Raw genomic sequence first — 107,809 nt, forward strand, 5'->3', positions numbered from 1 at the left:
ACACCGCCAGGCTGGTCGCGATGTCCATCATCGCGATGATCGGGCCGGACGCGATCACGCCGCTGTCCTCGTCCCCAATCAGGTCGGGCGAGTAGGGCAAGGCCAGCTCGATCCAGTCCTCGCCCCGCGCATGGAAACGGAATGCCCAAACGCCCGCCGTGCCCGCCGAACGTGCGCGTCTCGATCGCCTGCAGCACCATCGTCTTGGGGTCGAACTCCATGCCCCGTCTCTACACGCCCGCACCGCGCGCGCAACGTTGCAGCGTTTTAACTAACGCCGCTGGCGCGCCGCGGGGAACAAGGTGCGTATCCATCGGGGGGAGACACGATATGGACGCGCACGGCATCGACATCGCGGAGATCGAGGAACTGGACACCCGCGTCGCCAACGCGGGCGCGATCCGCGCCCTGGAGCAGGTCGCGGACCATACCTGCGAATATATCGTCGGCATCGTCATCATCTCGCACGCATGATCCCGTCCCGCGCGGTGCTGGCGGCCTCGACCGACCGCTCGCACGAGGTGGCCCGGGCATGGCAGTCGGGCACGGAGGTGACGCGGATCGCGGACGCCTTCGCTGGCTGCGATCCCGAACGGGTCGATGCGGTGGCGGACGTAGCGGAGGCGTTGCTGCGCGACGGGCGCTGGATCGCGCCGATGCTGGCGCCGCTGATCGAGGCGCTGGCGGCCGATCCGTGGTTCGAGCCGCCGGTGCGCGTCACGCGCGACCCGCTGCGCACCACCGCGCTGTTGCTGGAGCTGCCCGCGTTGACGCTGACGGCGACGATCCTGTCCGCGGCGGAGATGGCGCGCGCGCCGGCGCCCGCGACGCTGGCCGCATCGGGCCGGCTGTCGGTCGCGCGCTATCATCGGGCGGGCGGCGCCACGCTGGCGCGCTGGGAGGTGGGGCCGGCGGACGAGCGCTTCTCCGCCGCCGATGCGCCACCGCTCATGCCGCTGCCGTTGCTACCGTTGGTCGACGGGATGGTGTGCCGGATCGACGGCCGCCGCCACGCGCATCTGATCGAGGGGGCGACCAGCGACGTGGCACTGCTGACCTTCGCCACCCGCAGCACCGGGTTGACGCGCGAATATGACCGCGCCGACGGCACGCTGCTGCGCGCCGCTACCAGCGACGATGCCGCCTCGCGCACGCGCCTGCTCCTCACGCTGCTGCGCGTCGACGGGCGCCGCGACGCCGCGGCGCATTTCGCGGCGGCGGCGCAGGATGCCGCCTTCCATCTGCGCTGGGACGCGATGCGCGAATGGCTGGCGCTGGACCTGCGCACCGCCGCCCCGCGCTTGCGGCAGATGGCCATGCACGATCCGCATGACGAGGTCCGTGCCGCCGCCGCGCGGACGCTGCCGCTGGTGGAGGCGCGCCTGTGCCGCGCGTGATCCACGACACCGACGACGGGGTCGCCATCTCGCTCGACGAACTGGTCGATGCGCTGGATGCCGCGCCGTGGGACGCCCGCGACGAGGATGCGTTCGCGGCGATGGGCGTATGGCTGGCACGTCTCGCCCGCAACCGCACCTTCCTCTCCGACCTGGCGATTGGCGAGCTGGAACGGCGCTTTGCCGGGCAACAGGGCAACAGCTATGGCGCGCAGGTGCTGATGTTGCGCGCGCCGGGCGCCCGCTATGCGTTGCGCGCGAACTTCTGGCCCGCGTTGAACGATGCGGTGGTGCGCGCGGGCGGGACCGCGCCCTTCTTCTACGACCTGCCGCACGATCACAATTTCTCGTTCCTGACCGTCGGCTATCTCGGGCCGGGCTATTGGAGCGACTATTATCTGTTCGACGGCGATCGTCATGGCGACGCGGGCGATCCCGCACGGCTGGTGTTTGACGAGCGCGCGCGGCTGGAGCAGGGCAAGCTGATGCTCTATCGCGCGCACCGCGATGTGCACGTGCAACTGCCCCCCGACAGCTTCTCCGTCTCGCTCAACGTGCTGGGCTACGACCGCGCGCAGCCGTGGCGGACGCAATATCGCTTCGACGTCGCGAGCAACACGATCGCGCAGGCGATGACCGCGACGCCGTCGGAGGCGCTGGTGACGGTGGCCACGCATCTGGGCGGCGAGGCCGGCATCGCGCTCGCCGCGGACCTCGCGATGCGGCACCCGCATCCCCGGATGCGGCGCACCGCGCGCGCGTGCCTCGCCGGCGTGGCGGATGAGGCGATGACCATTGCGCTCGACGAACGACTGGCCGACGATCGCGACGCCATGATCGCGCGGGCGGCGCGCGCGCGGCTCGGCTGACGCCTCCGTTCCGGATCAGCCTCCGCCCCAACTGGCCGTGCGGCGCGATATGCCGGATGCATGGCGGTGCGGCTGCTCATCGATCGTCCCGGTTTGGCGGACGTGCTGCGGTTGCACGGCGTGCCGCTGGCGACCGCCGATGAGGCGCCGGTCCTGCTGATCGCGCCGGCCACGCACCGTGCCTCGCTGTCGGTGCGCTTTCCGGGCGTGAAGCTGCTCGCGGTGGCGCGCGATGTGCAGGAGGAGGGCGAGGCGCTCGACGCCGGGGTCGCCGATGCCGCGCGTGCCGACGATGCCGTCATCGCGGCGCGCGCCGCGCGCCTGCTCGCTCCCGACGGCTGGTGGCATGTCGGCGAGCTGGCGATCGATCGCGTTGCGCGCCGCGCCACCCGCGCCGGGCGCCCGCTGCTGCTGTTGCCGCGCGAATATGCCATGCTGGTCCATCTCGCGCGCCATGCCGGGCGCACCGTGCCGCATGCGGAGTTGCGACGCGCGGTGTTCGGGCTGGCGTTCGATCCGGGCACCAACCTGCTGGCGGTCCATGCCTCGCGGCTGCGCGCCGCGCTGGACCGCGGGTTCGACTGGCCGATGCTGCACACCGATCGCGGTCGCGGCTATCGGCTGGTTGCGACGCCGCCCGCCACCGGCTAGCCAAGTCGAAAGACTTAGGAAGGATGGCTTCATGAACGACCGTGTCTCGATCACCGTGGCGGACGGGATCGCCGATGTCCGGCTGACCCGCGCCGACAAGATGAACGCGCTCGATCCCGCGATGTTCGTCGGGCTGGCGGAGGCGATCGAGACGCTGAAGGCGCGCGGCGACGTGCGCGTCGTGGTGCTGTCGGGAGAGGGACGCGCCTTTTGCGCCGGGCTCGACATGGCATCGATGGCGGGCGGCGGCTCGGGCTTGAAGCTGGGCGAGCGCAGCCACGGGACCGCCAATCTCGCGCAATATGTCTGCACCGGCTGGCGCGAGCTGGCGGTGCCGGTGATCGCCGCGATCCATGGCGTGGCGATGGGCGGCGGGTTCCAGCTCTTGTCGGGCGCCGACATCCGCATCGCGCATCCCGCCACCCGGATGGCGATCCGCGAAACCTATTGGGGGCTGGTGCCCGACATGGGCGGGTTCGCGCTGTGGCGCGGCACGGTGCGCGAGGATATCCTGCGCGAACTGGTCTATACCAGTCGCGAGTTCACCGCCGAACAGGCGCAGCCCTGGGGTCTCGTCACCCATCTGGCCGACGATCCGCATGCGCACGCGATGCAGATCGCGCGCGAGATCGCGGGGCGTAACCCGCATGCGGTGCGCGCGTGCAAGCGATTGTTCGCGGAGGTCGTCGACGGCGACACCGCCAGCATCCTGCTGGCGGAGAGCGCGGAGCAGATCAAGTTGATGGGCAGCCCCAACCAGCGCGAGTCGGTGGTCGCCAATATGGAGAAGCGCGCGCCGGTCTTCGTCGACTAGGATCCTTGCGGAACCAGTCTTGGGAAAACCGCCGTCCCATCCTGAACGCGACGTTGTTTCAGGTTCATGCAACGAGGTTAGACTGCGGACGTTTCGAACCCAATACGACTTTTCTAGGGAGACATGGTCATGCGTAAGCTCATGCTGGTTCTGGGTGCCACCGCGATGGTCGCGCCGACGCTGGTCGCCACCACCGTCGATGCCGATGCGCAGCGTCGCTACAAGTACCGCGAATGGCGCGGCAACGACGGTCGCATCCGCTGCCGCAAGCCCGACGGCACCACCGGACTGGTGGTCGGCGCGGTCGCGGGCGGCCTGCTGGGACGCACGATCGACACGCGCGGCGACCGCACGCTGGGCACGGTGCTGGGCGGCGTCGGCGGCGCATTGGCCGGGCGCGAGATCGAACGTAGCAGCAGCAACCGCCGCTGCCGTTGAGCCTTTTCTCCGACACGGCGTTTTGGGGGCGCGATCCATCGGATCGCGCCCCTTTTTCGTTTCACATCATGGAGACGCCACATGACGACCCGCACCGGTTCCGCCCGCTACGAAGGGCTCGGCAAGGACGGCAAGGGCTGGGTGTCGACGCAGTCGGGCGTGCTGAAGGACCAGCGCTACGGCTTCGGCACGCGGTTCGACGACGAGCCCGGCACGAATCCGGAGGAATTGATCGCCGCGGCGCACGCCTCGTGCTTCACGATGGCGCTGTCGTTCGCGCTGGCGCGCGCCGGCCATGCCGAGGGCACGCTGGAAACCACCGCCAATGTCTCGCTGGAAAAGGACGGCGATGGCTTCACCATCACCGCGTCGGCGTTGCACCTGACCGCGAAAGTCCCGGGCATCTCACCGGAAGACCTCGCGCAGATTGCCGAAGGCGCGAAGGCAAATTGTCCGGTTTCCAAGGTGTTGACGGCCAATATCTCGCTGACGCACGAACTGTCTGCGGTATGAACCGCCAGTAGTTTTCGGTTCACGAAACCGGCGCCTCGCCCACCCGTTCTGTCCGCACCCTTTAGAGAGAGGAGAGTTGTTATGCGTATCATCATGGGCATGGCATTGGCGGCGACGACGCTGGCGGCGGTGCCGGTCGCGGCACAGACCCCGTGGCAGGCCAATCGCGAATATCGTGACGACGTCCGCGACGCCCGGCGCGACTATCGCGACAACATCCGCGATGCGGATTCGCGACGCGACGTCCGCGACGCCCGCCGCGAATATCGCGACGACATCCGGGATGCGCGGCGCGACCGCAACGACACGGTGCGCGACTGGCGGCGGTCCAGCCGCTACGACTGGAACCGGTACGAGCCGGGGCAGCGCGGCTATGACGCCGCCCGCTATTATCGCGACGGACGATATTATCGCGAGCGGTCGCTGGGTCGCAACGACCGCATCTACCGCGGCTACAACGGCCGCTATTACTGCCGCCGCAACGACGGCACGACCGGGCTGGTCGTCGGCGGGCTGGCCGGCGGTGCGCTGGGCAATATCATCGCGGGCGGCGGGTCGCGGTTGCTCGGCACGCTGATCGGCGCGGGTGGCGGCGCGCTGCTGGGTCAGTCGATCGATCGCGGCAACGTGCGCTGCCGCTAGGCTGATCGATAACAGGGGCTCCGGGCGACCGGAGCCCCTTTTCGTATCAGATCAGGCCGCCGCCCAGCATCAGCCGCAGGCCGAAGATGACGATCAGGATCAGGTTCAGGTTGCGCCCGCCGTTGCGCGACGACAATGCGCCGATCGCCGCACCCACCACCGCGATCGGGATCACGAACCAGTAACCCCAGGCGAAGAACGGCAGGAACGGGACGATACCCAATACCAGCGCGACGAGGCCGATCAGGACCGAGACGATGTTCAGCATGAGCGATAGATGACCCCTCCGCCGGTGTATTGCAAGACCATCACACGAAGGGTTCCTTAACCGCACCGATGGCAGGAGCGGCATAATCCATCAATTCGTCTGGCGAACTTCCATGCGGCGAGCGACCATCCCGGCCCTGACCTCTTCGCTGGCGCTTCTGCTGGCCGCCTGCGGCGCGGCGAACGACGCCACTCTCAACGCGCAGGACAATACGCTCGATGCCATCGACGACGCGCTGGTCGGCAACACCGTCGCCAGCGCGGGGGACCCGGCGCTGACCGCCGCGCTCCACGACCAGATCATGGTCGATCCGGCACTGGTGCAGCAGGCGAACGACGATGCGGTCCGTCCGCCCACCACGCCGGTCGCCGGCGCGGTCGCGCCCGACGGCATCGCCGTCGCCGCGATGAAGAGCGTGGCGCTGCCCGCCGGACTGCGCAGCGCACCCGCCGCCTCCAACGACTGCCCGCAATGCGCCGCCGCGCGCCGCGCGCTGACGCTGGGCGCGCTGGCCCGGGCGCAGGGCGGCGACACCGGCCAATGTGCCGCACGATTGGGCTATTCCACCGCCTGGGCCAATCGCCTGCCCGCCGCGATGCCGCTCTATCCGGATGCGCGCGTGACGGAGGCGGCGGGCGCCGACGCGGAAGGCTGCGCGCTACGCGTCGTCAGCTTCGCCAGCGCGCAGCCGATGCAGACGCTGCTCGACTTCTATTATACGCGCGCCACCGATGCGGGCTTCGCCGCCGGGCATCAGGCGGACGGCGCGGAACATGTGCTCGCGGGGACGAAGGCGGGTGCGGGTGCCTATCTCGTCACGCTGCGCCCGCATCGCGGCGGCGGGACGGAGGTGGATCTGATGGTCGACGCCCGCTGACGCGCGACGCTATGGTGCGATCATGCCGCACCTGCTCCTGTTCGTCGCGATCGTCGCGGAGGTGATCGCCACCAGCGCGCTCAAGCAATCGGACGGCTTTACCCGTCCCCTGCCCGCTATGGTTACGATCGCGGGCTATGCGATCGCTTTCTATTGCCTGTCGCTCGCGCTGCGCACGATCCCGACCGGGTCGCCTATGCGATCTGGTCCGGGGTCGGGATCGTGCTCATCACGGCGATCGCGTGGTGGGTGGATGACCAGCGGCTCGACATGCCCGCGGTCGCGGGGATGGTGCTGATCACCGCCGGCGTGCTGGTGATGAATCTCTTCTCCACCGCGACGGTGCGATAGCGCCGCACCACCGCCGGCATCGAGCGGCCACGATCAGTCCGCCGCGGCCAGTTCCTCGGTCAGCGCCTGGATGATCGCTTCGTTGAACGCCGGGATATCGTCCGGCTTGCGGCTGGTGATCAGATTGCCGTCGACCACCACCTCTTCGTCGACCACCTCGCCGCCGGCATTTTCCAGGTCGGTGCGGATCGACGCGAAACCGGTCAGCCGACGCCCGTCGATCACGTCCGCCTCGGCCAGCAGCCAGGGCGCGTGGCAGATCGCGGCGACGATGCGATCGTCGTCCATGAACTGCTGGACGATCTCCACCGCGCGATCCTCGACCCGCAGCTTGTCGGGGTTGGCGACCCCGCCCGGCAGGACCAGCGCATCGTAATCGTCCACCTCCACCTCCTCCAGTGTCAGGTCGGGCGTCGCGGTTTCGGCCTGGTTGATGTCCTCCTTCATGCCCTGGATCGGGTCGCGCTTGATCGACGCGAGCGTGACCGTCGCCCCCGCCGCCTCCAGCGCCTTTCTCGGCTCGAACAGTTCCACCGTCTCGAAACCGTCGGCGGCGATCATCAGCACGCGCGCTTGCGTCAGGTCGGCCATGGGACATCTCCATTGTTGCTTGGGGGATAGCCGCGGGTGAACCCCCACGCCCCGTGGTACGTTCCGGAACGAAGCGCTGGGCCGCGCATTTCCCGCGACACGCTCATCGCACCACACCGGAAGGGCTAAGTGACGCAGAAGATTGTCTATTGCGATGACCAGGCACCCGGCATCACGCGCAAGAAGACGCGCCACGGCGCCTGGGCCTATCATGCGCCCGACGGTAGCCGCATCACCGACCGGGACGAGATCGACCGGTTGAACGCGATCGGCCTGCCCCCCGCCTACACCGACGCCTGGTTCTGCCCCGACGCGGGCGGCCATATCCAGGCGGTCGGCTGGGACGAGAAGGGGCGCAAGCAATATCGCTACCACCTCGATTTCCGCGCGCAGCAGGAGGCGGCGAAATATGATCTGTGCGCACCGTTCGGCCGCGCGCTCACCAAGCTGCGTGCGCGTGTCGAGGCCGATCTGGCGAAGCGGCGCCACAGCAAGGAGCGCACCGTCGCCGCGATCGTCAAGCTGCTCGACGTGGCATCGCTGCGCATCGGGAACGAGGCCTATGCGAAGACCAACAAGAGCTTCGGCCTCACCACGCTGCGCGATCGCCATGCCGAGATCACCGGCAGCACGCTGACGCTGGAATATCGCGCCAAGTCGGGGAAGCAGCGCCGGCTGAAGATCACCGACGGCAGCCTCGCGCGGTTCGTCAAGAAGTGCCAGGACCTGCCGGGGCAGAAGCTGTTCCAATATGTCGGCGAGGACGGCGCACCGCATGCGGTCACCTCGTCCGACGTCAATGCCTATATCCGCGAGGCGATGGGCGACGGCTTCACCGCCAAGCATTTCCGCACATGGGGCGCCAGCGTCGTCGCGTTCGAGACGCTGGCGGGGGCGCCCGCGCCGATCGGGCTGAAGACAATGCTGGAGCCGGTGGTGGAGCGGCTGGGCAACACGCCTGCGATCGCGCGCAAGTCCTACGTCCATCCCGCCTTGATCGAACTGGCGAAGGACAAGGCCGCGCAGGCCGCGTTCCGCCAGTCGCTGCGGCTGCCGCGTGCGACCAGCTATCTGACGCGCGGAGAGCGCGGGCTGATCGCCTTCCTGGAACAATCCGGCGCGTGCGAACTGAAGGCGGCGTGACATGACCACGGCAAGCAACACCGCGGCGCAGCGCGCCGCGTTCGACGCCGATGCGGTCGGCGCGCAGGTCAACAGCCTGCTCGGGTCCAGCGTCACCTGGCTGCAGGAACGCTGGCTGGAAATTCTGATCGCGATCGGCGCCGGCGCGGTCATTGCGCTGGCATTGTTCTGGCTGCGACGACTGGGGCCGCGGCTCGCGCGGCGCAGCGCCAGCGGCAAGGGCTGGTCCGCGGTACTGGGGCGCGCGATCGAGCGCACCAACGCCTTCTTCATCATCATGCTCTCGGCCAAGCTGGTGAGCGGCTATGCCGCCACCCCGCCGGAGGTGGATACGACCGCGACCTTCCTGTTCACCGTCGCCGCGGTGTTCCAGGCGGCGATCTGGGCGCGCGAGCTGATCCTGGGCGCGATCGAGCATCGCACCCGGTCCGAGCATTATTCGGGCGAGGCGCTGGTCAGCGCGATGGGGCTGATCCGGCTGCTGGTCAGCTTCGCGGTGTTCGCGATCGCGCTGGTGGTGGTGCTCGACAATCTGGGCGTCAACGTCACCGGCCTGGTCGCCGGGCTGGGCGTGGGCGGCATCGCGATCGGTCTGGCCGCGCAAGGCATCTTCGCGGACCTGTTCGCCGCGCTGGCGATCATCTTCGATCGTCCGTTTCGTCGTGGCGACAAGGTCAGCTACGACAATACCAGCGGGGTGATCGAGGCGATCGGGCTGAAGTCCACCCGCATCCGCGCCTATACCGGCGAACTGCGCATCATCTCCAACCGCAAACTGCTGGACAAGGAGATCCAGAACGTCACGCTGCGCGACCATATCCGCGTCGGCTATACGATCGGCGTCGCCTATGAGACGCCGCCGGACACGCTGGCACGCGTGCCCCAGATCCTCACCGAGCTGGTCGAGGCAGAGGGAGCGAAGGTGGCGCGCGCCGGGTTCGACACCTTCGGCGCCTCCAGTATCGATGTCGTGTTGCAGGTCGATACCGCGGGCGACGACTGGGGCGTGGCGCATGCGACGCGCAACCGGCTGATGGTCGCCATCGTCCGCCGCTTCGCGGAGGAGGGAATCGTCATCCCCTATCCGACGCAGACCACGTTCACCGCCGCACCCGACGGCACGCTCGTGATGCCCTATTCGGAACAGCTCCACATCGCACCTACCGAGGCGAAGTGAACCGCTCGCCCGTCACGGCGTTGTCGCGGGGGTAGAGGAGAAACGACCATGAACCGTGCCATGCTGTCCGCCCTGATGATCGCCACCTTGTCTGCGCCGCTGGCGGTCGCCCCCGCCGACGCGCAGCGCCGCGACCGCGACTATCGCTGGCATGGCGAGGAGCGCGACTGGGATGCCGCGCGCGATTACCGGCGCAGCAACGCACGCGAGCGGCGGCTGTCGCGCGAAGACCAGGTCTATCGCGGGCGTGACGGCCGCACCTACTGCCGCCGCAACGACGGCACGACCGGGCTGGTCGTCGGCGGCGTCGGCGGCGCGGTGGTCGGCAACCTGATCGGCGGCGGGCTGCTGGGCACGCTGGCAGGTGGCGCCGGCGGCGCGCTGCTGGGTCGTTCGATCGACAAGGGCAAGGTTCGCTGCCGCTGACCGATTCGGGCGGATTCGAAGATCGGGTCCGCCTGACCTTGGCGGATTGCACCACGGAAAGCCGCCGTTGACGCTAGGTCCGGCGGCTTTTTCGTAGTCCCGGTCCGCTCCCTCTTGCGGCAGTGCAGCGCGAGCGCCTAGAGAGACGCAGCGCTGCTCGACGAGGGGAGGACCAGGTGACCGCAGACGAGATGAAGGCCGCGATCGGACAGGAAAGCGTGTCCGAATGGGTCGAGGTGACCCAGGACATGATCAACAAGTTTGCCGATGCGACCGGCGACCACCAGTTCATCCACATCGACCCGGAACGCGCGAAGCTGACGCCGTTCGGCACCACGATCGCGCATGGCTTCCTGACGCTGTCGCTGCTGCCGTTGCTGTCGATGAAGACCCCCGACGCGCCCCGGCTGGACGGCGTGAAGATGGGCGTCAACTATGGCGGCAACAAGGTTCGCTTCCTCGCCCCGGTGCCCTCGGGTTCGAAGGTCCGCGGCCGCTCGAAGATCGTCGAGTTCGAGGAAAAGCGCCCTGGCCAGTATCAATATACGACCGAGACCACGATCGAGATCGAGGGCAGCGACAAGCCCGCGATGATCGCGGAGTGGATCACGCAGGTCTTCGCCTGACCGACCACTGAGCCCCTCCCTTGCAAGGGAGGGGTTGGGGTGGGTCGCGGCCTGACGGTACGGCTCCCTCCATCGATCGGCGGCTCCGTATCGCGAGCACGCCACCCACCCCCAGCCCCTCCCTTGAAAGGGAGGGGAGTTTTCACGAGGCTCCCATGCGTTCCGCCGTCATCGTCTCCACCGCCCGCACCCCGATCGGCCGCGCCTATCGCGGTGCGTTCAACAATCTCCCCTCCCCCACGCTCGCCAGCCACGCGATCAAGGCCGCGGTTGAGCGCGCGAAGATCGAGGGCGGCGAGGTCGACGACGTCGTCATCGGCTCCGCGCTCCAGCAGGGGCATCAGGCCGGCAACATCGCGCGCACCTCGCTGCTGCGCGCCGGGCTGCCGATCGAGGTGTCGGGCATGTCGCTCGACCGCCAGTGCGCCTCGGGCCTGATGGCGATCGCCACCGCCGCCAAGCAGATCGTCGTCGACGGCATGGACGTGACCATCGGCGGCGGCGTCGACAGCATCTCGCTGGTGCAGACGCCCGAAATGCGCGTCGCGCCCGACAAGGAGCTGCTGGCGATGCACAACGACATCTACATGCCGATGCTCCAGACCGCCGAGGTGGTCGCCAAGCGCTATGGCATCAGCCGCGATGTGCAGGACGAATACGGCTATCAGTCGCAGATGCGCACCGCCGCCGCGCAGGCCGCGGGCAAGTTCGACGACGAGATCGTCGCCGTCACCGCGACCAAGGCGAACGTCAACAAGGAGACGAAGGACGTCTCCTACGAGGAAGTGACCCTGTCGAAGGATGAGGGCAACCGCGCCGACACCACGCTGGAAGGTCTCAAGAGCCTGAAGCCGGTGCTGGGACCGGACCTCAACATCACCGCCGGCAATGCGTCGCAGCTGTCGGACGGCGCATCCGCCAGCGTGCTGATGGAGGAAAAGGTCGCCGCGGCGAAGGGCCTGACCCCGCTCGGCCGCTATGTCGGCATGGCGGTGGCGGGCACCAAGCCCGACGAGATGGGCATCGGCCCGGTCTTCGCGATCCCGAAACTGCTGGAGCGCAATGGCCTCAAGATCGGCGACATCGGCCTGTGGGAGCTGAACGAGGCGTTTGCGGTACAGGTGCTGTATTGCCGCGACAAGCTGGGTATCCCCGACGAACTGCTCAACGTCAACGGTGGCGCGATCTCGATCGGCCACCCCTATGGCATGTCGGGCGCGCGCATGACCGGCCATGCGCTGATCGAGGGCAAGCGCCGTGGCGCGAAGTACGTCGTCGTCACGATGTGCGTCGGCGGCGGCATGGGCGCGGCGGGGCTGTTCGAGGTGCTGTAAAACCGCACAAGCCTGTTTCTCTCCGTCACCCCGGACTTGATCCGGGGTCCCGCTTCTCTCGACGAAAGCGGGACCCCGGCTCAGGGCCGGGGTGACGTATATCCGGGGCGACGGATCGCAACCAACGCTCCCGCTCCTCGTTCTCCGACCAAACCGTTCGAGAGGAGACGACACATGGCGGACGCCAACACCGATCCGAAGCAGCTGAAGAAAGACCTGTGGAAGAAGATGGCGGACAGCCCCTTCGTCATGGTTGGCAAGGCGGACGGCTCCTCGCACAGCGAGCCGCTGACCGCGCAGCTGGATGAAGATCAGGTCGACACGCTGTTCTTCTTCATCGGCAAGGACAATCGCGTCGCGGGCGGCGGCAAGGTGATGATGCAATATGTGTCCAAGGGGCACGATTTCTTCGCCTGCCTCGACGGTGATGCGCGCATCGACAACGATCGCGCGCAGATCGACAAGCTGTGGAACAAGCAGGCGGAGGCGTGGTTTCCGGGCGGCAAGGAGGATCCGAACCTCGCGCTGCTCCGCGTCGATATCGACAGCGCGGAATTGTGGGAGACCGATATTTCGGTCGGTGGCCGGCTGAAGATGCTGTTCGGCGGCACGATCCGATCGGACGAAACCGGCAGCCATGCGAAGGTAGGCACCACCGCGGAAAGCTCCCCCGCCTGATCGATCGTCGCGGGCCGGTCGCATGACCGCGACCGGCCCGTTTCCCTTGTCGCGCGAAAGCGGATAGAGGGCGGGGATGAACCCCCTTTTCCTCGTCATGGCGGGCGGTGCGGTGGGCGCCGGTGTGCGCCACCTCGTCAATCGCGCCACGCTTCTCGCCCTCGGCCCGACCTGGCCCTGGGGTACGCTGACCGTCAATCTGGTCGGCGGATTGCTGATGGGGGTCCTGGTCGGCATTCTCGCGCGCCATGCGACCGCCGGCAACGACAGCTGGCGTCTGCTGCTGGGCACCGGCGTGCTCGGCGGCTTCACCACCTTCTCCGCCTTCGCGCTCGACACCGTCGGGATGGTCCAGCGTGGTGCGATCGCCAGCGCGGCCTTCTACGTGCTGCTGTCGGTCGCCGGTGCGATCCTCGCGCTGTTCGCCGGCCTGCTGCTGACGCGGGTGGCGGCATGAGCGATCAGGTCCGCCAGTTCACCATTGCCAGCGACGACGACGGCATTCGCGTCGATCGCTGGTTCAAGCGGCACCTCGACGCGACCAGCTTCACCACGGTCGCCAAATGGGCGCGCACCGGACAGATCCGCGTCGATGGCGCGCGCGTGGCACCGGGTGATCGGCTCCAGGCCGGTCAGGTCCTGCGCATTCCGCCCGCCGAGCCGGTCCGCAGCGACGTCCGCCCCGCCCGCACCCGCCCCGCGCTGACCGAAGACGAGGCGACCTTTGCGCGCGAAATGGTGATCCACAAGGATGCGCAGGCGCTGGTGCTCAACAAGCCGCCGGGCCTGGCGACGCAGGGCGGCACCAAGACGACGCAGCATGTCGACGGCCTGCTCGACGCGCTGCAATATGAGGCGGAGGGGCGGCCCAAGCTGGTCCATCGTCTCGACAAGGACACATCGGGCGCGCTGCTGGTGGCGCGCACCTCGCGCGCGGCGGCGTTCTTCGCCAAGACGTTTTCCGGACGCTCGGCGAAAAAGGTCTATTGGGCGCTGGTCGTCGGCGTCCCGTCGATCGACGACGGCACGATCGACCTGCCGATCGCCAAGCAGCCGGGCACCGGCGGCGAGAAGATGCACGTCGACGAGGCGGAGGGCAGCCCCGCGCGCAGCCGCTATCGCGTGATCGAGCGCGCCGGCAATCGCGCCGCCTGGGTCGAGCTGCAACCCTTCACCGGACGCACCCATCAGTTGCGCGTGCATATGGCGGCGATCGGCCATCCGATCGTGGGCGACGGCAAGTACGGCGGCCCCGCCGCCTTTCTGACCGGCGGGATCAGCCGCAAGATGCACCTCCACGCGCGGCGCATCCGCGTCGATCATCCCGACGGCGGCGAGATCGACGTGACGGCCGAGTTGCCGACCCATTTCGCGGAAAGCCTCGCCGGGCTGGGGTTTGAGCCGATGGCGGGCGACATGATGCCGCTCGACGAGGCGGCACCGCCCTCGCGCGAGGAGAAGAAGGCGCGCGCGCGGGCGCATGCCAAGACCGTGCGCAAGGAACGCCGCGGCGAACGGCGGTCGCGCGGCGGCAGTGGTGGCGAGAAGGCGGACGGAGGCGGCCGGGGACGGCGCTGACATGCATCCCGATCCCTCATTCCGCGTCGATGCGGATGCCTGTCGCGCGCTGGTCCGCGACGTGGCGTTCGCGCACCTCTTCGTGCGCAACGGAGACGCCGCCGCGGTGATCCATGCGCCAGTGGTGCTGGAGGATGAGGATGCGCTGACGTTCCACGTCTCCCGGCGCAACCATGCGGCGGCGCTGCTGCCGGGCGCGCAGGCAATCGTCAGCGTGGTCGGGCCGCACGGCTATGTCAGCCCGGACTGGTACGCCACCACCGGGCAGGTACCGACATGGAACTATGTCGCGGCAGAAGCGGAAGGCGTCGTCGAGCCGCTGTCTCGCGACGAATTGCTGGCGCAGATCGATGCGCTGGGCGATCAGCACGAGGTGCGGCTGGCGCCCAAGCCATGCTGGACGCGCGAGAAGATGCCGGCCGATCGCGTCGACGCGATGGTCGCGGCGATCGCCGGGTTCCGGTTGCGGGTCGCGACGTGGCGCGGCACCGCGAAGCTGTCGCAGAACAAGCCCGCCCGCGATATCGCCGGTGTCGTCGCCGCGCTACGCGCGCTGGGGCGCGACGATCTGGCCGATGCGGTCGCGGCGCCGGGCCATCGCCCGGGTCAGACCGCGAGCACCGCCCCCGTCGCCATGCCCCACAAGCCATAGGCGGCCAGCAGCACCGCGCCCGCAACCGTCGCGCCGAACAGCACATAGCCGACATTGTTGAGCACCGGCGGATTGGGCCGGGCCAGCTTGCGGTTGTGCGACGCGCCGGACAGCACGAAGCTGAGCAGCATTCCATAGGTCAGGGCAACGGCTTCGATCATTCCCGCTCTCGCTCGTACAGAGTCAGCGGCCACCCCCCAGCAGCCGCGTGCGGTTAACCATATCCGCTTCATCCTACCCATAGGTTAACGGGCGGTTCGCCGCTGAATCGCGGCACTTCGTCGCGACCGCGCCAAGCACGCGGCTCGATCGTGCGCGCGCGACGTTGTGGCGCGCCGCCGCGGCTTGCCCTAGGGGAGAGACATGACCCATCGTCTCGCGGTATTCGATTGCGACGGCACGCTCGCCGACGGAGAGGCCAACATCTGTCGCGCGATGGAGGCCGCCTATGCCGGTGCGGGGCTGGTCGCCCCTGCCCGGGCCGCGATCTGCGGCATCGTCGGGTTGAGCCTGGTCGAGGCGGTCGCCGTACTGGCGCCCGATGCCGACGAGTCGCTCCACCATGCGCTCGCGGCCGACTACAAGGCGGCGTTCCACCGCATGCGCATCGCCGGCGAACTCGACGTGGAGCCGCTGTACGACGGACTGTTGACGGTGCTGGATGCGCTGGCCGCGGCGGGCTGGCGGCTCGGCGTCGCGACCGGCAAGTCGGATCGCGGGCTGGGGCATCTGCTCGCGCACCACGGACTGACGGATCGCTTCGTCACGCTCCAGACCGCGGACCGCCATCCGTCGAAGCCGCATCCCGCGATGCTGCACGCCGCCATGGCACAGGCCGGTACCGATCCCCACATGACCGTGATGATCGGCGACACCAGCTACGACATGGCGATGGCAGGCGCGGCGGGAACGCGCGCGGTCGGCGTCACCTGGGGCTATCACGATGCGGCGACGCTGCGCGACGCCGGTGCCGACACGATCGTCGACGATGCCGCGGCGCTGGCCGAATGCCTGCTGGCGACGGTGCCGGCATGAGCGATCCGGCCTTTCCGCGCTGGGCGGCGATGATGGCGGTGCGGTTCGTCGCCACGATCGGCGCGGTGCTGGGGGTGGTGTTGCTGGGCCGCGCGGACGACCTGCCGACGCGGCTGCTCGGCGTCGCGATCGTCGCCGCCGCGCTGTGGGTGATCGCGACCGTGCCCAGGGCGCTGGCGCATCGCTGGCGGAGCCCGGAGTGAAGCGCTTCTGGAAAGAGGTGAGCGTCGACACCGACCGTGTCGTGCGGCTCGACGATCGCCCGGTCCGCACCCCAGGGCGCGCGCCGCTGGCGCTGCCCGGGGCCGCACTCGCCGCCGCCATCGCGGACGAATGGCGGGGCGTGGCGGAGGCGATCGACCCGCGTGCGATGCCGCTCACCGGCCTCGCCAATGCCGCGATCGATCGTGTCGGCGCCGACCATGACGGGTTCGCGCAGGGGCTGGCGCGCTATGCGGAAAGCGACCTGCTCTGCTATCGCGCCGATGGTCCTCAGGAGCTGGTCGCGCGACAGGCGGCGGCGTGGGATCCGCTGCTCGACTGGGCGCGCACCCGCTACGACGTGCATTTCGAGCTGGTCACCGGCGTGATGCACCGCGCGCAGCCTACGGCGACGCTGGCGCGGCTGTCCGATGCGGTGGCCAGCCGCGATGCCTTCCGCCTCGCCGCGATGTCGCCGGTGGTGACGATCACGGGCACGCTGATCGGCGCGCTTGCGCTGGTCGAGGGCGCGGTCGATGCCGGCACGCTGTGGAGCGCGGCGATGGTCGACGAGGATTGGCAGGCGGAACGCTGGGGCGAGGACGACCTCGCCACCCAGGCACGCGCGGCACGGCGGCGCGACTATGACGCGGCGGTGCGCTTCCTGCGGTTGTTGTGAACGTCGTGCTCCAGCGACCTACCCCGCCGGCGTGCGCAGCTTGCGGATGAACCCGATCAGCCCCGTCTGCCGCGATCGCTTCAGTCGCTCCGCCGCCAGGATCGTCTTCACCTTGGCGTAGCAGGCGTCGACGTCGTCGTTGACCAGCACATAGTCGTAACCGTCCCAGTGGCTGACCTCCGCATCGGCGCGCGCCATGCGGCGGTCGATGATCTCCTGCACATCGGTGGCCCGGCCCTCCAGCCGGCGGCGCAGTTCCGCCATCGACGGGGGCAGGATGAACACGCGCACCACGTCGCCGCCGGCGATCTGGTGCAGCTGCTGCGCGCCCTGCCAGTCGATGTCGAACAGCACGTCCTTGCCCTCGGCCAACAGCGCATCGACCGGCGCGCGCGGCGTGCCATAGCGCTGGTCGAAGACGTGCGCCCATTCCAGGAACGCGCGCTCCTCGACCATCTCGCGGAAGCGCTCCAGCGAGACGAAGTGATAGTCGCGCCCGTCCACCTCGCCCTTGCGGATGTCGCGCGTGGTGGCGGACACCGACAGCGACAGCTCGGGTTCGCTGGCCAGCAGCATGCGCGCGATCGTCGACTTGCCCGCGCCCGATGGCGAGGACAGGACGAACAGCACGCCGCGGCGCTTCATGTTGTGCGGGTCGGCGGGGGAGGCGGAATCCATGGCGGCTGATGCCCCGCCCCCGCCCGCGCCGTCAAGCGTGCAGGCGCGCGGCGTGCCAGTCGAGATGATCGCCCATGAAGGTGGAGATGAAGTGATAGCTGTGGTCGTACCCCGGCTGCAGCCGCAGCGTCAGGTCGATCCCGGTCGCGTCGCACGCCTCCGCCAGCAGGTGGGGGCGCAGCTGTTCGGCCAGGAAGCCATCGGCATCCCCCTGATCCACCAGCAATTCCCTGACGCGCGCGCTATCCTCGATCAGCGCCACTGCGTCGTGCGCGCGCTGCGCGGCCGGGTCCGCGCCCAGATAGCGGTCGAGCGCCTTGCCCCATGGCACCTGCGTCGGTGCGACGATCGGCGCGAAGGCGGAGACGGCGCGGAAGCGCTCCGGATGGGTCAGCCCGATCGTCAATGCGCCGTGCCCGCCCATCGAATGCCCCATGATCGACTGGCGCGCCATGTCGACCGGGAACGACTCGCCGACCAGTGCGGGCAGTTCCTGCGTCACATAGGTCCACATGCGATAGTTGGCGGACCACGGCGCCTGCGTCGCATCGACGTAGAAGCCCGCCCCCTTGGCGAAATCCCACGCATCCTCGTCGGGCACGTCGTCGCCGCGAGGGCTGGTGTCCGGCGCGACGAAGATCAATCCCAGCCGCGCGCAATGCGCGCGATACTCGCCCTTGTCGGTGACATTGGCATGGGTGCAGGTGAGCCCCGATAGATACCACACCACCGGCAGCCGCGCGCCCGGCGCATGATCGGGAACATAGACCGAGAAGGTCATGTCGGTCCCGGTCGCGGTGGAGACGTGGCGATAGACGCCCTGCGTCCCGCCGTGCGCGCGCGAGGTGGAGACGATTTCCATCGGGGTCCTCCCAAACGAACTTCGTCACCCCGGCCCTTACCCGGGATGACGAAGAAGGCCTGACCTCTTCTGCTCGTCAAGCCGCCGCGGGCATCCGGTGCAGCGCGCACAGCTTGTTGCCGTCCGGATCGCGCAGATACGCCAGATACAGGTCGCCGAACCCTGCGCTGCGCACGCCGGGCGCATCCTCGATCGCGGTGCCGCCGGCCGCGACCCCCGCCTGATGCCAGGCATCGGCCTGCTCCGGACCGCTGACCGCGAAGCCGATCGTGCCGCCATTGGCATGCGTCGCCGGCTGTCCGTCGATCGGCGTCGTCACCAGGAACATGCTGCCGTTGTGCATGTAGATCAGGCGGCCCTTGTCGTCCTGGATCCCGGGCTTGCCTCCCATGGCGCCGAACAGCGAGTCGTAGAATTTCTTCGACCGGGCGATGTCGTTCGATCCGACCATCATGTGCGAATACATAAGCGCTCCTCTCCTCCGTTTTTCTCCCCTCGCTGCAAGGGAGGGGTCGGGGGTGGGTTCTGGCCTGACGATACGGTGAAGTCCACCGGAACGGCCGCCGTATCGTCCGGCATCCACCCACTCTTAGCCCCTCCCTTGAAGGGAGGGGACGCTGGTCAATACACCACGACGCTGCGGATGCTCTCGCCCGCATGCATCAGGTCGAACCCCTTGTTGATCTCCTCCAGCGTCAGCCGATGGGTGATCATCGGATCGATCTGGATCATGCCGTCCATATACCAGTCGACGATCTTCGGCACGTCGGTGCGCCCGCGCGCGCCGCCGAACGCGGTGCCCTTCCACACCCGGCCGGTCACCAGCTGGAAGGGCCGCGTCGCGATCTCCTTGCCCGCCTCGGCGACGCCGATGACGATCGATTCGCCCCAGCCGCGGTGCGCGCTCTCCAGCGCCTGCCGCATCACGACCGTATTGCCGGTACAATCAAACGTATAGTCGCCGCCGCCATCGGTCAGTGCGATCAGGTGCGGGACGACATCGCCGACCGCCTTGGGATTGACGAAGTCGGTCATCCCGAACCGGCGCCCCCATTCCTCGCGGTCCGGGTTGATGTCGACGCCGATGATGCGATGCGCACCGGCCAGCTTCGCGCCCTGGATGACGTTCAGCCCGATCCCGCCCAGCCCGAAGACGATGACGGTCGATCCCACCTCGACCTTGGCGGTGTTGACCACCGCCCCCACCCCGGTGGTGACCCCGCAGCCGATGTAGCAGCTGGTGTCGAACGGCGCGTCGGTGCGAATCTTCGCGACCGCGATCTCCGGCAGCACGGTGAAGTTGGAGAAGGTCGAACAGCCCATGTAATGGAAGATCGGCTGCCCCTTGTAGGAAAAGCGCGTCGTGCCGTCCGGCATCAGGCCCTTGCCCTGCGTCGCGCGGATCGCGGTGCACAGGTTGGTCTTGCCGCTGAGGCACGACTTACACTGGCGGCATTCCGGCGTGTAGAGCGGGATGACATGATCGCCCGGCACCACGCTGGTGACGCCCGCGCCCACCTCGCGCACCACGCCGCACCCTTCGTGGCCCAGCACCGAGGGGAAGATCCCCTCCGAATCCAGCCCGTCGAGCGTATAGGCATCGGTGTGGCAGATGCCGGTCGCCATGATCTCGACCAGCACCTCGCCCGCTTTGGGACCGTCGAGGTCCAGCTCGACGATCTCCAGCGGCTTCTTCGCCTCGAATGCGACGGCGGCGCGGGTCTTCATGAGCAAGCCTCTTTGTCTGTCGGTCGCTACGGTCCTTATGCGGGCGAATAGGGGGCTTCAAGGATGGTTCACGCGAAGACGCAACGACGCCAAGAAGAAGGTGGGTTCACGCGGAGGCGCGGAGACGCGGAGGGTGCTCGCTTGCGGCTCCGGTCCGCGGCAGCAACGACGGCAACGAACATAGGGAGCCGCCGATGGCGGCTCGAAACATGACCGCCAACGCGACACCTCCGCGTCTCCGCGCCTCCGCGTGAACCCATCTTCTTCTTCTTCGCGTCTTCGCGCGAACAATCTGGACAGTTCCCGGCACGCCGGAGCTAAAGAGGAACGATGACGACCCCACCCCGCCCGCTCGCCGGCATCCGCGTGCTCGAACTCGCCCGCATCCTCGCCGGGCCATGGGCGGGCCAGTTGCTCGCCGATCTCGGTGCCGACGTCATCAAGGTGGAGCGCCCCGGCGAGGGCGACGATACGCGCCACTGGGGGCCGCCCTTCCTCACCGCACCCGACGGTACGGACCTGTCGGCGGCCTATTACCATGCCTGCAACCGCGGCAAGCGATCGGTCGCGATCGATATCGCCACGCCCGAAGGTCAGGCGCGCGTGCGCGACCTCGCCGCCGGGGCCGATGTCGTGATCGAGAATTACAAGGTCGGCGGCCTCGCCAAATACGGGCTGGATGCGGCCGCCCTGCGCGCCGTCAACCCGCGGCTGATCGTCTGTTCGGTCACCGGGTTCGGCCAGACCGGGCCATATGCGCATCGCGCCGGCTATGACTTCATCATCCAGGGAATGGGCGGGATCATGTCGATCACCGGCGAGCCGGACGGCCCGCCGCAGAAGGGCGGGGTCGCCTTCGCCGATCTGTTCACCGGCGTCTATTCCACCGTCGGGATCCTCGCCGCGCTGGCGGCGCGCCATCGCAGCGGCACGGGCACGCACATCGACATGGCGCTGCTCGACACGCAGGTCGCGGTGCTCGGCAACCAGGCGCTCAACTGGATGGCGAGCGGCGTCGTGCCGCAGCGGATGGGCAACGGCCACGCCAATCTGACCCCGTACCAGAGCTTCCCCACCGCCGACGGCGACCTCATCATCGCGGTCGGCAACGATCGTCAGTTCGGAAAATTGTGCGAGGTGCTGGGCGTTCCCGACATGGCGGTCGACGCACGCTTCGCGACCAACCCCGCACGTGTGAGGCATCGCGCCGCGCTGCTGCCGCTGGTAACGGCGCAGACGGTGCGATGGACCAGCGCCGACCTGCTCGCCGCACTGGAAACGGCGGGCGTCCCGGTCGGCCCGGTCAATCGCATCGATCAGGTGTTCGCCGATCCGCAGGTCGTGGCGCGCGGGATGCAATTGGTGGTGGAGGGCCTTCCCGGACTCGCCGCCCCCATCACCTATGACGGCGTCCGCGTCATGGCGACTCGCGCCAGCCCGCGACTGGGCGAGCATCAGGACGCGGACTGGCTGTAACCCGTCGCCCCTGCACAGGCAGGGGCCTATCTCTGCCGGCGTCGTGCGAGCCATTTCGGCACGCACGGCGCGCCCGCGTGTCAGGGGTGTTGTCAGGACGATGCAGACATAGGCCCCTGCCTGCGCAGGGGCGACGGATGAGCCGTCAGATCGCCGGCGGCACCCGTCCCGCCTTCTCCATCTTTCGCCGGTCATACGCCTTCTTCGCGACATAGGCACCGCCCAGCGCCATGCCCAGCGGTCCCATTCGCGTCACCGCGCGCGTCAGCAGCGCGCCGGTCACGGCACCGCGCACGCCGGCACCCTGCCGCTGCCCCAGTTCGCGCCCGACGAGCGCACCGATGATCGTCCGGATCATGCCGACACCTTTCTGGAAACCGTATCGCCCAGCACCGACAACCCCTTCAGCACGCCCCAGCCAACCGCATAGGTGACCGCAACCGGCAGCACGAGCTTCAGTACATTGGCCGTGATCGCGCCGTACAGGGCGCCATCCGCCGCGCTGTCGTCGCCCGACATCGCATCGATCGCGCCGCCGATCAGCGCGCCTATTGTCGTCGCACCCATGTCGAGAGGAACCTTCGTCGTTACGCCATCGCAAAAATGCGGGTGACGTGGATCAGTTCCCCAGCATCGCCTCCGGCCGCACGACCCGATCGAACGTCGCCGCATCCACCAGCCCCAGCGCCAGCCCGGCTTCCTTCAGCGTCAGCCCCTCGGCATGCGCATGTTTGGCGATCGCCGCCGCATGGTCATAGCCGATCTCGGGTGCGAGCGCGGTCACCAGCATCAGCGAGCGGTCGAGCAGCTCGGCGATCCGCGCCTCGTTCGCCTCCAGCCCCTCGACGCAGCGCTCGGCAAAGCTCTCGCACCCCGTCGCCAGCAGGTCAATCGACCGCAGCACCGCCGCGCCGATCATCGGCTTGAACACGTTGAGCTCCAGATGCCCCTGCGCGCCGCCGACCGTGATCGCGACATGGTTGCCCATCACCTGCGCCGCGACCATCGTCAGCATCTCGCACTGGGTCGGGTTCACCTTGCCCGGCATGATCGAGCTGCCGGGTTCGTTGGCGGGCAGGTCCAGCTCGCCCAATCCACAGCGTGGCCCCGATCCCAACAGCCGGATGTCGTTGGCGATCTTCGTACACGCCACCGCCAGCGTGTTGAGCACGCCGGACAGATGCACCAACGGATCGTTCGACGCCAAGGCCTCGAAGAAATTGTCCGCCGGGCTGAACGCGATCCCGGTTATCCCGCGCACCTCCGCACAGAAATCGCGTGCGAACCCCGTCGGGGCGTTCAATCCGGTGCCGACTGCAGTCCCGCCCTGCGCCAGCCGGTCGGTGCCCTGCTCCACGGCCGGCTCAATCCGGCGCAGACAGCGGTAAATTTGATGCGCATAGCCCGAGAATTCGTCGCCCAGCGTCAGTGGCGTCGCATCCTGCAGGTGCGTTCGCCCGATCTTGACGATCCCCGACCATGCCTTGGCCTTGGCATCCAGCGCCGCGTGAAGCCGCTCGACCGCCGGGATCAGCCGCCGGCGCACCGCGATCGAACAGGCGATATGCAGCGCGGTGGGGAAGCTGTCGTTGCTCGATTGCCCACGATTGACGTCGTCATTGGGATGGACCGGCGATTTTCCGCCGCGGTCCCCGGTCAGGATCTCGTTGGCGCGCCCTGCGATCACCTCGTTGACGTTCATGTTCGACTGCGTGCCGCTGCCCGTCTGCCAGATGACGAGCGGAAACTGATCGTCGAACGTCCCCGCGACCACCTCCTGCGCGGCTTCCTCGATCGCGTCGGCCTTTTCCGCCGCCAGCCCGTGGCGCCGGTTTACCCGCGCCGCCGCCTGTTTCACGATCGCCAGCGCATGGACGATCTCGATCGGCATCCGTTCGCGCGCGCCGAACGGGAAGTTTTCGAGGCTGCGCTCGGTCTGCGCCCCCCAATAAGCGCTCGCGGGCACCTCGATCGGGCCGATCGAATCGGTTTCGGTGCGGGTTTCGGTCATGCGCTTCGTCCTTTTCGTGACGAAGCGTGCCGTAGCGGGCGGGGTTCCCGTCCCCAAGCCCCACCGTGCTCCTGCGAAGGCAGGAGCCCAGGGTGAGGCGCGCTGATGCTCGTTGTCGTCCTGCCTTCGCAGGAGCACGATGTGGAGTGGCCAGGGTCACGCCGCACCAGCGCCGTCATGGGAGTAAATCCCATGACGTCGGACGCGGCCGAGGCCGCGCCGGCCGGCGGTTCGCGTCCAGCCTTGGGCTGGAACGCGGCCTAGCTTCGCCAGGCCGCTCGCTCCCTATTTCTTCCTCTTGAAGTCGACCGCAACGACGTTCGACCCATCCTCGACCGGCGCCGCCACGGGGCCGTCGTTCTCCGCCGGATCGTGCCCGCCGGGGCCGTCGCCCGGCCCCTCCTGCGCCTGAAACCGCAGTTCGAAATTGACCGCCGGATCGTGGAACCCGGTGATCGCCGAATAGGGGATGACCAGCTTCGATGGCACCTGGTTGAAGCTCAACCCCACCGAAAACCGCGCCTCGTCCACCGTCAGGTCCCAGAAGCGGTTCTGGAGGACGATCGTCATCTCGTCCGGGAAACGCTCGACCAGCCGTTGCGGAATATCGACGCCGGGCGCCTGCGTCTTGAAGGTGATGTAGAAATGGTGCTCGCCCGGAAGCCCCCCCGATTCGGCGACGGTGCCCAGCACGCGGCCCACCACCGCGCGCAAGGCCTCCTGCACGATATCGTCATAGGGGATCAGGCTGTCGGGCAGCATGTCGTTCATGCCCTTATGGGTAACGCGGTCGCGGGCGAGGTCAAGCTTGCCCGGAACGCCACGGGCGTTATGGGATCGCGCCACGATGCGCACCGCCACCCTGACCCGCGACACCAGCGAGACCAAGATCGCCGTCACCGTCAACCTCGACGGCACCGGCGCCTATGACGTGCAAACCGGCGTCGGCTTCTTCGACCATATGCTGGAGCAGCTGTCGCGCCACTCGCTGATCGACATGACGATCCGCTGCGACGGCGACCTGCATATCGACCAGCATCACACGGTCGAGGATACCGCGCTGGCGCTGGGCGCCGCGATCGCGCAGGCGCTGGCCGACAAGCGCGGCATCCGCCGCTACGGCGACGCGCTGTCGCCGATGGACGAGACGCTGACCCGCGTCGCGCTCGACATCTCCGGCCGCCCCTGGCTGGTGTGGAAGACCGCATTCACCCAGACGCGGCTGGGCGAGATGGACACCGAGATGTTCCAGCATTTCTTCCACAGCTTCGCGCAGACCGCCGGCATCACGCTGCATATCGAGACGCTGTACGGCGACAACAACCATCACATCGCCGAAAGCGCGTTCAAGGGCCTCGCCCGGGCGCTGCGCGCCGCGGTGGAGATCGACCCGCGCAAGGCCGATGCGATCCCCAGCACGAAGGGGACGTTGTGACGCCCCGCCGTCACCCCGGCCTTGAGCCGGGGTCCCGCTTCTTCTCCGACGCCGCGGAAACAGCGGGACCCCGGCTCAAGGCCGGGGTGACGGAGTATCCGGGGGGCAATCGATGACCCTCGCGCTGATCGATTATCAGGCGGGCAACCTCCACTCGGTGGAAAATGCCCTGCGCGCCGCCGGTTGCACCGACCTGACCGTCACCGCCGATCCGGACGTCGTGGCGAAGGCGGACCGCATCGTCCTGCCCGGCGTCGGCGCGTTCGGTGCCTGCGCCATGGCGCTCCGCGCGATCCCCGGGATGGAGGCGGCGATGCGACGCCGCGTGCTGGACGAGGGTACACCCTTCCTGGGCATCTGCGTCGGTATGCAATTGCTCGCCGACCGCGGCGAGGAGCTGGGGTCACACGCCGGGCTCGGCTGGATTTCGGGCACGGTGCGGCGGATCCATGTCGCGGGCAGCGACGCGAAGGTGCCGCACATGGGCTGGAACGACGTCGTCCCGGTCGGCGATCACCCGCTGATTGTCGCGGGCGAGGCCTATTTCCTTCACAGCTACGCCTTCGACGGCGCGCAGGTCGCCGCCACCACCGACCATGCCGGTCCGGTTACCGCCGCTATCGCGCGCGACACGATCGTCGGCGTGCAGTTCCACCCCGAAAAGAGCCAGCGCTACGGCCTTGCGCTGCTGGAAAGGTTCCTGACGTGGATGCCATGAGGGCGCCCCTGATCGTCTTCCCCGCGATCGACCTGAAGCGCGGGCAGGTCGTCCGCCTGGCGGAGGGCGACATGGATCGTGCCACCGTCTATGGCGACGATCCCGCGCATCAGGCGACGCTGTTCGCCGAGGCGGGCGCGCAGCATCTGCACGTCGTCGACCTCGACGGCGCCTTCGCGGGCGAGAGCGTCAACGGCGACGCGGTGCGCGGCATCGTCGCCGCCTTTTCGGGTCACGTCCAGCTCGGCGGCGGCATCCGCACCCCCGCGGCGGTGGAGGCATGGTTCGACCTGGGCGTGGCGCGCGTGGTGATCGGCACCGCCGCACTGGAAAACCCGCAGTTCGTCCGCGACATGGCCGCCGCCTTTCCGGGCGGCATCGTGGTCGCGGTGGATGCCCGGGATGGCATGGTCGCCACCAAGGGCTGGGCCGACGTGTCCACCACCAGCACCATCGACCTCGCGCGCCGGTTCGAGGATGCGGGCGTCGCCGCCGTCCTGTTCACCGACGTCGGGCGCGACGGGCTGCTGAAGGGCTGCAACGTCGAGGCGACGGTCGATCTGGCGCGCGCGGTCGACATCCCCGTGATCGCCAGCGGCGGTGTCGCAGGGATCGCCGACATCCACGTCCTGGCGCTTCACGCGCGCGACGGGATCGAGGGCGTCATCACCGGTCGCGCGCTGTACGATGGGCGGCTCGATCTCGCCGCAGCGCTGAGCGTCGCGCAGAACGCCTGACGCGACCGGTCAGGCGGTCCGGAGCCGTGGCAGGTCGGTGACCAGCACCTCGCCGAACAATCGCTGTTCTTCCGCGATGCGGCGACACACGGAGTCGCGTAGCGCCTGCATCGCGCAGCGATAGCCGTCGAAGTCGGCGGCGATCGCGTGGCTGAGCCAGCGCGAGACGTAGCCGGAGATTTCCTGCCGATAGAGCAGCGTCTGTGCCTCGAACGCTGCCAGGCGTTCGCGATGGGATGGGGCGGCCTGTCGCGTAATGGCGGGAAGCACGACCTCGGTCAGATGCTTCAGCCGTCGTCCGCTGGCATGCGCTATCCGCCACCGCACCCTCATCAAGGCCGCATGGTCGAGGATTTCGGCGGAACAGATTTCCTCGTGACGCAGGGCCTCTTCCGCCAGCACCCTGTTCAGTCGGCAGAGTTCGAACAGCATGACACGCCTCCTCGATCGCGGCCCCAGACCGATGCTTAGGACCGCGTTCTTCCCCATCATCGCTAAGGCGGCAGTGATGAACGTGATCCTAATCCACATTGGTAATTGGGTAGTCTGCCACTAAGGCGATACTGGCCTGCCGTGTCCGGCTTGCCCTGCCGGGCGTGCGCGGGCATGAGCCGCGCATGACCGTCAGAGCCCGCGTGATCCCCTGCCTCGACGTCGCCGGCGGGCGCGTGGTGAAGGGCGTGAATTTCGTCGACCTGATCGATGCCGGCGATCCGGTGGAGCAGGCGCGCGCCTATGACGCGGCGGGTGCGGACGAATTGTGCTTCCTCGACATCACCGCCAGCCACGAGGCGCGCGGCACCATCCTGGACGTGGTGCGGCGCACCGCCGCGGTCTGCTTCATGCCGCTGACCGTCGGCGGCGGGGTCCGCACCGCGGAGGATGCGCGCGCGCTGCTGCTGGCGGGTGCGGACAAGGTGGCGGTCAATTCCGCCGCGGTGTCGCGGCCCGAGGTTGTGAGCGATATCGCCGAGCGCTTCGGCAGCCAGTGCTGCGTCGCCAGCGTGGATGCGCGCCGCTCGGGCGATGGCTGGGAGGTCTTCACCCATGGCGGGCGCCGCGCGACCGGGATCGACGCGGTGGCGCATGCGCTGCGGCTGGCAGAGCTGGGCGCGGGCGAATTGCTGGTGACGTCGATGGACCGCGACGGTACGCGCGGCGGCTACGACCTCGACCTGGTTCGCGCGATCGCCGACCGGACGCAGGTGCCGGTGGTCGCGTCGGGCGGGGTCGGCTCGCTCGACGATCTGGTCGCGGGCGTCACGCTGGGCCATGCCTCGGCGGTGCTCGCCGCCTCGATCTTCCACTTCGGCCAGGCGACGGTGGCGGACGCACATGCCGCGCTCGCCGCGGCCGGGGTGCCGGTCCGCACGCATTGACCCGCCGCCTCGCCACGGCGGCGCTCGCGCTGATGCTGTCGGCGTGCGGCGGACGCTACGCACCGGTCAGCGACATGCCGGTGCGGATCGGCAAGCCATACAGCGTGCGCGGCGTCACCTATGTCCCCGCCGCCGATCCGACCTACGACATGCTCGGCATGGCGAGCTGGTACGGCAGCGAATCGGGCGACCGCACCGCCAATGGCGAGCGCTTCCGTGCCAAGGCGATCGCGGGCGCCCACACCACGCTGCCGCTGCCGAGCTATGTCGAGGTCACCGCGCTCGACACCGGGCGCGTCATCGTGCTGCGCGTCAACGACCGCGGCCCGTTCGCGCCGGGCCGGATCATCGACCTGTCGCGGGGTGCGGCCGAGTTGCTGGGGGTGCGCGCGCAGGGACAGGCGGCGGTGCGGGTCCGCGTGATCGATCCGCCGGACGCCGACAAGGCGCGGCTGCGCGCCGGCAAGGCGGCGACGCGCCGCCCGGACGTGACGCCCGCGGTACGGGCGAACCTGCGCGCGCAGCTGGACGACGGGTTGCGGGCGATGGCGGGATTGACGTCACCCCGGCCTTGAGCCGGGGTCCCGCTTTCGCGAGCGGTCGAGAGAAGAAGCGGGACCCCGGCACAAGGCCGGGGTGACGATGGTCTATTCCGCCCCCGCCCCATACAGCACCGCCGCGCGCTCCTCGAACGCACCGATCATCCGGCGCAGCGCGACGCCGAAGACCTGCCCCGCCAGCATCTCGAACATCCGGTTCTTGAACGCGAAATCGACCGTGAAGTCGACCAGGCAACCACCGTCGCCATCGGCGCGGAAGCGCCAGTCGTTGTTGAGATATTTCAGCGGCCCATCGACATAATCGACCCGGATCGCCTCGGGTCGCGTCTTCTGCACCTTCGACGTGAACGTCTCGCGCAGTCCCTTGAAGCCGACGATCATGTCCGCGGTCGTCTCCCTGTCGCTATCCTGTCGCACCCGCATCGCGGTCACCCACGGCAGGAACTCCGGGTAGCGGCGCACGTCCGCGACCAGGTCGAACATCTGCTCCGGCGTGTACGGAAGGCGGCGCGTCTCAGCGTGCTTGGGCAAGCTTCGCCTCGCGCGCGACCTTCATCTTCGCGAAATCGTCGCCCGCATGATAGCTAGACCGCGTCAGCGGCGAGGATGCGACCAGCAGGAACCCCTTCGCCCGCGCGATCGCGGCATAGGCATCGAACGCCGCCGGGGTGACGAAGTCCGCGACCTTGGCATGGCGCGGCGTCGGCTGGAGATACTGGCCCATGGTCAGGAAATCGATGTCGGCCGAGCGCATGTCGTCCATCACCTGATGCACCTCCAGCCGCTCCTCGCCCAGCCCCAGCATGATGCCGGACTTGGTGAAGATCGACGGGTCCAGCTTCTTCACGCTCTCCAGCAGCCGGATCGACGCATAGTAACGCGCGCCGGGGCGGATCGTGGGATACAGGCGGGGGACGGTTTCCAGATTGTGATTATATACGTCTGGACGTGCCGCCACGATGGCTTCCACCGCCGCTTCGTGCTTGTTGCGGAAATCGGGCGTGAGGATCTCGATCGTGGTCGTCGGATTGGTCCGGCGGATCGCCTCGATCACCTTCACGAACTGCTTCGCCCCGCCGTCGGGCAGGTCATCGCGGTCAACGGAGGTCACGACGATATGCTGGAGCCCCATCTGCGCCGCCGCATCGGCGACGTTCTGCGGCTCCATGGGATCCACCGCGCGCGGCATCCCGGTCTTCACGTTGCAGAACGCGCAGGCGCGCGTGCACGTGTCGCCCAGGATCATCACCGTCGCGTGCTTCTTGGTCCAGCATTCGCCGATATTGGGGCAAGCCGCTTCCTCGCACACGGTGGTGAGGCTCTTCGAGCGCATCAGCGCCCGGGTGGCGGCGAAGCCCTCGCTGGTGGGTGCCTTGACGCGGATCCAGTCCGGCTTGCGCTGCCGCAGGGGAGCCTTGATCGGGGTTAGGTCGTTCATGGCGCCGAGATAGCGCGTGGCGTCACGCGAAACAACGAAGGAGCATTTGTCCTATGCGAAAGTTCAAGGATTTCATCGAAGGCTATTACCGGTTCCGCGGCAATGAGTGGATCGAGGAGCGCGAGCGCTGGACGGAACTGGCCGGCGGTCAGACCCCCAAGACGATGGTCATCGCCTGCTCCGACAGCCGCGTCGATCCCGCCACCATCTTCGGCACGCGCCCGGGCGAGGTCTTCGTCGTGCGCAACGTCGCCAATCTGGTGCCGCCGTTCGATCCCAGCGGCGGCCTGCACGGCGTGTCCGCTGCGATCGAGTTCGCGGTAACCAGCCTGAAGGTGGAGGAGATCCTGATCCTGGGCCATGGCTCGTGCGGCGGCGTGAAGGCATCGCTGTCGGGCGCGCTCAAGGATGCCGAGCCGGGCAAGGGCGGGTTCGTCGCGGAGTGGATCAAGCTGCTGGACGATGCGCGCGAGCGTGTGATCGCCGAGCATGGCGACGGTCCGGAGGGTCAGGCCGCGCTGGAGCAGGAAGGCGTCAAGACCTCGATCGAGAACCTGAAGACCTTCCCGTTCGTCCAGGAAGGGCTCGATGCCGGTACGCTGACGCTGCATGGCGCGGTCTTCGCGATCGCCGACGGGCGGCTGAAGGTGCTGAACGGCGAGACGGGCGAGTTCGAGGCGGCGTAACAACTGCGTCACCCTCACCCTTCCGGCGCTTCGCGCCTCCCTCCCTCTCCCGTCGGGAGAGGGAAGGGGCCCATCGGCAAAGCCGATGCGAAGGGTGAGGGTGACGTCGGCGCTTACCCCGCCTTCGGCGCGACCACCCCCGCCGCATCCTTGGGCAGTTCCGCCGTCGAGCGCAGGTTCAGCTCCTTCAGCTGCTTCGCGCTGACGAAGCTCGGCGCGCCCATCATCAGATCCTCCGCCTTCTGCGTCATCGGGAAGACGATGACCTCGCGGATGTTGGGCTGGTCCGCCAGCAGCATCACGATGCGGTCGATCCCCGGCGCCGACCCGCCGTGCGGCGGTGCGCCGAACTTGAACGCGTTGATCATGCCCGCGAAATTCGTGTCGACATCGGCCTGCGAATAGCCCGCGATCTCGAACGCCTTGTACATGATCTCCGGCCGGTGGTTCCGGATCGCGCCCGACGACAGCTCGATGCCGTTGCAGACGATGTCATACTGATAGGCGAGGATGTCGAGCGGATCCTTGGTCTCCAGCGCCTCCAGCTCGCCCTGCGGCATCGAGAAGGGGTTGTGGCTGAAGTCGACCTTCTTCGCCTCCTCGTCATATTCGAACATCGGGAAGTCGACGATCCAGCAGAATTCGAAGCGCTTCTCGTCGATCAGCCCCAGTTGCTCGGCGACGCGGGTGCGCGCCAGCCCGGCGAGCTTGGCCGCCTGTGCCTCCTTGCCCGCGGCGAAGAACAGGCCGTCGTCCGGGCCGAGGCCCAGCGCATCGGCCATCGCGGTCATCTTTTCCTCGCCATGGTTCTTGGCGATCGGACCGCCCCATTCGCCGCCCTTGCGCGTGGCATAGCCGAGGCCCGCGAACCCTTCGGACTGCGCCCAAGCGTTCATGTCGTCGAAGAATTTGCGGCTCTTCTCCGCCGTCCCCGGCGCCGGGATCGCGCGCACCACATCGCCCGCCTCGACGATCGAGGCGAAACGGCCGAAACCGGACGCGGTGAACTGCTCGCTGACGTCGCTGATCAGGATCGGATTGCGCAAATCCGGCTTGTCGTTGCCGTATTTCAGCATCGACTCGCGATACGGGATGCGCTTGAACGGCAGCGGCGAGACGGTGCGGCCCTTGCCCTGCCAGTCGGCGAACTCCTCGAACACACCATGCAGCACCGGCTCGATCGCGGCGAACACGTCGTCCTGCGTGACGAAGCTCATCTCGAAATCGAGCTGGTAGAATTCGCCCGGGCTACGATCGGCGCGCGCATCCTCGTCGCGGAAGCAGGGCGCGATCTGGAAATAACGGTCGAAGCCCGCGACCATCAGCAGCTGCTTGAACATCTGCGGCGCCTGCGGCAGCGCATAGAACTTGCCCGGATGGACGCGGCTGGGCACCAGATAGTCGCGCGCGCCCTCCGGCGAGGACGCGGTCAGGATCGGCGTCTGGAATTCGGTGAACCCCTGCCCCACCATCCGCTGGCGGATCGACGCGATCACCGACGAGCGCAGCATGATGTTGGCGTGCAGCTTCTCGCGCCGCAGGTCGAGGAAGCGGTTCCTGAGGCGGATCTCCTCCGGATATTCGGCATCGCCGAACACCGGCATCGGCAGCTCGGCGGCGTGGCTCTGCACCGTCGCGGCGCGCGCATAGACCTCGATCTCGCCGGTCGGCAGATTGGGGTTCACGGTCGCTTCCGAGCGGCGCTTGACCTCACCGTCGATCGTCACCACCGACTCGACGCGCAGGCCGTCGAGCAGCGCCAGCGCGGGCGAATCGCTGTCCGCTACGATCTGCGTGATGCCGTAATGGTCGCGCAGGTCGACGAACAGCACCCCGCCATGGTCGCGCTTGCGATGCACCCAGCCGGACAGGCGGACGCTGTCGCCCGCGTTCGTGGCGGTCAGCGCGGCGCAATGGTGGGAACGATAGGCGTGCATGGGTCCTGCTTTCCTCGCGCGCCGGGCAGCGCCCGCGCGACGTAAATGGTGATGCGCGCCGCTTCCCGGTCCATCCCCTCTTTGTCAACCCGCGCACACGGGTATAAGGGCGGCGACTTATGCACGTTCACCCGCTCATCACCGACAGCGCGACGCTCGCCAACCTGTGTGCCCGCCTCGCCGAAGCCCCGTTCGTCACGGTCGATACCGAGTTCATGCGCGAGAGCACCTATTATCCGGAGCTCTGCCTGATCCAGATCGCGGACACGGAGGAAGCCGCCGCGATCGACCCGATGGCGCCGGGGCTGGACCTAACCCCGCTGCTCAACCTGCTGACCGATAACGAGGATGTGCTGAAGGTCTTCCACGCCGGCGGGCAGGATATCGAGATCATCTACAATCTCACCGGCCGCACCCCGCACCCGTTGTTCGATACGCAGGTGGCGGCGATGGCGCTGGGTCAGGGCGAGCAGATCGGTTACTCCAACCTGGTCGACAGCTGGCTGGGCATTCAGGTGGACAAGGGCGCGCGCTTCACCGACTGGGCGCGCCGCCCGCTCGACGCGCGGCAGATCGAATATGCGATCGGCGACGTGACGCATCTGTCGAAGATCTTTCCCAGGATGCTGGAGCGGCTGAGGAAGACCGGCCGTGGCGCGTGGCTGGATCAGGAGATGGAGCGGCTTGCCGACCCGTCCAACTATGCCAACGATCCCGACGTGGCGTGGAAGCGCGTGCGCGCCGCCAGCCGCAAGCCCGAGGTGCTCGGCCGGCTGAAGGCGATCGCGCGCTGGCGCGAGCTGGAGGCGCAGGCCAAGGACCTGCCGCGCGGCCGCATCGTGAAGGATGAGACGCTGGCCGATCTCGCCGGCCATCCGCCGCGCAAGCAGGCCGATCTCGCCAAGGTGCGCGGCCTGTCGCAGACCTGGGCCGGCAACGACATCGGCGCGCGCCTGATGGCGGCGATCGAGAGCGCAGCGCCGCTGTCCGACGACGAACTGCCGCCGCGCGACGATCGCAAGCCCGGACTGGGCAAGGAAGGCGCGCTGGTCGCCGACCTGCTGAAGCTGCTGCTGAAGATCCGCGCGCGCGACATCGACGTTGCGCCCCGGCTGCTGGCGCGATCGGAGGAACTGGAGCTGCTGGCCGCGGGGCAGCGCAAGGGGCTGCAGATCCTGGAGGGCTGGCGCTACGACCAGTTCGGCCATGACGCGCTCGATCTGGTCGAGGGGCGGCTGGGTTTCGCGGTCCGCGGCGGCCGGCTGAAGATGACCCGCACGGAGGTGGAAGCGGCATGAAGGCGGTGATCCTGACGTCCGCGCTGGCGCTCGCCGCCTGCGCCACCACCCCCGCGCCGGAGGATGCGGCGGCGGGTGTGAAGTGCGATGCCAATGCCGCGCAGGGTCTGATCGGCCGCCCCGCGGACGCGGCCGCCGCGCAGGCGCAGAAGGCGTCGGGCGCTCGCACCATGCGCCGCTATGTCACCGGATCGCCGGTGACGATGGATTTCCGCGCCGACCGGCTGAACGTGGAAACGGATGCGACGGGGATGATCGTCAAGCTGACCTGCGGGTAAGAAACACCGCCTCCGCACCCACTCCGTCACCCCGGACCTGATCCGGGGTCCCGCTTTTACCCCCAACGCCGCAGAAGAAGCGCGACCCCGGATCAAGTCCGGGGTGACGGGGAAGGCTACACCCCCGCCTCCAGCCCCATCACCGCCGCCAGCGCGCGATGCCGTTTCTGCACCGCCTCGCCGTACAGCCCCGCATCGTCGTCCCCCAGCGCCAGCCGCAACGCGCCGCCGTCGACCGCCAGCGACGACCGTTCCAGCGGCCCGGCGATCCCGCCGCTCAGCCGCTGGCCCAGCCGCATCGCCAGCCCCCATTGCATCGCGCGGCGCAGCCCCGCTTCACCCGCCAGCCCGGTCAGCGGCGCGGGGCTGGTCAATTCACCACCCAGGCTGGTCCACAGCGCCTGTGCCAGCAGCGCGCGCCCGCGCCCGTCGATCCCCACCCAATTGCCGTGCAGCGCGATCTCCAGCCCGCGCTCGGCACGAAACTCCGGATTGGCGCGCCAGCCCACATCCGCCAGCTGGCACGCCGCGCCACGCAGCCGCGCCTCGCTGGGCCGGTCGCTGAACAGCGGCGCGATCCAGCGGTCGAGCAGATCGCCGTGCTCGGGAAAGCGCCCGCTGCGCCGCCCCTCGTCGCGCGTCGCGACGATCAGCGGATCCTGCGCGCGCACCTCCGGCGGCAGCGCGGCGTGGAGCAATCCCTCGCGCAGGCCATAGGCGGACACGATCGTCCCGCTGCTGCGCAGATGCTTCAGCAACACCGCCAGCAGCGCCGCCGCACCCGACAGGGTCGGGATCCGCCCACCGGACAGCCCCGGCACCGCCTTCAACCGCGCCTTGCCGACCTGCGCCAGCGTGCGGCGCAGCCGCGCGATCGTCGCGGGCGACATCGCATATTGGTGGATCACCGGCAGCGGATAGCGCGTCGCCTCCATGTCGAGCCGCGCCAGCGCGCGCCACGACCCGCCGACCAGATACAGCGGCAGCCCCTTGCCCGCGCCGCTCCAGCCGCCTTCCTCCAGCAGCGCCGCGACGCGGCGGTCCAGCGTCCCCTTCTCGCGCATCGTCGCAAGGCGCAGCACGCCGAGCGGGAACGAGGCGCGCTGGTGCAGTGCGCCGCCGCGCACCCGCACCAGCTCCAGGCTGCCCCCGCCCAGATCGGCGACGATCCCGTCCGCGCCGGGAATGCCCGACAACACCCCCATGCCCGCCGCAACCGCCTCTTCCTCGCCCGGCAGGATCTCGACCGTCAGTCCCGCCGCACGCGCCAGATCGATCAGCGCCGCGCCGTTCCTCGCGTCGCGCACCGCGGCGGTCGCGACGGTGCGCAGGCTCGCCACCCCCATCTCGCGCGTCAGCGCGGCGAAGCGGCGCAGCGCGGTGCCCGCCGCGGCCATCGCCTCGTCGTCGATCGCGCCCGACGCGGCCAGGCTGCGCCCCAGCCCCGCCAGCACCTTTTCGTTGAACAGGATCGCGGGCAGCCGCGCCGGCCCCTGATAGACGACCAGCCGGATCGAATTGGAGCCGATGTCGATGATCGCGGTGCGCGGCTCCTCGTTCGCCGCGCCCCCGCGCGCCAGCCCAGGCAGCGTCACTTGCGACGCCGCAGCGACAGCACGGGCACCTCGCCGCCCGCCTCCAGCGCGGCGCCCCGCCCCGACAAAGACGGATTGACCATGAAATAGCGGTGCAGGTTGAACCCCTTGGCATCGCCCGGCGATACGCGCGTATAGCTGCCGTCCGGTTCCAGTTCCCAGCTTTGCTCATTGTCGATCAGATTGGCCACCATCACCTGATCCAGCACCTGATCGTGGACCGTCTCATTGTCGATCGGCAGCATATATTCGACGCGGCGGTCGAAGTTGCGCGGCATCCAGTCGGCCGAGGAGATATAGACCACGGCATCGTCATTGGGCAGCGCGGCGCCGTTGCCGAATGCGGTGATCCGGCTGTGCTCAAGGAAGCGCCCCACCGTCGATCGCACCCGGATCGTGTCCGACATGCCCGGCACCTTGGGCCGCAGGCAGCAGATGCCGCGCACGATCAGGTCGATCTCCACCCCCGCGCCGCTCGCCTCGTACAATTTCTCGATGATCGTGGGGTCGACCAGCGAGTTCATCTTGGCCCAGATCGCCGCCGGGCGACCCGCGCGCGCATGGGCGATCTCGATATCGATCCGCTGCATCAGCTTCTTGCGCAGCGAACGCGGGGACAGGACGACCATCTCCATATCCTCCGGCTCGACATAGCCGGTGATATAGTTGAACATCCGCGCCGCATCGCGCCCGATGCGCGGATCGGCGGTGAAGAAGCTGAGGTCGGTGTAGATACGCGCGGTCACCGGGTGATAATTGCCGGTGCCGAAATGGCAGTAGGTGCGGAACAGGTCGCCCTCGCGCCGCACCACCATCGCCACCTTCGCGTGCGTTTTCCAGTCGATGAAGCCATAGACGACCTGCACGCCGGCGCGCTCCAGCGCGCTCGCCCATTGCAGGTTCTGCTCCTCGTCGAAGCGCGCCTTCAGCTCGACCACCGCGGTCACCGACTTGCCGGCTTCCGCCGCGGCGATCAGCGCGTTGATGACCGCGGACTGCTTGCCGGCGCGGTACAACGTCTGCTTGATCGCGACCACGTCGGGATCGTTCGCCGCCTGCTTCAGGAAGGCGAGCACCACGTCGAACGTCTCATAGGGGTGATGGACGACGATGTCCTTCGACCGGATCGCCGCGAAGCAATCGCCGCCGAATTCGCGGATCCGCTCCGGGAAGCGCGGGGTGAAGGGCACGAACTTCAGGTCCGGGCGGTCCTCGTCCGCCAGCGCCGACAGATCGTCGATTCCCAGCAGCGACCCCGTCTCCGTCACGATCGCATCCGACCGGCCCAGTTCGTCGCGCAACAGCCCCGCCAGCGTGTCGGGCATGCCGGTTTCCAGCTCCATCCGGATCACGCGCCCGCGCCGTCGCCGCTTGATCGCATTGGCGAAATAGCGGACCAGATCCTCCGCCTCCTCCTCGATCTCGATATCGCTGTCGCGCAGCACGCGGAATTCCGCCGCGCCCAGCACCTCATAGCCGGGGAACAAGGCGCCGGAGAAGCGCTTCAGGAGCGATTCGACCGCGATATAGCGCGCCTGCTCGCCGGGCAGCCGCACGAAGCGCGGCATCGCCGCGGGCAGCATCACCAGTTCGCGGATCGGCTCGCTGTCGGAGCGGCGCACGAGGTCGAACATCACCGCCATCCCCTTGTTGGGCATGAACGGGAACGGGTGCGCCGGATCCAGCGCCTGCGGGGTGATGACCGGGAACAGCTGCTCGTGGAAATGCGTCTCCAGCCAGGCGCGCTCCTCGGCGTTCAGCGCGGCGTCGATCGCGCGATGGCTCAGCACCTGGATCCCCGCCGCCGCCAGCTCGCGGCGGATGTCCTGCCACACCGCCTGCTGGCTCGCCATCAGCGCATCCGCCTCGGCGACGATCGCGCTTAGCTGCTGCCCCGGGGTCAGCCCATCGGTCGAGCGCGCCTCGACATCCTGCACCTGCTGCCCCTTCAGCCCCGCGACGCGGACCATGAAGAATTCGTCGAGGTTTCCGCCCGAAATCGCGAGGAAGCGCAGCCGCTCCAGCAGCGGATGCGCGCTGTTGCACGCCTCCTCCAGCACGCGCCGGTTGAACGCCAGCCACGATAGCTCGCGGTTGAAATACCGGCCGCCGTCGCGATCCTGGAACGGATCCTCCAGCGTGTCGTCCGCATCGAGGCGCGCCATCTTCGGCGTTCGGGTCATGGTCAGTCGTCGCTCCGATCGGTGAACGCGGCCGCATCCATCAGGGTTTCGCGCGCCAGCGGGATCGACAGGCGACGCCGCCCGGCGAGCGCGGCCCGATCGAGCCTATCGATCGTTTCCATGACGGATGCGTGACTCCGCTCCACCCGTGCGGTCAGCCATGCGATCAGATCAGCGCGCGCGTCGACGTGACGCCGCGCGAAGCCATGTTCGAACAAGGCCGTGATCAGCGCGTCGTCGGGCGGCGCGATCGTCGCGGCGGGGCTGGCGGCGAGGCGCGAGCGCAGGTCGGGCAGCGCCACCTGCCATGCCGGCGGCAGGTGGCGCACGATCAGCAACAGCGGACGGCGCTGATCCTGCGCGCGGTTCCAGGCGTGGAACAGCGCCTCCTCCGGCTCGGCATCGGCGTCGTCGATCACCGTCCCGCCCGACCGCGCGGCGAAGATGCGGCCCAGCAGCGAGCGCCCCGATCGCGGCGGCCCCGCCAGCAATGCGGTGCGCACCGACCACGCCGCCCAGCGATCCAGCAGGCGCACCGCCGCCGCATTGGACGGGCCGACCACGAACTCGCCGTCGCGCGCATCGGCGGGCCAGGCCAGCGGCAGCGCGATCTGGTCGGTCATCCTGCCGATCCCGTCATCCGGATGGCGTCGCCCCGCCACGCAGGTCGGGCGGCAGCAATTGCGGCGCGCGGCGGATGCGGATCGTGGTGCCGCCGCCGAACACCTGCCACCCGCGCGCCTCCAATGCCGCGCGGAATGCGTCGGGCGTACCGGCATAGCTGACGCTCATCAGCGACACGCCGCCCAGCGCCAGGCTGGTCGTGGCTGCGGCGGAGACGCCGGGCACGCCGCGCATCGCCGCCTCCGTCCCGGTCACCGCGCCGGCGTCCGCAGTGTCGAACTGCACCGTGATCGCGGTGGCCGCGGCCGGCAGCGTGCCGAGATCGTCCAGGATCGCGCCGACCTCGTCGGTGGGGGTCGGGGCCGACACCGGCATGATCGGGTTCAGCCCCGGATCGGCGGTCAGATACCCGCCGCTCAATCCTTCCTGATAAGCGGCATCCATCCGCCGCACCGCCTCGTCCAGCAGCGCGGGCACGCCACGCGCGTTGCCGACGCGCAGCGTGAAGCGGCGCAGCACGCGATTGTCGGGGCCATAGCGCGCCTCGAACACGCCGATCACCGGCCCACCCGGCCATTGGCGATACAGCCGCACCGTCGGCATCAACACGTCGTTGCCGCCATATTGATCGATGATCGCGCGCCACCATGCGCGATCGGGGCGCTGCGTCTGCCCGACGTTCAGCAACAACGGGTCCGGCCCGTTGCCCGCCGGTCGGATATAATCGATCGTGCTGCCCCCGGTGCGATAGCGCGCCCAGGCTTCCTGCCACAAGGTCCGCTGCTCGAACACGGTGCCGACCCCGGTCGACCATTGCACCGGCAACACCACGAACGGCGGCGAGCGCGAGACATAGGACGACACGCCCAGCAGCGCGGAGGTGCGCGCGCGATCGAACAGCACGCCCAGCTTCGCGACATAGCGCTGCGGCCCGATCTGCTCGTCCTCGACCACGATCGCCGACACGATCGAATCGAGCGTGCCGTCGGGCACCAGCCCGCCGCCCGCGCCCAGCCGCTGCGACAATTGCACGAACGCCTTGCGCTGTGCCTCGCGCCAGCCCGCCAGCCGCGCCGCCTCCGCATCGCCGCCATTGGTGTCGACGCGCACGCCCGACACCTCGAAATCGTTGGAACTGTCGACCGCCGCCACGCCACGATCCCCGCCCTCGATCTGCGCCACGACGGTGGCGGTGCCGAGGGTCGCGAGCGCGACAGCCGCGAGAAGGACGGAAGGACGGCGACGCATGTCGCACGCCTTTTGGCGAAGCAGGCGTGGAAATCCAAGCGCGATGTGGCTAACGGACCGCATGAGCACTCACGGACGCAACGAACCCTATACCTACGAGAGCGCCGGCGTATCGATCGCGGCGGGCAATGCGCTGGTGCGCGCGATCGCGCCCCTGGCGCGCGCGACGCGGCGGCCGGGCGCCGACGCCGATCTGGGCGGGTTCGGCGGCTTCTTCGACCTGAAGGCGGCGGGCTTCACCGATCCGCTGCTGGTCGCCGCCAACGATGGCGTGGGGACGAAGCTGAAGCTGGCGATCGAATGGGATCGCCACGCCGGCGTGGGTATCGACCTGGTCGCGATGTGCGCCAACGATCTCGTGGTGCAAGGGGCGGAGCCGCTGTTCTTCCTCGATTATTATGCCACCGGGAAGCTCGACAATGCGGTCGCGGGAAGCGTCGTCGCCTCGATCGCGGAGGGGTGCCGCATCGCCGGCTGCGCGCTGATCGGCGGCGAGACCGCGGAGATGCCCGGCATGTATGCGGCGGGCGATTACGACCTCGCCGGCTTCTGCGTCGGCGCGGTGGAGCGGGGCGACGTGCTGACCGGGCAGGAGATCGCGGCGGGCGACGTCATCCTGGGTCTCGCCTCGTCGGGCGTCCATTCCAACGGCTTTTCGCTGGTTCGCCGGCTCGCGGCGGACAAGGGCTGGAAGCTGGATCGCCCGGCGCTGTTCGACCCCGACCGGCTGCTGATCGATCACCTGATGGCACCAACGCGAATCTATGTCGCCGGCCTGCTGCCGCTGCTGAAGGCGCATCGCATCAAGGGGTTGGCGCATATCACCGGGGGCGGCCTGCTCGAAAACATCCCGCGCGTGCTGCCCGCGGGCATGCATGCGCAGGTCGATGCCGATGCCTGGGAACAGCCGCGGCTGATGGCCTTCCTGCAGGCGCAGGGCGGGATCGAGCCGGAGGAGATGGCGCGCACCTTCAACTGCGGCATCGGCATGGCGGTGGTCGTCGCCGCCGGGGAAGCCGAGGGCGTCGCGGCCGACCTGACCACGGCGGGCGAGAGCGTGTTCACGATCGGCCGGATCGAATCGGGTACGCGCGGCTGCACCGTGTCGGGGAGCAACGAGACGTGGAGCGCGCGGGCCGCCTGGACCGCCACCCACACCGCATGAACGGAGCGGGCATGACCACCCCCGCCAAGGTCGCGGTGCTGATCTCCGGCCGCGGTTCGAACATGCAGACGCTGGCCGCGCATCAGGGCGACGCCTATGAGATCGTTGTCGTCGCCTCCGACAAGCCCACGGCACCCGGCCTGTCCTGGGCGATCGCCAACGGCCTGCCCACCTTCGCCTTGTCGCCGAAGGGGGTGGGCAAGCCGGCCTATGAGGCATCGCTCGACGCCGCCTTGCGCGAGGCGGGGGCGGAGTGGATCGCGCTCGCCGGCTATATGCGATTGCTGTCCGACGATTTCGTCGCGAAGTGGCGCGGGCGGATCGTCAACATCCACCCTTCGCTGCTGCCCAAATACAAAGGCCTCGAAACCCATGCCCGCGCGATCGCGGCGGGCGATGCGGTCGCGGGCTGCTCGGTCCATCTCGTCACCGAGGAACTCGACGGCGGCGAAGTGCTTGGACAGGCGGAGGTGCCGGTGCTGCCCGACGACACGCCCGAGGCGCTCGCCGCGCGGGTGCTGGAGGCGGAACATGCGCTATACCCCCGCGTGCTCAGGGAGGTGGTGACGCGATGAACGAGGGTCTGGACCGTGTACGCGCGCTCGCGATGCTCCTCCCGGAGGCGGAGGAGCGCATCAGCCACGGCCAGCCCACCTTCTTCGTCGCGGGCAAGCAGTTCGCGCAGTTTCGCGACGACCATCACGGCGATGGCCTGACGGTCGTCTGTGTGCGCACCAGCGGCGCCGACGAACAGGCGATGCTGCTCGATGCCGCCCCCGACGTGTATCGCAAGCCCGCCTATCTCGGCCCGTCGGGCTGGGTCAGCGTCGACCTAGCGGGCAGCGACGTCGACTGGACATTGGTCGAGGATCGCATCGCGCGCAGCTGGGAACTCGCCGCCCCGCGCCGCCTGCTGGAGGCGGGCGGACGATAGCGTCCTCCGTCCTGCCGGACGTGTTCGAGACCTTTGCGAAATCTGTTCCCCGGCGAAGGCCGGGGTCCAGTCGCGAGCGGTTTCAGCATCTTACGAGCCGGCCGTTGCTGGACCCCGGCCTCCGCCGGGGAACAGGAGAGATTTGGGCGTGCGGAACCCCGGCCCCCGGGACACATCCAGGTTAGCGCCTGATCGCGGCAAGGTTACCACGCCTGCCTATCGTGCCGCCCGCAACTGCCCCGCCAGCGACACCGCCGCCTTCACATAGGCCGGCCCGCCACACACTGTCCACGCCTGCGGCAGCCGCAGCCGCGGGATGCCCGCCAGCAGCGGGTGGTGCAGCATCTCGGTCCCCTGGTCCGCCACCCGCTCCGCATCCGTCTCGACGATCAGATAGTCCGGCCGCGCCAGCGCCATTTCCTCCAGCCCAACGCGCGCCAGCGCCGGCTTGCCCAGCCGCGTGGCGAGGTTGCGCAGCCCCACCCGCTGCATCAGGTCGTCGACCAGCGTGCCGGTGCCGGTCAGGAATCCGCGCCGCTGGTAATAGGCCGCCGTCCGCCCGCGCCCGGCATCGCGCGGCACCCGCGCCAGCGCACGGTCCATCGCGCCGATCAGCGCCGCGCCGCGTGCCGGATGCCCCACCGCGCGTGCCACCTGCTCCACCTGCGTCTCGATCGCGGCGCGGTCCGCGGCCGGCTCCAGCGCCACCACCGGCACGCCCCGCGCCTTCAGGTGCGTCATCACCAGCTGATCCTGCCACGGCGACGCCAGCACCAGGTCGGGGCGCAGCGCCAGCACATCCTCCGCCGACCCGCGCGTCGACCGGATCCCGCGCGCCTGCGCCGCCGCGGCCGACATCTGCGGATCGGTCGCGAACCGCGTCAGCGCGACGATCTGCGCACGATCCGCCAGCGCCAGCACATACTGGTCCGCGCACAGGTTGAGCGACACGATTCGCTGCGGGCGGGCGACCGGCGCGGCCGCGGTGAGCAGCAACGGCAGCGACGCGAACAGGGCGAGGAACGACCGGGACATCATCGCCCTTTGCCTCCCCCCGCGCTTTCGCGCTAGGCGGCGCAACCCTCTCCATCGAAGGCGCCCGCCATCGTGACCTATCGCCGCTGGCTGTGGCCGGCCCTGATCCTGACCACGCTGGCCGCGCTGGTGCTGAGCGTCGGCATCGGCAGCGCCAGCATCCCGCCCGCGCGCGCGCTCGCCGCGCTGATGGGACATGGCGACCCGGTCGAGCGCGCCATCCTCGTCGAACTGCGGCTGCCGCGCGCGATCCTCGGGCTGGCGGTCGGTGCGATCCTGGGGCTCTCCGGCGCGGCGTTGCAGGGCTATCTCCGCAATCCGCTGGCCGAGCCGTCGGTACTGGGCGCCTCCAACGGCGCCGCACTGGGCGCGGTGGTCGCGATCTATTTCGGCGTCGCGACGCAGCACGAGGTCGCGCTGCCGGTGCTGGCGATCCTGGGTGCGCTCGTCGCGCTCGGCGTCCTGCTGCTGCTCGCGCGCCGATCCGACAGCGCGCTGACGTTGATCCTCGCCGGCATCGCCATCTCCACCCTCACCGTCGCGGGGACCAGCCTCGCGCTCAACCTCTCGCCCAACCCGTTCGCGGCGATGGAGATCATGACCTGGCTGCTCGGCAGCCTGGAGGATCGCTCGTTCCGCCATGTCGCGCTCGCGCTGCCCTGCGTCGCAATCGGCGCGCTGCTGCTCGCCGGGCAGGGGCGCGCGCTGGACGCGCTGACGCTGGGCGAGGACGGGGCGGCGGCGCTCGGCATCGACCTGTCGCGCACCCGTATCCGCCTGCTGCTGGGGGTCGCGATCGGGGTCGGCGGCGCGGTCGCGGTGTCGGGCGCGATCGGATTCGTCGGGTTGATCGTGCCGCATCTGATCCGCCCGCTGACCGACCGCACGCCGTCCGCGATCCTGTGGCCCAGCGCGCTCGCAGGCGCCGCCTTGCTGACCCTTGCCGACGTCGCGGTGCGCGTGATTCCGACCACCAACGAACTGAAGCTGGGGGTCGTCACCGCCTTCCTGGGCGTCCCCGTCTTCCTCGTCCATCTGATGCGGGAGCGGCGGCTATGGTGACCGTCGTCGCCGACGCGCTGGGCGTCACGCTGGGACAGCGCCATGTCGTCCGCGACGTGTCGCTGGCGTGGCAGGCCGGCACCTTCGTCGGCGTGCTCGGCCCCAATGGCGCGGGCAAGTCGACGCTGGTGCGCGCGCTGCTCGGCCTGCTGCCGCATAGCGGCACGGTCGCGATCGACGGCGCACCCCGCGCCGCCCTGTCGCGCGCGGAGATCGCGCGGCGCATCGCGTATCTGCCGCAGGGGCAGACGCTCCACTGGCCGGTCACGGTCGAGCGGCTGGTAGCGCTCGGTCGCCTGCCGCATCTGGCACCCTTCTCGCGCCTGTCGCCCGCCGATCGCGACGCGGTCGCCGCGGCGATGGCGCGCGCCGATGTCGCGCATCTCGCGCACCGCACCGCGACCGAGCTGTCCGGAGGCGAGCGCGCGCGCGTCCTGCTCGCCCGCGCGCTTGCGGTCGGCGCGCCCGCGCTGATCGCCGACGAACCGCTCGCCAGCCTCGACCCCGCGCACCAGATCGAGGGGATGGAGCTGCTCCGCGCGCAGGCGGATGCCGGCGGGCTGGTGGTGGCGGTGCTCCACGACCTGACGCTGGCGGCGCGCTTCTGCGACCGCGTGCTGGTGCTGGCGAACGGCGTGGTGGCGGCGGACGGAACCCCGCGCGACGTGCTGACGCCCGCGTTGCTGGCGCAGGTCTATGGCATCACTGCCTTCGCCGGCGAGAACGGCCTGCTGGTCCCGCTCGACCGCATCCGCTAACCTCGCGCCATGCCGATCGACGACACCCGCGCCTTCCTCCCCGTCCGCATCGCGGTGCTGACCGTTTCCGACACCCGCGGGCTGGCGGAGGACCGCTCCGGCGATACGCTGGTCGAGCGGCTGAGCGATGCCGGCCACATGCTCGCCGCGCGCACGATCCTGCGCGACGATGCCGATGCGATCGTGGCGCAGTTGGACGCCTGGATCGACGATGCGGCGGTCGACTGCATCATCACCACCGGCGGCACCGGCGTCACCGGACGCGACGTCACGCCCGAGGCGGTCGAGCGCGTGGCCGACAAGATGATCCCCGGCTTCGGCGAGTTGTTCCGCTGGCTCAGCTACCAGACGATCGGCACCTCGACCGTGCAGAGCCGCGCCTGCGCCTGCGTCGCGCGCGGCACCTATATCTTCGCGCTGCCCGGCTCGACCGGCGCGGTGAAGGATGCGTGGGACGGCATCCTCAAGGACCAGCTCGACAGCCGCCACCGCCCCTGCAATTTCGTCGAGCTCATGCCCCGGTTGCTGGAGCGCTGACCCTTACTCGGGCTGCGATGCGGCCAGTTCGTGCCCGTCGACATCGCGAAAATGGAACCGCCGACCGCCCGGAAAGGCGAAGATCGGCACGGTGATCGTGCCCCCGGCCTGCGCGACCGCATCCTGCGCGGCCTCCAGATCGGCGACCTCGATCACCGGCAGCGGTGCTGCGATCCGGTCGGACGCGGCGTCGAGGCCGATGTCCGTGTCGCCGCTGAGCGTCGCGGCATAGTCAGGCCCGAAGTCGGTAAAGGCCCAGCCGAACGCCTGTTCGTAGAAGCGCTTGGCCGCCGCTCGATCCCGCGTCGCCAATTCCAGATAATTGAGGCGCGCCATAACGATTCTCCTGCATCGTTCTTGCTATGTTCTATGGTGGTGGATAGGATTGCGCAATGGCGAATCCCCGGCCTCATCGCGGCGCGACGCTGAACGCGGAGAGCCAACGCTTCAACCTGCCGCAGACAGAGGCCGATGGCGAATGGCTCGACGCGCGCGACACGATCGACGGCGCGCCGTCGCCGTTGCGCACCACCGTGACCGTCGAGCATGCGCGCACGATCATCACCCGCAACCGTTCGCCCGACGTGCCGTTCGATCGCTCGATCAACCCCTATCGCGGCTGCGAGCATGGCTGCATCTACTGCTTCGCGCGGCCCAGCCACGCCTTTCACGATTTGTCGCCCGGGCTGGACTTCGAAACGAAGCTGTTCGCCAAGCCCGATGCCGCCGCGTTGCTGCGCGCGGAACTCGCGAAGCCGGGCTACGCCTGCCAGCCGATCGCGATGGGCACCAACACCGACCCCTATCAGCCGATCGAGCGCGAGTGGCAGGTGACGCGCCGCGTGATCGAGGTGCTGGCGGACTGCGACCATCCTCTGGTCGTCACCACCAAGTCCGACCGCGTCGTGCGCGACCTCGACCTGCTGGCGCCGATGGCGACCAAAGGCTTGGTCGCGGTCGCCATTTCGGTCACCTCGCTCGACCCGCGCATCGCGATGACCGTCGAGCCGCGCGCGCCCACCCCGGAGCGGCGGCTGGCGGCGGTGGCGCGGCTCGCAGCCGCGGGCGTGCCGACCTATGTCAACATGGCGCCCGTCATCCCCGCGATCACCGATGGCGAAGTGGAGGCGATCGTCGCCCGCGCCGCCGCGGCGGGCGCGCGCGGCGTGTCGTTCATCCCGGTGCGGCTGCCGTGGGAGGTGGCACCGCTGTTCCGCGCCTGGCTCGACGAACATTTTCCGGAGCGTGCGGGCAAGGTGATGGCGATCGTCCAGTCGCTGCGCGGCGGGAAGGACAATGATCCGCGCTTCGGCATGCGGATGAAGGGCGAAGGGCCATGGGCGGAGCTGCTGCGCACCCGCTTCCGCATCGCGCGCGCCAAAGCAGGGTTCAGCGACGAACGCCGCAGGCTGGACCTGCGCTGCGACCTGTTCCGCCCGCCCGCGGGCGCGCAGGGGGAGTTGTTTTGATGCCCTGCCGTGTTCCGGCGAACGCCGGAACCCAGAGCCCAGTATAACAACGATCGTGAGCGCGCACGACCCTGGGCTCCTGCGTGCGCAGGAGCACGAGATGGCATCACCCCACCGAGCGCAGTCGCGTCTCCTCGATATCGAACTCCACCTTCGTCACACCGGGCAGCGATTCGATCCGTTCCGCCAGTTCGGCATCCAGCGCGAAATCGCGGTCGAGGATCACCACCGCGGTGTCGCCATTCTCCAGCGGCACCTTCAGCGTCACCTTGCCGCGCGCGCCACGCAGCGGGCCGATCAGCGCCGCCAGCATCGCGATCGCGGCCTTGTCGGCGACGGTCACCTCCAGCGCGAACCGTGTCGTGGTCGCCAGCCCCTCGAACGGGCGAATCGCCTTGATCGAGACGCGCGGCGTCTCCTCGCCGGGGCGACGATCCAGCTCGACCGTCATCAACCCGCAGCCGCCGTTCTTGGCCGCTTCCTCCAGATCCGCGGAGGTGCCGTCCTCGAAACAGGTCGCGACGAACTGTCCGGTGGCGTCCGACAGCGTCGCCATCAGATAGCGCCGCCCGCGCGCGGAGGTGCGCCAGCGCGCGTCCTCCACCATCACCGCCATCGTCGCCATCACCCGCGCGCCATCGGGGATCGGCAGATCGCCGAGCGCGACATAGCTGCGCGCGCCGTGCATCTTCGCCAGATGGCGGTAGCGGTCGACCGGATGCGCGGAAAAATAGAAGCCGAACGCCTCCTTCTCCTGCTCCATCCGCTCGGCGAGCGGCCAGCGCGCCTGCGGGGGAAGCTTGATGACGTCGCCCGCCCCGCCGCCATCGTCGCCGAACAGCCCGCCCTGCCCGCTGGTGCGGCCGTGATGCGTGCTGGCGGCGATGGCGAGGATCGTCTCCGCGACCGCATGGACGCCCGCGCGATTATCCTCCAGCCCGTCGAACGCCCCCGCCGCGGCCAGCGTCTCCAGCTGGCGCTTGTTGAGCAGGCGCGGGTCGACGCGGCTGGCGAAATCGTCGAGGCTGCGGAACGGCCCGTTGGCGCGTTCCTCGATCAATTTCTCCATCGCGCCCTCGCCGACGGATTTCAGGCCGGCGAGCGCATAGCGGACGCCATAAAGCCCCTCCTCACCCGCGGCCTGCACATCGAATTCCGCGAGGCTCGCGTTGATGCACGGCGCCAGCAGCGGCACGCCCAGTCGCCGCATGTCGTCGACGAAGATCGCCAGCTTGTCGGTCAGATGGATGTCGTAGCACATCGATGCGGCGAAGAATTCCGCCGGGTGATGCGCCTTCAGCCACGCCGTCTGATACGCCAGCAGCGCATAGGCCGCCGCGTGGCTCTTGTTGAAGCCATAGCCGGCGAACTTGTCGATCAAATCGAACAGCTGGTTCGCATAATCCGCCTTGATCTGGTTATGCTCGGCGCACCCGGCGACGAAGGTGGCGCGCTGCGCGTCCATCTCCGCCTTGATCTTCTTGCCCATCGCGCGCCGCAACAGGTCCGCGCCGCCCAGCGAATAGCCCGCCAGCACCTGCGCGGCCTGCATCACCTGTTCCTGATAGACGAAGATCCCATAGGTCTCGTTCAGGATCGGCTCCAGCAGCGGATGGGGATAGGTGATCTCCTCCTGCCCCTGCTTGCGGCGCCCGAACGACGGGATATTGTCCATCGGCCCCGGGCGATACAGCGAGACGAGCGCGATGATGTCGCCGAAGTTGGACGGCCGCACCGCCGACAGCGTGCGCCGCATCCCTTCCGATTCCAGCTGGAACACGCCCACCGTGTCGCCGCGCTGGAGCAATTTATAGACGCCTTCGTCGTCCCACGGCAGCGCGTCGAGGTCGACCGCGATGCCGCGCTGGTCGAGCAGCTGGATCGCCTTCTTCAGCACCGACAGCGTCTTCAGGCCCAGAAAGTCGAACTTCACCAGCCCGGCGCCCTCGACATATTTCATGTCGAATTGCGTCACCGGCATGTCGGAGCGCGGATCGCGGTACAGCGGCACCAGCTGCGCCAGCGGCCGGTCGCCGATCACCACGCCCGCGGCGTGCGTAGAGGAGTGGCGCGGCAGCCCCTCCAGCTTGGTCGCCAGATCCCATAGATGGCGGACCTGATTGTCGTTGGAATATTCCTTGGCCAGCTCCGGCACGCCATTCAGCGCGCGCTTCAGGTCCCAGGGATCGGTCGGGTGGTTGGGCACCAGCTTCGCCAGTCGGTCGATCTGGCCATAGCTCATCTGCAACACACGGCCGGTGTCCTTCAGCACCGCGCGCGCCTTCAGCTTTCCGAAGGTGATGATCTGCGCCACCTGATCGCGGCCGTATTTTTCCTGCACGTAGCGGATCACCTCGCCACGCCGGGTTTCGCAGAAGTCGATGTCGAAGTCGGGCATCGACACGCGCTCGGGGTTCAGGAAGCGCTCGAACAGCAGCCCCAGTTGGAGCGGGTCGAGATCGGTGATCGTCAGCGCCCAGGCGACCGCAGAGCCTGCGCCCGATCCACGTCCCGGCCCCACCGGAATGTCATGCGACTTCGCCCATTGGATGAAGTCCGCGACGATCAGGAAGTAACCGGGGAACCCCATCTGGATGATGACGTCCAGCTCGAACTCCAGCCGCTCGCGATAGGCGTCCTGCCACCCCGGCTCGCCCGCCTGCCCCAGCTCCTCGATCCGCTGCAACCGTGCCGCCAGCCCGTCGCGCGCGCGGTCGCGCAGCATCGCCGCCTCGCCCTCGCGGTCGCCCGCCAGGCTGGGGAGAATCGGCTTGCGCTTCGGCGCGGCGACCGCGCAGCGCTGCGCCACCACCAGCGTGTTCGCGATCGCCTCGGGCAGATCGTCGAACAGCGCGATCATCTCGGCCGCCGGCTTCATCCACGCATGGCCGCAACTGCGCGGGCGATCCTCGCTTTCGACATAGGTGGAATGCGCGATGCACAGCATGGCGTCATGCGCGTCGCCGAAGCTCGCTTCCTCGAAGCAGCTCGGATTGGTCGCCACGATCGGCCAGCCGCGATCGAAGGCGAGGTCGAGCAGATGCTCTTCCGCTTTCTCCTCCACCGCATCGCCGCGGCGCACCAGCTCGACATACAGCCGATCGGGGAAGATCGCGTGCAGCCGGTCGGCATAGGCGGCGGCGCGCGCCGGCTGATCCTCCGCGAACAGCCGCGCGACGCCCCCCTCCCCGCCTGCGGTCAGCGCGATCAGCCCGGCGGCATGCCGCTCCAGCACGTCGAACCCGACATGCGGCGCCAGTTCGAGCGGTCGGTCGAGGTGCGCGTGGCTGACCAGCGCGCACAAATTGTCGTACCCGGTCGTGTCCTGCGCATAGAGCGCGATCCAGTCGATCACCGGGGGCGCCCCCCTCCGGCATGTCCGGTCGCGCGATGCCCAGCATCGTCCCGATCACCGGCTGCACCCCCGCCCCCGCCGCCGCATCGGAGAAGGCCATCGCGGCGTACAGCCCGTTGCGATCGGTCAGGCCCGCGGCGGGAAAGCCCAGCTTCGAGGCGCGCTTGGCGATCGCCTTCGGTTCGATCGCACCGTCCAGCATCGTGTAGGAGGAGAAGATGCGGAGCGGTACGAACCCGGAGTGCGCCATCGCCTCCAGATAGGGCAGCGGCGCTGATTCGACCAGCACGGAACCGCCCCCCGACCCCACCCGTTCGCCGCAACGCGGAACATGGAAGGAACCACCGTCATGACGGACATGCGCACGGACCAACGCCCGGTCATGGGCGCCGGCTGGGGCTGGATCATGGCCTATGGCGTGGTCTCCTCGCTGGTCGGCCTCGCCGCCTTTCTGTGGCCGTTCGCGGCCACCTTCGCCGCGACGGTGACGATCGGCGCCTTCTTCTTCATCTCAGGCGTGTTCGCGATCGCCGCCGGGCTGTTCGGGCACGGGCACGACAGCCGGGCCTATTCGGTCGTCTTCGGGCTGGTATCGGTGATCGCGGGCGCGGTCATGGTGCTGGAGCCGGCGACGGGCGCGATCTCGCTGACGCTGATGGTGGCGATCTGGCTGGCGGTGCGCGGCGCGCTGGAGGTCTATTGGGGCTTCCGGGCGCGGCGGCGCGGGTTGATGATCGTGCTGGGCGTCGTCAACCTGTTGCTCGCGGTGTTCATCGTCGCAACCGTGCCGTGGTCCGCGCTGACGCTGCCCGGCTTCATCCTGGGGACCAGCTTCCTGATGGGCGGGATCGTCGCGATCGCTGCCGGTTGGGACCATCGCAGCGGCGCGGCACCGTTCGCGATGCCGACGTGAGTATTGTCCGTCCGGTGGCGTGGAGGCGCTTTACAACAGCGCCTCGATATCCTTCTCGATCTCCGCCGGCTTGGTCGTCGGCGCATAGCGCGACACCGTGCGCCCCTCGCGATCCACCAGGAACTTGGTGAAGTTCCACTTGATCGCCTTCGACCCCAGCACGCCTGGCGCATCCGCCTTCAACCGCGCGAACAGCGGGTCCGCGCCGTCGCCGTTGACGTCGATCTTCGCGAACACCGGGAAGGTCACGTCATAAGTCAGCGAACAGAAACTGGCGATCTCCGCCGCGTCGCCCGGCTCCTGCGCACCGAACTGGTTGCACGGAAACCCCAGCACCTCGAACCCCCGCTCGCCGAACTTGCGATGCAGCGCCTCCAGCCCCTCATATTGCGGAGTGAAGCCGCATTTCGACGCGGTGTTGACGATCAGCAGCACCTTGCCGCGATAGCCGGCGAGCGATTCTTCGCTGCCGTCCGCAGTCTTGACGGTAAAGTCGGTGATGGCGGTCATCGCACTCTCCCCAGCAGGAACTCGATATTCATGCGCACGCCGGGCCATTCGCCAGCGATGATCGAATAGACCACGATATCGCGGACGCGGCCGTTCATCACCTGATGCGACCGCAATACGCCATCGCGCTTCGCGCCCAGCCGCTCGATCGCCGCCTGCGAACGCTTGTTGAACCAGTCGGTGCGGATCTGGACGACATTGCACCCCAGCGTGTCGAAGGCATGGGTCAGCAGCAGCAGCTTCGCCTCGGTATTGACGCCGGTGCGCTGGACCGATCGCGCATAGAAGGTGCCGCCGATCTCCACCCGGCGATGCGCCTCGTGCATCCGCATCAACCGCGTCAGCCCGACGACGCGCCCGTCCGGTGTCTCCACCGTGAACGGCAACGCGCGGCCATGATCGCGCTCCTTCAACGCCGCGGCGACGAACGCCTCGGGATCGGTTAGCCCGGATACGTTGGCAAAGAACAGCTCGGTCAGGTCACCATCGCCCGCCGCTGCGGCCAGCGCGGGCGCATCCTCCGGCACCAGCGGACGCAGGCGGACGTGACGCCCGGTCAGCGTCGGCGTCTCGCCCCACAGGCTCACTGCAACTGCCCCTCGTGCAGCCGCACCACCCGGTCCATCTTCGCCGCCAGCCGCTCGTTATGCGTCGCCACCAGCGCCGCCGAGCCTTCGCCGCGCACCAGCCGCAGGAACTCGGCCAGCACCACGTCCGCGGTATGCTCGTCCAGATTGCCGGTCGGCTCGTCCGCCAGCACCAGCGCCGGGCGGTTGGCCAATGCGCGTGCCACCGCTACGCGCTGCTGCTCGCCGCCCGACAATTGCGACGGACGATGCGTCAGGCGATGGCCGACCGCCAGAGCGGTCAGCAATGTCGTCGCGCGCTCCTCCGCCACGGCGCGGGTCGCACCCTGGATCAGCTGCGGCAGGACGACATTCTCGATCGCGTTGAAATCGGGCAGCAGGTGATGGAATTGATAGATGAAGCCCAGCCGGTCGCGGCGCAGGTCGGTGCGCCCCGCCGCGTCCAGCTGCGCGGCCTCCTCGCCGCCGATGCGGATCGAGCCGGAAAAGCCGCCCTCCAGCAGCCCCACCGCCTGCAACAGCGTCGACTTGCCCGATCCCGATGGCCCCAGCAACGCGACGATCTCGCCCGGCGCGATCGCCAGGTCGACCCCGCGCAGGACGTGGATCGTCGTCTCGCCCTGCGTGAAGCTGCGCGCGAGGCCGGTGGTCTGCAACACCGCGCCGTCGGGCGCGGCCAGGCCACGCCCGCTGGCGCTGGCCGGCCCGCGCCGGCCGGTGCCGTCTTCGGCGTCACTCATAGCGCAACACCTGCACCGGATCGGTGCTCGCCGCCTTGAACGCGGGATAGACGGTCGCCAGGAACGTCATCACCAGCGTGACGATCACGATCAGCGTGATCTCGACCGGATTGGGCTTCGACGGCAGCTCGGTCAGGTAACGGATCGAGGGATCCCACAGATTCTGTCCCGTCAGCAGCTGAACGAAATTGACCACCGCCTGCCGGAAGAACAGGAAGATCGCGCCCAGGATCAGCCCCGCGATCGTTCCCAGCACGCCGATCGTGGTCCCCACCGTCATGAAGATGCGCAGCATCGCCCCCCGGCTCGCCCCCATCGTGCGCAGGATCGCGATGTCGCGCGTCTTGGAGCGCACCAGCATGATCAGCGAACTCGCGATATTGAAGGCCGCGACCAGGATGATGATGCACAAGACGACGAACATCGCGACGCGTTCGACCGCCAGCGCATCGAACAGCTCCGCGTTCAGCCGCCGCCAGTCGGCGACCACGCCATAGCCCTGCACCTTCGCCGCCAGTGGCGCCAGGATCGGGCCGACGCGATCGGGATCGACCGTCTGGATCTCCACCATGCCGACGCTGTCGCCCATCAGCAGGAAGGTCTGCGCATCGGGCAGCGGCATCATGACATAGGCCTTGTCATAATCGTAGATGCCGACCTCGAACACCGCGGCGACCGTATAGTTGACGATCCGCGGCACGGTGCCGAACGGCGTCGTCTGCCCCTGCGGGCTGACCAGCGAGATTTCCGACCCGATCGTCGCGCCCAGCGCCTCCGCCAGCCGCGCGCCGATCGCGATGTTGTTGCTGCCCGCGGTCACCGAATCCAGATTGCCGGCCACCACCTTGCTGCGGATCGCGGGGTTGCCGCGGATGTCCTGCACCCGCATGCCACGCAGCAGGATGAACTCGGCGCGGCCGTTATAGGTGGCGAACAGCGGCTGCTCGATCATCGGCACCGCGCTGGTCACACCCGGCGTCGCCTGCGCCTCCTGCACCACGCGACGCCAGTCGGGCAGCCGGCCGTTGAACCCCTGCACCACCGCATGGCCGTTCAGCCCGACGATCTTGTCGAACAGCTCGGCGCGGAACCCGTTCATGACGCTCATCACGATGACGAGTGCGGCGACGCCCAGCATCACCGCGCCGAGCGAGAATCCCGCCACCAGCACGATGAACCGTTCCCCCCGGCCCGGCAGCAGATAGCGCCGCGCGATCATGCTTTCATAGCGCGACAGCAACATGGCGGAGGCTCTAGGCGCGCCGCGGGCGGGGTGCAACGGGGGGCGTGCGCGCGGGGCATGTGGCGAATTCGTCACAGGGGCGCGACATTCGATTTATCCCCCGTTCATTTCGGTCGACAGCATCCCCACGCGCGGCGCATACGATCGCCACTGGCACACAGGCAAAAGGCCGTGGTTCGGGGAATGTTTTCCAGCCCCGCTTCGTTCCCACGAAGCGCGCGGGCGGAGGACTGGATTAGGGGGCTGACGAGCGATCGTCACGCAGGCGCCCGGGTCGTGAAAACGGCCCGGGCGTTTGCATTCGGGTCGCAGCCCGGTGCAAGCACCGGGCGTTGCGCCCGCGGCGCGGCGACCCCATCGGCCGGCGGGCCGGCACCGCCGGACCCGTCCGACGTCAAGCCGGCGGCTTCGCCGTCGGCGCTTCCTCACCCACACGTCACCCCGGACTCGACCCGGGGTCCCGCTTCCCTGCGACGTGCGTGAAGAAGCGGAACCTCGGATCAAGTCCGGGGTGACGAAGCCTCAGAAACTCGCCCCGATCGTCACGCCATAGGTCCGCGGATCCCCGACGTTGCCCGCGATCAGCCCGGTATTCCCTGGCGTCGTCGCCAGCACCTCGTAATAATTGTTGTCGAACACGTTGCGGACCCAGCCGAACACGTTGACCCCGCTGTCGGTGCGATAGCCCGCGCGCAGGTTGGCGAGCGTATAGCCGTTGATGTCGGTGTAGATCGACCGCGAGGCGTTCGAGGAGAACTTCGTCCGCGAATTGGCGTCGATGCCCAGATACGCCTGCCCCTGCTGCCCGAACAGTGCGGCGGGCACGTTATATTCGCCGCCATAGGAGAAGGCCGCCCTGGAGATGCCGGGCAACCACTGGCCGGAGATATCGCACACCACCGGGCTTTGCGCCCCCGGCACGCCCGCGGGACCGCCCGCACTGCCGACCGGAGCCGCCGGGCCGCCCGACAATTCCGGCGGGCATGGCGCGTTCTTGAAGTCGACATAGCGGCCATCGGTGATCGCGGCATTGACGTACAGGTTCAGCCGCTCGCTGGGCCGCACCGAGAAATCCGCCTCCACGCCGCGCACCCGCACCTTGCCCGCATTGGCCAGATAGCCGCGCAGGGTCGAGGTCGACTGGTTGTTGACCACCGCCTGATAGTCCTCGATCTGCGTCCAGAAACCCGTGATGTTCAGCGTGATCCGGCGATCCCAGAATTGCGACTTCGCCCCGATCTCGAAATGGTCGACCTTCTCGGGTGCGATCTGCGCCAGCTGGGTCTGCACCACGCCGTTGACCACGGGCACGCCATTCAGGTTCAGCCCGCCCGATTTGAACGTGTGGGCATAGGTGCCGTAGAGCAGGATATCGCGCGACGGCTTGTACGAGGCGGTCACGTCATAGGTGACGTTCCATGCGCGATACGCCTCGCCCTCGAACGCCTGCGGCTGGATCGCGTCGCGCTGCGCCGCCTGCCGCGCGGTCCCACCGCTGTACGGCACCAGATTGCCCTGCGCATCGCGCACGATGCTGACATAGCTGCCGACCTTGTCGTCATAATTGAGCCGCACGCCCGGCGACAGCGTCACCTGATCGGTCACGTCCCAGTTGAGCTTGCCGAACACCGCACCGCTGAAGTTCTTCAGCCGGATGTCGTTGCTGGCGGTCAGCCCGTCGAGCACCGACGGATCGCAGGCGAGCGCGGTCGGCGACGCGGTGCAGCCATTGGCGGGCGGATTGATCAGCCACCGGCTCGCCGCCGTCCCCTGCCGCTGCGTGCCCGTGGTGTGGATATCCTGATAGAAAGCGAACAGTCCGGCGACATAGTTGAAGCCATTGCCTTCGCCGGCGTAGCGGAATTCCTGCGTATATTGGTCCTGCCGGGTCGGGTTCTGCGACAAGGTGGTGATCGGCAGGCCGGTGAAGTCGCGATCGTTGGCGGGCAGCCAGTCCCAGAAGCGCCACGCCGTGACCGACGTCAGCGTCCCCTCGCCCAGCTGCAGTTCGCCGCGCAGCGACACGCCGCCCAGCACGTTCCTCGCCTGTAGCTGCGCGTCGAGATCGGTGACGCGGTCGAACGCGTTGCGGCTCGGCGGTTCGTAGTTGAGCGCCGCCGCCAGCGCGTCGAATTGCCGGTTGAGCGCGCGCTGCGTGGTGCCGACGCGGACGAAGATCTGCGCGCAGCAGTCCGGATCCTGCCGGCTGTAATCGCCCGACAGCGTGACGTTCAGCGCATCGCTCGCCTTCCACAGCAAGGCGGCCCGCACGCCCAGATTGTCCTGACTGTTGACGTTGGTGCCGGTGCGCACATTGTAGATCGTGCCGCGCCGGTCGGTGGTCGACATGCCCAGCCGCACCGCGACCGTGTCGCTCAACGGGCCGGAGATCGACGCCTTGGCCTGTTTGAACGCCAGGTTGCCCGCGGTCACCTCCGCGCGGCCCTCGAAGGTGAAGCTGGGGGGCTTGCTGGTGATGCTGATCGCACCGGCGACGGTGTTCTTGCCGTACAGCGTCCCCTGCGGCCCGCGCAGCGTCTCGATCTGCTGCACGTCGAGGAAGTCGAGCGTCGCCGCCGCGACGCGGCTGAGATACACCTGGTCGATATAGACGCCGACGCCCTGGTCGATGCCGTCGTTGGTCAGCCCCAGCGGCGCGCCCAGCCCGCGGATGTTGACCGACGAATTGCGCGGGTTGGTGGAGTAGAATTGCAGCGTCGGCTGAAGCTGCTGCAACCGCGCCACGTTGAAGCTGCCGGTATTGTCCAGCTCCTTCACACCCACGACGGAGATCGGGATCGGCACGTTCTGCACCTGCTCCGACCGGCGGCGCGCGGTGACCACGACATCGGCCGCGGCGGAGCTGCGCTGCACATCCTCCTCGGTCCGCGTCGGCGCGCCGGGTGCGCTGGCGCCGACCACCACCTGCGCGGGCGCCGGCTCCGCTTGCGGCGTCGGCGGTGCGGTCGCGGCATCGGTCTGCGCGGCCAGCAACAAGGCAAGCGTGATCGACATCTATCCCCCTGGGTCGGTCTTCCGTTGCCGCGGAGGATGGTGAAGTCACGATACCCGATCAACAAAGTAGGAGTTTCAACGGCCCTTGAAACACTTCACATCGGCACCATCTTCGTGGCGTGCGGTGCCGCTGGCCGGGCCGCACGGGAACCGGGGTGCCGCGGATGACCGGGCGCCCGCTTCAGATAGCTCATCGGAGGATTTGACATGCGTTTCGACCTCACCCCCTATCGCCGCTCCGCGATCGGTTTCGACCGGCTGTTCGACATGATCGAGCAGAATGCGCGCGGCACGTCCGAAAATTATCCGCCCTTCAACCTGGAGCGCGTGGCGGAGGACCGTTACCGCATCACGCTGGCGGTCGCCGGGTTCAGCCGCAGCGAGATCGAGATCGTCGCGCAGCAGAACCTGCTGGTCGTCGCCGGCCGCAAGGACGAGAAGGCGGACAACGGCCACTTCCTGCACCTGGGCATTGCCAATCGCAGCTTCGAGCGGCGGTTCGAGCTGGCCGATTTCGTTCTGGTGGAGGATGCGCGGCTGAACGACGGCCTGCTGGTGATCGACCTGGTCCGCGAGGTGCCCGAGGCGATGAAGCCGAAGACCATCGCGATCAAGACCGGCGCGCCGCTGACCGCGGTCGAGGACAACGCGGGCGACGAGTCCAGGGCCGCGTAACGCACCCCCGCAAGGGGTCGCGAAGAGAATTGGCGCCTCTTTGCTCCCTTTCGAGGCGCCGATGGGGGCGTCCGGGTCCACAAGGCCCGGGCGCCTTTCCCTTTTTCAAAGCCCCTCCCCTTCAGGGGAGGGGTTTGGGGTGGGGCAGTCAAGAGCCACTGGCGACAGTCTCGGTGAGACCTCCCCCACCCCAACCCCTCCCCTGAAGGGGAGGGGCTTGAAATGTGGCCTAAAACCCCGCGTAATCGCTAAACCGCGTGATCGTCGGATCGAATTTCAGCACCACCTTGCCCGTCGCACCGTGGCGCTGCTTGGCGACGATCAGCTCCGCCAGCCCGAACACCCGCTCCATGTCCGCCGCCCAGCGCGCGTGATCCTCGAACACATTGGCCGAATCCCCTTCCATCGGCCGCTTCGGTTCGCGCTGCGCGGTGTAATAATCCTCGCGGAACACGAACCACACCATGTCGGCGTCCTGCTCGATCGACCCCGATTCGCGCAGATCCGACAGCATCGGGCGCTTGTCCTCGCGGCTTTCCACCGCACGGCTCAGCTGCGACAGCGCCAGCACCGGCACGTTCATGTCCTTGGCCAGCGTCTTCAGCCCGCGCGAGATCTCCGAAATCTCCTGCACGCGGTTGCCGTCGCCCTTCCCCGAGCCGGTCAGCAGCTGGAGGTAGTCGACCACCACCAACCCGATCTCGTTATTGTGCCGCCGCTGGAGCCGCCGCACGCGCGTGTGTAGCGCGCCGATCGTCAGGCCGCCGGTGTCGTCGATGAAGAATGGCAGATTCTCCAGTTCCGCCGCCGCGGCCGCCAGTTGCTCGAACTCCTGCTTGCTGATCTTGCCCATGCGCAACGCCTCGGAACTGATCCGCGACTGTTCCGCCAGGATACGCGTGGCGAGCTGGTCCGCGCTCATCTCCAGGCTGAAGAAGGCGACCTTCGCGCCCACCGACTTGGAAGGCGGGATGCCGTCGCGCATGTCGCGCATCCAGCGCTGCGCCGCATTGAACGCAATGTTGGTCGCGAGCGACGTCTTCCCCATGCCGGGACGTCCCGCCAGGATCATGAGGTCGGAATGGTGCATGCCGCCGATCTTGGCGTTCACCGTGTCCAGCCCGGTGGTGACGCCCGACAGATTGCCGCCCCAGTTGAGCGCCTTCTCCGCCATCTTCACCGCCATGGTGCTGGCCTGGGCGAAGCTCTTGACGCTGCTCTCGGTCGCGCCCTCCGCGGAGACGCGGAACAATTCCTCCTCCGCTGCCTCGATCTGCGCGCGCGGGTTCACCTCCTCGCTGGTGTCCATCGCGCGATCGACCATCGTGTGGCCGACCGAAACCAGCGCGCGCAGCATGGCGAGGTCGTAGATCTGCTGCGCGAACTGGCGCGCACCGATCAGTCCGGCACCCGATCCGGTCAGGCTGGCGAGATAGCCGACCCCGCCCAGCTCGCGCATGCCCTCGTCCGCCTCGAACATCGGGCGCAGCGTCACCGGCGTCGCCAGCATGTCCTGCCCGCGCAAATTCTTGATCGCGGCGAAGATGCGGCCGTGGACGGGTTCGAAGAAGTGGATCGGTTCCAGCCGGTCGACGATGTCGTCGGCCAGCCGGTTGTCGATCATCATCGCGCCCAGCATCGCCGCCTCCGCCTCCACGTTGCGGGGCAGCTGAACGGGTTCGGCCGGGGCCGGTGCGGGGAATGCCAGAGTCGCCATGCCCCCCTATAGCGCGGCCGATGCGCGCGGTTACAGGGCCGCTGCGACGAAAGCTGTGGATAGCGCGCCGCTTCGGCTCTATCGGCACGCGGATGGCCGATCCGCGGATCATCGACATCGAACTGGACGAGCGCACCATCCTGTGGCGCTCGGCGGATATCGAGCAGGAGCGGCGGATCGCGATCTTCGACCTGATCGAGGGCAATCACTTCGCCCCCCAGCGCGAGCATGCCGACGGCTATGCCGGCCCGTATCGCGTCCGCCTGTCGGTCGAGGAAGGGCGGCTGGCGATCGAGATCCGGCGCGAGGACGGCACGCCGCTGGAGACCCTGGTGCTGGGGCTGGCGCGCTTCCGTCGCCCCATTAAGGACTATTTCGCGATCTGCGACAGCTACTTCCAGGCGATCCGTCAGGCCACGCCGCAGCAGATCGAGACCGTCGACATGGCGCGGCGCGGCATCCACAACGAGGCGGCGGAGCTGCTCCAGGAACGGCTGACGGGGAAGATCGAGATCGACTTCGACACCGCGCGCCGCCTCTTCACGCTCATCTGCGTGCTGCACATCAAGGCTTAGAAGATAGTTATGTGGGGTTTGGGACGCTTCGTGCTGTTCGCGGCGGCATTCGCGCTGGCCGGGGTGGCGGGATGGAGGATGGCGATCCGCTGGCATCCCTCGGTGGAGACCTATCCATCGCAGGGCGTCGACGTGTCGGAAGCGACCGGCGCGATCGAATGGCCGGTACTGAAGGGGGCCGGTGCCGATTTCGGCTATGCCGTCGCCACGGTGGGCGCGACCGCGCGCGACCGCGCGTTCCAGACGCATTGGGCCGCGATGGCGACCGCGGGCGTGCGACGCGGCGCGATCCACGTCTTCTCCTTCTGCCAGGCGCCCGCGGCGCAGGCCGATGCCTTCAACACCGTCGTCCCGCATGACGACACCGCGCTGCCCGCCGCGATCGCCTTCGCCTTCGACGAGGGTTGCGCCGAACGGCCCGAGCGCGCGGCGCTGATCGACGGCGTCACCGACATGATCCATCGTATCGAATCGCACACCGGCAAGCCGGTGCTGCTCCAGGTGTCGCGCGCGGTGGAAAAGGACTATCGCCTGATAGAGGCGTTCAAGCGCAGCCTGTGGGCGACGGGCAATTTCCTGTCGCCTGCCTATGGCACGCGTGGATGGCGGATGTGGCGCGCGAGCGACATCCGCCGCGTCGAGGGGGTCGAGGGACCGGTGAACTGGGACGTGGCCGCGAAATGACCGAAGCAACCCGATTGATCGCCGCCGCGCGCGCCGCCGCAGCGCATGCCCACGCTCCCTATTCGCGCTTCGCGGTCGGGGCGGCGGTACTGCTGACCGATGGCAGCATCGTCACCGGCGCGAACGTGGAGAATGCCAGCTACGGCCTGTCGCTCTGCGCCGAGACGGTCGCGATCGCCACGGTCAGCGCGCAGGGGCGGCTGCGCGAGGTGGTCGCGGTGGGCGTGATCGGCGGCGCGATGGATGCGGACGGCCGCGCCACGGGCAACGACCCGGTGCGCCCGTGCGGCCGATGCCGGCAGGTGCTCAACGAGGCGGCGCAACTCGGCGGGCGCGATCTGACGGTGCATTGCGCCGGGGCGCAGGGGGATGCGGTGGCGAGCTATCGCCTGTCGGAACTGCTGCCCGATGCGTTCGGGCCGGGGGATCTGGGGATCGCCTGACCGTCCCGTGTTCCGGCGAACGCCGGAACCCAGGGCCAGGCAGAGCAACGTCGTCAGTGCCCCAAACCCTGGGCTCCTGCCTGCGCAGGAGCACGGCGATGTACCGTCATGCCGGACTTGATCCGGCATCCATGGTTCCGCAAACGCTGCGCTCGCGGACAGATGGACCCCGGATCAAGTCCGGGGTGACGACGTGGACAGGGCAACGTCACGCGACAAAAGAAAAGGCCGCGCCCGCCTCCCGGCAAGCGCGGCCCTCAACCTCACACCACCACGATCAGTAGCGATAGTGATCCGGCTTGAACGGCCCCTCGACCGGCACACCGATATAACCCGCCTGCTTCGGCGTCAGCTTGGACAGCTGGACACCCAGCTTCTCCAGATGCAGCGCCGCGACCTTCTCGTCGAGGTGCTTGGGCAGGACATAGACCTCGTTCTTGTACTGCTCGCCCTTGGTCCACAGCTCGATCTGCGCCAGCGTCTGGTTGGTGAACGACGCCGACATCACGAACGACGGATGGCCCGTCGCGCAGCCCAGGTTCACCAGCCGACCCTTGGCCAGCACGATGATCTGCTTGCCGTCGGGGAACTTCACCAGGTCGGTGCCCGGCTTCACTTCCGACCATTCATAGTTGCTGAGCGCCGCGATCTGGATCTCGCTGTCGAAGTGGCCGATGTTGCACACGATCGCCATCGGCTTCATCGCCTTCATGTGATCGGCGGTGATGACGTCGGCGTTGCCGGTCGCGGTGCAGAAGATGTCGGCGCGCTTCACCGCCTCGTCCATCGTGACGACCTCATAGCCCTCCATCGCCGCCTGCAGCGCGCAGATCGGATCGATCTCGGTCACCAGCACGCGCGCGCCGCCGTTGCGCAGCGACGCGGCCGAGCCCTTGCCCACGTCGCCGAAGCCCGCGACACAGGCGACCTTGCCCGCCAGCATCACGTCGGTGGCGCGGCGGATCGCATCGACCAGCGACTCCTTGCAGCCGTAGAGATTGTCGAACTTCGACTTCGTCACCGAGTCATTGACGTTGATCGCGGGGAACGGCAGCTCGCCCTTCTTCGCGATCTCGTACAGGCGGTGGACGCCGGTGGTCGTCTCTTCCGACACGCCCTTCAGGTTCTTGACCGTCTGCGTCAGATAGCCGGGATACTTGGCGATGAACGCCTTGACCGAGCGCTGGAACTCGACCTCTTCCTCATTCTCCGGCTCGCCGAACGACGCACCCGCCTCCAGCTTCGCGCCCCACAGCGCGAACATGGTGGCGTCGCCGCCGTCATCCAGGATGATGTTGGCGGTCTGGCCGTCCGTATCGGCACCCCAGTTGAAGATGTCGCCGACATAGTCCCAATATTCGGCCAGCGTCTCGCCCTTCACCGCGAACACCGGGATGCCGGCGGCGGCGATGGCGGCGGCGGCATGGTCCTGCGTCGAGAAGATGTTGCAGGTCGCCCAGCGCACGTCCGCGCCCAGCGCGACCAGCGTCTCGATCAGCACCGCGGTCTGGATCGTCATGTGGAGCGAGCCGGTGATGCGCGCGCCCTTCAGCGGCTGCGACGCGCCGAATTCCTCGCGCAGCGCCATCAGGCCGGGCATCTCCGTCTCGGCGATCGCGATCTCCGCGCGGCCGAAATCGGCGAGGCCGATGTCCTTGATGACGTAATCGTTCTTTTCGAGCACGGGGGCGGTAGCCACGGCGTAATCTCCGTCAAGTTTGGCCGACCAAGGCGCGCGTCGGCACCGATCGGCATCCGCGCGCTGTAGCGGCTGGTTCGCCGCCGATCAAATATAAAGATATCTTTATATCAGGCGCGTCCGCCCTCGCTCGACAGCAGGCGCGGATCGACGCCGGCGGCCGCGAACCCGCGCGTCCAGCGATCGTCCGCGGCGGTGTCGAACAGCATGGCGGGGGTGTCGGTGACGTTCAGCCAGCCGTGGCGCGTCATCTCCGCATCGAGCTGCCCCGGCCCCCATCCGGCATAGCCCAGCGCGACCAGCCAGCGCGACGGCCCGGTGCCGCCCGCGATCGCGCGCAGCACGTCCAGCGTGCCCGACAAGGCCCAGCGGCCGGCGACATCCAGCGTGTCCTGCCCGCCCCAGTCGGCGCTGTGCAGCACGAACCCGCGCCGCGTCTCCACCGGCCCGCCGAAATGGACCGGCGCATCGGGTGCGACGCCGGGCGCGATCTCCAGCTGCTCCAGCAAATCGTGCAGCCCCAGCCCGGCGACCACCGCGCCGATGCCGATGCCCAGCGCGCCGCTGTCGTCGTGATGGCACATCGCGATCACCGACCGGTCGAACCGCGGATCGCCGATGCCGGGCATCGCCAGCAGGAACTGGCCGGTCAGGAAGGTCGCGGTTTCCATCATGCCGGGATGTAGGGGGTCGGGCGCCGCTTGCCAAAGCTTGAAATCGCCCGCACGCACTGCAACGTACCGCGCGACCTCAACGGAGATGATGCATCATGACGATCAACGTCGGCGACACGCTGCCCACCGCCAGGCTGACCCGGCTGACCGCCGACGGCATGGAGCCGGTCGATGCGGCGGAATATTTCAAGGGCCGCAAGGTCGCGCTGTTCGCGGTCCCGGGCGCCTTCACCCCCACCTGCTCGGCCAAGCACCTGCCGGGCTATCTGGAAAAGGCCGAGGCGCTGAAGGCGCAGGGGATCGAGGAGATCGCGTGCACCAGCGTCAACGATCCCTTCGTGCTGGGCGCCTGGTCGAAGCAGTCGAGCGCCGAGGGCGTGACGATGCTGGCCGACGGCAACGGCGACTTCGCCGAGGCGCTGGGCCTCGCGATGGACGGCAGCAAGTTCGGCATGGGCAAGCGCAGCCAGCGCTATTCGATGGTGGTCGACGACGGCGTCGTCACGCAGATCAACGTCGAGGCGCCGGGCGAATTCAACGTCAGCTCGGCCGATCACATGCTGAGCAAGCTTTGACCTGAACCTTCCCCATCATGCCGGGCTTGACCCGGCATCCAGGGCGCCGCACGCAAACAGACGTGATCGCTCGCCGCCCTGGACCCCGGGTCAAGCCCGGGGTGACGGCGTGATGGGGGCGAGGTTTCGCGCTACGGCATCCCCGTCTTGTCAGCGTCACATCGCGCATGTAACCCCCTGCGATGACCGCTGCCGACATCGTCACCGAACTCGACCGCCTCTACGCCGCGTCGGTCGACCGCCTCAAGGCCGCCATCTCCGCCTATATCGCCGACGGCACCGTGCCGCCCGCGGAGGCACGCAAGGACGGCTCCTTCGCCTATCCCGAGATCCGCCTGCGCTTTGCCGGCGGCGACGGGCGTCCCACCCCGCTGCGCTCCTTCGGCCGGCTGACCGCGCCGGGCGAATATCGCATCTCCGTCACCAAGCCCGCGCTGTTCGCCGATTACCTCGTCGAGCAGCTGACATTGCTGGTCGAGGACTACGACGTCACGGTCGAGGCCGTGCCGGGGCGGCAGGAGATCCCCTACCCCTATGTCATCGATCCGGGTCACGCGCTGAGCCTCGACGCGGTGTCGGTGGCGGAGCTGGCGCGCTGGTTCCCCACCACCGAACTAGCGTTCATCGGCGACGAGATCGCGGACGGGTTGTGGGCCTCGATCGACGGCACCCGGCCGCTGGCGCTGTTCGACGGCCTGCGCACCGATTTCAGCCTCGCACGGCTGCGCCACTATACCGGCACCCCGCCGGAGCACGTCCAGCGCTACGTCCTGTTCACCAACTACCACCGCTATGTCGACGAATTCGTCCGCTGGGCCGCGCAGCAGGTCGGCGGCGACAGCCGCTTCACCGCGCTGTCCGGCCCCGGGGGAGTGATGTTCCGCGCCGGTGACGACCCCGCGATCCTCGACGACAGCGCGTGGCGCCGGCTCCAGATGCCCGCCTATCACCTGATGGCGGACGACCGCACCGGCATTACGCTGGTCAACATCGGCGTCGGCCCGTCCAACGCCAAGACGATCTGCGACCATCTCGCGGTGATGCGGCCGGAGGCGTGGCTGATGATCGGCCATTGCGGCGGGCTGCGGCCGTCGCAACGGATCGGCGACTATGTCCTCGCCCACGCCTATCTGCGCGACGACCATGTGCTGGACGACATGCTGCCGCCCGAGATCCCGGTGCCCGCGATCGCGGAGGTGCAGCAGGCGCTGGCCCGCGCCGCGGAAACGGTGTCGGGCCAGTCGGGCGAGGAGCTGAAGCGGCGGCTGCGCACCGGCACGATCGTCACCACCGACGACCGCAACTGGGAATTGCGCTATTCGCGCTCGGCGTTGCGCTTCTCGCTCAGCCGTGCGGTCGGGATCGACATGGAATCGGCCACGATCGCGGCGCAGGGCTACCGCTTCCGCGTCCCCTACGGCACGTTGCTGTGCGTCTCCGACAAGCCGCTCCACGGCGAGCTGAAGCTGCCCGGCCAGGCCAACCGCTTCTACGAGCGCGCGATCAGCGAACATATGCGGATCGGCATCGAGACGTGCGAGGAGCTGCGCCGCGAAGGCGCGAAATTGCACAGCCGTAAGCTGCGCGCCTTCAACGAGCCCCCCTTCCGCTGATGACGTTCCGCTGATGTAACGGCGCGCGGAAACGATGTGGGGTCCGTGCGTTACGGTGGCGATACCGGAACAGCAAAGGGAACCGCATCATGGCCGACGACACCAGCGACACGCCGGCGGACACGTCCAAGCCCGCCACCCCGCGTCGCCGCGCCGCCCGCAAGCCCGCCGCGCAGACCAAGGCTCCGGCGAAGCGCTCGACCGCCAACGGCGCGGCCAAGCCGCGGACGAAGCGCGCCGCCCCTGCGGCACAGCGTTCCACCACCGCGCGTACCGTGCAGGCGGCGAAGGACGGCGTGGATGCCGTGACCACGCGCGCCAAGCGCACCACCACCAAGGCGCGTACCGCCACCACCCGGACTGCGCGCAAGGCGGTGAAGAAGGTCGACAAGGCCGCGGCGCCGGTCGGCGGCAAATGGGGTGCGGCGATGATCGCGGGTGGCGTCGCCGCGATCGGCGCGGCGGCGACCGCCGCCGTCCTCTCGCTGCGCGGCTCCACCCCGCGCCAGCCCGCGCTTCCGCACCTCAAGGGCGGCGCGCATCAGCCCGACGGCACCGATTCGTCCAAGTCGTTCGAGGCCGGGATCGCCGACGAAAACACCATCCCCGCCTGACCGTGACGAGGTAGCCCTCTCGCCGCCGTCGATAGGGCTATCCCGCCAGGAAATCGGCGATCGCCTGCCCCAGTTCGGGCTTGATCACCGCACTCATGTGGTTGCCCGGCACCTCGACCAGCCGGGCATTCGGCAGCACCCGTGCCAGCGCGGCGGCCGATCCATTGTCGTCGTCGTCCACGCCGTTCACCACCACCGCCGGCTGCGCGAAGGTGGCGACCTGCTCCTCCGGCGTGTCGACGAAGGTGTCGATCACCCCCAGCAGCGCGACCGGGTCGCCGCCGGTCGTCTTCAGGAACGCCTCCGCCATCCAGGCCGGCGTGCCGCGCTCATGCTGGCCCAGGTTGGTCAGGATGTTGCGGAAATGCCCCGCGCGTCGCCCGGTGTGGATCAGCCCCTCCAGCCCCATGCCCGAAAAGACGATCTTACCCGGCGTCGCGCCCGTCGCCAGCATCCGCGACGTCGTGCGCGCGCCCAGCGAATAGCCGCCCAGATCGTAATCGGTCAGCGCCAGCGCCGCGATCAGCGCATGGCCGTCGCGCGCCAGCGCATCGGGCGGATAGGCGGCCGCCTCGTGCGGCCGGTCGCTTTCACCATGCCCGCGCAGGTCCGGCATGATCACGCGAAAGCCCCTGGCCGCGATCGCCGCGGCATGGCCGTAGCGGATCCAGTTGGTCGCCGCGTCGGAGAAATAGCCGTGGATCAGCACCACCGGCCGGCCCTCCCCCAGCTCACGCCATGCCAGACGAACACCGTCGAAGCTGTTGAAGAAACGCGTTTCGCTGACGGCGTCGGACATCGAAAACTCCTGTGGCGGCGCGTGGATGATGGCCGGACCGCCGGTCTATCGAGGTCGCACGTCGGCACAAGCATCAACATGCTTACATTTCATAAGGACACTTATTATATGCGCGCTGCATGAGTGACTCGATCGGATTTCTCGTCGGCGATGTCTCGCGCCTGTTGCGCCGCCGCTTCGACGAACGCGCCCGCACCATCGGCGTGACACGACCGCAATGGCGCGCGCTCACCGCGCTCAGCCGCAGCGAAGGCATCAACCAGGGCGCGCTGGCCGAACGGCTGGAGGTGGAGCCGATCACGCTCTGCCGGATGATCGACCGGCTGGAGGAAGCCGGCCTGGTGGAGCGGCGCCGCGCCCCGGCCGATCGTCGCGCCTGGCACATCTACCTGACCGACAAGTCGCGCCCGCTGATCGATCAATTGCGTCTGCTGGCCGACGACCTGTCGGTTCAGGCGATGGAGGGCCTCGCCCCCGACGAACAGACGCGCCTGTCCGGGATGCTGGAGCGGATCCGCGACAACCTGCAATCCCCGGCGATGGAGAGCGCGCATGGCTGACGCCGATCCGCATCGTGCCGTGATCGCCGCGGAACCCGCTGCCGCCCCGCCCGATCTTCGGCCGAAGCGCCGCTGGGGACGGCTGGCGCTGATGATCAGCGTGCCGTTGCTGCTGGCGCTCGTCGGCGGCTGGTTCTGGCTGACGTCGGGGCGGTACGTATCGACCGACAATGCCTATGTGAAGCAGGACATGACCTCGATCAGCCCCGATGTGACCGGGCGGATCGTCGCGGTCGAGGTGCGCGAGAACCAGCCGGTCAAGGCGGGCACGGTGCTGTTCCGCATCGATCCCGTGCCCTATCGCATCGCACTGGCGCAGGCCGATGCGGCGCTGGCGGAAGCGCGTGTCGACGTGTCGACAAAGGCGACCGACAGCGGCAGCGCCGCCGCGACGCTGGCGGGGGCGCAGGCCGACCTGACGCTGGCGCAGGCGACATGGGAGCGGCAATCGGCGTTGATGAAGCGCGGCTTCACCACCCGCGCCGCTCTCGACGCCGCGACGCAGCAGGTCGCCGCCGCGCGCGCCCGCATCGCCGCGGCGCAGGCCGATGCCGCGCGCGCCCGGCAACAGGTGTCGAGCGGCGACACCGGCTCCAGCACCCCCGCCGCGATTCAGGTCGCCCTCGCCCGGCGCGAGAAGGCGCAGCTCGACCTCGCGCGTACCGTCGTCCGCGCGCCGCACGACGGCATCGTCAGCCAGACCGGCCGCCTCCAGGTCGGCAACATCACGCCCAGCGGGGTCCCGGCGCTGACGCTGGTCACCACCGGCGGCACCTATGTCGAGGCCAATTTCAAGGAGACCGACCTCAACCATATGCGCGTCGGACAGCCGGCGACGGTCGGCTTCGACGCCTATCCCGACGTGGAGCTGCACGGCCGCGTTCAGTCGATCGGCGCGGGGACGGGCTCGCAATTCTCCGTCCTCCCGGCGCAGAACGCGACCGGCAACTGGGTGAAGGTGACGCAGCGCGTGCCGGTGCGCATCGCGATCGAAGGGCGTTCGTCGCGGCCGCTGATCGCCGGCCTGTCCGCCGACGTCGCGGTCGACACGCAGGCGCGCTGATGGCGACTGCCCCCGCGTCGGCGGCCGTACCTGCACCCGCACCCGCGCCGACGGAGGGCATGCCGCTGCTCCCGGTCGAGCATCGCGGCATCCTCACCGTCGGCGTGATGGGCGCGATGGTGATGCAGATCCTCGACACCACGATCGCCAATGTCGCGCTGCCGCATATGCAGACGTCGCTGGGCGCGACGGTCGACACCGTCACCTGGGTGCTGACCAGCTATATCGTCGCCACTGCGATCGCGCTGCCGGCAACCGGCTGGCTGTCCGACCGGATCGGCAGCCGCAACCTGTTCCTGGTGTCGGTCGGGGTGTTCGTCATCGCCTCGATGCTGTGCGGCGTCGCCAACAGCCTGCCGCTGATGGTCGCCTTCCGCATCGTCCAAGGCATTGCCGCCGCCTTCATCAACCCGCTGTCGCAGACCGCGATGCTCGACATCAACCCGCCGGAGCGTGCCGCGAAGGCGATGAGCGTGTGGGGCATGGGGGTGATGGTCGGGCCGATCATGGGGCCGGTGATCGGCGGCTTCCTGACCGAGAATTACAACTGGCGCTGGGTCTTCTACGTCAATGTGCCGGTGGGGCTGCTGACGCTGGCGATCCTGTGGTGGCAGCTGCCGTCGCGCCCGCGCGCGCGCCGCACCTTCGATTACATGGGCTTCGTCTATGTCGGCGTCGCGGTCGCGTCGTTCCAGCTGATGCTCGACCGCGGCCAGACCGAGGACTGGTTCTCCAGCTGGGAGATCGTGGCGGAAGGGCTGATCGCGGCCGGTGCGCTGTGGCTGGCGGTGATTCACCTCGCCACCGCGCGGCGTCCGCTGTTCGACCGCGAGCTGTTCCGCAACCGCAATCTGGTGATGGGCATGATCTTCATGATCGTCATCGGTATCTCGACCATGGCGCCGATGGCGCTGCTGCCCCCGATGCTCCAGCAATTGTTCGGCTATCCGGTGATCGACACCGGCATGATGATGGCGCCGCGCGGCGTCGGCGTGCTGGCGACGATGTGGATCGCGGGTCAGCTGATGGGCAAGGTCGACACGCGCATCGTCATCATCGTCGGGCTGATCCTGTTCGCGGGATCGCTGCGGATGATGGCGGGCTATTCGCTGGAGATGGATTACTGGCCGGTCGTCACCGCCGGGTTCATCCAGGGACTGGGCATGGGCTTCGTCTTCATGCCGCTCAACGCGCTCGCCTTCGCCACGCTCGACAACCGCTACCGCACCGACGGCGCCAGTATCCTCAACCTGATGCGCTCGATCGGCCAGTCGGCGGGGATCTCGATGGTCACGGTGATGCTGGCGCGCAACATCCAGGTCAGCCACGCCGACCTGGGCGCACACGTCACCGACCAGTCGCTGCCCGCCGCCGACCTGCTGGCGCGCGTCCCCGCACTGGGCCAGACCGCCGCCGCCTTCGCCGACGCGATGGTCAACCGCGAGGCGGCGATGATCGCCTATGTCGACGATTTCTACCTGATGGCATGGATCTCGATCGCGGTCGTGCCGATGGTGCTGCTGCTCCGCAAGCCCAAGGGCAAGCTGGAGGTGGTGCACAGCGAGTGAGGCGTCAATCCGCCGCCGGTACGACAATCCGATGGCCATGACCGGCGGCGATGGCTCGATTGGCGAACTTCCTGTCGCTCGTTGCCAATGGGCAATCGTGTTCGATCGCGACCGCCAGATACATGCAATCCTGCAACGCATGCGCGAGTTGCAGCGACAGGTGAAAGGCAGACACGATGAAGATGTCGAGCGGCACGTATTGCGTTATGAAGTTCGGAAGAGCGAGCATCGCGTCAGTGGCAGCGTCGATGGGAAGGCCGTGATAGCGCACCTTCTTCGATAACGCGCTCGCCACCTCCATGGAGATGATCGAAGGCGCAACGACCTCCGTAGCCTCGAATATGAGGGTACGCGCTGCGTATGTATTGGGCTCTAGCGTCAAAGCTTTCACAACGACGCTGGCATCCACCACCAGCATCAACGGCTGTCGCGATCCTCACGGATCAGATCCGTACTATCGATTGCCGCGGCAGAAGCAGGCGTCATGTTCAGCAGTCGATCGGACAACGCCAGCAACTCCTGCTTGGACAGGCGCGCCGTGGGACGATGCGCCGTCAGGGCTTCCCTTAATTCATCCTCCAGCGTCCGGCCAGAGGAGTCGGCTGCGCGGCGATAATCCATCAGCAGCGCGTCATCGAGTTTGAGGAGCACGTCACCCATCGCGCGACGCTACCATCGCGCCCCAGCCTGCTCAATCCGCCTTCTTCAGGTGGCGCCGCCCCAGCAGCTCCGCGATCTGCACCGCGTTCAGCGCCGCACCCTTGCGCAGATTGTCGCTGACGCACCACAGCGACAGCCCATTCTCGACCGTCGAATCGTCGCGCACGCGGCTGACATAGGTCGCGTCGTCGCCCGCGCTTTCGATCGGGGTGACGTATCCGCCGTCCTCATGCTTGTCGATCAGCATCACGCCGGGCGCCTCGCGCAGGATCGCCTTGGCCGCCTCTGCGTCCAGCTCGCGCTCGAACTCGATGTTCAGCGCCTCGGAATGGCCGACGAACACCGGCACGCGCACGCAGGTCGCGGTCACCTTGATCTTGGGATCGAGGATTTTCTTCGTCTCCACCACCATCTTCCACTCTTCCTTGGTGGAGCCATCCTCCAGAAAGCTGTCGATGTGCGGGATCACGTTGAACGCGATCTGCTTGGTGAACTTCTTCGGCTCCGCAGGATCGCCGACGAAGATGTTGCGGCTCTGCTCGAACAGCTCGTCCATCCCCACCTTGCCCGCGCCGGACACCGACTGATAGGTCGCCACCACCACGCGCCGGATCGTCGCGGCATCGTGCAGCGGCTTCAGCGCCACCACCATCTGCGCGGTCGAGCAGTTCGGGTTGGCGATGATGTTCTTACGCGTATAGGCGTCGATCGCGTCCGCGTTCACCTCCGGCACAATCAGCGGCACGTCCGGGTCCATCCGGTACAGCGACGAATTGTCGATCACGGTGCAGCCCGCCGCCGCGAACTTCGGCGCATAGACCGCGGTCGCCTCGCTGCCGATCGCGAACAGCGCCATGTCCCAGCCGGCGGGATCGAAATGCTCGATGTTCTTGACCGTCAGCATGCGGCCGGTGTCGCCGTACTCGATCTGGTCGCCGACCGAGCGCGAGGAGGCCAGCACCGCGATCTCGTCCGCGGGAAACTGCCGCTCGGCCAGGATGTTGACCATCTCGCGCCCGACATTGCCGGTCGCGCCGGCGACGACCACCCGATACCCCATGATTGTTCCTTCCACGCGCCCGACGCGGCGCCTCACGAAATTGTCGCGCCGCGCCCTAACGCCGTAATATCCGAAAAGCCACCCGTGTTCAGCGCGCCCCCGCCCCCACATGTCGGTCCAGGAACGCCTCGATCGTCGTCCACACATGGATGTCGCGCGCCGCGCCATGCGCCTTGCCGGGGTAGAACATCATCTCGAACGGCACGTTCGCCGCCTGCATCCGCGCCGCGACCTCGGTGGAATTGTCGAGGAAGACATTGTCGTCCGCCATGCCGTGCATCAGCATCAGCGGCGTCGTGATCTTCAACGGGTCGATCACCGCGCGCGACGCGTCATAGGCCGCCTTGTCGACGCGCGGATCGCCCATGTAGCGTTCGGTCCAGTGCGTGTCGTACAATCGCCAGTCGGTGACCGGCGCGCCCGAGACGGAGGCGGCATACAGCCCCTGATCGGCTTCGATCATCTTGAGCGACATGAACCCGCCATAGGACCAGCCGAAGGTCGCGATCCGCTTCGCATCGACGAACGGCAGCGTCTTGAGATAGGCGGCGCCGGCCGCCTGATCGGCGACCTCCACGCTGCCCAGCGCATGCCAGATCGCGCTCTCGAACGCCACGCCGCGGTTCGCCGAGCCGCGATTGTCGACCTCGAAATAGATCCAGCCCCTGGCGACCAGCTGCTGGACCAGCGGCATCTTCCAGTTGCGCACGACATTCTGCGGCCCCGGCCCGCCATAATGCTGGAAGAACACCGGATAGCGCTTCCCCGGCTCCAGCTTCGGCGTGACCATCTGCCACTGCAGGTCGGTCTTCCCGTCCGCCGCCTTGACCGTCCCGAAGCGCACCGGCTGGTGCGCGGCGAGATAGGGAGCGTAGGGATGCGCCCCCTCCACCCGGTTCTCGTTGACCCAGGCGAGCCGCTTGCCATCGGCATCGGCCAGATAGATCTGCGGCGGCTGGTCGGGATTGGAGCGGGTGACGACGAAACGCTTCGCTCCGCCATCGGCGGTCACCCGGTTGAACCAGCCCGCCTCGGTCAATCGCGTGATCGCCCCACCCTTCAGGTCGAGCGCGTACAACTGCTGTTCGAGGACGCTGTCCTTGTTGGCCATGAAATAGACCCGGCCGCGATCTTCGTCGACGCCGACCAGATCGGTGACGACCCACGGCCCCTTGGTCAGCTGCGTCCAGCGCCCTTTGTCCAGCCGCCACAGATGCGCGAAGCCGTCCCGCTCCGACAGCCACAACAGGCTGCCATCGCGCATCACGCGATAGGCATCGGACAGGTTGATCCAGCTTTTGGCCGCAGCGTTTTCGGTGAACAGCACGCTCGACTTGCCGGTCAGCGGATCGACGCGCAGCACGTCCAGCCGGGTCTGTGCGCGGTTCTCGCGCTGGACCAGCAACGCCTTGCCGTCCGGCGTCCAGTCGACCCGCGCGAGATAGATGTCCGGGTCGCTGCCCAGATCCACCTTCACGCTGCCCGATCCATCGGCGCGCATGACATGCAGCTCGATCAGGACGTTGGCCGTGCCCGCGGCGGGATAGCGCTGTTCGAAGATGCGCGTGCCGGTGGCGCCGATCGCGGCGCGGGTGAAGACCTTCACCGGCGCCTCGTCGAACCGCGCGACGGCGAGATGGCGGTCGTCCGGCGACCACCAATAGCCGGTACGGCGATGCATCTCCTCCTGCGCGATGAACTCCGCCTCGCCCCAATGGACCGTGCCGCCGCCGTCCTTGGTCAGCTGCCGTGCCGCACCGCCGCCCGCCAGCGGCTGAACCCACAGATTCTGGTCGCGGACGAAGCCGATGAACTGCCCCCGCGGACTGATCGTCGGGTTCAGCGCGTCCTTCGTCCCGTCCAGCTTGCGGACGCCGCCCGTCAGGTCGGCGAGGTAAAGCTCGCCGTCGACCGGCACCAGCAGCGAGCGCCCGTCCGGCGCCCAGTCATATTCCAGAATGCCCGTCTTGCCGGTCAGCGTGCGATCGCGCTCGCGCTGCATCTTCGCCGCCTCGGACAATTCCCCGCCGCTGCCGGTCCGGAGCGAATCGACCAGCATCCGCTCCGCGCCCGTCCGCGTATCGAGCGCCCACAGGTCGAAGCGCGAACGGTCGTCCGCGCGCGGCCGCACCGACGTCAGCAGCGTGCCGTCCGGCGACAGCCGCAACGCCTGCGGCTGCGGTCCGGCGAGATCGGGGCTGGCGAAGACACGCTCCAGCGTGAGCCGGGGCGCCGCCGTCTGCGCCTCAGCGGTCATCGCCACGCCCGCCCATGCCATCACACCCAATGCCACCCCGAACCGCCACATGTAGAACCCTCCCGCACCCGACCCAGGGCGCGCGGCGGTGGTAGGACGGGGAGGTACGGGGAAGCAACAGATGTTACCAATAAGCCCCTCCCCTTCAGGGGAGGGGTTGGGGTGGGGCAGTCAAAGGTGACGGTCTCGGTGAGACCTCCCCCACCCCCAACCCCTCCCCTGAAGGGGAGGGGCTAAGAACGGAGACTCATTCATCCCGCAACGCCCCCGCCAATTCCGCCACATCCGCCCCGATCTCGACCACCCGCCACCGCATCGGTCGCCTGGTATCCACCAGCACCACCGCCCGCTTCGGACACACGCCCAGGCACCGCGTCTCGACCACCCCGACGTCCGCCTTGCGTCCCTTGCCGAACCCCGGCTCCGCGCGCAGCGCCTTCGCCAGCGACGTCCTGCCCTTCGCGCCGAACCCGCCGCCGACCTTCTTCGTGCACTTGCCGCAGACCAGCACCGCGCCCTGCCAGCGCGATGCGACATGGTCCTTCACGCCTCCGACGGGCGCCAGGTCCGCGCCTCCTCGGCGGTGCGCAGCACCTCATAGGCCGCCTGGATCGCCTGGAACCGCCCCGCCGCCTCGGCATCGCCGGGCCGCACGTCGGGATGGTTCGACTTCGCCAGCCGCCGCCATGCCAGCTTCACCTCGTCGAAGGTGGCGTCCGTCTCCAGTTCCAGCACGTCGAGCGCGCGCATCTCGTCGCGCGAGCGGCTGCCGTCGCCGCGCCCCGCCCATTGCTGGTGCTTCGATTGGGTGAAGCCGCTCGCGTCGCGCCGCTCGTCGGCCTCCCGCTGCGCTGCTTCCTCCGCCGACAGCCCCTCGAAATAGTTCCAGCCGCGATTGTATTCCGCCGCATGCGCCTGACAGAAATACCAGCGATCGGGGCTGTTGGGCGACTTGGGCGCGGGGCAGTCGCCCGGCTCCTGGCAGCCGTGGCGATCGCACAGCCGCACCTTCACCGCCTCGCGCTCGGCACCATAAGCGCGCCAGCGGGGAAAGCCCCAGTCGTTCGATCGGGTAGGAGTGCGTGCCATTCGCGCCTGCACATAAGGTGGCACACCGCCTGCGCCAAGGCACCAGAGGGCCTGTAAGCCGGGTTCTGTCCACCCCCGCGAGCGGGGGATGGGCGACCATTCCTCTAGGCGCGCCGTTGCCGACGCGCTCAAGCGACCAACCCGGGCAGCAGGCGGGAACACGCCCCGGACGCCAAAACGCCCATGCCGCCCCTATTCGGTCTTGCTCCCGGTGGGGTTTACCGTGCCGCGGCCGTTACCGGCGCGCGCGGTGCGCTCTTACCGCACCCTTTCACCTTGACCGGGCCGAAGCCCAGGCCGTCTGCTCTCTGTTGCACTGTCCCTGACCGCGGGCTCGCGCCCTTGGCCGGCGGGCGTTACCCGCCACCGTCGTTCCGTGGAGCCCGGACTTTCCTCGGCGTGCGCGAAGCACGACGCGGCCGCCCGGCCCTCTGGTGCTGGCTCCCCTACTCATCCCCCTGCGGTTTGGGAAGCAGCAACGCGAGCAGAATCATGCGGCATTCCGCATCGATCTCGCCATCGATCAATTCGGGGCGGAAACGCCGCTGGAACGCCATGATCGCCGCCATCCGGTCACTCACGTCATAGCCGAACCGCTCCAGCGCGAGGCAGAACGCCGCCTCGCCCCAGAACGGATCCATCAGATTCTTGGTCGGGCGCGGCAACGCCAGCCGCAGCCGCGCGAGGCGATGCCAGGGAAACAGCTCGCCGGGGTCGCGCTTGCGCGTCGGGGCGATATCGGAATGGCCGACGATATTGCCGCGGGTGATCTCGTAGCGGTCCTTCAGATGCGCGACGAGGCGCACCACCGCATCCACCTGCGCATCGGGGAAGCCACGATAGCCGTGGTCATGCCCCGGATTGACGATCTCGATACCGATCGAGGCGGAATTGACGTCATCGATGTCGCGCCAATGGCTCTTGCCCGCGTGCCACGCGCGCTTTTCATCGTCGACCAGCCGCAGGATCGTGCCGTCTTCGTCGACCACATAATGCGCCGACACCGCCGCTTCGGGGTCGCGCAGTCGCGCGATCGCCTCCGCCGCGGTCGGCATTCCGGTGTAATGCAGCACGATCATCGTGATCGGCAGCAGGCGTTCGTTGAAATTGGGCGACGGTGCCTCGACGCACTTCATGCCCGCCACCGCTTTCCTGCCACCATCATGCCGTCGGCCCCGCTCGCACCCCTGTCGACCGACTGCCTCATAGGCGTTCGCGACGGTGGATGCCAACGGGCCACCGTTATGCGGGGACGACCTCGTAGAAGCCGCGCAGCCGCGTGCTGGGGCGCAGGCGTTCGGTCTGCCCGATCACCGTCTCGCCCGCGCCCAGCAGCAGCAGCCCGCCCGGCGCCAGCGCGCCCGCCAGCCGGTCGAGCACCTGCTCGCGCCGTTCGGGAACGAGGTAGAACAGCACGTTGCGGCACAGGATCAGGTCGAACGTGCCGACCGGCGCGGGGTCGGCGACCAGATTGTGGCGTCGATAGGAGATCGTCTCCAGCAGTCGCGACGAGGCCGCCCATTGCTGTTCGTCGGCCGACGCGAACCAGCGCATCATGCGCCGGATCGGCAGCCCGCGCTGGATCTCGAACTGGTTATAGGTCGCGCGGCGCGCGCGCGTGATCGCCGCGATCGAGACGTCGGTCGCCAGGATCGGCGGCGGCGGCGCGCCATCCTCCGCGAACAGCATCGCCAGCGACAGCGGCTCCTGCCCGGTCGCGCACGCCGCGCACCAGATGCGCGCCGCCATGCCGTTGCGCTCCTCCGCGGCGCGCGCGGCGGTCGCCGCCGCCTCGATCATGCCGACGTCGCGGAAGAACGAGGTCTCCTGGTTGAGCAGCAGGTCGACGATCTGGTCCGCCAGCGCGGTGTCGCGCCCCCCACGTAGCAGCGCGGTCAGTTGCTCCACGCGGTCCAGCGACAGCGCGGACAGCAGCGGCTTCAACGCGGTGTCGATCCGCCAGCTGCGATTCTCCGCGATCCGCTGACCGGTGCGCTGCTCCAGCAGCGCGCCCAACACGGTCGCGCCCCTCGGTTCCGCCGTGGCGGACGGTATCGCGACCGGCGCCGGCCATACCGCCGTCATGCCGCCACCGTCGCGCTGGCGGCGATCATCGCGCCGATCGCACCCGGGGTCATCACCGCGCGCGCCAGTCCGGCCGCGGCGACCGCGCCCGGCATCCCCCATACCACGCTGCTCGCCTGATCCTGCACCACCAGCGTCCCGCCAGCGGCATGGACCGCACGCGCGCCGTCCAGCCCGTCGCGCCCCATCCCGCTCAGCACGATCGCGAGCAGGCGGCTGCCATAGACCTCCGCCAGGCTGGTGAACATCGGATCGACCGACGGCAAATTGCCGGTCGCGGTCGGCGCCTGCGACAGCCGCGTCACCACCGCGCCGCTGGCCATCCGCTGCGCCGTCAGATGCGCGGTGCCGGGCGCGACCAGGATGCGCCCGCGGTTCACCAGGGTCCGATCGCCCGCGACGTCGCACGGCCGCCGCCCCGACAGCGCGACCTGTTCCGCGAAGAAGGGCGAGAAGGACGGTGGCAGGTGCTGCGTCACGAAGATCGGTTGTGCCACCGCGCCCGGTACGGCGCGCAGCAGCGAGGCGAGCGCATGGATGCCCCCCGTCGACGCCCCGATCGCGATCGCATCGAACGACACGCCCAGCGACACGGCGGCGTCGCGCGACACCGCGGACGGGCGCCCCGGCTTCGCCAGCACCGCCAGCCGCTGCAGCAGGATCTCGCCGAAGCGGCTGGCGAACGCGCCCGCGCCCGGTTTGACCAGCGTGTCGGCCGCACCCAGCGCCAGCGCACGGATCGTCACCGCCGCGCCTTCCGCTGCGGAGCTGGACACCACCAGCACGCGTGCGCCACGCCCGGCCGCGATCACCTGCGGCAGCGCCTCGATCCCGCTGGTGCGCGGCATCTCAAGGTCCAGCAGGATGACGTCGACCTGCTCGCGCGACAGGAAGTCCAGCGCACGCTGCGCATCGGGGACGGCACCGGCGACCACGAAGCCGCCATCGGCCGCGACGAAGCGGCTGAGCGCGGCACGCGCGACCGCCGAATCGTCGACGATCAGCACCCGCGTCGCGGCATCGCCCGTGATGGCGGAGGGGATGGTGGACACCGGCGTCGGGCCGCTGCGGCGGGCGCGATCAGGCCAGACCGACGATCTGCAGCTTGCTGTGGAGCGTCTCGCGATCGAACGGCTTCATCACATATTCGTCCGCACCCGCCTCGATCGCGGCGCGGATGTGCGCCATCCCGTTCTCGGTGGTGCAAAACACCACCTTGGGGCGGTGCGACAGCGTTTCGGCGTCCAGCGCGCGCAGGAATTCCATTCCGCTCATCACCGGCATGTTCCAGTCGAGCAGTACGACATCGGGGGTCGCCGCGCGGCATTGCTCCAGCGCCTGCCGACCGTCCGCCGCCTCCGACACCGCGAAGTCGAGCGTCTCCAATATGTGCCGAGCGACCTTGCGGATCACCTTCGAATCATCGACGATCAGACAGGTCTTCATGACGCACCCTCGACAACACAGTCCGAACACCGGACCATAGCTTCCTGACAGACAGGCGTAATTTTGGCGTTAACGCGGGGACTACCGGCGCTGCGCTCAATTCAGCGCGGACGCGCGCTCGACCAGCCGGTCGATGTCCAGCGCCAGCAGCGTTTCCGCGGCCCCATCCGCCACGCCGCAGACGAAGTCGCGATCCGCGATCGCGCCCATGCCGGCGGGGACCGGGGCGATGTCGAACGTCTCGACATCCTCCAGCCGGTCGACCGCAATGGCATAGAGATGCCCGTCGACGACGGTCGCGACGGCATGGCCGACCGCCTCGCCCTCCCGCGGCACGTGCGGCGGCACCCCCAGCAGCGCGCGCACGTCCAGCACCGTGGCGACGCGGCTGCGCATCGCCGCCAGCCCGATCACCGCCGGCCCGGCACCCGGCGCGGGCACCGCCGCGCCCAGTTCCACCACCGACGCGACGCGATCGGTATCGAACAGCACGCCGCAGCTACCGATCTGCGCGACCAGATGCAGCGAGGGAGACGTCGTCATGCGCAATGCTCCTTCAACGCGGCGACCAGCGCATCGCGATCGTACCGGTACAGCGGGGCGCCACGCGTGCGGCTCAGCCGGATCGCGGGCACCGGCGCGCTGTCCGCCTCATCCTCGATCGCGAGCGCCAGCACGGGCCGCTCGCCCGCCGCCAGCTGCCGCACGACGCGATAGCCCACCTGCTCGACCGTCGGCTTCAGGAACGCCTCCATCCACGCACTCTCGCTGCCGTGGAGCAGGCAGACGGGCCGTTCCGTCACCGCCGCGCGGCGCGCGAACAGCCGCAACGGATCGATCAGCTCGACCGGCTCGCCGTCGATCACCACCACGCCGCCGATCACCCCCTCCGCATCGTCGGCGGCGGGGGCGATCGCCTCGGGCAACGCCACGATCTCGATCGGCTCGCGGATCGGATAGACCAGATCCTGACCATCCAGCCGCAGGCGCAGGACCTTGACGATGGCATCGGCATCACGCCCCTGCCCCGCCCATACCGGCACCGAACGGTCACCCGTGGTCAGCCACCAGCCGCCCGCCAGCGCGCGCACCGCGCCCGGTGGCACCTGCTCGATCCGGTCGACCGCTTCCGACACGATCATCCGCCGCGCGCCGTCGATATCGTCGAACAGCAATGCCTGCACCGGCTCCGGCGCGGCGACCGGCGCCGACAGCTGCCGCCGCTGCTCGAACGTCAGCCCGGCGCGCGCTGCGACGCCCGCACCGTCCAGCAACAGGATCGGCGCGCCGTCGTCGGGCAGCATCTGCCCGGCATAGATGCCCGCGCGCATCACCGCGGGCGCAGCCGGCTTCACCACCAGTTCCTGCGTGTCGCACACGCCGTCCAGTGCCAGCGCGAACCGTCCCTGACGCAGCGACACGATCGCCAGATAGTGCGGCGCCAGCCGCTCGCCGCCGACGATGTCGGGCAAGCGCACCATCGCCAGCCGCTGCCCGCGCACCACCGCCACCGCGGCATCCCCGCCGACCGCATCGATCCGCACCGCGCCCTGATTGACCGCGACGATCTCGTCCACCGACTGGCGCGCGATCGCGAAGCGGGTTCCCGCCGCCTCGACGATCACGGTGTTCAGGATCGCCAGCGTCAGCGGCACCTCCAGCGACACCGCCAGCCCCTGCCCCGGGCGGTTGACCAGCGAGATGCGCCCCCCGATCTGCTCGACGTTCGCCTTCACCACGTCCATGCCCACGCCGCGCCCCGACAGCGTCGTCGCCGTCTCGCGCGAGGACAGGCCGGGCTCGAAAATCAGCGCGAGCCGTGCCTCCTCGTCCAGCATCGCCAGCGCGGCGGCGCGCAGCGGCTGCTCGCGACCCAGCTTGGCGACCAGCGCGGCGGTGTCCACCCCGCGCCCGTCGTCGACGATGTCGATGATGATCAGATTGCCCGCCTGCCGCGCCACCACGCGCAGCTCCGCGGTCGCGGGCTTGCCCGACAGGATGCGGTCGGCGCGCTCCTCCACGCCATGGTCGATCGCATTGCGCACCAGATGGACCAGCGGATCGCGCAACAGCTCGATCATCTCGCGATCCAGCTCGACGTCGCCGCCCTCGATCACCAGCGTCACCGCCTTGCCCAGCGTCGCCGCGGTGTCGCGCACCAGCCGCGGCAGCGCGGCGAACAGCGTCTCCACCCGCTGCATCCGCGTGCGCGTGACGATGTCGCGCAGGTCGTCGACGGAAATCGTCAGCCGCTCCAGCATCGTCTCCAGCCGCGGATCCTCGATCTCGCGGACGTGGCGCGCCAGCTGGTTGCGGGCGAGCACCATGTCGGACACGCCGCTCATCATCCGGTCGAGCAGGTCGACCGACAGCCGGACCGACCGCGCCGACGCACGCGTGGCGGACGGCGCCGCCCCCGCCTGCGGCTCGGCCGGCAGGCCATCGGCGGTCACCGGCGCCGCCAGCGCCGCCGCCTCCATTGCGATGGCCGCAGGGCCGTCGAGTGCCGCGATCAGATCGTCCTCGCCGCTGTCATCCAGCCCGCCGCCGGCGTCGAGCGCCTCGACGATCTCACCGATGCGATCGATGATCGCCAGGATCGCGCTGACCAGCGCGGCGTCGGGCGCGCGGTCGCCGCTGCGCACCGCCGCCAGCGCATCCTCCGCGGCATGGCTCAACCGCGCGAGGCGCGGCAGGTCGAGGAAGCCGCAGCTGCCCTTGATGGTGTGGACGAAGCGGAAGATCGCATCCAGCCGCGCGCGATCGTTCGGGTCGGCTTCCCACCCGACGATCTCGCCGGACAAGGCGTCCAGCGTCTCGCGCGTCTCGGCGATGAATTCCTGCAGCAGATCGTCCATGCGGCCCCGTCGCGTTCCTTTGCGCGGCGGCTTGGCACGGACGGGGTTAAAAGGGCGTTTACCGCCTCCGGGGCGTGCCGAGGATGGCTTGAGGCCTCTGACCGTTCGTGCTGAGGAGAGGCTGAGTTCGTCGAAGCCTCGTCTCGAAGCATCTGCACCCTTCGAGATGCCGTTTCGACAGGCTCTACGGCTCCTCAGGGCGAACGGAGCCTATGGTCCGCGCTATCGGTTCGGCAGCGCCGCACCGAACAGCAGCGTGCCCTCGACCGGCTCGCTGACGATCACCGATCCCCCCGCCTCGCTCGCGATCGCATGGACCAGGAAGGCGGCGGCGGCGCGCGGCGTCACCGCCTCGCTGCCCGCACCATTGGTCAGCGTGGAGCGCAGGTCCGGGTCCAGCACAATCCGCGGCCCCTCCGCGCGCAGCACGATCTCGGTCGCGTCGGCGGTCTCCTCGCTGCCGATCGTCACCGTGCCGCCGCGCACCAGCGTATCGCCCGCGATCAGCGCCAGGTTCAGCAGCACCTTGACCGCCGCCTTGGGCAATTCCGGCTCCTCCACCGCCCATTGCAGCGTCAGCCGCTTGTTGTCGCCCAGCAGCCCCTCGACCGCGCTGCGCGCCTCGCGCACGTCGACCCGCTCGCCGAAGCCGCCCGCCGCCCCGAAGGCAAGGCGGAAGAACTTCAGCTTGTTGGCCGACACCCGCGCGCTTTCGTTGAGCAGTTCCAGGCAGCGGCGCCGCATCTCCGGATCGGTTTCGTCCGCCAGCAGCTCCAGCCCGTTGTTGAGCGCCCCCACCGGCGAGAGCAGGTCGTGGCACAGCCGCGAACAGAGCAGGCTGGCGAAATCGACCGGACTGATGGTCATGGAATGATGTACCTCGACGAGACGGGGGAGCCGCCTTGTGGCCGCTCGCCGGGCGCGGCGCAACCGGCGTCGACCAGCGGCACCGGATCGAAGCGGCCGTGAAGCGCGCCGTCGCGCACGGCACGCCACGCGCTCAGCCCGCCCGCCGCGACGATGATCCAGATGCTGCCGTCCGGCGGCGCATCGGCGGCATCGCGCGGAGAGGGCGTGGCGGTGCCGGTCGGGTGCGAGTGATAATGGCCGATCACCGCCGCCCCGCCGCCCCGCGCCGCGCGATGCGCCGCGATCAGCGCCGCCGGATCGATCTCGAACCGCCGCGCCGGCGTCGCGGCGACGTTGCGGCACGCCACCACCCGCTCGACCCGCGACCCGCGGCCCAGCAACAGCCCGCACACCTCCGCATCGGGGGACGCCGCCGCCGATGCCGCAATCTCGTTTCGCAGCCCGATTGAAATCTCCAGCATCGGCCCCATCTAGCACAGGACAATGGACCGGGGGGTTGCCATCATCGAAGCGACGATCGCGCCGGCCTCCGACGGCTGGCGGTTGGATCGTGCGCTGGCCGACGCGGTGCCGACCCTGTCGCGCGAGCGGCTGAAGGTGCTCATCAACGCGGGTCAGGTGGAACGCGACGCTTTGGCGGTGCGCGACCCGGCGCGGCGCGCGAAGGCGGGCGAGGTCTATACCGTCGCCGTGCCCGCCCCCACGCCCGCGCATAACGAGGCACAGGATATTCCGCTCGTCGTCGCATACGAGGACGAGCATCTGATCGTGATCGACAAGCCCGCCGGGCTGGTCGTCCACCCGGCCGCGGGCAATCTCGACGGCACGCTCGTCAACGCGCTGCTGCATCATTGCGGCGGCTCGCTGTCCGGCATCGGCGGGGTCGCGCGGCCCGGCATCGTCCATCGCATCGACAAGGATACGTCGGGGCTGATGGTCGCGGCCAAGACCGACCGCACGCACGAGGGGCTGGCGAAGCAGTTCGCGGCGCATTCGATCGACCGCCGCTATCGCGCGATCGTCGGCGGCCGCCCGATGCCGCCCGCCGGCAGCGTCGATGCCCCGCTCGCGCGCTCGCCCGCCAACCGCAAGAAGGTGGCGATCGTCGCCGGCGGCAAGCGTGCGGTGACGCATTACCGCACCATGGAGCTGCTGCGCGAGGCGGCGCTGGTCGAATGCCGGCTCGAAACCGGGCGCACGCATCAGGTGCGCGTCCATATGGCCTCGATCGGGCACGCCTTGCTGGGCGACCCGGTATATGGTAGAACAAAACCGGCTCATAAGGCGGTTCTGGAAACCCTGGGTTTCCGTCGCCAGGCATTGCACGCCGCGCATCTGGGGTTCATCCATCCCATCACAAGCGCGGCTTTGGCGTTCGAAAGTGCGATGCCGGCAGACATGCAGGAACTGTTCAGTCAGCTTGTCGTATAAGTGCGGACCACGCCGGTTGTGCCGTTTTCGGGCAGTCGCGTCCTCCGCGAGGAAGGGAGATTGAGGATCATGGCAGCGCGCAGCAACGTCCCCGCGACGATTCCTGCCCTTGGCGGGGAGCAGTCGCTCAACCGCTATCTCTCCGAGATCAAGAAGTTCCCCATCCTCGCGCCCGAGCAGGAATATATGCTCGCCAAGCGTTTCCAGGAGCATGGCGACACCGATGCCGCGGCGCAGCTGGTGACGTCGCACCTGCGCCTCGTCGCGAAGATCGCGATGGGCTATCGCGGCTATGGCCTGCCGGTCAGCGAGCTGATCTCCGAAGGCAATATCGGCCTGATGCAGGGGGTGAAGAAGTTCGAGCCGGATCGCGGCTTCCGCCTCGCCACCTATGCGATGTGGTGGATCCGCGCGAGCATCCAGGAATTCATCCTGCGCTCGTGGAGCCTCGTGAAGATGGGCACCACCGCGGCGCAGAAGAAGCTGTTCTTCAACCTGCGCCGCATGAAGGCGCGGCTCGATGCGTTCGAGGACGGCGACCTGACGCCCGAGAACGTGCAGAAGATCGCGACCGACCTGGGCGTGACCGAGGCCGACGTGGTCAGCATGAATCGCCGCATGGCGATGGGCGGGGACACCTCGCTCAACGTACCGATGCGCGAGGATGGCGAGGGCCAGTGGCAGGACTGGCTGGCTGACGACGCGCCCTTGCAGGACACGATCGTCGCCGACCAGCAGGAGGCCGACGTGCGTCACGACATGCTGGTCGACGCGATGGGCGACCTCAACGATCGCGAGAAGCACATCCTGACCGAGCGCCGCCTGACCGACGATCCCAAGACGCTGGAGGAGCTGTCGCAGGTGTACGGCGTCAGCCGCGAGCGCGTTCGCCAGATCGAGGTGCGCGCGTTCGAGAAGCTCCAGCGCGCGATGATGCGGCTGGCGGGAGAGAAGCGGCTGCTGACGGCGTAGCGCGTTCGCGCCACCGCTGCGGCGAAAAACTCCCAGCCTTCGCTGGGATGACGACGTCATTCCGTCGCCCCAGCGAAAGCTGGGGCCTCCCCGTGGCGAGGACACCCCCGTCCCAACGAGAGATCCCAGCCTTCGCTGGGATGACGACGGGATTGCAAAGCCGAAACCATAAGGCCACGAAAACCCGTCACCGCCACCAACTCTCTGCCAGCGCGTTCCCCCGCGATGCCACCAGCCCTCCATTCCATCGTCGTCATCGGCGCCGGCGCCGCCGGAATCGCTGCCGCGCACCATCTCCATGCCGCGCGCCGCAGCGTCCTCCTCCTCGAAGCGAGTGACCGCATCGGCGGGCGCGCGCGCTCGTTCCGGCATGGCGACGCCACGCTCGATCTCGGCTGTGGCTGGCTGCATTCCGCGCGACGCAACGCGTGGACCGACATCGCCCGTGCGCGCGGCTTCGCGATCGCCACCGACACCGCCCGTTGGGGCGAGCAATGGCGCGACCTCGGCTATCCTCCCGCCGACCGACAGGCGTTCGCCGCGGCATGGGATCGCTGGGAGCGCAACGCCCGTGCCGCGCGTGACCGCGCGGACCAGCCGCTGTCCGCGTTCGTCGCGCCGGACGATCCGTGGCGTCCGATGCTCGACGCGATCTCCGGCTTCGCCAACGGCGCGCCGCTCGACCGCGTGTCGCTCCACGACTGGCTCGCCTATGAGGATGCGTCGACCGACGACAATTGGGCGGTGCGCGAGGGCTATGGCACCCTGGTCGCCGATCATGCCCGCGATCTCGACGTGCGGCGGTCGACGCCCGCGACCCATATCGATCATCGCGGTCGCACGATCCGCGTCGTGACGCCCGCCGGCACGATCGAGACCGCGGCCGTGATCGTCGCGGTTCCCACCACCATCCTCGCGGAGCAGCGCCTGACCTTCGATCCGCCGCTGCCCGCCAAGCACGACGCCGCCGCCGCGCTGCCGCTGGGCGTGGCGGACAAGGTGTTCCTCGCGGTCGATCGCGTCGACTGGCCCGCCAATGCGCACCTGATCGGCAACCCGAATCGCGCGCAGACCGCCAGCTATCGCCTGTCGCCGCTGGGCCATCCGCTGGTCGAGGCATTCTTCGGCGGCGACACCGCGATCGCGCTGGAGGACGGCGACGCCGCCGCCTTTGCGATCGACGAACTGGTCGCGCTGCTGGGCAGCGCATGGCGCGCGCGGCTGCATCCGGTCGCGACGACACGCTGGCGCCACGAGCGCTGGATCGGCGGCAGCTATTCGCACGCCCGCCTCGGCCATGCCCCCGCTCGTGCGACCCTTGCCGAACCCATCGACGGCCGCCTCTTCTTCGCGGGCGAGGCGTGCCATCGCTACGATTTCTCGACCGCGCACGGCGCCTATGAAACCGGCCTCGCCGCCGCGCGTGCCTTGCTCGACGCCTGACAGGCGCTAGGGTCGCGGGCATGATCCGCGCCTTACGCCTGTTGCTGAAGATCGTCCTGGGGTTCGTGCTGGTGTCGATCCTGTGGGTCGGTCTCTATGCGGTCGTGCCACCGCCGTTCACCTTCACGATGCTGGGCGACACGATCGCAGGGCATTCGGTGACGAAGGACTGGACGCCGCTGTCGCAGATCGACCCCGACATGCCACGCGCCGCGATCGCGGGGGAGGACAGCAAGTTCTGCTCGCATCACGGCTTCGACTTCCGCGCGATCGCGGGCGCGGCGATGCGCAACGCGGAGGGCGGGCGCATCCGCGGCGGCTCCACGATCAGCCAGCAGACCGCGAAGAACGCCTTCCTGTTCCAGGGCGGCGGCTATGCCCGCAAGGCGCTGGAGGCGTGGTTCACGCTCCTGATCGAAACGATCTGGGGCAAGAAGCGCATCGTGGAAGTGTATCTCAACATCGCCGAGACGGGCATCGGCACCTATGGCGTCGAGGCGGGGGCGCAGCGCTATTTCGGGCATTCGGCGGCACGACTGACCCCGACCGAGGCGGGGCGGATCGCCGCGGTACTGCCGCTGCCGAAGAAGCGCGAGGCGGTATCGCCGACCGGCTTCGTGCGGCGTCACGGCAATACGATTGCGCGCTATGTCGGCGTCGTGCGGCGGAGTGGATTGGACAGCTGCTTGAAATAATGCGTCACCCCGGGCTTGAGCCGGGGTCCCGCTTCCTCGCCGACGCTGCTTAAAAAGCGGGACCCCGGCTCAAGGCCGGGGTGACGAGGGCATGGACCTTATTTCCCCTCGCCCGAGATCGCCGCGCCCGCCTTGTCCGACGTGCTCTCGACGCTCTTCGCGGCGGAGGTGATCGCGTTGTTCTTGGCCACTTCGCTGTCGTTGCGGACCAGCAGGAAATAGGCGCCGATGATCACCACCAGCAGCACCGCGATCCCGATCAGCACGCCGCCACCACCACCGCGCCGCTCGATCACGGTGGTATGCGGCGTCTGGGTCACCCGGTCATCGGTCATGGCATCCTCCCAATCTAGGTGGAGCCACAAATGCGAAACAATCGGCAATTGTTCCGCCTGACCAACCAGATGGCGTCCCGGATCAGAACGGCAGCTTGAACCCCGGCGGCAGCGGCAGCCCGCTGGTCATCTTCGACATTTCGGTCGACGACGCCGCATCCGCCTTCGCCCGCGCGTCATTGAACGCGGCGGCGACCAGATCCTCCAGCATCTGCTTCTCGGACGGCACGATCAGCGAATCGTCGATCGACACGGCGATGATCCGCCCCTTGGCCGATGCCTTCACCTTGACCAGCCCGCCGCCGGCCGCACCCTCGACCTCGATCGTGTCGAGATTGTCCTGCGCCTTCTGCAGCTCGTTCTGCACGTTCTGCGCCATGGCCAGGATATCGTTCAGATCCTTCACGTGATGCTCCGCTTGGCTGGTTTGGGCTCGATCAGGTCGGCCCCGGGAAAATGCTCGAACGCGGCGGCGACGATCGGGTTCGCCCGCGCCGCGTCGTGGCGTGCCTGGATCACGTCCTGTTCCGCCTCGAACACGGTCGGCGCGCCGGGCACGTCGGCCATGGAGATCTGCCACGCGCGCCCCGTCGCCTCGCGCAGCACCGCGGCGAGGTCGGTCAGCGTATCGGTCGACAACGGCCGGTTGCCGCTCAACACGATCTCGCCCGGCGCGTAGCGCACCAAGCTCGCCCCGCGCTTCAGTCGCACCAGCAGGTCCAGCTTGCCGCGCTCGTCGAGCAGCGCCATCACGCCCGCGAACTCCGTCGGGCTGCGATCCGCCGGCGCGGCGGGCGGCGCCGCGGGGGTAGCAGCGGGGGCGACGCTCACCGCGCCACTCGCCAGCCGCCGCGCCAGGTCGCCCGGATCGGGCAGCATCGAGGCATGGATCGCACGCAGGATCGCCATCTCCGCGGTCTCGATCGGCAGCGCGGCGCGCGCCACCTCCTCATGCCCCTTCAGGAACAATTGCCACAGGCGATGTAACGCCGGGAACGACATCTTCCCCGCCCAGTCGCGATAGGCGGCGCGCTCCTCCGCCGGCTGCGCGGGATCGTCGGGCGCGCCGACCTTCACCTGCGTCACGCCATGCACCGCCTCCAGCAGCGCGCGCATCACGCCCAGCGGATCGACGCCCAGATCGTATTGCCGCCGCAGCGCCGCCAGCGCACCGGGCGCATCGCCCGACAGCACCAGCGCCAGCAGGTCGCGCACCGCGTTGCGATCCGACAGCCCCAGCATCTCGCGCACCGCGTCGGCGCGCACGCCCCCGCCCGCCAGATCGGCATGCGCGATCGCCTGGTCGAGGATCGACAGCCCGTCGCGCGCCGATCCCTCCGCCGCGCGCGCGATCAGCGCCAGCGCTTCGGGCTCCGCCTCGGCCCCCTCCGCCTCGACCACGCGCGTGAAATGCGCCGCCAGCGTGTCCGCAGGGATACGGCGCAGGTCGAACCGCTGGCAGCGCGACAGCACCGTCACCGGCACCTTGTTCACCTCGGTCGTGGCGAACAGGAACTTCACATGCGCCGGCGGTTCCTCCAGCGTCTTCAACAGGCCGTTGAACGCGGCCTTCGACAGCATGTGGACTTCGTCGATGATGTAGATCTTGTAGCGCGCCGACACCGCGGCATAGCGCGACGCCTCGATGATCTCGCGGATGTCGTCGATGCCGGTGTGGCTGGCGGCGTCCATCTCTATCACATCGATATGCCGCCCCTCCGCGATCGCGCGGCACGGCTCGCACATGCCGCACGGATCGATCGTCGGACCGCCCTGCCCGTCCGGACCGATGCAGTTGAGCGCCTTGGCGATCAGCCGGGCGGTGCTGGTCTTGCCCACTCCGCGCACGCCGGTCAGCAGGAAGGCATGCGCGATCCGCTCGCGCCGGATCGCATTGGCCAGCGTCTGCACCATCGCGTCCTGCCCGATCAGCTCGCGGAACGTCTGCGGCCGGTATTTGCGCGCCAGCACGCGATAGGGCTGCGCCGCCGCCGGCTGCGGCGGCGTGCCGAGATCGAGGGAGTCGGACATCGTGCCGCCTCTATAGGAGCCCGCGCGCCCGCTGTCGAAGGCTGGCGTGGTTGATCGATCGTTAACTGATGCAGGTTAGTATGCTGGCATGATCAGGGAGGCAGCGATGACGTCCATCTCGTTCACTACCGAAGCGCAGCGTGTCCGAGCGGCGACCACGATCGAGCCGATCGGCTCGCGCCGCACCGCCGGCGCCGCGTTCGCGCTTCCCGAGCCGGCCGCGCCCACGCCCGTGCGCGCCGCATCGTCGCCGACGGTCGCTGACGCGCAGCGACCGTCGCAGCTGGAGGAAGCGCTCAAGGCGTTCGAGAAGGAAGCGCGCATGACCCCGCAACAGCGGATCCGCCGCGACGTGCTCAAGGAACATCAGCTGACCGACGAATCGCTGGATGCGATGACGCCTGCGGAGCGCAAGCAGATCGAGGACAAGATCGCGCCCCGAGATCGCCCGCCGCACGAAGATGGCGGAGGACGAAGCACGCCGGCAGGGCAAGACGGTGCCGGTCGCGCTGATGTGACCTCCCTCTCCCCTGCGCGGAGAGGGTCGGGGTGAGGGGTCGCCGTCACCGCTACAACCGTAACGAAGCGGTCGCTCGATTTCATCGAAGATAGGATGACGGCGCGCCGCGGCAAAGCCGCGTCGTCGGACGGGTTCGCTGGGGCGACCCGCCGGCCGCGCTTGCCAAGGTGGAGCGGCGCTGCCGCTCTCTCGCTGGCTGCGCGGTGGGAGCCGGGACGACCCGCGGCGAAATCGTTGCGGCTGCTTCCTTCCGGACCTGACCGGGTTGGCGACGACCACGTCCGCCCGACTCCCGCGCGCCATATGGCGGAGCCGGACGGCGTGTTCAAGGCCGGATCGTCACCGCGTCTGGAAGCAGCGGCGCACCGGTCCGTAATAGCTGTCCTGCCAGCGGCAGACGGTCCGCACGCTGCCCCACTGGCGCCCGCGCGACCAGCGCGGACCGCGATCCCACCGCGCCCCGCGGTTCCAGTGCCGGCCACGGTCCCAGCCGCGCCCGCGATCCAGCCACGTCCCCGGTCCCAGCCCGGGCCGCGGTCCCAACCCGGGCCGCCACGATGCCAGCCGTGGTCGCGCGGATGCGCCTGTGCCGCGACGGAGGTCAATGCGCTCGCCGCGACGACGCCGGCGATGCTCAAGGCCATCAGTTTCATGTGCATCTACTCCTGCTAATGTGCTGTATGAACAGCTTACGCGCGGGGGCCTGCATCGATCCTGAACTTCATGGTAAGCTGACGGTCAGGTTACCGATCGCCTCGCTCAGGCGGATCTGGCACGACAGCCGGCTGGTGCGCCGCGCGTCGGGCACCAGGTCCAGCATGTCCTCCTCCTCCTCGCTCGCGGGCGGCAGCCGCACGGCATCCTCCGCCGCGACGACGACATGACAGGTGGCGCAGGCCAGATCGCCCCCACACGTCCCCTCCAGCGGCATGCCCGCGCGCTGCGCCACGTCGAGCAGACGCTCGCCCGCCCGCCCCTGCTCCTCGCGCACGCCGTCCGCGGTCGCGAACCGCACCTTCATGCCGCCACCCGCTGCGCATCCGCCGCCGCCACGATGCGGTCGAGCGCGGGGACCAGTTCCGCCCCGGTCGTATAGCGGCCGAACCCGATGCGGATCGACGACCGCGCCTCCGCCTCCGACAGCCCGATCGCGCGCAATACGTGGCTCGCGCGGCCCGATCCGCTCGCGCAGGCCGAGCCCGCCGAGAAGGCGACATCGCGCAGGTCGCTCATCAGCCGGCTCACGTCCAATCCGTCGCGCCGCACGTTGAGATTGCCGCGATAGCGCCGCTCGCGCGATCCGTTGATCGTCCAGCCCGCCAGCCGCGACGATGCGACATCGTACAGATGCGCGACATGCGCCGCATCCTCCGCACCGCGCGTGCGCATCACCTCCGCCGCCGCGCCGAACCCGGCGCACAAAGCGGGCGACAGCGTCCCCGACCGGCCGCCCTCCTGATCCCCGCCGTGCAGCAGCGGCGTCGGCCGCACCCCGTCGCGGATCCACAGCGCGCCGATGCCCTTCGGTCCATGCACCTTGTGCGCCGATACCGCGATCAGATCCGCCTCCGTCGGCAGGTCGACGCGGCCATATCCCTGCACCGCATCGCACAGGAACAGTGCGCCCGCCTCATGCGCCAGCCGCGCCAGCGCCGCGACCGGCTGGATCGCCCCAATCTCGTTATTGACCAGCATCGCCGCGACCAGCGTGGTCCCCGGCACGATCGCGCGCGCCGCCGCGTCGAGATCGACGATGCCGTCGCGATCCACCGGCAGCACGACCGCGTCGCCCCGCGCCGCCACGCTGTCCAGCACCGCGGCATGTTCGGTCGCGATCGTCACCACGCGCCCTGCCGGCGCGCCCTTGATCGCCCAGTTCAGCGCCTCGGTCGCGCCGCTGGTGAAGGCGACGCGGCCGCCCGGCGGCAGCAGCGCCGCGACCCGGTCGCGCGCCACCTCCACCGCCGCCTTCGCCGCGCGTCCGGCGCGGTGCGGCGAGTGCGGGTTGGCGAACTGGTCGCGCAGCCACGGCACCATCGCGTCGAACGCCTCGGGCGCCAGCGGGGTCGTCGCCTGATAATCGAGGTAGGTCACGCCGCGATCCGCCGCACGCTCTTCGCCACCGCGCGCCACGTCGCGACGAACCGCGCCACCTCGTCGCGCGTCGTCACCCGCCCGAAGCTGACGCGCACCACCTCGCGCGTCGCCTCCTCGCTCCATCCCATCGCGCGCAGCACATGGCTGGGCTTCAGGCTGCCGCTCGCACACGCGCTCCCCGCCGATACCGCGAAGCCGTCGAGGTCGAAGCGGATCAGCTGCGCCGCCGCGGCCACGCCCGGCATCCGGTACGATCCGATCGCGGCATGCCGCTCCGCACCTTCCGCGACCACCACGCCTCCCGACCGCCGGATCGCATCGTCCAGCAGCGCGCGCAGCTCGCGATGATCCGGCTCCGGCTCCGCCAACGCCGCGGCATAGCCCAGCACGCCCGGCAGGTTCTCGGTCCCGGCACGATAGCCGCGTTCCTGCCCGCCGCTGGGGTGCAGCACCGCCAGATCGCGCACCAGCAGAGCGCCGACCCCCGGCGGTCCGCCGCGCTTGTGCGCCGACAGCGCGACCAGATCGGCATGACAGGCAAGCGCGTCCGATGCGGGCATCTGCGCCGCATCGACCAGTAGAGTGCCGCCGCCCGCGCGCACCGCCGCGGCGATCTCGGCGATCGGCTGGATCACGCCCGTCTCGCTATTGCACCATTGCACCGCCACCAGCGCGCCCTGCACGTCGCCGATCGCGCCCGGATCGACGCGCCCCAGCGTATCCACCGGCAACACCTCCGCCGCTCCCGCCGCGCGCAACGCCGCATCATGCTCCACCGCCGAGACGATCCGCCGCGCCCGCACCGTCCGCGCGATGCCGATCGCCAGCGATTCGCTCGCGCCGCTGGTGAACAGCACCTCCCCGTCCCAGCCATAAGCGGTCGCCACCCGCGCGCGGGCCGCCTCCAGCGCGGCGCGCGCGGCGCGGCCGGGGGCGTGGGGGGACGACGGATTGGCCCATTCCCCCATCGCTTGCGTCACCGCGGCACGGGCCGCCGCGGTCATCGGCGTGGTCGCGGCATGATCGAGGTACGTCGTGTCGGCCAAGAAAAGTTCCCTTATCGCGCGCGACGCCTATATAGCGCGCTTTCCGCAGGCCCCAACGCCCGCCATCAGATCCAGAGTAGCCATGCCCGACGTCATCTTTCCCGGACCCGAAGGCCGTATCGAGGGCCGTTTCGCCCCCGCCCCCCGCCCGCGCGCGCCCGTCGCGATGATCCTCCACCCGCATCCGACCGCGGGCGGCACGATGAACAACAAGATCGTGCAGGAACTCTACAAGACGTTCCAGCGCCGCGGCTTCGCGACGTTGCGCTTCAACTTCCGCGGCGTGGGCAAGAGCCAGGGCGTGTTCGACAACGGCATCGGCGAACTGTCGGACGCCGCCGCCGCGCTCGACTGGGTGCAGAGCTTCCACCCGGAGGCGCAGACGACGTGGATCGCCGGCTTCTCCTTCGGCGCGTGGATCGGCATGCAGTTGCTGATGCGCCGCCCGGAGATCCGCGGCTTCATCTCGATCGCGCCGCCCGCGAACCTGTACGATTTCAGCTTCCTGGCGCCCTGCCCCTCCTCGGGCATCATCATCCAGGGCGCGGAGGACGAGGTCGCCACCCCGCTCGCCACGCAGAAGCTGGTCGACAAGCTGCGCACGCAGAAGCACATCACGATCCACCACGACGTGATCCCGCGCGCCAACCACTTTTTCGAGCATGAGATGGACGATCTGATGAAGTCGGTCGACACGTACCTCGACATGCGGTTGGACCCGAATTCGCCGATCCGGTGATAGTCAGACGTCATTCCCGCGACGGCGGGAATGACGGGAGGGGGCGAGGCGGCGCTCCCACTCCCTCACATCGTCCAGATCAGCACGTTCCCCACCAGCACCACCGCCATCACCAGCAACAGCGCGCCCTTCCTGCGGTCGCGCCCGCTGCCGATCATCCAGCCGCCGCCGATGACGCAGGCGATCGCGCCCAGCATCGCGATCGCGGGCGCCGCCGATGCGATCCCGCCCAGCGCGCCGGTCATGCGTCGCCTCCCGTGATCGCGGCAGCATAGGCCTCGACATCGACGTTCCCGCCCGACAGCACCACCAGCATCCCGGGCGTCGCCGCGACCTTCCCCGCCAGCACCGCCGCCAGTGCCACCGCGCCGCCCGGCTCCACCACCAGCCGTAGCTGCTCCGCCGCCCAGCGCTGCGCTGCGCGTACCTCCGCCTCGCTGACCGCCACGCCGGTCGCATCGCGCCGCGACAGCACGTCGAAGGTCAGCGGCGACACTTCCTTCGTCTGAAGCGAGTCGCAGGCGGTCGGCGGCGGGTTGTCGCCGACCGGCTCGATCCAGCTCGCCTCCAGGCTGCGGCGCATGTCGTCCCAGCCCTCCGGCTCCACCACCGTGATCGCGGCATCCTTCAGCGCCAGCGCGATCCCGGCGGACAGCCCCCCGCCCCCGCACGGCACCACGACATGGGTCGGCTCGCCCAGTCCGGCCGCCGCCATCTGCGCCGCGGCCTCGATCCCGACCGACCCCTGCCCCTCGATGATCCACGGATCGTCGAAGCTGGGGACCAGTGTCGCGCCGCGCGCCTCCGCCAGCCGCGCCGCGATCGCCTCGCGGCTTTCGGTCGCGCGATCGTAATCGACCACCTCGGCGCCCAGCGCCAGCGTCGCGTCGCGCTTCGCGCGCGGCGCGTCGGCCGGCATCACGATCGTCGCCGGCATCCCCAGCCGCCGTGCCGCCCAGGCGATGCCCTGCGCATGATTGCCCGACGAGAAGGCGACCACGCCGCGCGCCCGCGCCTCCGCGCCCAGTTCGGTCAGCCGGTGCCACGCGCCGCGAATCTTGAACGCGCCGATCGGCTGGAGCGATTCGGCCTTGAACACCACGTCGACGTGCCGGATCGACCGCACGAAAATCGGCGTCGGCGGCAGGATCGCGGCCACCTTCGCGGCGGCCTCGCGCACCCCTGCGCGAGTCGGGTGTCGCATAATCGTCACAACTGCACCTTTCGTCGCAGCGACCACTTTACATCCGCGATCACCGACCCTAGTTCGCGCCTCCGCTGCCCCATGGGACTTCCAACCGCAAGGCAGCTTTTGTCACCGTATGCCGCAAGGCAATTGGAGGTCCCTTGAGTTGCACCAGCATCATCGCGCGCTGGGGCTAGCTGCCCCCTCGACTGCTCCCGCCACCATCGTCGGCGGAGCCATCGACATTGCCGCCCGTCGTCCGGTCCAGCCGGTGACGATCGTCCGTCCGCACGCCGCGGCACGGGCCGCCCGCTTCTTCACGGAGAAGTTTCCGGGCCGGTCCATGTATGCGGTGAAGGCGAACCCGTCGCCGGACCTGATCCGCATCCTCTACGACAACGGGGTGACGACGTTCGACGTCGCCTCGATCGCGGAGGTGCGTCTGGTTGCCCGCACCGTTCCGCAAGCGACGCTCTGCTTCATGCACCCGGTCAAGGCCGAGGAAGCGATCGCCGAGGCGTATTTCACGCACGGCGTGCGCACCTTCTCGCTGGACAGCATGGAAGAGCTGGACAAGATCGTGCGCGCCACCCGCGGTGCCGCGGACCTGACGCTGTGCGTCCGTCTGCGCGTGTCGTCGGAACATTCGAAGCTGAGCCTGGGGTCGAAGTTCGGCGTCGCGCCGGACGAGGCGAAGGAGCTGTTGTTCGCCACGCGCCAGGTCGCCGATGCGCTCGGCATCTGCTTCCATGTGGGCTCGCAGGCGATGACGCCCACCGCCTATTCGGACGCGATGGAGCGCGTGCGCCAGGCGATCGTCGGTGCGGCGGTGACGGTCGACGTCATCGACGTCGGCGGCGGCTTCCCCTCGGCCTATCCGGGGATGACCCCGCCGCCGCTGGAGCTGTATTTCGAGACGATCCATCGCGCGTTCGAGAGCCTGCCGATCAGCTATTCGGCCGAACTCTGGGCGGAGCCGGGCCGTGCGCTGTCGGCGGAGTACAGTTCGGTCGTGGTGCGCGTCGAGCGTCGCCGGGGCGAGGAATTGTATATCAACGACGGCGCCTATGGCGCGCTGTTCGACGCGGCGCATATCGGCTGGCGCTATCCGGTCGTGCTGCTGCGCGAGCCGGAGTCGGTGGTGCGCGACCACGGCTTCAGCTTCTGGGGGCCGACCTGCGACGATCTCGACCATATGCCCGGCCCGTTCCCGCTGCCGGCGGACGTGACCGCGGGTGATTATATCGAGGTCGGGATGCTGGGGGCGTATGGGGCCGCGATGCGCACCGCGTTCAACGGCTTCACCTCGGACGAGACGGTGGTCGCCACCGACGAGCCGATGGTGTCGCTGTACACCGCGGCCGCGCCGCAGGTCGCCAGCAACGTCGTCAAGCTGTAACGCAACCTCATCACTGATTCGGCGGCGGCACGGGCCACCCGTGCCGCCGTCGTGCGGGTCTTCGCGTCCCCTTTGAACGACGTGTCCTACCCTGTGGGAGCCACCCATGACCGACACCCTTTCCAAGACCGCGGCGTCCAACGCCCCGATCAACGACACCCGCAAGGCGGAACTGCTGTCGAAGACGGTCAAGCATATCGACATCAAGAGCTTCGACGCGCGCCCAATCGTGGACGCGATGGCGGACATGAGCTTCACCAGCCGCGACCTGGGCCGCGCGACCAAGATCTACAACGACATGCTGGCCGACAAGGACTGCACCGTCTGCCTCGTGATCGCCGGATCGACCTCGGCCGGCGGCTGCATGGACCTGTATGCGGAGCTGGTGCGCAACAACATGGTCGACGTGATCGTCGCCACCGGCGCCACCATCGTCGACATGGATTTCTTCGAGGGGCTGGGCCACAAGCATTATCAGGCGCAGGAAATCCCCGACGACGATACGCTGCGCTCGCTCTACATCGATCGCATCTACGACACGTACATCGATGAGGAGCAGCTCCAGCACGTCGACCACACGATCTTCGAGATCGCGGAGTCGCTGGAGCCCAAGGCCTATTCCTCGCGCGCCTTCATCCGCGAGATGGGCAAGTACCTCGCCGAGCATGGCAAGAAGGAGAACAGCCTCGTCAAGCTCGCCTATGAGCATGACGTGCCGATCTTCTGCCCGGCGTTCGTCGATTCCTCGGCGGGCTTCGGCCTGGTCAAGCATCAGGTCGATGCCGCCAAGGCGGGCCGTCCGTACCTGATGATCGACGCGGTCGCCGACTTCCGCGAGCTGACGCAGATCAAGATCGAGGCGGGCGTCACCGGCCTGCTGATGATCGGCGGCGGCGTGCCGAAGAACTTCATCCAGGACACCGTCGTCTGCGCCGAGATCCTGGGCCATGACGATGTCGAGGTTCACAAATACGCGGTGCAGATCACCGTCGCCGACGTGCGCGACGGCGCCTGCTCCTCCTCGACGCTGCAAGAGGCGGCCAGCTGGGGCAAGGTGAACACCGCGATCGAGCAGATGGTGTTTGCGGAGGCCGGCTCGGTGATGCCGCTGCTGGCGTCCGACGCCTATCATCGCGGCCTGTGGAAGGATCGGGCCGTCCGCGGGTGGGCGAAGCTCTTCAACAAGTAAGCATCGGGAGACTGGCGATGGCCAAGGGCGAAACGTTCGAACGCCATCGCCAGCCCTGGACGGCGGACGAGATCCAGAAGCTGCATACGCTCGCCAAGAAGGGCATGGCGCTGAAGGCGATCGCCAAGGCGCTCAAGCGATCGGAGGAATCCACCAAGGATCGCGCCAAGGCCGACGGCCTGTCGATCGCCAAGCTGCGCTGAATCCACGCGTCACGCCGGATCAAGCCCGGCGCGACGGACGATCACAACGGCGTCCCCGCCTGCCATCGCTCCAGCTCCACCGGATCGTGCGTGCAGGTGACGTCCACCGCCCCGCGCCGCTCCACCGACAGCGCGCGCAGCCGCGCCTGATTGTCGAGCCGGCTGCGCGCATCCACCTCCATGAATCGCTGATACGCACGCAGCCCCGGCGTGCAGCGGCGCCGTGCCGCGCGCATCTCGCCACGATAGAAATAGGCATCGCCCGCGTGGAGCAGCCAGCGTCCGTCGTCGCGCCGCACCGCGACCCCGGCGTGACCCCAGGTATGGCCGGGCAGCGGCACCATCAGGATGTCGGGCGGCAGGCCGTCCAGATCGCGCACCGCGTCGAAGCCGAACCAGGACTCGCCCTGCGCACCGTACCGACGCCAGCGCGCGACATCGTCCAGCTGCGATGGACGCCAGCGATTCCGCGCGACGAACCCGGTCTGCGGCGCGGTCGCATCGTCATATTCGCGCTGCATCACATGGACGGTCGCGTTCGGGAAATCCTCCAGTCCGCCGGCGTGGTCGAAATCGAGGTGGGTGGCGAGGATATGGCGCACATCGGCCGCGCGATGGCCCAGCGCCTCGATCTGCCGGATCGCCGTGTCGCGCTCGTGCAGCCGGATGTTGAGCATCATCCGCCACGGCAGCGGGATGCGCGGATCGGGCCGGCGGTGCGGATGCGCCACGTCGCGCAGGCCGTAGCCGGTATCGACCAGCACCAGGCCGTGCGCCTCCGTCTCGATCAACAGGCAGTGGCAGACGATCCGCCCCAGCGGCCCCAGGCTGCGCCCGTCGAACAGGGCACCGCCCAGCGGACAGTCGGTGCCGCAGTTGAGATGGTGTATGCGCATGCGATCCTCCGCCATGAAGACGGAAGAAAGGGCGTCAGATCAGTACGTTCCGGGCGATGACACAGGTTACCATCCGCCGCCCGCGGCAAGATATTCCCGCTCCTGCGCGCTGTTTTCGCGGCCCAGTGCGGCGTTGCGCGACGGAAAGCGGCCGAACCGATCGATCACTGCGGCATGATCGCGCGCGAATCTCGCGTTTTCCTCGATCCCCAGCGCCTCGAACAGGCGCACGCTGACTGCCTGCCCCTCCGCATCCTCTGCGTGCATCATCGGCATGTACAGGAACACGCGCTGCTCCGGCGACAATCGTGCGTCCCAGCCGCGATCGAGTGCAAGGCGGGTCAACTCCTGCGCCAGCGCATCGTTGGCGAACGCTTCCGCCTGCCCGCGGAACAGGTTGCGCGAAAACTGGTCGAGCACGATGATCGCCGCCAGCAACGTGCGCGGATCGTCGCGCCACCCTGCCGCCCCGGTCGCCGCGACACGGGCGTGCAGCGTGCCGAACCGCTCGCGGATCTCGGCGTCGAGCGCCTCGTCCTTCGCGAACTGCTGCTCGGTCGACAGCGCGAACCAGAAGTCGAGCACCTCGCCCGTCCAAGTATCGACTTCGCTGTCCGTCATCCCTAGATCGCCCGCCATGTCCGCTCCTTCCGCGCCGGAGGTCGTCACCCTCGGCTGCCGCCTCAACATCGCCGAAAGCGAAACGATCCGGCAGCTGGCGGGCAGCGGCACGGTGGTGGTCAACGGCTGCGGCGTCACCAACCAGGCGGTGAAGGACACGCGCACCGCGATCCGGCGGCTGCGGCGTGCCCGGCCGGACGCGGAACTGGTCGTCACCGGCTGTGCGTCGGAGATGGACCGCGCGGGGTTCGCCGCGATGCCGGAGGTGGATCGCCTCGTCGCCAATGCCGCCAAGCTGCTGCCGGACAGCTGGGGCGCCCGGCCCAACGCCCCGCGCCCGCGCCGTCAGACACGCGCCTTCCTGGGCGTGCAGAACGGCTGCGACCATCATTGCACCTTCTGCGCCATCCCGCAGGGCCGCGGCCGCAATCGCGCCGACCCGGCGACCGAGGTCGTGCTGCGCGTCACCGCCGCGGTGGAGGCGGGCGCGCGCGAGATCGTGCTGAGCGGGGTCGACCTCGCCAGCTACGACGATCGCGGTGCCGGGCTGGCGGTGCTGCTCGCGCGCATCCTCGCCGACGTGCCGGGGCTGGAGCGCATCCGGCTGTCCTCGCTCGATCCCGCCGCGATCGACGATGCGCTGTTCGCGCTGCTGACGCAGGAGCCGCGCATCATGCCGCACGTCCATCTGTCGTTGCAGGCAGGCGACGACCTGATCCTCAAGCGGATGCGCCGCCGCCATCGCCGCGCCGATGCCATGGCGCTGATCGATCGCCTGCGCACCGCACGTCCGGCGATGTCGATCGGCGCCGACCTGATCGCGGGCTTCCCGACCGAGGACGAGGCGATGTTCGCCAACACGCTCGCCGCGATCGAGGACGGGGCGATCGCCCATGCGCATGTCTTTCCCTATTCGCCGCGCGCCGGCACGCCCGCGGCGCGGATGCCGCAGATCGATCCCGCGGTGGCCCGTGCACGCGCCGCGCGGCTGCGTGCCGCCTCCGCCAGAGTCCTCGCCCGCCACCTCGCCGCACAGGTCGGCACATGCCAACCGGTGCTGATCGAACGTCCCGGCGATCGCGGTCATGCGCCCGACTTCGCGAGCGTGCGCCTTGCCGCGCCCTCTCCTTCCCACCCGATCGGCAGCGTCGCCGCGGTGACGATCACCGCCGCCACCGCCGATCACCTCATCGGAACCATCGCATGAGCACGAGCTGGCACGACAAGCTCCTTGGCGGCTTTCGCCGCACCTCCGACCGGCTGGTCGGCAATCTCGCCGGGCTGGGCGGTGCGCGGCTGGACGAAGCGACGCTGGACGAGGTGGAGGAGGCGCTGATCGCCTCCGATCTCGGCCCGCAGACCGCGGCGCGGGTGCGCGAGCGGCTGGCCGAGGGGCTGTTCGAGCGCAACATGGAGGAGCTGGGCATTCGCCTGGTCGTCGCGGAGGAGGTCGAGAAAGTGCTGCGCCAGGTCGCGCGCCCGATCGGCATCGACGCCTTCCCCCGGCCGCAGGTGGTGCTGGTGATCGGCGTCAACGGCTCCGGCAAGACGACCACCATCGCCAAGCTGGCGCATCTGTTCCTGGAACAGGATTATCAGGTCATGCTGGCGGCGGGCGACACCTTCCGCGCCGCTGCGATCGGCCAGCTGAAGACCTGGGCGGAGCGGATCGGCGTCCCCATCGTCACCGGGCCGGAGGGCGGTGACGCTGCCGGGATCGTATGGGACGCGGTGAAGCAGGCGACCGCGATCGGCACCGACGTGCTGATCGTCGACACCGCCGGGCGCCTCCAGAACAAGCGCGAGCTGATGGACGAACTGGCCAAGATCCGTCGCGTGCTCGGCCGGCTGAACCCCGCCGCGCCGCACGACGTTCTGCTGGTGCTGGACGCGACCACGGGGCAGAATGCGCTGAACCAGATCGAGGTGTTCAAGGATGTCGCGGGCGTCACCGGGCTGGTCATGACCAAGCTGGACGGCAGCGCGCGCGGCGGCGTGCTGGTCGCGGCGGCGGAGCGCTTCGGCCTGCCGATCCATGCGATCGGCGTGGGCGAGACGATGGACGACCTGCGCCCGTTCGACGCGCGCGAGGTCAGCCGCATCATCGCGGGCGTCGACGACAGCGGGCGCGGCCGATGAGCGGGCAGATGGAAACGAAGGCCGAAGGCGGCGCGGGCATCCGCGCGCTGGTCGATTACGGCCCGCTCGCCGCCTTCTTCATCGCCAATTTCCTGCTGCCCGCGGAAACCGCGCGGCGGATCGTCGCCACCTTCACCGGCACGCTGTCGGGGCTGGGCCAGGTCGAGGCGCTGCTGCTCGCCCGGGTGATCGTCGCGACCGCGGTGTTCGTCCTCGCCAGCATCGTCGCGCTGGGGATCGCGCGCGCGAAGCTGGGGCGCGTGCCGCCGATGCTGCTGATCTCGGCGGGGCTGGTGATCGTGTTCGGCGGGCTGACGATGTATTTCCGCGATCCCCGCTTCATCCAGATGAAGCCGACGATCGTCTATGCGCTGCTCGCCGCGGTACTGGGGTTCGGCGCGGCGACCGGGCGGCCGCTGCTGCAACAATTGATGGGCAGCGCCTATCCCGGCCTGCGAGAGAGCGGGTGGCGACGCCTGACGCTCAACTGGGTGTGGTTCTTCGTCGGCATGGCGGTGCTGAACGAGGCGGTGTGGCGCGGCGCCGGGGTCGCCTTCGGCCCGGCGCGCGGGTGGGACCTGTGGGCGATCTACAAAGTGTGGATCGTCATCCCGACGACATTGCTGTTCGCGGTCGCCAACGTGCCGATGCTGATGCGGCACGGCCTGACACTCGGGGACGAGACACCGGTTCCGCCGGAAGGGTGATGTTCGCGCAAGTACGCGAAGCCGCGAGGAAGAAGTTGGGTTCGCGCAGAGGCGCAGAGACGCGGAGAGGTTGCGTTTTCGGCTATGCCCCGAGCCGCCATGGGCGGCTCACTCGCGGCTGACGGATGCATGGTTGCTGTCGCGGATCAGAGCCGCGAACATGACCTCTTTGCGTCTCCGCGCCTCTGCGCGAACCCAACTTCTTCGTGTCTTCGCGCGAACAAAAAGGCCGGCGGAATCACCGCCGGCCCCCAAACGATCAGCCGACCGCCGCGTCGTAGCGGCGTCCCGCCTCGTCCCAGTTCACCACGTCCCACCACGCCTTCAGATAGCCGGGGCGGTCGTTCTTGTAGGTGAGATAATAAGCGTGCTCCCACACGTCGTTGCCCAGGATCGGCGTGCCCTTGTCCTTGGCATCGTCCATCAGTGGATTGTCCTGGTTCGGAGTCGACGTCACCTTCAGCGCGCCCGACGAATCCGCGATCACCCAGGCCCAGCCGGAGCCGAACTGGCCCGCGCCCTTGGTGTTGAACTCTTCCTTCAGCTTGTCGAGCCCGCCGAACGCCTCGATCGCCTCCGCCAGCTTGCCCGACGGCTGGGTCGAACCCTTCGGCCCCATGATCTTCCAGAAGAAGTCGTGGTTCCAATAGCCGCCGCCGTTGTTGCGCACCAGCGGGGGCAGCTGGGAGATCATCCCCAGGATCTCCTCGATCGACTTGCCCTCCAGCTTCGCGTCGGCGGCCACGCCCTCGTTCAGTTTCGCGGTGTAGGCCGCATGGTGCTTGTCATGGTGAAAGGTCATCGTCTCCTTGGAGATGACCGGCTCCAGCGCGTCATAGTCGTAGGGGAGCGGCGGGAGTTCGAAAGCCATGGAATCCTCCTTCGGTTCGCGTCGAGCAACGCGATGCGCCCCAAATGGCTCCGGTCGCGACCAAGCGCAACCTCGTTACGCCATCGCTCCGATCAGGTCGTGGCGCCGCAGCGCATGGCGCAACTGGTCGTAGCTGAGCCCCAGCGCCTCCGCGGTCGCGCGCTGGTTGAAGCGGTGGTCGGCCAGCGTCTTCGCCAGCAGCTCGCGCTCGAACCGCGCGACGCGGCTCTTGAAATCGGACGGCCCCTCCTCGCACGCGACGACGGGCGAATCCTCGGGCAGTTCCTCCTGCTGCGCCGCCGGCGCGGCCTCGGGCGCGCGCGCGCGCAGCGACGCGGTGGGCCGATACGGCGAAGCGAACGGATCGAACTCCACCGCGCCGATCGCTCCGGGCCGCTCCCAGCGATAGACCGCGCGCTCCACCACGTTGCGCAGCTCGCGCACATTGCCGGGCCAGCGATATTCGCGCATCGCGTCCATCGCCTCCTCGGCAAAGCCGGGCCATTCGTCGCGCCCCAGCTCGGCCGACATCCGCCGCCCGAAGAATTCCGCCAGCACGGGAATGTCGCTCCGGCGCGCGCGCAGCGGCGGCAGCGTCACCACCTCGAACGACAATCGATCGAGCAGGTCGGCGCGGAAGCTGTGGTCCTCGACGCGGTCGGGCAGATGCTCGTTGGTCGCCGCGACGATGCGCACGTCGACGCGGATCGGGCGTGAGGAGCCGATCCGCGTCACCTCGCCATATTCGACCGCGCGCAGCAGCCGCTCCTGCGCGCCCATCGACAGCGTGCCGAGTTCGTCGAGGAACAAGGTGCCGCCATCGGCTTCCTCGAATCGCCCGACGCGCGCCTTGGTCGCGCCGGTGAAGGCGCCCGCCTCATGCCCGAACAGCTCGGCCTCGATCAGCGTCTCGGGCAGCGCGGCGCAGTTCATCGTCACCAGCGGCTGATCCCACCGCTGCGACAGATGGTGGAGGCGTTCCGCCACCAGCTCCTTGCCCGTGCCGCGCTCGCCGATCACCAGCACCGGGCGATCGAGCACCGCGGCGCGGCTGGCGCGCTCCAGGGCATCCAGAAAGGCCCCCGATTGGCCGATGACCTGCGTCGTGCGATCCATGCGCCAACATGTGGCGCAAATCGCCAGAGGCTGGCAACGGCAAAGATCGGTCAGCCGGCAGAATCCTGATAAAATGGCGGAAATGCGTGGTTCTGAAAACTGGCACGCCTCCTGCAAAGCTGTTGGCATGCCGCCGCAACGACGGCGCCACGCCATTGAGGAGACACACCATGACCGACACCGCCGCCACCTTCGGCAGCAAGCTCGCCGCGATCGCCCTCACCGCCCTGGTCAGCGCCACGCTGGTCTTCGGTGCGGTGGGTCCCGCGACGGCGCTGGGACATGCGCCGGCCCCCACCGCACGCGCCGTAGCGTAAGCGGGGATGGGGCGCGGGACAGACCCTCCCCGCGCCCCGTTCGATCCGCTACAGTGCGAGCGTCACCTTCGGAGTCCTTATCGAATGGGCATTTTTTCCCGAACCCGCGACATCGTCGCCGCCAACATGGCCGAGCTGCTCGACAGGGCGGACGACCCGGCGAAGATGGTTCGAATCATTATCCTGGAGATGGAGGAGACGCTGGTCGAGGTCCGTGCCTCCGCCGCGCGCACCATCGCCGACCAGAAGGAGATGCGCCGCCATATCCAGAAGCTGGCCGACCTGGAGGCCAACTGGACCGAAAAGGCGGAACTGGCGCTGTCCAAGGACCGCGAGGATCTCGCCAAGGCCGCGCTGGTGGAACGTCGCAAGGCCGCCGACATGGGCGCGCAGCTGCGCGCCGAGGTGACGACGCTGGAAGAGGCGCTGCGCAGCTCGGAGGAAGATATCGCCAAGCTGCAGAGCAAGCTGCGCGAGGCGCGCGCGAAGCAGAATGCGATCGCCACCCGGCTGGAGAGCGCCAACACCAAGGCGCGGCTGCGCGAGATGTGGAACGGGCCGAAGACGCATGAGGCGTTCAGCCGCTTCGAGGTGCTGGAACGCCGCGCCGACGAGGCGGAGGGCCGTGCCGAGGCGATGGGGCTGGCGCCCAGGTCGCTCGACGAGGAAATCGACGCGCTGCGCTCCAGCGACAAGATCGATGCCGAGCTGGCCGCGCTCAAGGCGCGATTGAACAAGGAAGGTTGAGGGTCATGGACATCGTCCCGTTCGTTGCGATCATTTCGCTCTTCATCGCGCTGCCGTGGCTGATCCTCCACTATGTCACCAAGTGGAAGACCGCGCCCAAGATGACCGGCGAGGACGAGCGCCTGCTCGACGAGATGCACAATCTCGCGCGCCGGTTGGAGGACCGCGTCAATACCGTCGAACGGCTGGTCGCCGCCGACAATCCCGATTTCCGCCCGGGTCTGGCCGACTATCGCTCGCAGCCCGATTACCGCCTCGACGCGCCCACGCAGCAGCGGAGGAACTGATGTCCGACAACAGCCGCACCCGTTTCTACCTGGATAAGCAGGACGCCAAGTGGAAGGGCGTCTGCGCCGGGATCGCCGACTATACCGGGATCGAGGTCATCTGGGTCCGCATCGCGATGATCCTGCTGACGCTGGCCGGCGGGTTCCCCTGGACGCTGATCGCCTATGCGCTGATCGCATGGATGGCGGAGCCCAAGCCGATCGATCTCTATCAGGATCGTGCCGACCAGAAATTCTGGCAGGGCGTGCGCTCCAACCCGACGCGCTCCACCGCGGAGGTCCGCGCCAAGTTCCGCGAGCTCGATCGCCGGCTGGCCGATATCGAGCTGCACTATACCAGCCGCAACAGCGCGCTGGCCAATGAGATCGAAAGCCTGCGCTGACGGGCACGACGGGGAGTTGCACGACATGAACGGTCCGAGTTTCGCGCTGACCATCGTCGCCATCTGCATGGCGGCCTGGGTCATCAACAACTGGATCCGCGCCCGCCACGGCTATTCGATCAGCGACGATTGGGGTCGCAACATCGAGAAGCCGGATCCCGCCGCCGATCGCCAGGTCGCCTTGCTGACCAACGAGAACGAGCGGCTTGCCGGGCAGGTGCACCGGCTGGAGGAGCGGATCGCGGTGCTGGAGCGGATCGCGACCGATCCCGCCATCCGCACCGCGCAGGAGATCGAGGCGCTGCGCCAGCGCTGATACCGACAATCGTCGCGACGGCGAGGGCCGACGCGAGAAGGAGTAGGAAGATGGGTCCGTTTTCAATGGTCGTCGCGATCGTGTTCATCGCGATGCTGGGGAAGGTCCTGCAGGAGCGCTATCGCGCGATGGGGCGGATGGCGGAGAATGGCGGCTCGCCGCACCTCCCGTCCGCCGATGCCGAGCGCGCGCGCGACGAGGTGCGCCAGCTGAAGGAACGCGTCGCGGTGCTGGAACGCGTCATCACCGACAATCACGGCAGCGTCGATCTGGAACGCCAGATCGAGCAGTTGCGCGATCGCTGACGCGGTCGCCCAGAGAGCCAGGGAAGCAACGATCATGTCCGATCCAGACTTCTACCTCACCATGGCGGCGACCGCGCTGGCGGCGCTGGGGATGCTGGTCCTCGCCGCGCTCAACGGCTGGCGCGGCTGGCTCCAGCTCAAGCAGCAGGAACTGCGCGCCGACCCCGCCCCGCTCGCCGTGCCCAGCGCCAGCGCACGGATCGAGATCGCGGACCTCAAGGAGCGGATCCGCAAGCTGGAGGCGATCGCCGCCGGCGTCGACCTCTGACGGTTGCGGGCGCGGAGCCGGCACGGTAGCGCGCGCGCATGACCGACACGCTCGACGACGTCCGCGAGGAATATGGCTTTCTGGAGGGGGACGACCGCTACCCGCCTGCTGGTCGACCTGGGGCGGGCGCTGGAGCCGATGCCCGACGCGCTGAAGACCGATGCGACGCTGGTGCGCGGCTGCTCCGCCTCGGTCTGGGTCTATCCCACGGTCGCGGACGACGGGACGCTCCATTTCCTCGCCGATAGCAACGCCGCCATCACCAAGGGGATCATCGCGCTGGTGCTGCTAACGGTGCAGGATCGCGCACCCGCCACGATCCTCGCCACCGATATCGAACGCGAACTGGCGCCGTTCGAACTGAAGGCGCAGCTCAGCTCCAACCGGACGCAGGGCATTCCCAACATGATCGCGCTGATCCGCGAGACGGCGCAGCGCTACGCGGGCCGATAGGCCAGCCGATCGTCACCCCGGACTTGATCGGCGCTTATCCCCTTCAAACAACTATTCTTCCTGCCACCCCGGCGAAGGCCGGGGTCCAGTCGCGGAACAAGAGCTGGCGAGCGCTGTGCGTCGTCACCGCGACCTTCCCGACTGGACCCCGGCCTGCGCCGGGGTGGCGGACTTTTCTAAACGGGACAAGCACCTATCCATCCGCGAACGTCACGCGTGCGGCGGCATGACGGTTCCGACTTACCCCCGCCGCGCCTGCGCATGCACCTCGGCGCGCGACAACAGCGCATCCAGATCCTCGCGGCTGATGTCGAAGCTCTCGTGCATCTCCTCCAGCGCGGCATCGATGTCGGCGAGGTGGAGCCCGGGCGGCATCGGC

125 protein-coding genes, 2 other RNA genes and 3 pseudogenes (1 of these 130 cut by a window edge) are annotated in these 107,809 nt (G+C 68.7%); 69 read left to right on the top strand and 61 right to left on the bottom strand.

Annotated features, from left to right (window positions below):
• Positions 1-330: 330 nt before the first annotated feature.
• The 8 genes from PGN14_RS06320 (at position 331) to PGN14_RS06355 (ending at position 5,324) form a co-directional block, all read left to right on the top strand.
• Complete coding sequence (locus PGN14_RS06320) at positions 331-474, top strand: hypothetical protein (protein ID WP_335298599.1); 144 nt, start codon at positions 331-333, stop codon at positions 472-474.
• On the top strand, positions 471-1,397 hold the full coding sequence (locus PGN14_RS06325) for a hypothetical protein (RefSeq protein WP_335298600.1): 927 nt from the start codon (positions 471-473) through the stop codon (positions 1,395-1,397). The genes PGN14_RS06320 and PGN14_RS06325 overlap by 4 nt, the downstream gene beginning before the upstream one ends.
• The gene (locus PGN14_RS06330; RefSeq protein WP_335298601.1) at positions 1,385-2,266 is read left to right on the top strand and encodes a transposase; all 882 of its coding nucleotides are present in this window, start codon (positions 1,385-1,387) and stop codon (positions 2,264-2,266) included. Before PGN14_RS06325 ends, PGN14_RS06330 begins: the two co-directional genes overlap by 13 nt.
• Before the next feature lie 60 nt (positions 2,267-2,326).
• The gene (locus tag PGN14_RS06335; RefSeq protein WP_335298602.1) at positions 2,327-2,917 is read left to right on the top strand and encodes a winged helix-turn-helix domain-containing protein; all 591 of its coding nucleotides are present in this window, start codon (positions 2,327-2,329) and stop codon (positions 2,915-2,917) included.
• Positions 2,918-2,948: 31 nt separating this feature from the next.
• Complete coding sequence (locus tag PGN14_RS06340; RefSeq protein WP_335298604.1) at positions 2,949-3,731, top strand: crotonase/enoyl-CoA hydratase family protein; 783 nt, start codon at positions 2,949-2,951, stop codon at positions 3,729-3,731.
• A gap of 129 nt (positions 3,732-3,860) precedes the next feature.
• Positions 3,861-4,169, top strand: a complete 309-nt coding sequence (locus PGN14_RS06345; protein WP_335298606.1) for a glycine zipper 2TM domain-containing protein — start codon at positions 3,861-3,863, stop codon at positions 4,167-4,169.
• An 81-nt stretch (positions 4,170-4,250) separates the two neighbouring features.
• On the top strand, positions 4,251-4,682 hold the full coding sequence (locus tag PGN14_RS06350) for an OsmC family protein (protein WP_335298607.1): 432 nt from the start codon (positions 4,251-4,253) through the stop codon (positions 4,680-4,682).
• Between the two features lie 81 nt (positions 4,683-4,763).
• Positions 4,764-5,324, top strand: a complete 561-nt coding sequence (locus PGN14_RS06355; RefSeq protein ID WP_335298608.1) for a glycine zipper 2TM domain-containing protein — start codon at positions 4,764-4,766, stop codon at positions 5,322-5,324.
• A gap of 46 nt (positions 5,325-5,370) precedes the next feature.
• On the opposite strand, the gene PGN14_RS06360 is transcribed toward PGN14_RS06355, so the two are convergent.
• A complete protein-coding gene (locus PGN14_RS06360; RefSeq protein WP_335298610.1) occupies positions 5,371-5,592 on the bottom strand; it encodes a hypothetical protein in 222 nt (73 codons plus the stop codon).
• 112 nt (positions 5,593-5,704) lie between these two features.
• On the opposite strand from PGN14_RS06360, the gene PGN14_RS06365 reads away from it, so the two are divergent.
• The gene (locus tag PGN14_RS06365) at positions 5,705-6,469 is read left to right on the top strand and encodes a hypothetical protein (RefSeq protein WP_335298611.1); all 765 of its coding nucleotides are present in this window, start codon (positions 5,705-5,707) and stop codon (positions 6,467-6,469) included.
• A gap of 22 nt (positions 6,470-6,491) precedes the next feature.
• Positions 6,492-6,820, top strand: a pseudogene (locus PGN14_RS06370) (DMT family transporter).
• A gap of 33 nt (positions 6,821-6,853) precedes the next feature.
• On the opposite strand, the gene PGN14_RS06375 reads toward PGN14_RS06370, so the two are convergent.
• Positions 6,854-7,411 (bottom strand): type 1 glutamine amidotransferase domain-containing protein, encoded by a 558-nt coding sequence (locus PGN14_RS06375; protein WP_335298613.1) that lies wholly within the window; start codon positions 7,409-7,411, stop codon positions 6,854-6,856.
• Positions 7,412-7,540: 129 nt separating this feature from the next.
• Here PGN14_RS06375 and PGN14_RS06380 point away from each other — a divergent pair, with 129 nt between their 5' ends.
• From PGN14_RS06380 to PGN14_RS06420, 9 genes are all read left to right on the top strand, one after another.
• Positions 7,541-8,554, top strand: coding sequence for a DNA topoisomerase IB (locus PGN14_RS06380; protein ID WP_335298614.1), 1,014 nt, complete (start codon positions 7,541-7,543; stop codon positions 8,552-8,554).
• A 1-nt stretch (position 8,555) separates the two neighbouring features.
• Positions 8,556-9,731, top strand: coding sequence for a mechanosensitive ion channel family protein (locus PGN14_RS06385; RefSeq protein WP_335298615.1), 1,176 nt, complete (start codon positions 8,556-8,558; stop codon positions 9,729-9,731).
• A 48-nt stretch (positions 9,732-9,779) separates the two neighbouring features.
• Positions 9,780-10,157, top strand: a complete 378-nt coding sequence (locus tag PGN14_RS06390; protein ID WP_335298616.1) for a glycine zipper 2TM domain-containing protein — start codon at positions 9,780-9,782, stop codon at positions 10,155-10,157.
• A gap of 191 nt (positions 10,158-10,348) precedes the next feature.
• Positions 10,349-10,783, top strand: a complete 435-nt coding sequence (locus PGN14_RS06395) for a MaoC family dehydratase (protein WP_335299176.1) — start codon at positions 10,349-10,351, stop codon at positions 10,781-10,783.
• A gap of 155 nt (positions 10,784-10,938) precedes the next feature.
• Positions 10,939-12,117 carry an acetyl-CoA C-acyltransferase gene (locus PGN14_RS06400; protein WP_335298617.1) on the top strand — a complete coding sequence of 393 codons (1,179 nt, stop codon included), beginning with the start codon at positions 10,939-10,941 and terminating at the stop codon, positions 12,115-12,117.
• 174 nt (positions 12,118-12,291) lie between these two features.
• On the top strand, positions 12,292-12,795 hold the full coding sequence (locus tag PGN14_RS06405) for a pyridoxamine 5'-phosphate oxidase family protein (protein ID WP_335298618.1): 504 nt from the start codon (positions 12,292-12,294) through the stop codon (positions 12,793-12,795).
• A 76-nt stretch (positions 12,796-12,871) separates the two neighbouring features.
• On the top strand, positions 12,872-13,252 hold the full coding sequence (crcB, locus tag PGN14_RS06410; RefSeq protein WP_335298620.1) for a fluoride efflux transporter CrcB: 381 nt from the start codon (positions 12,872-12,874) through the stop codon (positions 13,250-13,252).
• Positions 13,249-14,373 (top strand): RluA family pseudouridine synthase, encoded by a 1,125-nt coding sequence (locus PGN14_RS06415; RefSeq protein ID WP_335298621.1) that lies wholly within the window; start codon positions 13,249-13,251, stop codon positions 14,371-14,373. Before crcB ends, PGN14_RS06415 begins: the two co-directional genes overlap by 4 nt.
• A gap of 1 nt (position 14,374) precedes the next feature.
• Positions 14,375-15,025 carry an FMN-binding negative transcriptional regulator gene (locus PGN14_RS06420; protein ID WP_335298623.1) on the top strand — a complete coding sequence of 217 codons (651 nt, stop codon included), beginning with the start codon at positions 14,375-14,377 and terminating at the stop codon, positions 15,023-15,025.
• Here the strand turns inward: PGN14_RS06420 and PGN14_RS06425 are convergent.
• Positions 14,980-15,186: a hypothetical protein gene (locus PGN14_RS06425; protein ID WP_335298625.1), complete on the bottom strand. Its 207-nt coding sequence runs from the start codon at positions 15,184-15,186 to the stop codon at positions 14,980-14,982. The genes PGN14_RS06420 and PGN14_RS06425 overlap by 46 nt on opposite strands.
• A gap of 202 nt (positions 15,187-15,388) precedes the next feature.
• Between PGN14_RS06425 and PGN14_RS06430 the strand changes: the two genes are divergently transcribed.
• The 3 genes from PGN14_RS06430 to PGN14_RS06440 are packed head-to-tail and all read left to right on the top strand — an operon-like array spanning position 15,389 to position 16,940.
• Positions 15,389-16,060, top strand: coding sequence for an HAD-IA family hydrolase (locus PGN14_RS06430; protein ID WP_335298626.1), 672 nt, complete (start codon positions 15,389-15,391; stop codon positions 16,058-16,060).
• The gene (locus PGN14_RS06435) at positions 16,057-16,263 is read left to right on the top strand and encodes a hypothetical protein (RefSeq protein WP_335298627.1); all 207 of its coding nucleotides are present in this window, start codon (positions 16,057-16,059) and stop codon (positions 16,261-16,263) included. The genes PGN14_RS06430 and PGN14_RS06435 overlap by 4 nt, the downstream gene beginning before the upstream one ends.
• Positions 16,260-16,940: an ATP12 family chaperone protein gene (locus PGN14_RS06440; RefSeq protein WP_335298629.1), complete on the top strand. Its 681-nt coding sequence runs from the start codon at positions 16,260-16,262 to the stop codon at positions 16,938-16,940. The genes PGN14_RS06435 and PGN14_RS06440 overlap by 4 nt, the downstream gene beginning before the upstream one ends.
• A gap of 18 nt (positions 16,941-16,958) precedes the next feature.
• On the opposite strand, the gene gmk is transcribed toward PGN14_RS06440, so the two are convergent.
• The 4 genes from gmk to PGN14_RS06460 form a co-directional block, all read right to left on the bottom strand.
• The gene (gene gmk, locus PGN14_RS06445) at positions 16,959-17,618 is read right to left on the bottom strand and encodes a guanylate kinase (protein ID WP_335298630.1); all 660 of its coding nucleotides are present in this window, start codon (positions 17,616-17,618) and stop codon (positions 16,959-16,961) included.
• Positions 17,619-17,649: 31 nt separating this feature from the next.
• The gene (fghA, locus tag PGN14_RS06450) at positions 17,650-18,480 is read right to left on the bottom strand and encodes an S-formylglutathione hydrolase (protein ID WP_335298632.1); all 831 of its coding nucleotides are present in this window, start codon (positions 18,478-18,480) and stop codon (positions 17,650-17,652) included.
• A gap of 76 nt (positions 18,481-18,556) precedes the next feature.
• Positions 18,557-18,946, bottom strand: coding sequence for a VOC family protein (locus PGN14_RS06455; protein ID WP_335298633.1), 390 nt, complete (start codon positions 18,944-18,946; stop codon positions 18,557-18,559).
• A 155-nt stretch (positions 18,947-19,101) separates the two neighbouring features.
• Positions 19,102-20,208: an S-(hydroxymethyl)glutathione dehydrogenase/class III alcohol dehydrogenase gene (locus PGN14_RS06460; protein ID WP_335298634.1), complete on the bottom strand. Its 1,107-nt coding sequence runs from the start codon at positions 20,206-20,208 to the stop codon at positions 19,102-19,104.
• Positions 20,209-20,538: 330 nt separating this feature from the next.
• On the opposite strand from PGN14_RS06460, the gene PGN14_RS06465 reads away from it, so the two are divergent.
• Positions 20,539-21,684: a CaiB/BaiF CoA transferase family protein gene (locus PGN14_RS06465; protein WP_335298635.1), complete on the top strand. Its 1,146-nt coding sequence runs from the start codon at positions 20,539-20,541 to the stop codon at positions 21,682-21,684.
• A gap of 145 nt (positions 21,685-21,829) precedes the next feature.
• Here PGN14_RS06465 and PGN14_RS06470 read toward each other — a convergent pair whose 3' ends face one another.
• From PGN14_RS06470 to PGN14_RS06485, 4 genes are all read right to left on the bottom strand, one after another.
• Entirely contained in the window at positions 21,830-22,042 is a 213-nt protein-coding gene (locus tag PGN14_RS06470; protein WP_335298637.1) for a hypothetical protein, read from the bottom strand.
• Complete coding sequence (locus tag PGN14_RS06475; RefSeq protein WP_335298638.1) at positions 22,039-22,251, bottom strand: hypothetical protein; 213 nt, start codon at positions 22,249-22,251, stop codon at positions 22,039-22,041. The genes PGN14_RS06470 and PGN14_RS06475 overlap by 4 nt, the downstream gene beginning before the upstream one ends.
• A gap of 52 nt (positions 22,252-22,303) precedes the next feature.
• Complete coding sequence (gene fumC, locus PGN14_RS06480) at positions 22,304-23,695, bottom strand: class II fumarate hydratase (protein WP_335298640.1); 1,392 nt, start codon at positions 23,693-23,695, stop codon at positions 22,304-22,306.
• A gap of 285 nt (positions 23,696-23,980) precedes the next feature.
• On the bottom strand, positions 23,981-24,466 hold the full coding sequence (locus PGN14_RS06485; RefSeq protein WP_335298641.1) for an SspB family protein: 486 nt from the start codon (positions 24,464-24,466) through the stop codon (positions 23,981-23,983).
• 76 nt (positions 24,467-24,542) lie between these two features.
• Here PGN14_RS06485 and hisB point away from each other — a divergent pair, with 76 nt between their 5' ends.
• From hisB to hisA, 3 genes are all read left to right on the top strand, one after another.
• A complete protein-coding gene (gene hisB / locus PGN14_RS06490) occupies positions 24,543-25,130 on the top strand; it encodes an imidazoleglycerol-phosphate dehydratase HisB (protein ID WP_335298642.1) in 588 nt (195 codons plus the stop codon).
• A gap of 112 nt (positions 25,131-25,242) precedes the next feature.
• On the top strand, positions 25,243-25,848 hold the full coding sequence (gene hisH / locus PGN14_RS06495) for an imidazole glycerol phosphate synthase subunit HisH (RefSeq protein WP_335298643.1): 606 nt from the start codon (positions 25,243-25,245) through the stop codon (positions 25,846-25,848).
• The gene (gene hisA / locus PGN14_RS06500; protein WP_335298645.1) at positions 25,845-26,585 is read left to right on the top strand and encodes a 1-(5-phosphoribosyl)-5-[(5-phosphoribosylamino)methylideneamino]imidazole-4-carboxamide isomerase; all 741 of its coding nucleotides are present in this window, start codon (positions 25,845-25,847) and stop codon (positions 26,583-26,585) included. Before hisH ends, hisA begins: the two co-directional genes overlap by 4 nt.
• 9 nt (positions 26,586-26,594) lie before the next feature.
• On the opposite strand, the gene PGN14_RS06505 is transcribed toward hisA, so the two are convergent.
• Entirely contained in the window at positions 26,595-27,017 is a 423-nt protein-coding gene (locus PGN14_RS06505) for a hypothetical protein (RefSeq protein ID WP_335298647.1), read from the bottom strand.
• Between the two features lie 185 nt (positions 27,018-27,202).
• On the opposite strand from PGN14_RS06505, the gene hisF reads away from it, so the two are divergent.
• Both hisF and PGN14_RS06515 read left to right on the top strand, forming a co-directional pair.
• Complete coding sequence (gene hisF / locus PGN14_RS06510) at positions 27,203-27,964, top strand: imidazole glycerol phosphate synthase subunit HisF (protein ID WP_335298648.1); 762 nt, start codon at positions 27,203-27,205, stop codon at positions 27,962-27,964.
• A 32-nt stretch (positions 27,965-27,996) separates the two neighbouring features.
• Positions 27,997-28,539 (top strand): septal ring lytic transglycosylase RlpA family protein, encoded by a 543-nt coding sequence (locus PGN14_RS06515; protein ID WP_335299177.1) that lies wholly within the window; start codon positions 27,997-27,999, stop codon positions 28,537-28,539.
• A gap of 72 nt (positions 28,540-28,611) precedes the next feature.
• Here PGN14_RS06515 and PGN14_RS06520 read toward each other — a convergent pair whose 3' ends face one another.
• Entirely contained in the window at positions 28,612-29,055 is a 444-nt protein-coding gene (locus tag PGN14_RS06520; protein ID WP_335298649.1) for a type II toxin-antitoxin system RatA family toxin, read from the bottom strand.
• Positions 29,039-29,962: a lipoyl synthase gene (gene lipA, locus PGN14_RS06525; RefSeq protein ID WP_335298650.1), complete on the bottom strand. Its 924-nt coding sequence runs from the start codon at positions 29,960-29,962 to the stop codon at positions 29,039-29,041. The genes PGN14_RS06520 and lipA overlap by 17 nt, the downstream gene beginning before the upstream one ends.
• 53 nt (positions 29,963-30,015) lie before the next feature.
• On the opposite strand from lipA, the gene PGN14_RS06530 reads away from it, so the two are divergent.
• On the top strand, positions 30,016-30,648 hold the full coding sequence (locus tag PGN14_RS06530) for a carbonic anhydrase (RefSeq protein WP_335298651.1): 633 nt from the start codon (positions 30,016-30,018) through the stop codon (positions 30,646-30,648).
• A gap of 113 nt (positions 30,649-30,761) precedes the next feature.
• Here the strand turns inward: PGN14_RS06530 and aspS are convergent, their stop codons facing one another.
• Positions 30,762-32,585 carry an aspartate--tRNA ligase gene (gene aspS, locus PGN14_RS06535; RefSeq protein ID WP_335298653.1) on the bottom strand — a complete coding sequence of 608 codons (1,824 nt, stop codon included), beginning with the start codon at positions 32,583-32,585 and terminating at the stop codon, positions 30,762-30,764.
• Between the two features lie 119 nt (positions 32,586-32,704).
• On the opposite strand from aspS, the gene rnd reads away from it, so the two are divergent.
• Together rnd and PGN14_RS06545 are read left to right on the top strand one after the other, a co-directional pair.
• Positions 32,705-33,883 (top strand): ribonuclease D, encoded by a 1,179-nt coding sequence (gene rnd, locus PGN14_RS06540; RefSeq protein WP_335298654.1) that lies wholly within the window; start codon positions 32,705-32,707, stop codon positions 33,881-33,883.
• A complete protein-coding gene (locus PGN14_RS06545) occupies positions 33,880-34,161 on the top strand; it encodes an I78 family peptidase inhibitor (RefSeq protein ID WP_335298655.1) in 282 nt (93 codons plus the stop codon). The genes rnd and PGN14_RS06545 overlap by 4 nt, the downstream gene beginning before the upstream one ends.
• 116 nt (positions 34,162-34,277) lie before the next feature.
• Here the strand turns inward: PGN14_RS06545 and PGN14_RS06550 are convergent, their stop codons facing one another.
• From PGN14_RS06550 to PGN14_RS06565, 4 genes are read right to left on the bottom strand one after another with little or no spacing between them, the layout of a single operon-like run.
• Positions 34,278-35,756 (bottom strand): Ppx/GppA family phosphatase, encoded by a 1,479-nt coding sequence (locus PGN14_RS06550; protein ID WP_335298656.1) that lies wholly within the window; start codon positions 35,754-35,756, stop codon positions 34,278-34,280.
• The gene (locus PGN14_RS06555) at positions 35,753-37,921 is read right to left on the bottom strand and encodes an RNA degradosome polyphosphate kinase (RefSeq protein ID WP_443019487.1); all 2,169 of its coding nucleotides are present in this window, start codon (positions 37,919-37,921) and stop codon (positions 35,753-35,755) included. The genes PGN14_RS06550 and PGN14_RS06555 overlap by 4 nt, the downstream gene beginning before the upstream one ends.
• A gap of 20 nt (positions 37,922-37,941) precedes the next feature.
• Positions 37,942-38,562 carry an HdaA/DnaA family protein gene (locus PGN14_RS06560; RefSeq protein WP_335298658.1) on the bottom strand — a complete coding sequence of 207 codons (621 nt, stop codon included), beginning with the start codon at positions 38,560-38,562 and terminating at the stop codon, positions 37,942-37,944.
• 13 nt (positions 38,563-38,575) lie between these two features.
• On the bottom strand, positions 38,576-39,811 hold the full coding sequence (locus PGN14_RS06565) for a heavy-metal-associated domain-containing protein (protein ID WP_335298659.1): 1,236 nt from the start codon (positions 39,809-39,811) through the stop codon (positions 38,576-38,578).
• Between the two features lie 61 nt (positions 39,812-39,872).
• Here PGN14_RS06565 and purM point away from each other — a divergent pair, with 61 nt between their 5' ends.
• Genes purM through PGN14_RS06580 form a run of 3 tightly spaced genes read left to right on the top strand, consistent with a single transcriptional unit; the run spans position 39,873 to position 41,910 of the window.
• Positions 39,873-40,976: a phosphoribosylformylglycinamidine cyclo-ligase gene (purM, locus tag PGN14_RS06570; RefSeq protein ID WP_335298661.1), complete on the top strand. Its 1,104-nt coding sequence runs from the start codon at positions 39,873-39,875 to the stop codon at positions 40,974-40,976.
• An 11-nt stretch (positions 40,977-40,987) separates the two neighbouring features.
• Positions 40,988-41,551 (top strand): phosphoribosylglycinamide formyltransferase, encoded by a 564-nt coding sequence (purN, locus tag PGN14_RS06575; protein ID WP_335298663.1) that lies wholly within the window; start codon positions 40,988-40,990, stop codon positions 41,549-41,551.
• Positions 41,548-41,910 carry an MmcQ/YjbR family DNA-binding protein gene (locus PGN14_RS06580; RefSeq protein WP_335298664.1) on the top strand — a complete coding sequence of 121 codons (363 nt, stop codon included), beginning with the start codon at positions 41,548-41,550 and terminating at the stop codon, positions 41,908-41,910. Before purN ends, PGN14_RS06580 begins: the two co-directional genes overlap by 4 nt.
• 216 nt (positions 41,911-42,126) lie before the next feature.
• On the opposite strand, the gene PGN14_RS06585 is transcribed toward PGN14_RS06580, so the two are convergent.
• A complete protein-coding gene (locus PGN14_RS06585; RefSeq protein WP_335298666.1) occupies positions 42,127-42,948 on the bottom strand; it encodes an ABC transporter substrate-binding protein in 822 nt (273 codons plus the stop codon).
• Between the two features lie 69 nt (positions 42,949-43,017).
• Here PGN14_RS06585 and PGN14_RS06590 point away from each other — a divergent pair, with 69 nt between their 5' ends.
• The 3 genes from PGN14_RS06590 to moaB are packed head-to-tail and all read left to right on the top strand — an operon-like array spanning position 43,018 to position 45,302.
• Complete coding sequence (locus PGN14_RS06590) at positions 43,018-44,007, top strand: FecCD family ABC transporter permease (RefSeq protein ID WP_335298667.1); 990 nt, start codon at positions 43,018-43,020, stop codon at positions 44,005-44,007.
• Positions 44,001-44,765 carry an ABC transporter ATP-binding protein gene (locus tag PGN14_RS06595; RefSeq protein WP_335298668.1) on the top strand — a complete coding sequence of 255 codons (765 nt, stop codon included), beginning with the start codon at positions 44,001-44,003 and terminating at the stop codon, positions 44,763-44,765. Before PGN14_RS06590 ends, PGN14_RS06595 begins: the two co-directional genes overlap by 7 nt.
• 9 nt (positions 44,766-44,774) lie before the next feature.
• Positions 44,775-45,302: a molybdenum cofactor biosynthesis protein B gene (gene moaB, locus PGN14_RS06600; RefSeq protein WP_335298669.1), complete on the top strand. Its 528-nt coding sequence runs from the start codon at positions 44,775-44,777 to the stop codon at positions 45,300-45,302.
• Positions 45,303-45,305: 3 nt separating this feature from the next.
• Here moaB and PGN14_RS06605 read toward each other — a convergent pair whose 3' ends face one another.
• Complete coding sequence (locus tag PGN14_RS06605; protein ID WP_335298670.1) at positions 45,306-45,638, bottom strand: VOC family protein; 333 nt, start codon at positions 45,636-45,638, stop codon at positions 45,306-45,308.
• 56 nt (positions 45,639-45,694) lie between these two features.
• On the opposite strand from PGN14_RS06605, the gene PGN14_RS06610 reads away from it, so the two are divergent.
• The gene (locus PGN14_RS06610; protein ID WP_335298671.1) at positions 45,695-46,771 is read left to right on the top strand and encodes a PA0069 family radical SAM protein; all 1,077 of its coding nucleotides are present in this window, start codon (positions 45,695-45,697) and stop codon (positions 46,769-46,771) included.
• 106 nt (positions 46,772-46,877) lie between these two features.
• Here the strand turns inward: PGN14_RS06610 and dnaE are convergent.
• A pseudogene (gene dnaE, locus PGN14_RS06615) lies at positions 46,878-50,376 on the bottom strand (DNA polymerase III subunit alpha).
• Positions 50,377-50,475: 99 nt separating this feature from the next.
• Between dnaE and PGN14_RS06620 the strand changes: the two are divergent.
• Positions 50,476-51,039: an HdeD family acid-resistance protein gene (locus PGN14_RS06620; protein ID WP_335298673.1), complete on the top strand. Its 564-nt coding sequence runs from the start codon at positions 50,476-50,478 to the stop codon at positions 51,037-51,039.
• Between the two features lie 30 nt (positions 51,040-51,069).
• On the opposite strand, the gene PGN14_RS06625 is transcribed toward PGN14_RS06620, so the two are convergent.
• The 5 genes from PGN14_RS06625 to PGN14_RS06645 form a co-directional block, all read right to left on the bottom strand.
• Positions 51,070-51,549: a glutathione peroxidase gene (locus PGN14_RS06625; RefSeq protein ID WP_335298674.1), complete on the bottom strand. Its 480-nt coding sequence runs from the start codon at positions 51,547-51,549 to the stop codon at positions 51,070-51,072.
• Positions 51,546-52,136, bottom strand: coding sequence for a GNAT family N-acetyltransferase (locus tag PGN14_RS06630; RefSeq protein ID WP_335298675.1), 591 nt, complete (start codon positions 52,134-52,136; stop codon positions 51,546-51,548). The genes PGN14_RS06625 and PGN14_RS06630 overlap by 4 nt, the downstream gene beginning before the upstream one ends.
• Positions 52,133-52,876 (bottom strand): ABC transporter ATP-binding protein, encoded by a 744-nt coding sequence (locus PGN14_RS06635; protein ID WP_335298677.1) that lies wholly within the window; start codon positions 52,874-52,876, stop codon positions 52,133-52,135. Before PGN14_RS06635 ends, PGN14_RS06630 begins: the two co-directional genes overlap by 4 nt.
• A complete protein-coding gene (locus tag PGN14_RS06640) occupies positions 52,869-54,119 on the bottom strand; it encodes a lipoprotein-releasing ABC transporter permease subunit (protein ID WP_335298678.1) in 1,251 nt (416 codons plus the stop codon). Before PGN14_RS06640 ends, PGN14_RS06635 begins: the two co-directional genes overlap by 8 nt.
• Before the next feature lie 522 nt (positions 54,120-54,641).
• Positions 54,642-57,134, bottom strand: a complete 2,493-nt coding sequence (locus PGN14_RS06645; RefSeq protein WP_335298679.1) for a TonB-dependent receptor — start codon at positions 57,132-57,134, stop codon at positions 54,642-54,644.
• A 207-nt stretch (positions 57,135-57,341) separates the two neighbouring features.
• Here PGN14_RS06645 and PGN14_RS06650 point away from each other — a divergent pair, with 207 nt between their 5' ends.
• Positions 57,342-57,809, top strand: a complete 468-nt coding sequence (locus tag PGN14_RS06650; RefSeq protein ID WP_335298680.1) for an Hsp20 family protein — start codon at positions 57,342-57,344, stop codon at positions 57,807-57,809.
• A 229-nt stretch (positions 57,810-58,038) separates the two neighbouring features.
• Here the strand turns inward: PGN14_RS06650 and PGN14_RS06655 are convergent, their stop codons facing one another.
• Positions 58,039-59,526 carry a replicative DNA helicase gene (locus tag PGN14_RS06655; RefSeq protein ID WP_335298681.1) on the bottom strand — a complete coding sequence of 496 codons (1,488 nt, stop codon included), beginning with the start codon at positions 59,524-59,526 and terminating at the stop codon, positions 58,039-58,041.
• A gap of 92 nt (positions 59,527-59,618) precedes the next feature.
• Here PGN14_RS06655 and PGN14_RS06660 point away from each other — a divergent pair, with 92 nt between their 5' ends.
• The 3 genes from PGN14_RS06660 to PGN14_RS06670 are packed head-to-tail and all read left to right on the top strand — an operon-like array spanning position 59,619 to position 61,228.
• On the top strand, positions 59,619-60,101 hold the full coding sequence (locus PGN14_RS06660; RefSeq protein ID WP_335299178.1) for a UPF0262 family protein: 483 nt from the start codon (positions 59,619-59,621) through the stop codon (positions 60,099-60,101).
• 9 nt (positions 60,102-60,110) lie between these two features.
• Positions 60,111-60,785, top strand: a complete 675-nt coding sequence (locus PGN14_RS06665; protein WP_335298682.1) for a glycoside hydrolase family 25 protein — start codon at positions 60,111-60,113, stop codon at positions 60,783-60,785.
• Entirely contained in the window at positions 60,782-61,228 is a 447-nt protein-coding gene (locus tag PGN14_RS06670) for a cytidine deaminase (protein ID WP_335298683.1), read from the top strand. The genes PGN14_RS06665 and PGN14_RS06670 overlap by 4 nt, the downstream gene beginning before the upstream one ends.
• Before the next feature lie 277 nt (positions 61,229-61,505).
• Here PGN14_RS06670 and ahcY read toward each other — a convergent pair whose 3' ends face one another.
• Positions 61,506-62,927, bottom strand: coding sequence for an adenosylhomocysteinase (gene ahcY / locus PGN14_RS06675; protein ID WP_443019469.1), 1,422 nt, complete (start codon positions 62,925-62,927; stop codon positions 61,506-61,508).
• Between the two features lie 110 nt (positions 62,928-63,037).
• Entirely contained in the window at positions 63,038-63,598 is a 561-nt protein-coding gene (locus PGN14_RS06680) for a YqgE/AlgH family protein (protein ID WP_335299180.1), read from the bottom strand.
• Positions 63,599-63,696: 98 nt separating this feature from the next.
• Here PGN14_RS06680 and PGN14_RS06685 point away from each other — a divergent pair, with 98 nt between their 5' ends.
• The 3 genes from PGN14_RS06685 (at position 63,697) to PGN14_RS06695 (ending at position 66,403) form a co-directional block, all read left to right on the top strand.
• Positions 63,697-64,176 carry a peroxiredoxin gene (locus tag PGN14_RS06685; protein WP_335298684.1) on the top strand — a complete coding sequence of 160 codons (480 nt, stop codon included), beginning with the start codon at positions 63,697-63,699 and terminating at the stop codon, positions 64,174-64,176.
• 182 nt (positions 64,177-64,358) lie between these two features.
• Positions 64,359-65,789 (top strand): AMP nucleosidase, encoded by a 1,431-nt coding sequence (locus PGN14_RS06690; RefSeq protein WP_335298685.1) that lies wholly within the window; start codon positions 64,359-64,361, stop codon positions 65,787-65,789.
• A gap of 89 nt (positions 65,790-65,878) precedes the next feature.
• Complete coding sequence (locus tag PGN14_RS06695) at positions 65,879-66,403, top strand: hypothetical protein (protein WP_335298686.1); 525 nt, start codon at positions 65,879-65,881, stop codon at positions 66,401-66,403.
• Between the two features lie 37 nt (positions 66,404-66,440).
• Here the strand turns inward: PGN14_RS06695 and PGN14_RS06700 are convergent, their stop codons facing one another.
• The gene (locus PGN14_RS06700) at positions 66,441-67,202 is read right to left on the bottom strand and encodes an alpha/beta fold hydrolase (RefSeq protein WP_335298687.1); all 762 of its coding nucleotides are present in this window, start codon (positions 67,200-67,202) and stop codon (positions 66,441-66,443) included.
• Between the two features lie 119 nt (positions 67,203-67,321).
• Between PGN14_RS06700 and PGN14_RS06705 the strand changes: the two genes are divergently transcribed.
• The 3 genes from PGN14_RS06705 to PGN14_RS06715 are packed head-to-tail and all read left to right on the top strand — an operon-like array spanning position 67,322 to position 70,393.
• Positions 67,322-67,762, top strand: a complete 441-nt coding sequence (locus PGN14_RS06705) for a MarR family winged helix-turn-helix transcriptional regulator (RefSeq protein WP_335298688.1) — start codon at positions 67,322-67,324, stop codon at positions 67,760-67,762.
• Positions 67,755-68,825 carry an HlyD family secretion protein gene (locus PGN14_RS06710; RefSeq protein ID WP_335298689.1) on the top strand — a complete coding sequence of 357 codons (1,071 nt, stop codon included), beginning with the start codon at positions 67,755-67,757 and terminating at the stop codon, positions 68,823-68,825. Before PGN14_RS06705 ends, PGN14_RS06710 begins: the two co-directional genes overlap by 8 nt.
• 59 nt (positions 68,826-68,884) lie before the next feature.
• Entirely contained in the window at positions 68,885-70,393 is a 1,509-nt protein-coding gene (locus tag PGN14_RS06715) for a DHA2 family efflux MFS transporter permease subunit (RefSeq protein ID WP_335298691.1), read from the top strand.
• 4 nt (positions 70,394-70,397) lie between these two features.
• On the opposite strand, the gene PGN14_RS06720 is transcribed toward PGN14_RS06715, so the two are convergent.
• From PGN14_RS06720 to PGN14_RS06790, 15 genes are all read right to left on the bottom strand, one after another.
• Entirely contained in the window at positions 70,398-70,811 is a 414-nt protein-coding gene (locus PGN14_RS06720) for a type II toxin-antitoxin system VapC family toxin (RefSeq protein ID WP_335298692.1), read from the bottom strand.
• Entirely contained in the window at positions 70,811-71,053 is a 243-nt protein-coding gene (locus tag PGN14_RS06725) for a hypothetical protein (RefSeq protein WP_335298693.1), read from the bottom strand. The genes PGN14_RS06720 and PGN14_RS06725 overlap by 1 nt, the downstream gene beginning before the upstream one ends.
• A gap of 31 nt (positions 71,054-71,084) precedes the next feature.
• Positions 71,085-72,113, bottom strand: a complete 1,029-nt coding sequence (locus PGN14_RS06730; protein ID WP_335298694.1) for an aspartate-semialdehyde dehydrogenase — start codon at positions 72,111-72,113, stop codon at positions 71,085-71,087.
• A gap of 88 nt (positions 72,114-72,201) precedes the next feature.
• A complete protein-coding gene (locus PGN14_RS06735; RefSeq protein WP_335299181.1) occupies positions 72,202-74,370 on the bottom strand; it encodes a S9 family peptidase in 2,169 nt (722 codons plus the stop codon).
• 247 nt (positions 74,371-74,617) lie between these two features.
• On the bottom strand, positions 74,618-74,917 hold the full coding sequence (locus tag PGN14_RS06740; RefSeq protein ID WP_335298695.1) for a (2Fe-2S) ferredoxin domain-containing protein: 300 nt from the start codon (positions 74,915-74,917) through the stop codon (positions 74,618-74,620).
• Positions 74,914-75,459: a J domain-containing protein gene (locus tag PGN14_RS06745; protein WP_335298696.1), complete on the bottom strand. Its 546-nt coding sequence runs from the start codon at positions 75,457-75,459 to the stop codon at positions 74,914-74,916. The genes PGN14_RS06740 and PGN14_RS06745 overlap by 4 nt, the downstream gene beginning before the upstream one ends.
• A 38-nt stretch (positions 75,460-75,497) precedes the next feature.
• Positions 75,498-75,894, bottom strand: an RNA gene (gene rnpB / locus PGN14_RS06750) — RNase P RNA component class A.
• 11 nt (positions 75,895-75,905) lie between these two features.
• Positions 75,906-76,595: an N-acetylmuramoyl-L-alanine amidase gene (locus PGN14_RS06755; RefSeq protein WP_335298697.1), complete on the bottom strand. Its 690-nt coding sequence runs from the start codon at positions 76,593-76,595 to the stop codon at positions 75,906-75,908.
• Positions 76,596-76,701: 106 nt separating this feature from the next.
• Positions 76,702-77,544 (bottom strand): CheR family methyltransferase, encoded by an 843-nt coding sequence (locus PGN14_RS06760; RefSeq protein WP_335298699.1) that lies wholly within the window; start codon positions 77,542-77,544, stop codon positions 76,702-76,704.
• Positions 77,541-78,596: a chemotaxis protein CheB gene (locus PGN14_RS06765; RefSeq protein WP_335298700.1), complete on the bottom strand. Its 1,056-nt coding sequence runs from the start codon at positions 78,594-78,596 to the stop codon at positions 77,541-77,543. The genes PGN14_RS06760 and PGN14_RS06765 overlap by 4 nt, the downstream gene beginning before the upstream one ends.
• A gap of 28 nt (positions 78,597-78,624) precedes the next feature.
• Entirely contained in the window at positions 78,625-78,990 is a 366-nt protein-coding gene (locus tag PGN14_RS06770) for a response regulator (RefSeq protein WP_335298701.1), read from the bottom strand.
• Positions 78,991-79,086: 96 nt separating this feature from the next.
• Positions 79,087-79,533, bottom strand: coding sequence for a chemotaxis protein CheW (locus PGN14_RS06775; protein ID WP_335298702.1), 447 nt, complete (start codon positions 79,531-79,533; stop codon positions 79,087-79,089).
• Positions 79,530-81,848, bottom strand: coding sequence for a chemotaxis protein CheA (locus PGN14_RS06780; protein ID WP_335298703.1), 2,319 nt, complete (start codon positions 81,846-81,848; stop codon positions 79,530-79,532). The genes PGN14_RS06775 and PGN14_RS06780 overlap by 4 nt, the downstream gene beginning before the upstream one ends.
• Before the next feature lie 222 nt (positions 81,849-82,070).
• Positions 82,071-82,715 (bottom strand): histidine phosphotransferase family protein, encoded by a 645-nt coding sequence (locus tag PGN14_RS06785; RefSeq protein ID WP_335298704.1) that lies wholly within the window; start codon positions 82,713-82,715, stop codon positions 82,071-82,073.
• Positions 82,712-83,179: a M67 family metallopeptidase gene (locus tag PGN14_RS06790; protein ID WP_335298705.1), complete on the bottom strand. Its 468-nt coding sequence runs from the start codon at positions 83,177-83,179 to the stop codon at positions 82,712-82,714. Before PGN14_RS06790 ends, PGN14_RS06785 begins: the two co-directional genes overlap by 4 nt.
• Before the next feature lie 22 nt (positions 83,180-83,201).
• Between PGN14_RS06790 and PGN14_RS06795 the strand changes: the two genes are divergently transcribed.
• From PGN14_RS06795 to mtgA, 4 genes are all read left to right on the top strand, one after another.
• Positions 83,202-84,149 (top strand): RluA family pseudouridine synthase, encoded by a 948-nt coding sequence (locus PGN14_RS06795; protein WP_335298708.1) that lies wholly within the window; start codon positions 83,202-83,204, stop codon positions 84,147-84,149.
• A gap of 69 nt (positions 84,150-84,218) precedes the next feature.
• Positions 84,219-85,121 carry an RNA polymerase sigma factor RpoH gene (gene rpoH / locus PGN14_RS06800; protein ID WP_335298709.1) on the top strand — a complete coding sequence of 301 codons (903 nt, stop codon included), beginning with the start codon at positions 84,219-84,221 and terminating at the stop codon, positions 85,119-85,121.
• Positions 85,122-85,346: 225 nt separating this feature from the next.
• Entirely contained in the window at positions 85,347-86,564 is a 1,218-nt protein-coding gene (locus tag PGN14_RS06805; RefSeq protein ID WP_335298711.1) for a flavin monoamine oxidase family protein, read from the top strand.
• Positions 86,565-86,584: 20 nt separating this feature from the next.
• Entirely contained in the window at positions 86,585-87,259 is a 675-nt protein-coding gene (gene mtgA, locus PGN14_RS06810; RefSeq protein ID WP_335298712.1) for a monofunctional biosynthetic peptidoglycan transglycosylase, read from the top strand.
• Between the two features lie 98 nt (positions 87,260-87,357).
• Here mtgA and PGN14_RS06815 read toward each other — a convergent pair whose 3' ends face one another.
• The 3 genes from PGN14_RS06815 to PGN14_RS06825 form a co-directional block, all read right to left on the bottom strand.
• Positions 87,358-87,594 (bottom strand): hypothetical protein, encoded by a 237-nt coding sequence (locus tag PGN14_RS06815; protein WP_335298713.1) that lies wholly within the window; start codon positions 87,592-87,594, stop codon positions 87,358-87,360.
• 82 nt (positions 87,595-87,676) lie between these two features.
• Positions 87,677-88,000: a YbaB/EbfC family nucleoid-associated protein gene (locus PGN14_RS06820; protein WP_335298714.1), complete on the bottom strand. Its 324-nt coding sequence runs from the start codon at positions 87,998-88,000 to the stop codon at positions 87,677-87,679.
• Complete coding sequence (locus PGN14_RS06825; protein ID WP_335298715.1) at positions 87,997-89,625, bottom strand: DNA polymerase III subunit gamma/tau; 1,629 nt, start codon at positions 89,623-89,625, stop codon at positions 87,997-87,999. The genes PGN14_RS06820 and PGN14_RS06825 overlap by 4 nt, the downstream gene beginning before the upstream one ends.
• A gap of 106 nt (positions 89,626-89,731) precedes the next feature.
• Between PGN14_RS06825 and PGN14_RS06830 the strand changes: the two genes are divergently transcribed.
• Entirely contained in the window at positions 89,732-90,178 is a 447-nt protein-coding gene (locus PGN14_RS06830) for a hypothetical protein (RefSeq protein ID WP_335298716.1), read from the top strand.
• Between the two features lie 168 nt (positions 90,179-90,346).
• On the opposite strand, the gene ffs is transcribed toward PGN14_RS06830, so the two are convergent.
• The 5 genes from ffs to PGN14_RS06855 all read right to left on the bottom strand — a co-directional run bounded on the left by ffs (position 90,347) and on the right by PGN14_RS06855 (position 93,288).
• Positions 90,347-90,440: signal recognition particle sRNA small type (gene ffs / locus PGN14_RS06835), an RNA gene on the bottom strand.
• Between the two features lie 44 nt (positions 90,441-90,484).
• Positions 90,485-90,688 (bottom strand): hypothetical protein, encoded by a 204-nt coding sequence (locus PGN14_RS06840; protein ID WP_335298717.1) that lies wholly within the window; start codon positions 90,686-90,688, stop codon positions 90,485-90,487.
• Between the two features lie 178 nt (positions 90,689-90,866).
• Positions 90,867-91,166, bottom strand: a complete 300-nt coding sequence (locus PGN14_RS06845; RefSeq protein WP_335298718.1) for a 2Fe-2S iron-sulfur cluster-binding protein — start codon at positions 91,164-91,166, stop codon at positions 90,867-90,869.
• Entirely contained in the window at positions 91,163-92,239 is a 1,077-nt protein-coding gene (locus PGN14_RS06850; protein WP_335298719.1) for a cysteine desulfurase family protein, read from the bottom strand. The genes PGN14_RS06845 and PGN14_RS06850 overlap by 4 nt, the downstream gene beginning before the upstream one ends.
• Complete coding sequence (locus PGN14_RS06855) at positions 92,236-93,288, bottom strand: cysteine desulfurase family protein (protein ID WP_335298720.1); 1,053 nt, start codon at positions 93,286-93,288, stop codon at positions 92,236-92,238. Before PGN14_RS06855 ends, PGN14_RS06850 begins: the two co-directional genes overlap by 4 nt.
• 82 nt (positions 93,289-93,370) lie before the next feature.
• On the opposite strand from PGN14_RS06855, the gene PGN14_RS06860 reads away from it, so the two are divergent.
• Positions 93,371-94,027: an alpha/beta hydrolase gene (locus PGN14_RS06860; protein ID WP_335298721.1), complete on the top strand. Its 657-nt coding sequence runs from the start codon at positions 93,371-93,373 to the stop codon at positions 94,025-94,027.
• A gap of 65 nt (positions 94,028-94,092) precedes the next feature.
• Here the strand turns inward: PGN14_RS06860 and PGN14_RS06865 are convergent, their stop codons facing one another.
• Together PGN14_RS06865 and PGN14_RS06870 are read right to left on the bottom strand one after the other, a co-directional pair.
• A complete protein-coding gene (locus PGN14_RS06865; RefSeq protein ID WP_335298723.1) occupies positions 94,093-94,272 on the bottom strand; it encodes a hypothetical protein in 180 nt (59 codons plus the stop codon).
• Positions 94,269-95,231: a threonine ammonia-lyase gene (locus PGN14_RS06870; protein WP_335298724.1), complete on the bottom strand. Its 963-nt coding sequence runs from the start codon at positions 95,229-95,231 to the stop codon at positions 94,269-94,271. Before PGN14_RS06870 ends, PGN14_RS06865 begins: the two co-directional genes overlap by 4 nt.
• 148 nt (positions 95,232-95,379) lie before the next feature.
• On the opposite strand from PGN14_RS06870, the gene PGN14_RS06875 reads away from it, so the two are divergent.
• The 3 genes from PGN14_RS06875 to PGN14_RS06885 all read left to right on the top strand — a co-directional run bounded on the left by PGN14_RS06875 (position 95,380) and on the right by PGN14_RS06885 (position 98,004).
• Positions 95,380-96,612 (top strand): type III PLP-dependent enzyme, encoded by a 1,233-nt coding sequence (locus PGN14_RS06875; protein ID WP_335298725.1) that lies wholly within the window; start codon positions 95,380-95,382, stop codon positions 96,610-96,612.
• Between the two features lie 106 nt (positions 96,613-96,718).
• Complete coding sequence (locus PGN14_RS06880; RefSeq protein WP_335298726.1) at positions 96,719-97,801, top strand: 1,9-bis(guanidino)-5-aza-nonane synthase; 1,083 nt, start codon at positions 96,719-96,721, stop codon at positions 97,799-97,801.
• A 17-nt stretch (positions 97,802-97,818) separates the two neighbouring features.
• A complete protein-coding gene (locus tag PGN14_RS06885) occupies positions 97,819-98,004 on the top strand; it encodes a hypothetical protein (protein ID WP_017978200.1) in 186 nt (61 codons plus the stop codon).
• 41 nt (positions 98,005-98,045) lie between these two features.
• Here the strand turns inward: PGN14_RS06885 and PGN14_RS06890 are convergent, their stop codons facing one another.
• Entirely contained in the window at positions 98,046-98,900 is an 855-nt protein-coding gene (locus PGN14_RS06890; protein WP_335298727.1) for an MBL fold metallo-hydrolase, read from the bottom strand.
• Positions 98,901-98,966: 66 nt separating this feature from the next.
• Positions 98,967-99,521 carry a DUF924 family protein gene (locus tag PGN14_RS06895; protein ID WP_335298728.1) on the bottom strand — a complete coding sequence of 185 codons (555 nt, stop codon included), beginning with the start codon at positions 99,519-99,521 and terminating at the stop codon, positions 98,967-98,969.
• Between the two features lie 16 nt (positions 99,522-99,537).
• On the opposite strand from PGN14_RS06895, the gene PGN14_RS06900 reads away from it, so the two are divergent.
• From PGN14_RS06900 to PGN14_RS06910, 3 genes are read left to right on the top strand one after another with little or no spacing between them, the layout of a single operon-like run.
• Positions 99,538-100,728 carry a MiaB/RimO family radical SAM methylthiotransferase gene (locus PGN14_RS06900; protein WP_335298729.1) on the top strand — a complete coding sequence of 397 codons (1,191 nt, stop codon included), beginning with the start codon at positions 99,538-99,540 and terminating at the stop codon, positions 100,726-100,728.
• On the top strand, positions 100,725-101,660 hold the full coding sequence (gene ftsY, locus PGN14_RS06905; protein WP_335298730.1) for a signal recognition particle-docking protein FtsY: 936 nt from the start codon (positions 100,725-100,727) through the stop codon (positions 101,658-101,660). The genes PGN14_RS06900 and ftsY overlap by 4 nt, the downstream gene beginning before the upstream one ends.
• An 8-nt stretch (positions 101,661-101,668) precedes the next feature.
• The gene (locus tag PGN14_RS06910; protein ID WP_335298731.1) at positions 101,669-102,367 is read left to right on the top strand and encodes an inner membrane-spanning protein YciB; all 699 of its coding nucleotides are present in this window, start codon (positions 101,669-101,671) and stop codon (positions 102,365-102,367) included.
• Positions 102,368-102,626: 259 nt separating this feature from the next.
• Here PGN14_RS06910 and PGN14_RS06915 read toward each other — a convergent pair whose 3' ends face one another.
• Both PGN14_RS06915 and pspF read right to left on the bottom strand, forming a co-directional pair.
• Positions 102,627-103,238 (bottom strand): superoxide dismutase, encoded by a 612-nt coding sequence (locus PGN14_RS06915; RefSeq protein WP_335298733.1) that lies wholly within the window; start codon positions 103,236-103,238, stop codon positions 102,627-102,629.
• Positions 103,239-103,313: 75 nt separating this feature from the next.
• Entirely contained in the window at positions 103,314-104,354 is a 1,041-nt protein-coding gene (gene pspF / locus PGN14_RS06920) for a phage shock protein operon transcriptional activator (RefSeq protein ID WP_335298734.1), read from the bottom strand.
• Between the two features lie 170 nt (positions 104,355-104,524).
• On the opposite strand from pspF, the gene PGN14_RS06925 reads away from it, so the two are divergent.
• From PGN14_RS06925 to PGN14_RS06960, 8 genes and pseudogenes are all read left to right on the top strand, one after another.
• Positions 104,525-104,671, top strand: a complete 147-nt coding sequence (locus tag PGN14_RS06925; protein ID WP_335298735.1) for a hypothetical protein — start codon at positions 104,525-104,527, stop codon at positions 104,669-104,671.
• Between the two features lie 84 nt (positions 104,672-104,755).
• Complete coding sequence (gene pspA / locus PGN14_RS06930; RefSeq protein WP_335298736.1) at positions 104,756-105,418, top strand: phage shock protein PspA; 663 nt, start codon at positions 104,756-104,758, stop codon at positions 105,416-105,418.
• 5 nt (positions 105,419-105,423) lie between these two features.
• A complete protein-coding gene (gene pspB, locus PGN14_RS06935) occupies positions 105,424-105,705 on the top strand; it encodes an envelope stress response membrane protein PspB (protein ID WP_335298737.1) in 282 nt (93 codons plus the stop codon).
• Complete coding sequence (pspC, locus tag PGN14_RS06940) at positions 105,705-106,088, top strand: envelope stress response membrane protein PspC (protein WP_335298739.1); 384 nt, start codon at positions 105,705-105,707, stop codon at positions 106,086-106,088. The genes pspB and pspC overlap by 1 nt, the downstream gene beginning before the upstream one ends.
• 25 nt (positions 106,089-106,113) lie before the next feature.
• On the top strand, positions 106,114-106,404 hold the full coding sequence (locus PGN14_RS06945; protein WP_335298740.1) for a hypothetical protein: 291 nt from the start codon (positions 106,114-106,116) through the stop codon (positions 106,402-106,404).
• 50 nt (positions 106,405-106,454) lie between these two features.
• Positions 106,455-106,709: a hypothetical protein gene (locus PGN14_RS06950; RefSeq protein ID WP_335298742.1), complete on the top strand. Its 255-nt coding sequence runs from the start codon at positions 106,455-106,457 to the stop codon at positions 106,707-106,709.
• A 34-nt stretch (positions 106,710-106,743) separates the two neighbouring features.
• Complete coding sequence (locus tag PGN14_RS06955; protein ID WP_335298743.1) at positions 106,744-106,977, top strand: hypothetical protein; 234 nt, start codon at positions 106,744-106,746, stop codon at positions 106,975-106,977.
• Positions 106,978-107,015: 38 nt separating this feature from the next.
• Positions 107,016-107,430, top strand: a pseudogene (locus PGN14_RS06960) (SufE family protein).
• Positions 107,431-107,670: 240 nt separating this feature from the next.
• On the opposite strand, the gene PGN14_RS06965 reads toward PGN14_RS06960, so the two are convergent.
• Positions 107,671-107,809, bottom strand: the end of a protein-coding gene (locus tag PGN14_RS06965) for an HPP family protein (protein WP_335298744.1). The gene runs 527 nt beyond the window's last position; only the last 139 of its 666 coding nucleotides appear in the window; its start codon lies beyond the right edge, outside the window; it ends in the stop codon at positions 107,671-107,673.

The sequence above is a fragment of the Sphingomonas adhaesiva genome (assembly GCF_036946305.1).
GTDB classification, from domain to species: domain Bacteria; phylum Pseudomonadota; class Alphaproteobacteria; order Sphingomonadales; family Sphingomonadaceae; genus Sphingomonas; species Sphingomonas adhaesiva_B.

Bases quoted from the DNA above. Each gene is read 5' to 3' on its own strand.
- ftsY (WP_335298730.1), top strand. From the start codon at position 100,725: ATGAGCACGAGCTGGCACGACAAGCTCCTTGGCGGCTTTCGCCGCACC.
- PGN14_RS06405 (WP_335298618.1), top strand. From the start codon at position 12,292: ATGGCGGACGCCAACACCGATCCGAAGCAGCTGAAGAAAGACCTGTGG.
- PGN14_RS06725 (WP_335298693.1), bottom strand. From the start codon at position 71,053: ATGGGTGACGTGCTCCTCAAACTCGATGACGCGCTGCTGATGGATTAT.
- PGN14_RS06460 (WP_335298634.1), bottom strand. From the start codon at position 20,208: ATGAAGACCCGCGCCGCCGTCGCATTCGAGGCGAAGAAGCCGCTGGAG.
- PGN14_RS06545 (WP_335298655.1), top strand. From the start codon at position 33,880: ATGAAGGCGGTGATCCTGACGTCCGCGCTGGCGCTCGCCGCCTGCGCC.
- PGN14_RS06745 (WP_335298696.1), bottom strand. From the start codon at position 75,459: ATGGCACGCACTCCTACCCGATCGAACGACTGGGGCTTTCCCCGCTGG.
- PGN14_RS06735 (WP_335299181.1), bottom strand. From the start codon at position 74,370: ATGACCGCTGAGGCGCAGACGGCGGCGCCCCGGCTCACGCTGGAGCGT.
- PGN14_RS06860 (WP_335298721.1), top strand. From the start codon at position 93,371: ATGCCCGACGTCATCTTTCCCGGACCCGAAGGCCGTATCGAGGGCCGT.
- PGN14_RS06475 (WP_335298638.1), bottom strand. From the start codon at position 22,251: ATGGGTGCGACGACAATAGGCGCGCTGATCGGCGGCGCGATCGATGCG.
- PGN14_RS06395 (WP_335299176.1), top strand. From the start codon at position 10,349: ATGAAGGCCGCGATCGGACAGGAAAGCGTGTCCGAATGGGTCGAGGTG.
- PGN14_RS06780 (WP_335298703.1), bottom strand. From the start codon at position 81,848: ATGGACGATCTGCTGCAGGAATTCATCGCCGAGACGCGCGAGACGCTG.
- PGN14_RS06790 (WP_335298705.1), bottom strand. From the start codon at position 83,179: ATGCTGGAGATTTCAATCGGGCTGCGAAACGAGATTGCGGCATCGGCG.
- PGN14_RS06910 (WP_335298731.1), top strand. From the start codon at position 101,669: ATGGAAACGAAGGCCGAAGGCGGCGCGGGCATCCGCGCGCTGGTCGAT.
- PGN14_RS06365 (WP_335298611.1), top strand. From the start codon at position 5,705: ATGCGGCGAGCGACCATCCCGGCCCTGACCTCTTCGCTGGCGCTTCTG.
- PGN14_RS06665 (WP_335298682.1), top strand. From the start codon at position 60,111: ATGTGGGGTTTGGGACGCTTCGTGCTGTTCGCGGCGGCATTCGCGCTG.
- PGN14_RS06730 (WP_335298694.1), bottom strand. From the start codon at position 72,113: ATGGGGTATCGGGTGGTCGTCGCCGGCGCGACCGGCAATGTCGGGCGC.
- PGN14_RS06715 (WP_335298691.1), top strand. From the start codon at position 68,885: ATGCCGCTGCTCCCGGTCGAGCATCGCGGCATCCTCACCGTCGGCGTG.
- PGN14_RS06610 (WP_335298671.1), top strand. From the start codon at position 45,695: ATGGCGAATCCCCGGCCTCATCGCGGCGCGACGCTGAACGCGGAGAGC.
- PGN14_RS06660 (WP_335299178.1), top strand. From the start codon at position 59,619: ATGGCCGATCCGCGGATCATCGACATCGAACTGGACGAGCGCACCATC.
- fumC (WP_335298640.1), bottom strand. From the start codon at position 23,695: ATGACCGAAACCCGCACCGAAACCGATTCGATCGGCCCGATCGAGGTG.
- PGN14_RS06825 (WP_335298715.1), bottom strand. From the start codon at position 89,625: ATGTCCGACTCCCTCGATCTCGGCACGCCGCCGCAGCCGGCGGCGGCG.
- hisH (WP_335298643.1), top strand. From the start codon at position 25,243: ATGACCCTCGCGCTGATCGATTATCAGGCGGGCAACCTCCACTCGGTG.
- PGN14_RS06415 (WP_335298621.1), top strand. From the start codon at position 13,249: ATGAGCGATCAGGTCCGCCAGTTCACCATTGCCAGCGACGACGACGGC.
- PGN14_RS06950 (WP_335298742.1), top strand. From the start codon at position 106,455: ATGGGTCCGTTTTCAATGGTCGTCGCGATCGTGTTCATCGCGATGCTG.
- PGN14_RS06865 (WP_335298723.1), bottom strand. From the start codon at position 94,272: ATGACCGGCGCGCTGGGCGGGATCGCATCGGCGGCGCCCGCGATCGCG.
- PGN14_RS06455 (WP_335298633.1), bottom strand. From the start codon at position 18,946: ATGTATTCGCACATGATGGTCGGATCGAACGACATCGCCCGGTCGAAG.
- hisB (WP_335298642.1), top strand. From the start codon at position 24,543: ATGCGCACCGCCACCCTGACCCGCGACACCAGCGAGACCAAGATCGCC.
- PGN14_RS06640 (WP_335298678.1), bottom strand. From the start codon at position 54,119: ATGTTGCTGTCGCGCTATGAAAGCATGATCGCGCGGCGCTATCTGCTG.
- pspB (WP_335298737.1), top strand. From the start codon at position 105,424: ATGGACATCGTCCCGTTCGTTGCGATCATTTCGCTCTTCATCGCGCTG.
- PGN14_RS06485 (WP_335298641.1), bottom strand. From the start codon at position 24,466: ATGAACGACATGCTGCCCGACAGCCTGATCCCCTATGACGATATCGTG.
- PGN14_RS06925 (WP_335298735.1), top strand. From the start codon at position 104,525: ATGACCGACACCGCCGCCACCTTCGGCAGCAAGCTCGCCGCGATCGCC.
- PGN14_RS06655 (WP_335298681.1), bottom strand. From the start codon at position 59,526: ATGGCGACTCTGGCATTCCCCGCACCGGCCCCGGCCGAACCCGTTCAG.
- PGN14_RS06895 (WP_335298728.1), bottom strand. From the start codon at position 99,521: ATGACGGACAGCGAAGTCGATACTTGGACGGGCGAGGTGCTCGACTTC.
- hisF (WP_335298648.1), top strand. From the start codon at position 27,203: ATGACCGTCAGAGCCCGCGTGATCCCCTGCCTCGACGTCGCCGGCGGG.
- gmk (WP_335298630.1), bottom strand. From the start codon at position 17,618: ATGGATTCCGCCTCCCCCGCCGACCCGCACAACATGAAGCGCCGCGGC.
- PGN14_RS06320 (WP_335298599.1), top strand. From the start codon at position 331: ATGGACGCGCACGGCATCGACATCGCGGAGATCGAGGAACTGGACACC.
- PGN14_RS06650 (WP_335298680.1), top strand. From the start codon at position 57,342: ATGCGTTTCGACCTCACCCCCTATCGCCGCTCCGCGATCGGTTTCGAC.
- PGN14_RS06870 (WP_335298724.1), bottom strand. From the start codon at position 95,231: ATGCGACACCCGACTCGCGCAGGGGTGCGCGAGGCCGCCGCGAAGGTG.
- PGN14_RS06635 (WP_335298677.1), bottom strand. From the start codon at position 52,876: ATGAGTGACGCCGAAGACGGCACCGGCCGGCGCGGGCCGGCCAGCGCC.
- PGN14_RS06420 (WP_335298623.1), top strand. From the start codon at position 14,375: ATGCATCCCGATCCCTCATTCCGCGTCGATGCGGATGCCTGTCGCGCG.
- PGN14_RS06335 (WP_335298602.1), top strand. From the start codon at position 2,327: ATGGCGGTGCGGCTGCTCATCGATCGTCCCGGTTTGGCGGACGTGCTG.
- PGN14_RS06690 (WP_335298685.1), top strand. From the start codon at position 64,359: ATGACCGCTGCCGACATCGTCACCGAACTCGACCGCCTCTACGCCGCG.
- PGN14_RS06830 (WP_335298716.1), top strand. From the start codon at position 89,732: ATGACGTCCATCTCGTTCACTACCGAAGCGCAGCGTGTCCGAGCGGCG.
- PGN14_RS06565 (WP_335298659.1), bottom strand. From the start codon at position 39,811: ATGCGTCGCCGTCCTTCCGTCCTTCTCGCGGCTGTCGCGCTCGCGACC.
- PGN14_RS06755 (WP_335298697.1), bottom strand. From the start codon at position 76,595: ATGAAGTGCGTCGAGGCACCGTCGCCCAATTTCAACGAACGCCTGCTG.
- PGN14_RS06400 (WP_335298617.1), top strand. From the start codon at position 10,939: ATGCGTTCCGCCGTCATCGTCTCCACCGCCCGCACCCCGATCGGCCGC.
- mtgA (WP_335298712.1), top strand. From the start codon at position 86,585: ATGATCCGCGCCTTACGCCTGTTGCTGAAGATCGTCCTGGGGTTCGTG.
- lipA (WP_335298650.1), bottom strand. From the start codon at position 29,962: ATGAACGACCTAACCCCGATCAAGGCTCCCCTGCGGCAGCGCAAGCCG.
- PGN14_RS06425 (WP_335298625.1), bottom strand. From the start codon at position 15,186: ATGATCGAAGCCGTTGCCCTGACCTATGGAATGCTGCTCAGCTTCGTG.
- PGN14_RS06355 (WP_335298608.1), top strand. From the start codon at position 4,764: ATGCGTATCATCATGGGCATGGCATTGGCGGCGACGACGCTGGCGGCG.
- hisA (WP_335298645.1), top strand. From the start codon at position 25,845: ATGAGGGCGCCCCTGATCGTCTTCCCCGCGATCGACCTGAAGCGCGGG.
- PGN14_RS06770 (WP_335298701.1), bottom strand. From the start codon at position 78,990: ATGAAGACCTGTCTGATCGTCGATGATTCGAAGGTGATCCGCAAGGTC.
- PGN14_RS06695 (WP_335298686.1), top strand. From the start codon at position 65,879: ATGGCCGACGACACCAGCGACACGCCGGCGGACACGTCCAAGCCCGCC.
- PGN14_RS06670 (WP_335298683.1), top strand. From the start codon at position 60,782: ATGACCGAAGCAACCCGATTGATCGCCGCCGCGCGCGCCGCCGCAGCG.
- PGN14_RS06375 (WP_335298613.1), bottom strand. From the start codon at position 7,411: ATGGCCGACCTGACGCAAGCGCGCGTGCTGATGATCGCCGCCGACGGT.
- PGN14_RS06700 (WP_335298687.1), bottom strand. From the start codon at position 67,202: ATGTCCGACGCCGTCAGCGAAACGCGTTTCTTCAACAGCTTCGACGGT.
- PGN14_RS06360 (WP_335298610.1), bottom strand. From the start codon at position 5,592: ATGCTGAACATCGTCTCGGTCCTGATCGGCCTCGTCGCGCTGGTATTG.
- PGN14_RS06385 (WP_335298615.1), top strand. From the start codon at position 8,556: ATGACCACGGCAAGCAACACCGCGGCGCAGCGCGCCGCGTTCGACGCC.
- rnd (WP_335298654.1), top strand. From the start codon at position 32,705: ATGCACGTTCACCCGCTCATCACCGACAGCGCGACGCTCGCCAACCTG.
- PGN14_RS06595 (WP_335298668.1), top strand. From the start codon at position 44,001: ATGGTGACCGTCGTCGCCGACGCGCTGGGCGTCACGCTGGGACAGCGC.
- PGN14_RS06760 (WP_335298699.1), bottom strand. From the start codon at position 77,544: ATGACGGCGGTATGGCCGGCGCCGGTCGCGATACCGTCCGCCACGGCG.
- PGN14_RS06880 (WP_335298726.1), top strand. From the start codon at position 96,719: ATGACCGACACCCTTTCCAAGACCGCGGCGTCCAACGCCCCGATCAAC.
- purN (WP_335298663.1), top strand. From the start codon at position 40,988: ATGACCACCCCCGCCAAGGTCGCGGTGCTGATCTCCGGCCGCGGTTCG.
- purM (WP_335298661.1), top strand. From the start codon at position 39,873: ATGAGCACTCACGGACGCAACGAACCCTATACCTACGAGAGCGCCGGC.
- crcB (WP_335298620.1), top strand. From the start codon at position 12,872: ATGAACCCCCTTTTCCTCGTCATGGCGGGCGGTGCGGTGGGCGCCGGT.
- PGN14_RS06815 (WP_335298713.1), bottom strand. From the start codon at position 87,594: ATGACCGATGACCGGGTGACCCAGACGCCGCATACCACCGTGATCGAG.
- PGN14_RS06795 (WP_335298708.1), top strand. From the start codon at position 83,202: ATGGACCGGGGGGTTGCCATCATCGAAGCGACGATCGCGCCGGCCTCC.
- fghA (WP_335298632.1), bottom strand. From the start codon at position 18,480: ATGGAAATCGTCTCCACCTCGCGCGCGCACGGCGGGACGCAGGGCGTC.
- PGN14_RS06720 (WP_335298692.1), bottom strand. From the start codon at position 70,811: ATGCTGGTGGTGGATGCCAGCGTCGTTGTGAAAGCTTTGACGCTAGAG.
- rpoH (WP_335298709.1), top strand. From the start codon at position 84,219: ATGGCAGCGCGCAGCAACGTCCCCGCGACGATTCCTGCCCTTGGCGGG.
- pspA (WP_335298736.1), top strand. From the start codon at position 104,756: ATGGGCATTTTTTCCCGAACCCGCGACATCGTCGCCGCCAACATGGCC.
- PGN14_RS06345 (WP_335298606.1), top strand. From the start codon at position 3,861: ATGCGTAAGCTCATGCTGGTTCTGGGTGCCACCGCGATGGTCGCGCCG.
- pspC (WP_335298739.1), top strand. From the start codon at position 105,705: ATGTCCGACAACAGCCGCACCCGTTTCTACCTGGATAAGCAGGACGCC.
- PGN14_RS06465 (WP_335298635.1), top strand. From the start codon at position 20,539: ATGACGACCCCACCCCGCCCGCTCGCCGGCATCCGCGTGCTCGAACTC.
- PGN14_RS06685 (WP_335298684.1), top strand. From the start codon at position 63,697: ATGACGATCAACGTCGGCGACACGCTGCCCACCGCCAGGCTGACCCGG.
- PGN14_RS06805 (WP_335298711.1), top strand. From the start codon at position 85,347: ATGCCACCAGCCCTCCATTCCATCGTCGTCATCGGCGCCGGCGCCGCC.
- PGN14_RS06785 (WP_335298704.1), bottom strand. From the start codon at position 82,715: ATGACCATCAGTCCGGTCGATTTCGCCAGCCTGCTCTGTTCGCGGCTG.
- PGN14_RS06350 (WP_335298607.1), top strand. From the start codon at position 4,251: ATGACGACCCGCACCGGTTCCGCCCGCTACGAAGGGCTCGGCAAGGAC.
- PGN14_RS06390 (WP_335298616.1), top strand. From the start codon at position 9,780: ATGAACCGTGCCATGCTGTCCGCCCTGATGATCGCCACCTTGTCTGCG.
- PGN14_RS06555 (WP_443019487.1), bottom strand. From the start codon at position 37,921: ATGGCGCGCCTCGATGCGGACGACACGCTGGAGGATCCGTTCCAGGAT.
- PGN14_RS06340 (WP_335298604.1), top strand. From the start codon at position 2,949: ATGAACGACCGTGTCTCGATCACCGTGGCGGACGGGATCGCCGATGTC.
- PGN14_RS06915 (WP_335298733.1), bottom strand. From the start codon at position 103,238: ATGGCTTTCGAACTCCCGCCGCTCCCCTACGACTATGACGCGCTGGAG.
- PGN14_RS06705 (WP_335298688.1), top strand. From the start codon at position 67,322: ATGAGTGACTCGATCGGATTTCTCGTCGGCGATGTCTCGCGCCTGTTG.
- PGN14_RS06890 (WP_335298727.1), bottom strand. From the start codon at position 98,900: ATGCGCATACACCATCTCAACTGCGGCACCGACTGTCCGCTGGGCGGT.
- PGN14_RS06955 (WP_335298743.1), top strand. From the start codon at position 106,744: ATGTCCGATCCAGACTTCTACCTCACCATGGCGGCGACCGCGCTGGCG.
- PGN14_RS06625 (WP_335298674.1), bottom strand. From the start codon at position 51,549: ATGACCGCCATCACCGACTTTACCGTCAAGACTGCGGACGGCAGCGAA.
- PGN14_RS06585 (WP_335298666.1), bottom strand. From the start codon at position 42,948: ATGATGTCCCGGTCGTTCCTCGCCCTGTTCGCGTCGCTGCCGTTGCTG.
- aspS (WP_335298653.1), bottom strand. From the start codon at position 32,585: ATGCACGCCTATCGTTCCCACCATTGCGCCGCGCTGACCGCCACGAAC.
- PGN14_RS06505 (WP_335298647.1), bottom strand. From the start codon at position 27,017: ATGCTGTTCGAACTCTGCCGACTGAACAGGGTGCTGGCGGAAGAGGCC.
- PGN14_RS06620 (WP_335298673.1), top strand. From the start codon at position 50,476: ATGACGGACATGCGCACGGACCAACGCCCGGTCATGGGCGCCGGCTGG.
- PGN14_RS06325 (WP_335298600.1), top strand. From the start codon at position 471: ATGATCCCGTCCCGCGCGGTGCTGGCGGCCTCGACCGACCGCTCGCAC.
- PGN14_RS06945 (WP_335298740.1), top strand. From the start codon at position 106,114: ATGAACGGTCCGAGTTTCGCGCTGACCATCGTCGCCATCTGCATGGCG.
- PGN14_RS06605 (WP_335298670.1), bottom strand. From the start codon at position 45,638: ATGGCGCGCCTCAATTATCTGGAATTGGCGACGCGGGATCGAGCGGCG.
- PGN14_RS06515 (WP_335299177.1), top strand. From the start codon at position 27,997: ATGCTGTCGGCGTGCGGCGGACGCTACGCACCGGTCAGCGACATGCCG.
- PGN14_RS06530 (WP_335298651.1), top strand. From the start codon at position 30,016: ATGCGAAAGTTCAAGGATTTCATCGAAGGCTATTACCGGTTCCGCGGC.
- PGN14_RS06885 (WP_017978200.1), top strand. From the start codon at position 97,819: ATGGCCAAGGGCGAAACGTTCGAACGCCATCGCCAGCCCTGGACGGCG.
- PGN14_RS06775 (WP_335298702.1), bottom strand. From the start codon at position 79,533: ATGACGACGTCTCCCTCGCTGCATCTGGTCGCGCAGATCGGTAGCTGC.
- moaB (WP_335298669.1), top strand. From the start codon at position 44,775: ATGCCGATCGACGACACCCGCGCCTTCCTCCCCGTCCGCATCGCGGTG.
- PGN14_RS06560 (WP_335298658.1), bottom strand. From the start codon at position 38,562: ATGACCGACCAGATCGCGCTGCCGCTGGCCTGGCCCGCCGATGCGCGC.
- PGN14_RS06435 (WP_335298627.1), top strand. From the start codon at position 16,057: ATGAGCGATCCGGCCTTTCCGCGCTGGGCGGCGATGATGGCGGTGCGG.
- PGN14_RS06845 (WP_335298718.1), bottom strand. From the start codon at position 91,166: ATGAAGGTGCGGTTCGCGACCGCGGACGGCGTGCGCGAGGAGCAGGGG.
- PGN14_RS06680 (WP_335299180.1), bottom strand. From the start codon at position 63,598: ATGGAAACCGCGACCTTCCTGACCGGCCAGTTCCTGCTGGCGATGCCC.
- PGN14_RS06645 (WP_335298679.1), bottom strand. From the start codon at position 57,134: ATGTCGATCACGCTTGCCTTGTTGCTGGCCGCGCAGACCGATGCCGCG.
- PGN14_RS06580 (WP_335298664.1), top strand. From the start codon at position 41,548: ATGAACGAGGGTCTGGACCGTGTACGCGCGCTCGCGATGCTCCTCCCG.
- PGN14_RS06430 (WP_335298626.1), top strand. From the start codon at position 15,389: ATGACCCATCGTCTCGCGGTATTCGATTGCGACGGCACGCTCGCCGAC.
- pspF (WP_335298734.1), bottom strand. From the start codon at position 104,354: ATGGATCGCACGACGCAGGTCATCGGCCAATCGGGGGCCTTTCTGGAT.
- PGN14_RS06900 (WP_335298729.1), top strand. From the start codon at position 99,538: ATGTCCGCTCCTTCCGCGCCGGAGGTCGTCACCCTCGGCTGCCGCCTC.
- PGN14_RS06710 (WP_335298689.1), top strand. From the start codon at position 67,755: ATGGCTGACGCCGATCCGCATCGTGCCGTGATCGCCGCGGAACCCGCT.
- PGN14_RS06470 (WP_335298637.1), bottom strand. From the start codon at position 22,042: ATGATCCGGACGATCATCGGTGCGCTCGTCGGGCGCGAACTGGGGCAG.